We start from the raw sequence: 115343 nt of genomic DNA on the forward strand, positions 1-115343 counted from the left end.
CGCGGCGCGGCTGAGCGCGGCTGGGCGCGGCGCGGCGCGGGCTGCGCGAGGGGGCCGCGCACCCCGCTGAATTCTTTTCGACATCGGCTATTGACGTCGCCGTAACAGGTGGCCTAGCGTCCTGTCGAACCGCTTCGTCGAAACGCTTCGACGAAGTTCGGGAGCGGTCCCACCCCAGGCCGGAGGAGGTGCGCGGTGGCCACCATGCACGACGTCGCCCGCCTCGCGCAGGTCTCGGTCAGCACCGTCTCGTACGTGCTCACCGGCACCCGGCCGATCTCGCAGGCCACCCGTAACAAGGTGCTCGCCGCGATGGCACAGCTCGAGTACCAGCCCAACGCGATGGCACGCGGTCTGGCCAGTCGTCGCAGCCGGATCCTGGGCCTGCTGATGCCGATGGACGAACGCGGCCTCGGCGCCACAGAGACCGCCTTCGTCACCGGTGCCGCCGCCGCGGCCAGCGTCGCCGGCTACCACCTGGTGCTCTCGCCGGTGGGCGGGGGCGACCTCGACGACCTGCGTCGGCTGGCCAGTCAGCGGATGCTCGACGGGGTCGTGCTGATGGAGGTCCAGCTGGCCGACGAGAGGGTCACAGTGCTCCAGGAGGCGGGGGTGCCGCTGGTGCTGATCGGCCGCACCGGCGACACCAGCACGCTCTCCTACGTCGACATCGACTTCGACCAGACCGTCCGGGAGGCCGTCGCGCACCTGGTCGGCCTCGGGCACCGGCGGATCGTCTACGTCAACCACTCGGCTGCCACGCTGGCCAGCGGTTACGGGCCCGCGCTGCGTACCCGTGACGCCTTCACCGCCGCCATGACCGGGCACGGCCTGGAGCCGGTGATGATCGCGGCCGAGGACAGCGCCGCCGGCGGGCGGGCTGCCCTGGCCGCCGCGTTCGCACAGGCCCCGGAGCTGACCGCGGTGTTGGCCATGAACGAGACGGCGATCTTCGGCATCCTCGGCGAGTTGACCGGCCGCGGGTTGTCCGTTCCCGACGACGTCTCCGTCGTCTCGATGGTCACCTCGCCGCAGGTCGCCGAACTGGCCACCCCGGCGCTGACCGCGATGACGTCACCCGGTTCGGCGCTCGGCCGGATCGCGATCGAGGCGCTGACGCGCCACCTGGATGGCCCCGCTGACCTTCGTCACCAGCAACTGCTGCCGTGCACGTTGGAGATCCGGGGGTCGACCGCACAGCCCCGAAGCCGCCACCCACTGGGGGCCGATCAGTAAATGGCCCGCCGCCGCGCTGCAACGCGACGACGGGCCCCGTGAAGTACCGGCTAGATACTCAACGAGGAGGATGCTAATGCAGCGATTCCGCCGGCTCGTCGCCGCGATCGCCCTGGCGGCGACAGCGACGACCACCGTGGCCGCCTGCGGCGGTGGTGACAACGGGGACAGCAGCGACGCCAAGGTTCTCAAGCTCTGGCACTACGAGAGCGAGAACAGCGCCATGGGGGTCGGCTGGAACCGGGCGATCGAGCTCTTCAAGTCCGAGCACCCGGGTGTCGAGGTGCGCTTCGAGCGCAAGGCGTTCGAGCAGATTCAGCAGAACGCGGGCATGATCATCAACTCGTCCGAGGGCCCGGACATCATGGAGTACAACAAGGGCAACGCGACCGCCGGGTTGCTCTCCTCCCAGGGCCTGCTGGCCGACCTGAGCAGCGAGGCCGACAAGCGCGGCTGGGCCGGCAAGCTCAGCCCCAGCCTGCAGACCACTGCCCGGTACAGCGACAAGGGCGTGATGGGCTCCGGCAAGTGGTTCGGTGTGCCGAACTACGGCGAGTACGTGACGGTCTACTACAACAAGGACCTGTTCCAGAGCAACGGCGTCAAGGTTCCGACCACGATGGCCGAGATGACCGCCGCGATGGACACCTTCGTCGGCAAGGGCATCACCCCGCTGGGCATGGCCGGCGCTGAATACCCGGCCGGGCAGCTCTTCTACCAGCTCGCCCTCTCCAAGGGCGACCGGCAGTTCGTCGACAACTACCAGCTCTACAAGAACCCTGTCGACTTCAAGGCCGACCCGCTCAAGTACGGCGCGGACACCTTCGCCCAGTGGGTGCAGAAGGGCTACGTCGCGAAGAACTCGGCCAGCCTCAAGGCCGAGGACATGGGCACCGCCTTCATCGGCGGCAAGGTTCCGATGATCGTCTCGGGCAGCTGGTGGTACGGCCGGTTCAAGACCGAGATGAAGGCCAACTGGGACACCTTCCTCTTCCCCGGCAACACCCTGCAGGCCGGCTCGTCCGGCAACCTCTGGGTGGTCCCGGAGAACAGCAAGGCCAAGAGCCTGGCGTACGACTTCATCGACATCACCCTGCGTCCGGAGATCCAGGACCTGATCGGCAACAACGGTGGTGTTCCGGTCGCCGCTGACGCGTCGAAGATCAGCGACCCGAAGGACCGCAAGCTGATCGAGGACTTCAACACGGTCAGCAAGTCCGACGGGCTCGCCTTCTACCCGGACTGGCCGGTCCCCGGCTACTACGACGTGCTGGTCTCCGGCTTCCAGGGTCTGATCAACGGCTCGAAGTCGCCCGACCAGGTTCTCGACACGATCGCCAAGCCGTACGCCGATGGCGTCAAGGAGATCACCGGCAAGTGACACGGCGAGCGGCGGGCGCGACCGGCACGACCGGCGCGCCCGCCAGCCCCGCCGGGAAGGATCTTCCATGGCTGTCTCCGAGACGGTCGCCGCCACACCGCCGGCAGCGACCCCCACCCCGCCCGCGCCCAGCCGCCGACGCCGCGGCCGCAACGCGGCGTACTGGCTCTACCTGCTCCCCGGAGCGGTGCTCTTTCTCCTGGTCATCGGCGCACCGCTGGTCGGCACCCTCTACCTGTCGCTGACTAAGTGGTCCGGCATCGGCGACCCCCGGTGGGTCGGCCTGGACAACTACCAGCAGTTGCTGCAGGACGACGTGTTCTGGGCGTCGTTCCGCAACACCGTCTGGATGCTCGTCGCGATGGTGGTGGTGCCCACAGTGCTCGGGCTGCTGCTCGCCGCGGTGCTCTTCGACGTCATCGGCCGCCGGTTCAAGCCCCGCACGGCCGCCGCGCTGCGGGCCGCGTTCTACCTCCCGCAGGTGCTGCCCGTCGTGGTGGCCGGCATCGTCTGGGGTTGGATCCTGCGCCCCGACGGCGCGTTCAACAGCCTCCTCGACGCGGTCGGTCTCGGCGCGTTGCGCCACGACTGGCTCGGCGACCCGGGCACCGCCCTGCCGGCCGTGATGGCCGTGATGATCTGGGTGCAGATCGGCTACCCGGTGGTCGTCTTCATGGCGGCGTTGCAGCGGGTCGACCCCGAGCTGTACGAGGCGGCCGAGGTCGACGGCGCGAACTGGCTGCACCGGTTCCGCGCGATCACCCTTCCGCAGATCAGGCCGGAGACCTTCGTGGTGGCGCTGACCTGCACCATCGCCGCGTTGAAGGTGTTCGGGCCGATCTTCGCCCTGACCCGGGGCGGTCCGGACAACGCCACGAACGTGCCCTCGTACTTCGCCTACTACACGTTCTTCAAGAAGCTGCAGGTCGGCTACGGCTCCGCGATCTCCATGGTGCTGACACTGATCATCGTGGTGGTGGCCGGGATCTTCATCTGGATGCAGGCCCGCAGCGAGCGCCGGGACCGGGGGTTCTGAGATGGCCGTCACGCTCACACCGAGCACGGTGCCGGTGACGCCGGCCCGGCCCGTACGCGATCGACACCACCGCGGCGTCAGCCGCTGGGTGGTGCTCGCCCTGGTCACCCTCGGCGCGCTCGTCATGCTGGTGCCGTTCGCGTTCATGCTGCTCAACGCGTTCAAGTCGCCCGGCGACTATTCCTCGGGCGGCCCGCTGAGCTGGCCGACGGAGTTCTACACGAAGGGTCTGCGCACGTACTGGACCGAGGTGAACTTCCCGCTGAAGTTCTGGAACTCGGCGGTCATCGCCGGCTCGGTGGCCGTGCTCGGCGTCGCCGTGTCGCTGCTCAACGCGTACGCGCTGGGCATCGGTCGGGTCCGGGGCCGGCTGTGGATCGTCGGTCTCTTCCTGCTGGCCAACATGCTGCCGCAGGAGGCGCTGATCTACCCGCTGTACTACGTGGCGAAGCAGGTCGGCCTCTACAACACCCAGCTCTCGGTGATCATCATCTTCACCGTGATCCAGAGCGCGTTCGGCACGTACCTGCTCGCCTCCGTGATGGGCACGTTCCCGCGCTCGCTGCTGGAGGCCGCCGCGCTGGACGGCGCCGGCAAGTGGACGGTGCTGTGGCGGGTGGTCTTCCCCAACCTGCGGCCCACCCTCGCGGTGCTGCTCATCTTCTTCTTCATCTGGACGTGGAACGAGTTCCTCATCCCGCTGGTCATGCTGATCGACAACCAGACGCAGACCATTCCGGTCGCGCTCGCGTCGTTGCAGGGTGACCGGCTGATGGACGCTCCGACCACCAACGCCGGCGCGCTGATCAGCCTGGTGCCGGCCATCCTCTTCTTCCTCATCTTCCAGCGCACTCTGGCGCGCGGCATCACGGCAGGAGCCGAGAAGTGAAGTTCACCGACGGGTACTGGCAGCTGCGCCCCGGCGTCAGCGTCCTGCGGCCCGGCACCGTCGAGTCGGTCGAGCCGGACGAGCGCGGATTCACCGTCTTCGCACCAACCGGTCAGATCACCGGCCGCGGCGACACCCTCAACCGCCCCCTGGTCACCGTCCGGTTCTTCTCCCCCGCGCCCGGCGTCATCGGGGTGACCATCGCCCACCACACCGGAGGGCTGCCCCGCGAGCCGCACTTCGGGCTGAGCACCGACGAGACGCACCCGGTCACCGTCGACGTCACCGGGCTCAGCGCGACGCTGACCACCGGCGAGCTGACCGCGCGGGTAGCGCTCATCGACGGGTGGCGGGTCGACTTCCTGCACGGCGACCGGCTGGTCACGGCGTCCACCGCACGCAGCATCGGCGTCGTCACCGACGCCGAGGGCCGCCGGCACGTACACGAACGGCTCGCCCTCGGTGTCGGCGAGACGGTGTACGGGTTGGGCGAGCGCTTCGGCCCGTTCGTCAAGAACGGGCAGACCGTCGACATCTGGAACGCCGACGGGGGCACCGCCAGCGAGCAGGCGTACAAGAACGTGCCGTTCTACCTGAGCAGCGCCGGCTACGGGGTCTTCGTGGACCACCCGGAGCACGTGTCGTTCGAGGTCGGCTCCGAGGTCGTCACCCAGACCCAGTTCAGCGTCGAGGGCCAGTCGCTCACCTACTACGTCATCGACGGGCCCAACCCGAAGGACGTGCTGCGCCGGTACACCGCCCTCACCGGCCGTCCGGCCCGGATCCCCGCCTGGTCGTACGGCCTCTGGTTGTCCACCTCGTTCACCACCTCGTACGACGAGAAGACGGTGACCGAGTTCGTCGACGGGATGGCCGAGCGCGGGCTGCCGCTGTCGGTGTTCCACTTCGACTGCTTCTGGATGCGTCAGTTCCACTGGGTCGACTTCGTCTGGGACCCGGCGACCTTCCCCGACCCGGAGGGGATGCTGCGCCGGCTGCACGAGCGCGACCTGAAGGTGTGCGTCTGGATCAACCCGTACATCGCACAGCGCTCGTACCTGTTCGAGGAGGGCCGCGAGGCCGGTTACCTGGTGCGCAACCCGGACGGTTCGGTCTGGCAGTGGGACAAATGGCAGGCCGGCATGGCGCTTGTCGACTTCACCAACCCGGACGCGGTCCGCTGGTTCACGGGCAAGCTCAAGGCGCTGCTGGACATGGGCGTCGACTGCTTCAAGACCGATTTCGGCGAGCGCATCCCGACCGACGTGGTGTGGCACGACGGCTCGGACCCGCAGCGGATGCACAACTACTACTCGTACCTCTACAACAAGGCGGTCTTCGAGCTGCTGGAGACCGAGCGCGGCGAGGGCGAGGCGGTGGTGTTCGCCCGCTCGGCCACCACCGGCGGGCAGCAGTTCCCGGTGCACTGGGGCGGCGACTGCGAGTCGACGTTCGTCGCGATGGCCGAGTCGCTGCGCGGCGGGTTGTCCCTGGCGTCGTCCGGCTTCGGCTACTGGAGCCACGACATCGGCGGTTTCGAGGGCACCCCCGACCCGGCGGTGTTCAAGCGGTGGGTCGCCTTCGGGCTGCTCTCCTCGCACTCCCGGCTGCACGGGTCCGGCTCGTACCGGGTGCCGTGGGCGTACGACGAGGAGGCCGTGGACGTGCTGCGGCACTTCACCCACCTCAAGCTCAGCCTGATGCCGTACCTGGCGGCCGCCGCCCAGGAGGCGCACCGCGACGGGACGCCGGTGATGCGGCCGATGTTCCTGGAGTTCCCGGACGACCCGGCGACGGCGCACCTGGACCGGCAGTACATGCTCGGCCCGGACGTGCTGGTCGCCCCGGTGCTCAGCGCCGACGGCGACGTCACGTACTACGTACCCGCCGGCACCTGGACGCACCTGCTCACCGGCGCGCAGGTCACCGGCCCGGCCTGGCTGACCGAGAAGCACGACTTCGACAGCCTGCCGGTGCTGGCCCGACCGGGCGCTGTCATCCCGTTCGGCTCGCGGACCGACCGACCGGACTACGAGTGGGCCGACGATGTGCGACTGCGGGTGTACGCACCGACCGAGGGGCAGCGGACCCGGGTACGGGTACCGTCACCCGGCAACGGCCCGGGTGCCGAGTTCGACGTGCGCTACGAGGGTGGGACGGCCAGCGCCGAACTGGTCGCCGGCACCTCGACGGGCTACATCTGCGAGATCCAGGGGACGGAACGATGACGCAACACCACTTCCCGGAGAGCTTCGTCTGGGGCTCGGCTACCGCCGCGTACCAGATCGAGGGCGCGGCGACCGAGGACGGGCGCGGGCCATCCATCTGGGACACCTACAGCCACACACCGGGTCGGACCCTCAACGGTGACACCGGCGACGTGGCCGCCGACCACTACCACCGGTGGGCCGACGACCTCGGGCACATCGCCGACCTGGGGCTCGGCGCGTACCGGTTCTCCATCTCGTGGCCCCGGGTGCAGCCGGGCGGCTCGGGCCGGTTCAACCAGGCCGGCATCGACTTCTACTCGCGGCTGGTGGACGGGCTGTTGGAGCGGGGCGTCCGCCCGGTGGCCACCATGTACCACTGGGACCTGCCGCAGGAGTTGGAGGACGCCGGCGGGTGGGCGGCGCGGGAGACCGCGTTGCGCTTCCAGGAGTACGCGGCGGGCATCGTCGGTGCGCTGGGCGACCGGGTGCACACCTGGACGACGCTCAACGAGCCGTGGTGCTCCGCGTACCTGGGCTACGCCTCCGGGGTGCACGCGCCGGGTCGGACCGAGCCGGCGGCGGCGCTGGCCGCGGTGCACCACCTCAACCTCGCGCACGGCCTGGCCGGTCGGGTGGTCCGGGAGCTGGCCCCGTCCGCCGAGCTGTCGGTGACGCTGAACCTGCACGTCATCCGGGGCGCGTCCGACTCGCCCGCCGATCAGGACGCGGTCCGGCGGATCGACGCGCTGGCGAACCGGGCGTTCCTCGGCCCGATGCTGGACGGGGAGTACCCGGCCGACCTGCTGGCCGACACCGCCTCGGTCACCGACTGGTCGTTCGTCCGCGAGGGCGACGAGAAGCTGATCGCGGTGCCGCTGGACGTGCTCGGGGTCAACTACTACTCCAGCACCCTGGTCCGGGCGTGGGACGGGGTGTCGGCCCGATCCGACGCCGACGGGCACGGCGCCTCGACCTCGACGCCGTGGGTCGCCGCGGAGAACGTCGACTTCCTGCCGCAGCCCGGCCCGTACACGGCGATGGGTTGGAACATCGACCCGCCGGCGCTGACCGAGCTGCTGCTGCGCCTCCAGCGTGAATACCCCAGCCAGCCCATGATGATCACCGAGAACGGCGCGGCGTTCGACGATGTGGTGTCGGCCGACGGCCGGATCCACGACGAGCGGCGGATCGACTACCTGCGTCGGCACATCGGCGCGATGGCCGACGCCCGCGCGCAGGGAGCGGATGTGCGCGGCTACTTCGTCTGGTCGTTGCTGGACAACTTCGAGTGGGGCTACGGCTACGACCGTCGCTTCGGCATCATCCGGGTCGACTACGACACCCAGGTACGCACCTGGAAGGACAGCGCCCACTGGTACCAGCGCCTCGCCGCCACGGGTCAGTTGGACCAGGCACAGGACTGACACCGACCCACACGGCGTCGCCGTCACCCGCCCGTCGAGGGCTGGTGGCGGCGACGCCGTTTCGGCGCCCCGACCGCAACCTCGCCGCCCGGCCTGCCACCGGGATCGGGCTCCGGCTCAGGCGTTGGCGCCGCGGGCACGAAGCCCGCCCCACAGCATCAGAAAACAGACGCCGATCAGGACCGGCTCCAGGGCGAAGGCGGTGACCAGCCCGTACCGGTCCGCCAGGCTGCCGAGCAGGAACGGGGCGACGCCGGCGACCACGCCGAGGATCAGTTGCGAGCGGGCATTGGCCCGGTCCTCGTGCCCGCCGGCCGCGCCGAGGGTGAGCGCGAGCGAGAGCGGATAGAGGTTCGCGATGCCCACCCCGCACAGGAACAGCCCGAGGACGGCGAGAACCGGTTGGTCGGTCAGCCAGAACAGGACGAAACTGGGGCCGGTGACCGTCAATGAGGCGTACAGCAGCGCGACGCCGCGGCCGGGGCGGCGGGTGAGCCGCGCGCCGAGCAGCCGCCCGATCAGGATGCCGAGGTAATTGCTGCTCAGCGCGGTGCTGGCGGCGGCGGCGGACATGCCGGCGTGGATGAGCATCTGAGGGCCGAAGTACACCAGACAGAACTCGATCGCCGAACTGACAGCGGTCAGCACGGCGAACAGCCAGCAGGCCAGCGGTAAGCCCCCGGCTCCCGTTGCGGTGGCGGGCTGCGGCACCGCCGGTAGCGGTTGGCGGCGGTAGCGCAGGTACAGCACCAGGAGGACGGCGGCGGGCAACGCGAACGTGGCGCGCCAGCCCACCGCGCTGGCCGCCAGCACGCCGAGGATCAGCGGAGCGAACACCGCGGAGGCGCCAGCGCCGACGTTGGCCTCGGTCAACGCCCGGTCCCGCCGATCCCCGTGTCGGTCGGACAGAACCGCCTGAACCACTGTCAGCATCGTGGTCCCGGCCAGACCGAGCACCACGGCTCCGAGCAGGGTGGCCGGTACGCCATCGCCGAGGGTGAACAGACCCGCGCCGATGACAGTCGCGAGGGCCGAGCACCACAACAGCACACCCCTCGCCAGACGGCGAGCCGCCCACACGAACCCCACTGCGGCGAGGGCCGCGCCCGCCGCCAGGAACAGTTCATAGACGCCGAGCAGGGCGTAGGAGAATCCCCACTCTTCGCGCAGGAGGGTCAGCGCCGGCCCGAAGGCGTACAGCCAGAACGTCCAGCAGCCCAGGGCGGCGTACGAAAGCACTGTCGGCGAATCCCGTACGAACGTCTCGGTCTCGGTCTGCTGCCGCATTGTGTATCGATACACAGATAGAGTGTGTGCCATGAACCGTCCTGCGGACAACCCCAAGCGGCCGACGCTGCGGCAGGTGGCGAGCGCTGCCGGCGTCTCGCCGATGACGGTTTCCTACACCTACTCCCAGCCTGGAAGGGTTTCCGCCGAGGCCGCGGCGAAGGTGCGCGCGGCGGCGCAGAAGCTGGGCTACCCCGGGCCGCACCCGGGTGCCCGCGGGTTGCGCCGTGGGCGGGTCGGCACGCTCGGCGTCGTGCTCGGCGAGCGGTTGAGCTACGCCTTCGACGATCCGCAGGCGGCGCGCTTCCTCGCGGGGGTCTCCGACGTGTGCGCCGCCGAAGGCGTCGGACTCACCCTGGTCCCGATCACTGGCGCACCCACCGACGCCGAGCGCGTCGCGCAGGCAGCCGTGGACGGCTTCGTCGTCTGGACCACCAGCGACGATGATCCGGTCCTGGACGCCGTCGCCGACACCGGCCTGCCCGCGGTGGTGCACGCCGGCCCGCACGGGCGGGGAATGCCGGTGATCGGCATCGATGACCGAGCCGCCGCAGCCGCGATCGGCCAGACCGCGTTCGCCGAAGCCCGCCGCCCGCTCGTGCTCGGCTTCCCGCTGGACCGGAGGCGCTCCCGCCACCTACTCACCGGTGGCGACGTGATCGACATGAAGTACCCGGTCACCCGCCACCGATGGGAGGGCTTCCTCGACGCCTGGACGCAGGCCGGACACCTCGCCACGCAATTGAGGCTGGCCAGCTGCCCGGTCAACCACAGCACCGAAGGGGAAACCTTCGCTAGTGAGCTGCTACAGGGCGCCGAGCCACCGGACGCCATCGCCGCGATGAGTGACGAGCTGGCCCTCGGGGCCCTGCGCGCCGCCGCACGAGCCGGCCTGCACCTACCTGACGACCTGACCCTGACCGGCTGGGACGATTCGGACGCGGCTGCGGACGCCGGACTGACCACCCTGGCCCAGTCCCTGCGCGACCAGGGGGCCCACTGTGCACGCGTAGCGCTCGGGCACCCCACTGATGCTTCGCCGCAGCATCAGTGGCACATCGTCGCTCGCGCCACCACCCGCCGCTGACACCGGCAGCGCGCCTCCTGGAATCCGGTGGTGCCGGCTCTGGCCCGGCATGTCGATGTGCTGGTGAGCGGTATACCTCAGAGTCATATTCATACCTCTGAGGTATACCGCTCACTACCGCGTCCGCCCCGACGGAGGCGACCGACGGTCACCGCCGACCGCCGCGCTGCGCCCACAGCCCCAGCCAGGCCAGGACTTACTCGTCTAGACGCCGACGCGCTGCGGCGGGACCGTGAGCCCGTAGAGCTCCATCAGCTCCGGGGTGTCGATCCGGCTGCCGTCGGCCACCGAGTCGCAGGCTATGTCGACGATCTGGTCCTTGTGCGCCAACAGGTACGGCCGGGCGCCCACGTCGGCGCTGGCCAGCGTGGCGATGCCGGGCCAGTGCCGGCGGCCGAACAGCATCGGGTAGCCGCGCAACCCGTCGTAGGTGGCGCAGACCAGCACGTCCGGGTACGGCAGCGCGGTCACCCGGCTGACCGCCGTGGCGGTCAGGCCCGGCATGTCGACCGGGACCACCACCACCGCCTCGATCCCCTCGTCGTCCATGGCGGCCAGGCCGGCCCGGATGGACGAGCCGACTCCGGTGCCCCACGCCTTGTTGATCACAACGGTCGCCTTGCCCAGGTCGGCGGCTTCCTGGACCTGCTCGGCGGCAGCGCCCAGAACGACCACGATCTGCTCGCAGCCCGCCTCGGTCATCGTGTCGATCATCTGATTCACCAGGGGCTTGTCACCCTGGTGCAGCAGCGCCTCGGGACCACCGATCCGTCGTCCCCCGCCTGCGGCGATGATCATTCCTGCGATCCGGTTCAGCTGCGCCCCCTCCAGCACGGGACGGACCGTGACCGATCCGTCCCCTCCTACGGACACTGCAACGAGGACGGCCAGCCGGGGGTGGCGGGGCGAAAAGGAGAAATAGCACAACCGTTACACGACCGGCATCCGCCGGCACGAGCACCGGATGATCATCGAGAAGAGTCGGCGATCAACCCGTCTCCGCGGACAGCGCGACCGCGGTGCCGCCCCAACGCCGGGGCACCCATCGCGCCACCCAGCCCAGTCCCCGCGCGGTGAGCGCGTACAGGACCACCGGAGCAACGATCAGCAGCACGGCGATTCCCGCGACCAGAGGCACGTGGCCGGCGGACACCCCGCTGGCGATCGCTGCGGCCACCGCGTATCCGGCAGCCAGGACGACAGCGACGAGCACGGACAGCGCCACCACCCGGCCGGTCCCCCGATGCCGACCGACGGCCTCCCCGACCGCCACAGCCGGCAGGAAGAGCAGGGGAATCAGGACCACACCGAGCACCGCGGCGATCAAGACGAACATCGGCCCGGCCAGCGGACCACCCACCCCGGAGCCGGTGGCCACCGCGTACGCCAGCAGACCGAGGTAGCCCACGACCGCCTCGGCGACGAGGACCAGACAGGCGGCGACCATCCCCACCAGATGACGGACGACTCCGACGACCATGACGCACCCTCCCATTCCGACGGCGGCACGACCGGATGAGACTAACCGGGGCACCGCCCCGGGGTGCGCCCTGCCCGAGTAGGCCCGCAGGTCAGGCCGCGTCGGCGTAACAGTCGACGATGGACAGGTCCAGTGGGAACCGGACCGGCGTCGCACCGAAGAGCAGCGCGGACGCGCGCTCGCCGCAACGGTTGACAGCCTCGGCGACCGCCTCCGCCTGATCGGCCGGCGCGTGCACGACCACCTCGTCGTGCTGGAAGAAGACCAGCTCGGCGTCGGTGCCGGACAACTCCGTCCGCAGCGTGGCCAGCAAGGTGGAGGCCCACTCCGCCGCCGTGGCCTGGATGACGAAGTTGCGGGTGAAGCGCCCCCGGGACCGGGCGGCCCGCGCCCGCGGACTGTGCGGGTCACCCGCCCCCTCCGGATCGGAGGGCTCGTCGTCGAGATCACCGAACCCGGCCGAGCCGGGCGGACACGTCCGCCCCAGCCACGACCGCACCAGCCCACCAATCTCACCGGTACGCGCCGCCGCCTCGACGTACCCGAACGCCGTCGGGTAGCTGCGCTTCAGCACCGCCAACGCGGGCACCGCTGCCCCGCCGGTCTGCCCGTACATCGCGCCGAGCAGGGCCACCTTGGCCTTGGCCCGGTCACCGCCGAACGAGTCCCGGGCCAGGGCCGCGTAGAGGTCGCCGGCAGCCCCCGCCGTCGCCAACCGCGCGTCGCCGGAGACCGCGGCCAGCACCCGAGGCTCCAACTGGCCGGCGTCGGCGACCACCAACCGCCAGCCCGGATCGGCCACCACCGCCCGCCGGATCACCTTGGGGATCTGCAACGCGCCACCACCCCGGGTGGCCCACCGGCCGGAGACGACACCAGCCGGCACGTACTCCGGTTGGAACCGGCCGCCCCGCACCCACTGATCGAGCCAGGCCCAGCCGTGCGCCGTCCAGATCCGGTAGAGCTCCTTGTATTCCAGCACCAGCGGCACCGCCGGATGGTCCACCCCGCGCAGCACCCAGGCCCGGGTGTTGGGCAGCTCCACCCCGACCCGGGCGAACGCCTTCAGCAGCTCCGCCGGGGAATCGGTGTGCAGGCCGCGTACGCCGAGGGCGTCGGCGATCCGGGCGGCCAGCTCGGCGAGTCGGCGTGGCGGACCACCGACCGGGGACGCCTCGCCGAGCAGCTCGTGCAGGATCGCGTTGTGCACGTCGGCGCGCCAGGGCAGCCCGGCGGCGCCCATCTCCGCCGCGATCAGCGCGCCGGCCGACTCGGCGGCCACCAGCAACCGGAACCGACCGGGGTGCTCGGTCGCGGCGACACGGGTGAGCTGGTCGGCGTACACCTGGGTCAGTGCCTCGATGCCCGGGCCCGGCGGACCGGGCACTGTGTCGAAGAGCGCGCCCTGGCCGTGCCCGGGCGGTGCGGCGGCGCGCGGCGGCGGGTCGGGCGGGACCGCCGCGCCGGTCAGCCGGGCCCAGGCGGCGGCCAGCGAGCGGGGCTCGCCCCACCGGCCGGCGTGCCCGAGCAGCAACGCCTCGGTCAACTCCACGTCGTGACACCGATCGACCCGGACGCCGGCGCGCAGCAGCGGCGGGTAGACCGCCGTGGCGGTCGACCAGACCCAGCGCGGGTGCTCGGCTGCCTCGCGGGCGGCGACCGCAGCGACCAGATCGGTGACGACCTCGGGCGGGCCGGTCGGCCGGCCGGTGGCGTCCAGCGCGCACAGCACTCCCCCACCCCGCTCGTCGGACACCACCGCCACCAGCACGAACGTGATTCTGCCTCTCCCGTCCGACAGAAACGGAGGCGCACCTCACCATGATCGGGTCGGTGGGGTGTCGGGGCCGGTCGGTAGCGTGGCCGGGTGCCTCCGCAGATCCCGCATCCCGATCCTGGCACTCCCGACGCTCGCGGTCCGATGCGCTACCTGTGGTGGCTGGTCCGCTGCCAACCCTGGCGGGTGCTGCGCGGCAGCCTGATCGGCACGGCCTGGATGATCGGGCTCTCGGCCCGGCCCTACCTGATCGCCCGCGCCGTCGACGACGGGCTGCGCGAACGCGACACCCGGGCCCTGGCGCTCTGGGTCGCGGCGATCGTCGTCGCGGGCGTGGCCCTGTCCTACCTGGGCATCATGCGGCACCGCACGATGACCTTCATCCGGGAGGACGCCAAAGCCCGCTCGGCAGAGGTTCTGCTGCGCCACCTGTCCCGCATCGGCGCGGTGCTGCCCCGCCGGGTCGGGGCGGGCGAGGTGTCCACCATCGGCGGCTCCGACATCGACTGGACGGCGCAGGTGCTGACTCTGACCGGGCCGGGCGTCGGCGCGGTCGTCGCGTACGGGGTGATCGCCGTGGTGCTCTGGTCGATCTCCCCGATGCTCGCGCTCTGCGTGCTGGTCGGGGTGCCGGTCGTCGGCCTGATCGTGGGGCCGCTGCTGCGCCGCCTGGAGCAGGTCGAATCGGTCTACCGACGGCAACAGGGCGCGCTCACCGCCCGATCCGGTGACATCGTGGCCGGGCTGCGGGTGCTCGCCGGGGTGGGCGGCCGGGACCTGTTCGCCCGGCGGTACGCGGCCCGGTCCCAGGAGCTACGCGCCGAGGGCTACCGGGTCGGCGCGGTCAACAGTTGGATCGACGCGGCGACGGTCGCCATCCCCGGGTTGTTCCTGGCGGCGGTGGTGTGGCTGACCGCCCGGATGGCGGTGACCGGTGACGTCACGATCGGCGAGTTGGTCGCCGTCTACGGCTACGTGGCGACCCTGATCGTGCCCGTCTGGTTTCTGCTGGAGGGCAGTTACCAGCTCATCCGCGGTCGGGTCGCCGCCCGACGGATCGCCGACCTGCTCAACGTGACACCGGACGACGTCGGTGGCCCGGGCCGCCGGTGGCCGGGCGACGTGCCCGAGGCACGCCGGCCGGGCAACCTGACCGCGCCGGCCGGCCCGGCCGACCTGCACGACCCGGTGACCGGCCTGACCGTGCGCGCCGGCCAACTGACCGGGGTGGCGGCGGACGACCCGGCGGCGGCCGTGGCGTTGGCCGATCGGCTCGGCCGCTACATCGCGAGCGACGTCACCTGGGGCGGCGTGCCGCTGCGCGAGGTCGCCCTGGACGAGGTCCGCGCGCGGATCCTCGTCGCCGACCACGACTCGTACCTCTTCGCCGGCACGCTGCGCGACATCCTGCACGCCGGGGCCGACGACGATGACGAACGGATCGGGGCGGCCCTGCGGACCGCCTCGGCGCAAGACGTCGTCGACGCCCTGCCCGCCGGGCTGGACACCCCGATCGACGCCCGAGCCCGGACGCTCTCCGGCGGTCAACGCCAACGGCTCCGCCTGGCCCGGGCGCTGAGCAGCGAACCGGAGGTGCTGATCCTCGTCGACCCGACGTCGGCGGTGGACGCGCACACCGAGGCGCGGATCGCCGAGCGGCTGCGGGCCGCGCGGGCCGGGCGAACCACAGTGGTGATCGCCACGTCGCCGCTGCTGCTCGGCCGGGCCGACCTGGTCGCGCTTCTGAGCGCCGGCCGGATCACCGCCACCGGCAACCACGCCGACCTGCTCGACGACGACCCGGCCTACCGACACCTGGTGGCCCGCGGCAGCGAGGAGGCGTACCGGTGAGCCGGCTGCCGGTCGCCGACCGCCGCACCGTACGCCGGGCCCTGCGGGACATGATCAGCCGGCACCGGCGCGCCGTCGGGGTCGTGCTGGCGCTGCACAGCGCCGCCGCGGTCGTCGGGCTCGCCCCTCCGTGGCTGCTGGGCACCATCGTCGACCGGGTCACCGCGGGCGCGGGCGTGGCCACTGTGGACCGGTTGGCACTGGCCATCGCCGGCTGCGTCCTGGTCAGCGCCCTGCTCTCCCGCTACGCCCAGTACGCCGGCCACCGCTTCGGCGAACGGGCCGTCGCCGAGCTGCGCGAGGAGTTCGTCTCCCGGACCCTCGGGCTGCCCGTCTCGGTCGTCGAGCGTGCCGGCTCCGGGGACCTGGCCACCCGCAGCTCGGTCGACGTGTCGACGGTCGGCACCACCGTCCGGGACGTGGTGCCCACCATCGTCATCGCCACGGTGCAGTTGACGTTGCTGTTCGGGGCGGTCTTCCTGCTGCACCCGCTGCTCGGGTTGGCCGCGCTCGCCGGGCTCCCGTCGATCGTCGCGGTGACCCGCTGGTACCTGCGCCGGGCCAGCTCCGCGTACCTCACCGAGGGCGCGGCGGCGGCCGAGCTGACCGAGACGCTGACCACCACCGCCGAGGGCGCGCGCACTGTGGAGGCGCTGCGGCTGGCCGACGACCGGATCAAGCACGGCACCACCCGCATCACGATGGTGTGGCGGGCCCGTCGGGCGACCCTCGCACTGCGTACCGTGTTCTTCTCGGTCGTCGAGGCCAGCTACCCGCTGCCTGTCGCCATGGTCCTGCTCGTCGGGGGCTACCTGTTCTCCCGGGACATGGTGTCGCTCGGCGCGGTGGTCGCCGCCGCGCTCTACCTGCAACAGGCGATCGACCCGATGGACCGGCTGTTGCAGTGGACCGAGCAGGCGCAACGCGGCTTCGCGTCGTACGCGCGGCTGCTCGGCGTCGGCATGGTCCCGCCCGAACCAGCCGGCACGACCGCCTCGTCACGGGGCGAGCGACTCGTCGTCCGTGGCGCCCGTTTCTCCTACTCCGACGGGCCGGACGTGCTGCACGGCATCGACCTGGAGGTGCAGCCCGGTGAGCGGCTGGCCGTCGTCGGCCCGTCCGGCGCCGGCAAGTCCACCCTGGCCCGGCTGCTGGCCGGGATCGACGCGCCACGGCACGGCGTCGTCAGCATCGGCGGCTGCCCGGTCACCGACCTCGACCCGGCCGAGCGACGCCGCCGGATCGCCCTGGTCACCCAGGAGCACCACGTCTTCATCGGCTCGGTACGCGACAACCTCTCCTTCGCCGCGCCCGACGCCTCCGACGAACAGATGCGCGCCGCGCTGCTCACCGTGGGCGCCGAGTGGTTTGCCGAGCTGCCCGACGACCTGGACACCCAGCTCGGCGACGGGGCCCGTCAACTCGGTGCGGCCGAGGCCCAACAGCTCGCGCTTGCCCGGTTGGTGCTCGCCGACCCGCACACGCTGATCCTGGACGAGGCGACCGCCGCGCTCGACCCGTCCACCGCCCGCCGGACCGAACGCGCGCTGGCCGCCGTGCTGGTCGGGCGGACAGTCATCGCGATCGCGCACCGGCTCAACACCGCGCACGACGCCGACCGGGTCGCCGTGCTCGCCGACGGACGGATCACCGAGATCGGCAGCCACGACGAGCTGGTCGCGGCCGGCGGGGCGTACGCAGCCCTGTGGCACTCCTGGCACACCCGTGCCGACGAGCGGTGAGACGCCCTACTTCACCGCACCGGAGGTGAGGCCGGCCTGGATCTGACGCTGGAACACCGCGTACACGATGATCATCGGGAGGATGGCGATGGTCAGCGCGGCGAACAGCCCGGACCAGTCCGCCTCGTAGCCGGCGTTGACGGAGATGTCGGCGATGCCCTGGGTGAGCACCCATTTGTCCTTGGCGTTGGACAGCAGCACCAACGGGAGCTGGTACTGCGCCCACTGGCCGATGATGTTGAAGATCGTCACGCTGATCAGGCCCGGCTTCGCCATCGGCATCATGACCTGGAAGAACAGTCGAGTGTGCCCGCAGCCGTCGATCATCCCCGCCTCGGCCACCGACGACGGCAACGTCTTGAAGAACGCGGCCAGGAAGAACACCGTGAACGGCAAGGAGTACGCGCTGTAGACCAGCACCACGCCGGTGTGGGTGTCCAGCAGACCAAGGTTCTTCACCACGAAGAAGAGCGGCACCAGTGCCAGGAAGACCGGGAAGGCCAGCCCCGAGACGAAGAGGAAGTAGACAGCCCGGTTGCCCCAGAACTTGTAGCGGGCCAGCACGTACGCGGCCATCGAGCCGAGCAGCATGGTGAGGAACGTGCTGCACGACACCACGATCACGCTGTTGAGGAAGTACCGCCCGACGTGCGCCTTGGTCCAGGCCCGACCGAAGTTCTCCCAGCGCAGCTCGGCCGGCAGCGTCCACGGGCTGCTGAAGATCTCGCTGGTGTTCTTGAACGCGGCGAGGAAGGTCCAGAGGATCGGCACGATCACGATCACCGCCCACACGGCGAGCGCGACGTGCCCCAGGCCGGCGAAGAGCTTTACCTCCGAGCGGGGGCCCTTGTGCCCCGACCCGGCGGGGGCGGACGGGTCACCGCTCTTCGGCGGCAGCGCCGCCGGCGTCGGCGGCAGCGTCGACTGCGGATTCATCAGTACTCCACGCTTTCCCGCTTGGTGAGCCGCAGCGTCAGCGCCGCGAACGTGAGGGTGAGGAAGAACAGCGCCACGCCCATCGCCGAGGCGTAGCCGTACTTCGAGTAGACGAACGCGTTGCGGTAGATCTCCATGGCGAGCACCGTGGTGGCGCCGTCCGGGCCGCCACCGTCCACCGAGAGCACCGCCACGATGGCGAACGCGTCGAACGCCGCGATCCCGAGGTACACCCAGGCCACCTGGAGGGTGTCCCACAGCAGCGGCAGGGTGACCCGGAAGAACAGGGTCACCTTCGTCGCCCCGTCCATCTCGGCGGCCTCGTAGATCTCACCGGGGATGGAGGCCATCCCGGCCGAGAAGAGCACCACGTAGAAGCCGACCGCCTGCCAGACCAGCACCGCGATGATCGACCAGAGGGCCAGGTTCGGCTTGACGAGGAAGAGGATCGGCTCGATACCGAACTTCATCAACACGCCGTTGATCAGGCCGGACTCGTTCGGCCGGTACACCATCTGGAACAACACCGCGATGATGGCCACCGCCAGGACCTGGGGGAAGAAGAACACCACCCGGTAGAACTTCGCCCCCCAGACCCCCTGGCGTTGACCACCGCTGCTCTTGCCGCCCACGTTGAGCAGGAAGGCGAAGAACAGGGCGATGGCAATGGTGATCAGCGGCAGGGCAAGCAGCAGTACGCCGTGGTGCTGGACCGCCTTCCAGAAGGCCCCGTCGTCGAGCAACCTCCGGTAGTTGTCGAAGCCCACCCACTGCGGGGCCGACAGCCCCCGCCAGTTGGTCATCGAGATCTGGAACGCCTGCGCGTATGGCCAGATCACGAATGTCACGTACAGCGCGACCGGGGCGAACAGGAACCCGATCACGAATGGATACTTGCCGTGCCGCATGACCCTAGCTCCGATCGATCAGCGCTTGAACTTGGTGACGGAGCTGTCCTTCTTGATGGCGTCGGCGCGCTTCTGGATCCGCTCCACGAAGGCGTCCGCGTTGATCCGGCCGAACATCAGCTCGTTGGTGGCGGTACGCGCCTCCGTGTCGAGCTCCTTGTACCAACCGTCGAAGTACAGGTTGAACACGTCCTGACCGGCCGCCTTGAGCGCCGCCTGCGAGCTGGCCACACCGGGCGGGAAGGCGAAGCCCTCCGAACCGGCGGTGACCACGGTCGGGGCCTTGACCACCTCGGTGAAGCCCTTCGCGCCCGCCTTCGACAGCATCTGACGCATGTACTCCAGCCCGCCCTTGGGGTTCTTGCTCTTCGCCGAGACGAAGTAGCCCTCACCGGCGGTGGCGCGCAGCGCGGTGGCCGGCAGCTTGTCCGAGGCGGTCAGGCTCGGCACCGGCATGAGCTGGTAGTCGAAGCCGGCCGGGGTGTCCTTCTTCTGCTCGCCCTCCAGCCAGTCACCGCTGGGGTACAGGGCCACCTTGTACTGGTTCTGCCGCAGCTGCACGTCGGTGTGCTTGAGGCCCTCGAAGCTCTTGTCGCTGAACTTCGCCCCGACCTCGGCCCACGCGGCGGCCGCCTGCTTCACGGCGTCCTGCTTCCAGGCGCCGTCCTCCAGGTTGTCGATGTTCTTCAGTACGTCCGTGCCGCCGATCTTGGCGGCCTGGGTGAGGATCACGTTCCACTGGTAGTAGGCGGCGTTCGCACCGGCGTAGCCGTACGGGGTGATGCCCTTGGCCTTGATGTTCGTGAGCAGAGTGATGAACTCTTCCCAGGTCTTCGCCGGCGCCCAGCCGTTGTCCTTGAACAGCTTCGCGGAGTACCAGATACCGAAGACCGTCGAGACGTAGTACAGGACGTACGGCTTGCCGTTGAACGAACCCGCCTCGATGGTGCCGGGGACCACCGTGTCGCGGACCTTCTTGGCCGGGTCGTCGACCGATGGCGCGTCCCACAGCTCGGTGAGGTCCTGGAGCTGACCGTCCGCGACGAGCGCGCCGAAGTCCATCAGCTTCTCGCCCGAGTTGTTCACGAACTCCGGCGGGTTACCGGAGGCGAACCGCGGCTGGAGCACGGTGGAGACAGCCTGGGTGGCCTGGTGCTTGACCTCGGCCTTGGGGAACGCCGTCTTGTACAGCGGCTCGTGCACGTCGGTGGCGTACTTCTCGCCGTAGCCACCGTTGAAGATGACCACCTCGATCGCGGCGTCCTCCTTGACGCCCAGCGGGTTCTTCTCGCTCTTGGTGCCGCCGGCGACCTGCTCGTTGTCACCGTCGCTGCCGCTGGTGGCGCAGGCGCCGAGCAGGCCGATGGCCGGAGTGGCGAGCATGCCCACGGCGGCGGCGCGACGCAGCACCGTGCGACGGTCGAGTGCGGCCGGGTGTTCGGGGGTAATCGACATCGTCGTGTCTCCTTGTGGAATTCGGGTCATGCGGTACGCCGGAGACGTCCGGCGTACCGCGACTCGAGGGCGAGGTTGTGCTCGTCCCCGCCGGGGACGTTGGCGGAGAGGTAGATAGGGGGTACCTCCCCGGCCTGGTGGAACCGTCGTACGACCTCCGCGGTCAGCAACTGCGCCAGCAGCGCCGTGGTGACCGAGGAGACCGCACAGACCGCGCCGCCGCCCTCGAGCGGCAGCAGTGCATCGCCGTACGGCGCGCCATTGTCCAGCACGACGTCGGCGAGGTCGGCGAGCCGGTGCCCGGACGGGTGCCGTGGGGCGACCCGCGCGGTGTGCTCGACCGAGGTGACCGCGATCAACGGGTGACCGCGCTCGGTGACCAGCGCCGCCAGCTCGACCACCGAGCCGTTGATGCCGGATTGGGACGCCACCACGAACACGTCGCGCGGCTGGGGCGCCGCGAGCGCGTAGATCTGGTGGGCGATGGAGGGATCACGTTCCAGCTTGGGGTCGGCGAGCACGTCACGCGGGGCGTCACCGTGCATCACCAGGTCCCGTACCGAGAGCCGGTTGGTGGGGACCAACCCGCCGGCCCGGGCGACCAACTCGGCGGCGAACGCCTCCGAGTGCCCGGCGCCGAACGCCTGGAGCACGCCGCCGTCGCGCAGGCTGTCGGCGATCAGGTCGGCGGCCCGGGTGATCCCGTCGGCCTCCGAGTCGAGCAGCCGGTCGAGCACCGGGCGGACGGCGTCCGCGTACCCCTGGGCGCTGATCATGACGGGACCCCTTTCGCTGCCTTGTGCCCGTCGACGGCCTGCGCTGTCCGCCGGAAGGCCGCGTGCGCGCGGTCGTGCGTGCGTTGGGCGACGGCGATGTAGAGCAGATCGAGCACCACCAGTTGGGGGTGCCGGGCGGAGAGCGCGTCCGGCCGGAAGGTGGTGGCCTGGCTGGCCGTGAGCAGCACGATGTCAGCCAGCTCGGCCAACGGGGAGCGGGGGAAGCCGGTGAGCGCGAGCGTGGTGGCGCCCCGGCTGCCCGCCTCGGCGAGCATCTCGATCGTCTCCCGGGTCTGCCCGGTGTGCGAGATGCCGAGCGCCACGTCCCCCGATCGCAGCAACGCGGCGCTGGCCAGCCCCTCGTGCACGTCGTTCCACGCCCACGCCGCCACACCGATGCGGTGCAGGCTGAACTGCATCTCCTCACCGACCAGGGCGCTGCCGCTGGCACCGAAGATGTTCACCCTGCTGGCCCCGGCGATCGCCACCGCGGCCCGCTCCACCTCGGTGAGGTCGAGCAGGGTGGCGGTGTCGTGCATGGCCCGGGTGTCGGCGGCCATGATCTGGTCGAGCACCCGGCCGAGCGGGTCGCTCGGCTGGATCTCCCGTCCGATGTCGACGGTCCAACCGGCCGAGCGGGCCCGGCCGGTCTCGGAGGCGATGCCCAGTCGCAGGTCCGCGTACCCCTCGAAGCCCATCGCCCGGCAGAAGCGGGTGATGGTCGCCGGCGAGGTGCCACTGCGCTCGGCCAGCTCGACGATGGTCGAGCGGGCGGCGGCCTCCGGGTCGCTGAGCACGTGCTCGGCGACCCGACGCAGGGCGCCGGTCAACTCGCCGAGCCCGTTGCGAACCCGGGCCAACACCCCGTCGGAGGCCGAGCTCCGCCGGTCGATCACGTCGGCGTCGACCACCGCGGTCCCCGCGGCGGTGTCCACCTCGTGATCAACCATGAGACGCCTCAGCTTTCCGAAAAGACTGTTAACTGTTAGTGGTAAAAGTTCTTACTGAACGACCCTCTGTGTCAAGACTGTGGGCGAAGTTTTCAAACTGTTACCTGGCGCACAGCCCTCCACGCCCGCCGCAACTTGCCCCGCACGACCCCGCCGACCAGCATGAACAAGCCAGATCGCCGTTCCGCGCAAGGAGACTCGTGCCGATGTCCGACAGCGTCGTGGTGGGTCTCGATATCGGCGGTACGTCCACCCGGGCGACCGTCCTCACCCTCACCGGGCAACGCGTCGGCACCGGCCGCGCCGGCGGTGGCAACCCCACCAGTCACGGCGCCGAGCGCGCCGCCGCCGAACTGCTGACCGCGCTCCGCGAGGCGCTCGCCGACGTCGACCCGACGCGGGCGGCCGCCGGCACCATCGGGCTCGCCGGAGCCGGCCGGCTGCTCGCAGACCCGGCCGGGCGGGCAGCCTTCGACCAGGCCTGGCACGACGCCGGCCTGCGCTGCCCGTACGAGGTGCACGGCGACGCCCTGGTCGCGTACGCCTCCGGCACCGCCGCCCCGGACGGAACCATCCTCATCGCCGGCACCGGGGCGATCACCGCCCAGGTCCACGAGCTGCGGCTCGACCGGATCGCCGACGGCCACGGCTGGCTCCTCGGCGACGCCGGCTCGGGCTTCTGGCTCGGCCGGGAAGCCGTGCGCCGACTGCTCGCCGACCTCGACGCCGGCCGTGCGCTCGGCGCGCTGACCACGACCGTGCTCACCGAAATCCTGGGCAGCGCCGACATCGCCGCCCGCCCCCGGGACACCGTCGACGCCACCATCCAGACGGTGACCCGTCGACCCCCCATCGAACTGGCCCGGCTCGCGCCGCTGGTCGTCGACGCCGCCACCCACCGCGACCCGGTCGCCACCGCGCTGATCACCGAAGCCGCCGGGCACCTGACCGAGAGCGTGAGCCGCATCCGCCCCGCCTGGGCGGTGACACCGATCGTGCTCGGCGGCGGCCTGCTCACCGCGGACACCCCGCTCGCCGCCGCCGTCCGGGCCGAGATCACGCGACACTGGCCGGACGCGCCTCTGCGTACCGCCGGCGACGGTGCCGCCGCCGCAGCCTGGCTCGCCGCCCGTGGCCTACCCGAGGTGACCGACCCTGCGGACCTGCACGCCCGCCTCTTCCCCACCCCCTGAAGCCCTCGGCGCGGGGCACCACCCACCACGCGCGCCGCACCGCCGCGCCGCGCACCGCCGCGCGTGGTCGCACTCGATCCAGGATGTAATGCCCTCCGGCCGCGACGAGGGGACTCTTTCCAGGATTTAGCGCGATCACCGGTGCGCGGGCGCCCGAGACGAGCACGATCACGGTGGGCGGCGGCGTATCCGCACGGGCTGCCCCCGGCCCCGAGCAGTGACAGCACTGTCGAAGCCGTAGCCCCGGCCGGGACGGCCGTACAGGGAGATGCGGTCTCGGCACCCGCCCTCCAGTGGCGGCATTGCACCAAGCCGCTACCTGCCAGGGAATCACCGCGCATACTTGCTTGTTCAAGCAATAACCGACGGGTTCGACGAGAGGTTCAGCCGTTCCGCGTCATGACATCACCGTAGGAACCGGAGGCACTGACATGAATCGGCTCAAAGGGCGCGCTGCACTGGTCACAGGCTCGACGAGCGGCATTGGGCGCGGCGTGGCGGAGGCGATGGCCCGCGAGGGCGCCATCGTCGTCGTGACCGGACTTGGCGCGGAGCAGGGTGCTCAGGTCGTCGACGGAATCGTCGCGGAGGGCGGCATCGCCCACTTCGTCGAGTCGGACCTCTCTGCGGGCGGCTCCGAGATCCGCCGCCTTGCCCAGGAGGCGACGACCCTGGCGGGTCGGCCGATCGACATCCTGGTCAACAATGCGGCCTTTCTCGCGCCGCCTCACCCCATGACCGAGTCGACCGAGGAACAGGTCGACAAGGTGCTGGAGGTCAACATCAAGGCCCCGTACCTTCTGACGGCGGCCCTGGTGCCCGGCATGGTGGAGCATGGCGGCGGCTCAGTGATCAACATAGGCTCGATCGGCGGCGTGGACGGAATCAAGTTCACCTCGCTGTACGGCGCCAGCAAGGCAGGCCTGCACTCGCTGACCAGGTCGTGGGCCGCGGAGCTGGCCGCTGACGGTGTGCGGGTGAACACCGTCGCCCCAGGACCCACCATCACGCAGGGGAACGAAGACCTCCGCCCTCTCCTGGAGAAGCTCGCCGAGAGCAACCCGGACAGGCGTACGGGCACCGTGCAGGACACCGCCGCGGCAGTGATCTTCCTCGCCAGTGAGGAAGCGTCACACATCCACGGTGTACTCCTCCCCGTGGACGGCGGGGCCCTCGCGATCTGAGGACGGGCCGGCTCGGCGCGTCGACGCCGAGCCGGCCCACCGGCAATTGATCAGAATCGGTCAGACCTGGAGGACCATCGCGAGGAGACAGAGAAAGAACCCTACTTGAGCTGCCCCGCGGTGAGGCCCGACTGCACCTGGCGCTGGAAGGCCACATAGATGGCGAGCACCGGAAGCACCGCGATGCTCAGTCCAGCGAACAAGCGGGCGTAGTCGCCGGCATAGCCCTGGCTGACCGACAGCGCGAACAGCCCCTGCGCCAGCATCCACTTGGACTCGTCGCCCTGCAACAGCACCTGCGGCAACAGGAACTGGTTCCAGTGGCTGAGGAAGTTGAAGATCGCCACGCTGATCAGTCCCGGACGTGCCATGGGCAGCATCACCCGGAAGAAGAGCCGGAAGTGACCGCAGCCGTCGACCAGTGCGGCCTCCGCCACCGAGGTCGGCAGGGTCCGGAAGAACGCGGTCAGGAAGAACACGGTGAACGGCAGTGAGTAGGCCGCGTACACGAGGATCAGCCCGAGCCAGGTGTTGAAGAGGCCGGCGTTGCGGACCACGAAGAAGAGCGGCACCAGGGCGAGGAACACCGGGAACATCAGGCCGCCGACGAACAGGTAGTAGACGATCTGGCGGCCGCGGAACTCGTAGCGGGCGAAGACGTACGCGGCGGTGGCGCCCATCAGCATGGTGAGGCTGACCGAGCCGGTCACCACCACCAGGCTGTTGATGAAGTACCGGCCGATGTGCGCACCGGTCCAGGCCCGCGCCCAGTTGTCCCAGTGCAGCGCGCCGGGGAGCCCCCACGGGTCGGCGAGGATCTCACCGTTGGTCTTGAACGAGCTGATGAACATCCACAGCAGCGGCAGGACGGTGAGCAGGCCCCAGATCAGCAGGAAGCCGTGCGAGAGGGCGTTGGCCACGCCGAGTTCCCGGCGTACCGGGCGGTCTCCGCTGGTGACCGGGGCCGGGGCGGTCGCGGTGGGCTGATCCAGAGTGGTCACGAGTACTCGATCCGTTCGCGCCGGCCGACCCGCAGCGACAGCACCGCCACTGAGAGGGTCAGGAAGAACATCACCACGCCGATCGCCGAGGCGTAGCCGAACTTGGTCTCGCTGCCGAAGGCGGTGTCGTACATGCGTACGCCGATCACGTCGGTGGAGAAGTTCGGCCCGCCGTTGGTCATCAGCTGCACGAGGATGAACCCGTCCAGGGCGAAGATGGCCAGATAGACCCAGGCGACCTGGACCGTGTCCCAGAGCAGCGGCAGGGTGACCCGGCGCAGGGTGGTGAACCGGGACGCGCCGTCGAGCAGGACGGCCTCGTAGATCTCCTTCGGCACTGCCGACATCGCCGCGCCGAACAGCACCACGTAGAAGCCGACGTTGCTCCACACCATCACCGCGAGCACGCACCAGAAGGCGGTCGCCGGGTCGCCGAGCCAGGTCGGCGCGGGCAGGCCGAGGCCGTGCAGAGCGGTGGTGAGCAGCCCCTTGTTGGGGTGGTACACCTCCTTCCACAGCAACGCGATGATCACCACGGAGAGCACCTGCGGGAAGAAGTAGACAGTGCGGTAGAGCGCGCCACCGCGTACGCCGGTGACGCCGGCACTGCCCTTGCGCCCGCCCATGGCGAGCATGGTGGCGAAGAAGAGCCCGAGCACGATGGTGAGCACCGGCACCAGACCCAGCAGGATCGCGTTGTTCTTCAGCGCGTTCCACACGTAGTCGTCGTGCCAGAGGGTCTTGAAGTTGGCCAGGCCGACCGGGTTGGCGTCGGCGGAGTAGCCGAGCCAGTCGGTGGTGGAGATCTGGAACGCCTGGAGGTACGGCGAGACGACGAAGAACACGTACAGCAGTACCGGTGGCACCAGGAACGTGGCGATCAGCGGCCACTTGCCATGTTTCACGAGGGGGACCTCTCCGTTGGGGTACGGCCGGTGGGGGCGGACCTTCCCCCCACCGGCCGGGCGGTCAGGCCGCTCGCTTGTACTTCTTGATCGAGCTGTCCTGGGCGATCGAGTCGGCGCCCTTCTGGCACTGTTCGAGGAACTCGGCGGGGCCGATCCGGCCGCTGAAGAACTCGCCGCACGCGGCGTCGACGAGGTTGCGCTCCAACTTGCGGTAGAAGCTGTTGTAGACCCAGTTGAAGCCGTTGGCACCGGACGCGTCGAGGGCCTTGACCACGGTGCTCAGCCCGTACGGCAGTTCGACGCCCTCGGTGGCGCCGGCGACCACGGTGAGGCTGGCGACCTTCTTCGTGAAGTCCTGGGCGCCCTTCTTGGAGAGCATGGTCCGGAAGTACTCCAGGCCACCGGCGACGTTGCGGGCCTTGGCGGGCACCATGAACGGTTCCCCGGCGGTGCCCCGGATCGCCTCGAACGGCAGTTTGTCGCCGCTGCCCAGGCTCGGCGTCGGCGCGATGGTCATGTTGAACCCGGCCGGGGTGACGTCCTTCTGCTCGCTCTCCAGCCAGGAGCCGCAGGAGATGAAGGCGGCCTTGCCCTGACACCAGGCGGTCTGCGACTGCTTGTGGTCCAGGCCGGGCGAGCCCTCCAGGATGTACTTGTCCTTGACGATCTGGTGCCAGGCGTCGGCGGCGGCACGCATCGAGTCGGACTTCCAGGCGTTCGGCTCCAGGTTGTCGATGGCGGTCGCCACCGACGGACCGCCGAACTTGATGGCCGTGGAGATCAGCGGCCAGCTCATGTAGCGCGGGTGCAGGCCGGCGTACGTCCACGGGGCGATGCCGGCGGCCTTGATCTGCTTGCAGAGCGCGATGTGCTCGTCCCAGGTCTTCGCGTACGACCAGCCGCGGTCGGCGAAGAGCTTGGCGGAGTGCCAGATGCCGTAGGCGGTGTAGGTGTAGTTGAGCACCAGGAACTTGCCGTCGTAGGAGCCGACCTCGACCGCGCCGGGCAGCAGGGTGTCCTTGACCGTCTTGCCGGGAATGTCGAGGCTCGGGGCGGCCAGCAGTTCGTCGAGGCCGGCGAGGGCGTTCTGGCTGACCAGGCCGTTGAAGTCGATCTGGCTGGAGCCGGAGTTGTTGACCACGTCCGGCGGGGTGCCGTCGACGAAGCGCGGCTGGAGGGTCTTGCTGATCTCCTGGGTGGAGGAGTGCTTGATCTTCGCCTTCGGGTACTTCTCGGTGTACATGGCCTCGTGGGCCTTGGCGTACTCCTCACCGAACCCGCCGCCGAAGATCACCACCTCGAGTGGGGCGTCCTCCTTCACGCCGAGCGGGTTCTGGGCGCTCTTGGTGCCCTGGTAGGTCTCGGCATCGTTCTTGTCACCGCCACCGCTGGTGGCGCAGCCGGACAGCAGGCCGGCGGCGGGGGTGGCCAGGAGGCCGGCGGCGGCGCTGCGCCGCAGGATGTCACGCCTGTTCATGGGTTCTCCTCGGGTCGGGTCGGGCGGATCACCGGTCTGTGGGGGAAGGCGTCCACCGCGCGAGGGACGGTAGTTCTCTTCAGTTCATGCTCTGTTGCTGAAGAATTTCTACGACAGCCGGGCTCGGACTTCAAGTCCTGACTGTCGAACCGTTATCACCACCAGCCGTCGCCGGGTCGCCTAGCCTTGGGCGATGCGCCGTCTGCGCCAGCTGGCCGAGCGCACCCCGGCTGGGCGGGAACGGTACGTCGACCTGCTCCGCGCGCTCGCCATCACCATGGTCGTTCTCGGACACTGGAGCGTCACGGTGATCGGCCGCGACCCCGCCGGGCAGGCCACCGGGCACTCCGCGCTCGGCGACCTGCGCTGGGCGTACCCGCTGACCTGGCTGGCCCAGGTGATGCCGGTCTTCTTCCTGGTCGGGGGGTACGCCAACGCGGCCTCGCTGACCCGGCTGCGGGCCCGCGGCGGCGACGCCGCCGGCTGGCTGATCGACCGCAGTGCCCGCCTGGTCCGCCCCACCAGCACGCTGCTGCTGGTCCTCACCGCAGTCGCGGCGCTCGCCTGGCTGCGCAGCATCGACCCGGCCCAGATTCGCCAGGTGTTCTGGTTCGCCACCATTCCGCTCTGGTTCCTGGTCGCCTACCTGGCGGCGGTCGTGCTCACCCCACCGATGTACGCGCTGCACCGCCGCCTCGGCCTGGCCGTACCGCTGGTGCTCGTCGCCCTGGTCGGCCTCGGCGACCTCGGCCGGCTGAGCGGTCCGGAGGAAATGAGCTACGGCAACTACCTGTTCGGCTGGCTCGCCGTCCACCAGCTCGGCTTCGCCTGGCACGACGCCCGCGCCGCGCCGCCACCTGCCGGGACCGACGATGCCGGGCCGTCGACTCCCGACCGTCCGGGGGTACGCCGACGGCGGCTGCCCACCTCCCGCCGGGCCGGTCTGCTCTTCCTGGCGGGCGGGCTGGGCGCGGTGCTGCTGCTCACCGTGCTCGGCCCCTGGCCGGTGGCCATGCTCAAGGTGCCCGACGAGCGGCTCGACAACGCCGCGCCACCCAGCCTCGCGTTGCTGGCCGTCGCCGCCGGTCAGCTCGGTCTGATCCTGCTGCTGCGCGGCCCGGCCGAGCGACTGCTGCACCGCAGCGGGCCGTGGCAGCTGGTGATCGGCGTCAACCTGGTGGTGCTGACCGTCTTCCTCTGGCACCTGACCGCCGCGATCCTGCTGATCGGGTTGCTCGACGCGGTCGGGACGCTGCCCACCCCGGCGGTCGACACGGCCGCCTGGTGGGCCTGGCGGGTGCCCTGGTTGCTGCTGCTCAGCGCCGTACTGGCGGTATTGGTCGCCATCTTCGGGCCGGTGGAGGCGCGCAGCGGCCGGCACCGCACCGGGCGGCGGACCGCTCGGGGCACCCCGGCCCGGTCGGCGTTGGCGGTGGCCGGCTACGCCGCCGTGGTGGCCGCGCTGCTGGTCAACAGCACCGCACCGCAGCAGGCCCCGGAGCCGCTCGGCACGCCCGTCCCGGCGCTGGTGGCGTACCTGGCCGGGGCGGGCGTGCTGCGACTGCTCAGGTCTGGGTGGGGAACCCGAGATTGACCCCGCCGTGGCGCGGATCCAACCAGCGGCTGGTGACGACCTTGCCCCGGGTGAAGAAGCGCACCCCGTCCTCGCCGTGGGCGTGCAGGTCACCGAAGAGGGACGACTTCCAGCCACCGAACGAGTGGTACGCCATCGGCACCGGGATGGGCACGTTGATGCCGACCATGCCCACCTCCACCTCGTGCTGGTAGCGCCGGGCCGCCCCGCCGTCGTTGGTGAAGATCGCCGTTCCGTTGCCGTACGGGCTGGCGTTGACCAGGTCCACCGCCTCGTCGTACGAGCCGACCCGGACCACGCTCAGCACCGGCCCGAAGATCTCGTCGGTGTAGATCGACATGTCAGCAGTCACCCGGTCGAACAACGTCGGACCGAGCCAGAAACCGTCCGGGTCGCCGTCCGGCGTCACGTCCCGCCCGTCCACCACCGCCACCGCGCCAGAGTCCACACCAGCGTCCACGTAGGAGCGCACCTTCGCCGCGTGCGCGGCGGTGACCAACGGGCCCATGTCGCAGCCCCGCCGACCGTCGCCGGTGCGCAGACCGGTCACCCGCGCGGCGATCCGCTCGACCAGCGCGTCCGCCACCGGCTCCACCGCCACCACCACCGAGATGGCCATGCACCGCTCCCCCGCCGAGCCGAACCCGGCGTTGACCGCCGCGTCGGCGGCCAGGTCCAGATCGGCGTCCGGGAGCACCACCATGTGGTTCTTCGCCCCACCGAGCGCCTGTACCCGCTTCCCGGCGGCCGTTGCGCGCTGGTAGACGTACCGGGCGATCGGGGTGGAGCCGACGAACGACACCGCCCGCACCTCCGGGTGCTCCAGCAACGCGTCGACCGCCTCCTTGTCGCCGTTGACCACGTTGAGCACCCCGTCGGGCAGGCCCGCCTCGGCGAACCACTCGGCCAGCAGCAGTGCCGCACTCGGGTCCTTCTCGCTCGGCTTGAGCACCACCGCGTTACCGCAGGCCACCGCCACCGGCACGAACCACAGCGGCACCATCACCGGGAAGTTGAACGGGGAGATCACCGCGACCACCCCGAGCGGCTGCCGGATGGTGTACGAGTCGACCTCGGTGGACACGTTCTCGCTGAACGCGCCGCGCAGCGCCGACGGCAGGCCACACGCGTACTCGATGACCTCCAGGCCGCGCTGCACCTCGCCGGCGGCGTCGGCGAGCACCTTGCCGTGCTCGGCAGTGATCACCTCGGCGAGCCGGTCCCGCCGGGCGTGCACCAACTCCCGGAAGGCGAACAGCACAGCGGACCGCCGGGCCAGCGACGCGTCCCGCCAGGCCCGCGCCGCGCGGGCGGCGGCCTGCACCGCCACGTCGACGTCCGCTGTCGAGGCCAGCTCGACCTCGGCGGTACGCCGACCGGTAGCCGGGTCGAACACGTCACCGCGCCGCTCGGACGTGCCGCCCACCCGCTTGCCGTCGATGAAGTGACCGATGCTCATGCCGCCACCCCCGCCGCCGAACGGATCGCGTCGACGAGGATCGCCAGGCCCTCACGGGCCTCCTCCTCGGTCAGCGTCAACGGTGGACCCATCCGCAGCACGTTGCCGTGGAGGCCCCCCTTGCCGGTCAGCAGGCCACCGTCCCGGGCGGCCTCGAAGACCCGGTTGGTCAAGGCCGGATCCGGCTCACTGCCGCCCGGTCGGACGAACTCGACGCCGAGCATCAGCCCCTTTCCGCGTACCTCGGCGACGCAGTCGAGCCCGCCCACGGCGGACCGCAGGCCGTCGGCGAGGATCGCGCCGACGCGGGCCGCGTTCGCCTGGAGGTCGTGCGCGATCAGGTAGTCGAGCACCGCGTTGCCGGCCGCCGTGGAGATCGGGTTGCCGCCGAAGGTGGAGAAGCTGATGGCCGGCACCGACTCCAGCACCTCGGCCCGGCCGACCACCCCGGCCAGGGCGAACCCGTTGCCGATGCCCTTGGCGAAGGTGAGCAGGTCGGGGGTGACGCCGTGCGCCTGGTAACCCCAGAAGTGCTCCCCGGTGCGCCCCCAGCCGGTCTGCACCTCGTCGGCGATGAACAGGATGCCGTGCTCGTCGAGGACCTTCTTCCAGCCGGCGAAGAGCCCGTCCGGCGGGTGCACGAAACCGCCCACACCCTGGATCGGCTCGGCGATCAGCGCGGCCACGTCACCGGCGGTCTGGGTGGCCAACACCTCGCGCAGGTCCTCCACCGCCGCATCGACCTGCTCGTCGGCGCTGAGCCGGGCCAGCAGGCCACGCACCCGGTCACCGGAGTGCAGCCAGGCCACCTGGAGCGGGTTGAGGCCGCTGGCCGACCAGTTGCGGTTGCCGGTGACGCCCATCGCCGCGTACGACCGGCCGTGGTAACTGTTGCGCACGGCCAGGATCTGGTGCGAGCGGCGGTGGTTGGTGGCGACCAGCAACGCAGCCTCGTTCGCCTCGGTGCCGGAGTTGGTGAAGAACACCCGGGCGTCCGGGATGCCGGAGCGCTGGGCGATCTTCTCGGCCAGCTCCACCTGTTGACGGATCAGGTAGAGCGTCGAGGTGTGCACGATGCCGGTGGCGAGCTGCCGCTCGACGGCCTCCCGGATCTCCGGGATGTCGTACCCGATCATGTTGGTCAGCACGCCGCCGAAGAAGTCCAGGTAGCTGCGACCCTGCGCGTCGGTGACCCGGCGGCCCGAGCCGGAGACCAACTCGAGCGGCTCGGCGTAGTACAACGGCATCCAGGACGGGAGCACGGCCCGGTGCCGGGCCAGCAGGTCGTCGGTCATCGTGGCAACCCTTCAGCGGCGTTCGTGGATACCGCACGCTCCCACCGCCGGCCGATGCGAACAACTGTCAGCCTGTAGCGCAAGGACGTCCCGACCTGACAGCACGTCAACGGTTTCCACGGTCGCGATCGGCCTTGACCGCTGATTTCCGCAGCACAGCCGGGACATTCCTACTCGATCCGTAGTCTGGCCACCCCAGTGCCCTCGGCGGGCGGCTCGCCGCTCGCGCGTGCGCAACCTGGCGGGGGCGCAACGGCAGGTGCAGGGCGGCGGCGACCACCGCGAAGGCCCCCCAGCCGGCGCCCAGCGCCGCGGCCGACGAGACGTCCTGAAGGTAGTGGTACGCGGTGAGGAAACCGACCAGCGCGAGGCTGTTGCGGGCGAAGTGCCGACTGAACTCGGCCAACTGCCGGCGGGCCTCGACGGCGACCAGCACCCCCGAGTACGGGAACGTCACCACCATCCCGCGCAGCACCGCGCCGAGCAGTTGGGTGAGGACCGCTCCGACGAAGATCACCACCAGCTTGAGCAACGCCGGCAGCCCGTCCGGGCGGGTCTCCGCGACGGCGGCCGCCTCCTCGACGGAAGCCCCACGTTGGCGGGCGCGACGGCGCAGCCACAGGATGGCCGCCAGCCAGAGCACGAGCGTGCCGGCGAGGGCCACCTCGAACGGAATGTCGACGGCCAACAGACCGGCGCTCAGCGCCACGTAGACGGCGATCCCCGCGACGTCGGCGAGCAGGATCGGCCAACGCCACCGCTGGTGGGTGACCGCCACGGTGACGAAGAAGAGGTTGAGGCCCAGCACGCCGAGCACCTGCGCGCCGTCCACCCGGTACTCGGTGGTGACCAGGGCGAGCGTCATCGGCAGCGGCAGGCTGTAGACCAGCGCGCGGAGCCGGACGGAGCGGATCACGCTGACCGCCCAGACCACGGCCGTCACCAGCAGGACCGCGCTCCACGTCATGGCTCACCCGTTCCCGCCCCGGTGAGGGGCCGTCAGTCCTGGAAGGTCGCGGCGTTCGCGCAGAGGTCGAACACGCGGGTGAGCCGAGCGACGTCCGTCCGGTTGACCGAGAACTGATTCTCGCCGATCTCGCCGTGCGCGGTCATGTGGGCCTCCCAACAGCTCGACCCGTCCCAGAGTGTCAAATTCACGTGCAGGTGCGGACTCACCACCCCGAGAGGCAGCAGACCCACCCGCACCCCGGCCGCGCGCTGCTTCTCCACCAGGGCGGACAGATCGTCGGTCAGCTGGGCGTAGACGAAGACCCGGGTGATCTGGACACCCCGTTGCAGGGCCTCCACGTTGGCCTCCCAGTAGCGCCGGCCGATCTCACTGCGCCACCAGCTCAGCTCCCCGCTCACCCGGGGCATCACGTTGGTCAACCCGTCCAGCCGACGTACGCAGGCGCGGGTCGCGCCGACCAGATCCTCGTCCTCGTCGCCGCGCCGGATGATCCGACCGTCGGCGAGCTGCTCGGCCTCCAACCGGAACTGCTCGTAGCGCCGCTGCGCCTCCACCGCGACCCGGGTGCCCGCGTGCTGCTCGGCCGCCTCCCGGATGGCCCCGGCCAGCTCCGTGGTGGTGCGGACCAGCCAGGGCGGGCCGTCCAACAGGGTGCGCAGGTGGAAGCGGCGCTCCGCGCGGGCCAGTGAGTCGACCAACAGCGAGATGGTGATGCCCATCAGGCCGGCCAGCAGCGACTCCACCCCGGAGGCGGCGTTGCTGAGGTCGAGCACGATGCTGAGGGTGATCGACAGAGTGATCCCGACCAACGCCACCGGGTCGGTGTGCGCCACCAGCCGGACGAAGCCTGCGGTGGAGCCGCCACTCTGCCGTAACCGCTGACGGGCCACGTCACGGGTCATCGAGATCCCCCAATCCGCCGCTCCCGCCAGCGTAGACAGCAACCACAACCACCGGCCCCGCCGCAGCGGGCCGGTAGCATCCGGCTGTGCACAGAGCGGACGCGGCGCCGTCGACCGGAACGGACGACGAGCGGATCACGGCGGAGATCCGAACCTGGGTCTGCTCCACCCCGCTCCGCGGCCTCGTCGCCCACTTCGGCGGCACCTGGCCCGACGGTGACCTCACCGACGTGCTCCGCTTCCTCGACGACTTCTCCGCCCGCCACTGGGACTTCCGGGGCGGCCGGGAACGGCCCGACGCCCGGGAGCCCGACCTTGACCCGGCCACCGCGACACTGGTGCTCGACGCGGCTGCCGCGCTCGGGCTGATCCACGCGGTGCCGCCGGCCCGGTCGGCGTACGCCCACCTGGTGGTGCTCGGCGGCCTGGCACACGCCTGCGTACGACGCGTCGCCTACGCCGCGCACCTGCTCCGCGCCGGCCTACCGGTGAGCGGCGAGGTCGCCGTCCTGGGCAGCTTCCGGCCACTGTCGGACTGGGAACGCCGCACGCTCGCCGAGGCGGGCCTACCGGCCGACGAGACCGAGGTGGATGTGCTGGACACGGCCGTCCGCCGGGTGTTCGAGGTGGCCGCCCCGGCCGAGCAGGACGGCGTGGACGCCGGCCACCCGCACCACTCCTGGTCGTCGCGGACCTACCGACCGGATGGGCTGCCGCCGATCCGGGTACTGGCCGCGCCGTCCAGCGAACCCGACCAGCGGCGGGCCCACACCGCCGACACCCAGCGGTTCTGGGCCGCCCACGTCCGGCTCGCGCCGGGCGACAAGGTCCTGATGGTCACCGCGCCGATCTACGTGCCGTTCCAGCACTGCGATGCGCTGCGCACGCTGGCCGTGCCGTACGGGTGCGCCATCGACACGGTCGGGGTGGACCCGACGCTGACCGACCTGGCGGTGCTGCCCGAGCAGACGCTCACGCCGGGGCGCTACCTCCAGGAGATCCGCTCGGCGATCCGCTCGATGCGCGCCCTGCACGCCGGGCTTCACCCGCGCTGACGTGGGAGGCGCTGACGTGGGAGGCCTGGACCCGCCGCTGAGCCGGGCTCAGCTGGCGGTGTCGGCGACGGCCTGGGCGAAGACCTCGGAGCGGTGCTCGAAGTTGCGGAACCGGCCGTAGCTGGGCGCGGCCGGGGACAGCAGAACCACCCCGCCGGCCGGGGTCACCTCGCGGGACAGCCGGACCGCGTCCACCAGGTCGTCGACCAGTTCGGTACGCACCTTCGGCAGGCCGGCGAGCACCTCGACGATGCGGGTGCCGCTGTCCGGAATCCCGATCACGGTCAGTTCCCGCTCGGCCAGGTGCTCGGCCAACGGCGTGTAGTCCAGACCCCGGTCGTTGCCCCCGACGATCACCGTCAACGGCCGCCCGTCGTACGCGTCGATGGCGTGCATGGCCGCGTACGGGCTGGTGGCCAGGGTGTCGTCGACGAACGTCAGCCCGGACGGGTCGGTGATCTCGGTGAGCCGGTGGGCCAGCCCCTGGAACTCGGCGACCGCGACGGCGAGGTGGTCCTTACCGGCCACCACGTCCACGCCGAGCGCGTCGAGGACGGCGAGCGCGACACAGAGGTTGCCCTCGTTGTGGCGGCCGACCAGCGGCAGCACCGCACGCGGGAAGAGCGGCTGGTCACCGAAGTGGAACCACTGCGTGCCGTCGGCGCCGGTGGCGACGTGGGTGGTGTCGGGGCGACCGGCGCGGACCGCCGGCAGCTCACCCAGCTCCGCGGCGAGGCGCGGGTCGCCGCCGTTGACCACTATCGTCTGCGGGTCGTGGGCGAGCAGGTTGAGCTTGTCCCGGTAGTACTCCCGCTCCCCACCGTGCGCGTCCAGGTGCTCGGGGAAGAGCGAGGTGACCACCGCCACCCGGGGCGAGTCGGTGAGGTCGCTGCACTGGTAGCTGGACAACTCCAACACGTACAGCTCCGCCTCCGGCAGGTCCAGGGTCGGCACCCCGATGTTGCCGCCGAAGACGTTCGGCCGCCCCGTCGCGGTGAGCAGGTGACTGATCAGGCTGGAGGTGGTGCTCTTGCCCTTGCTGCCGGTGACCCCGACGGTGCGCGCGGCGTGGTCGGCCATCCACAACGCGGTGCCCTGGGTCACCAGGATCCCGCGGCGGCGCAGCTCGATCAGCCACGGGTGGGTCTGCGGCACGCCCGGGGAGCGGACCACCACGTCCGCGGCGGCCAGCCGTTCGAAGCCTGCCTCGCCGGTGACCAGCGGCGCCGCCTCGGCCAGGGGTCCGTCCCAGGGCAGCGACAAGAAGTTCGCGCTGTCGTCCACGGCGACCAGCTCGGCCGGGCCGTGCGCGGCGATGGCGGTCACAGCGGCCCGGCCCTCCCGACCGGTGCCCCAGACGGCGACGGTACGTCCGCGCAGGTCAGAAAGGCGCACGGGGCTCTCCTCGTGGGTCACGGCGGCGGCAGGGCGGGCCCGGTCCGGACACGGCCGGACGAACCAGGGCCTAGTATGGCGTGTGCCCAACGAGCAGCTCCGGCGGATGGACGCCTTCACCTTCCCGTCCTACTCGATCGACTTCGCCACCGGCGAGGTGTTGTTCGACTACGCTCTGACCGGCCCGGCCGGTGAGCAGCGGTTCACCGAGGTGATCACACTTCCGCTGCCGGCGGAGCCGCCGTCCGACGAGACGGTGGCGACCCTCAACCGGGTGCTGGAGGTGCTGCACCTCGTCGCCGGGGTCAGTTACTACAAGGCCGCCGCGCCGCCCCGACTCGTGCTGCCGGCACCGCTGGGCGCGGCCACCGTCGACTACGTCACGGCCGTCTACACCAGGGGCCTCGCGGAGTACGCGTACCGCAACCAACTGCCGCACGTGCTTGAGCTGCGCCCGGAGGTGCCGGCCGGCACGCCGGAGTCACCCCGGGTGTACGACGACTCGGACCGTCGCCCGCTCTCGGCGGTCGGCGGCGGTAAGGACTCGATTGTCAGCCTGGAGGCACTGCGCCGCGCCGAGCTGGACCCGGTGCCGTTCTCGGTCAACCCGAACCACGTGATCGTCGCCGTCAACGAGGCGTCCGGGCTGGTCCCGCTGGCCGCCCGGCGGCGCATCGACCCGGTGCTGTTCGACCTGAACGCGGCCGGCGCGCTGAACGGGCACATCCCGGTCACCGCCATCAACTCCCTGATCGCCGTGGCCACCGCCGTCCTGCACGGGCTGGGCCCGGTGGTGATGTCCAACGAGCGTTCGGCGTCCGACCCGAACCTGGTCTGGAACGGCCACGAAATCAACCACCAGTGGTCCAAGGGCGTCGAGGCGGAGGGGCTGCTGCGGGCGTCGCTGGCCGAGCACGCCGGCCTGACCGACCCGTACTTCTCCCTGCTGCGTTCGCTGTCCGAGCTGCACATCGCCCGGCTGTTCGCCGAGTTCACCCGGTACGACGACGTGGTTACCAGCTGCAACCAGGCGTTCAAGCTGCGCGACGCGAGTGAGCGCTGGTGCCGTGACTGCCCGAAGTGCCGCTTCGTCTTCCTGGCCATGGCGCCGTTCATGCCGCGGGAGCGGGTCACCCACATCTTCGGCGGCGACCTGCTGGCCGACGAGTCGCAGATCCCCGGCTACCGCGAGTTGCTGGGTGTGGACGGGCACAAGCCGTTCGAGTGCGTGGGCGAGGTCGAGGAGTCGGTGGTGGCCCTCGGCCTGCTCGCCGAGCAGGACCAGTGGCGCGACGCCCCGGTGATCCAGGCCCTGGTCGACGCCGTCCCGGAGACGGCCTGGTCCGCGGTGGCCAACTCGGACGTCTTCACCCCCGGCGGCCCCAACCACATCCCCCCCACCTACGCAAAAGCCCTAAACTCCCTCACCTAAACCCCACCCCACCCCACCCTCTCCCCCGGCGTCCCCACCGGCCTCTTGCCCCGGTGATCAAGAGGTTTGCGTCATCGCGCGCGAGATCCCTGACGCAAACCTCTTGATCACCGCGGGCGGGCGCGGGGTGGAGGGCGGGGTGGGGGCGGGGGCGGGACGGGGGGTTAGGGGGTGCGGACTGCTTCCAGGGCCAGTAGGGCTACGTGTAGGGAGAGGCTGGCCTCTACCGAATCCAGGTCCACGTCGAGGATGCGAGCGATCCGGGCCAGGCGTTCGTAGAAGGCCGGCCGGGACAGGTGGGCGGCGGCGGCACCGGCCGACTTGTTGCGCCCCTGCTCCAGGTAGGCGCGCAGGGTGTCGAGCAGCCGTTCCCGGGGGTGCCGGGCGTCGTACTCCAACAGCGCGCCGAGTTCACGCTCCACGAACGTCTGCAGGCGGGGCTCGTCGCGCAGCAGGTGCAGCAGCCCGGCCAGACCCACGTGCGGCAGCCGGAAGATCGGCAGGTCACGCCGGTCCCGCCGGGCCGCCTCGGCGATCTGCCGCGCCTCGACCAGCGACCGTCGGGCCTCCCGCAGGGTGCCCACCCCGGAGCCGGCGGCCACGATCACGCCACCCGGACCAGCACCCCGGAACGGGTCGACACCGACCCCCGACCGAGCGGCCTCGACACCGAACGCCGCGCGGGTCGGATCTACGCCGAAGCCAGTGCGGGCCGGATCGGCGCCGACCGCCGCACGGGAAGCGTCGGATGCGGGACGGGACACGTCGACGCCGGAGGCATTCCGCGCCGGTTCGACACCGGGTGCCGGTCGGCCGGTGCCGGCGTCGAGGCGTACCCGACGAAGGGCGCTGGCGAACGCGGACAGCGCGCGGTCCTCGGCTGCCGGGTCCGGCAGGGCCAGCAGCGCGCCCACCGAGTTGTCGTCGACGGCGCTGGTCAGCGCGGTCAGCTTCGCCTCCCGCAGGGCCTGGCCGACCGCCTCGGAGAGATCACGTAGCCGGGCCTGGCCGGCCTCGGGACCGACCTCCCCGGCGGGGTCGTCGGCGCGGTGCCGGACCATCACGCCGACCAGGTGCCGCCGGTCGAGCACCACGCCGAGCGCCTTGGCCCGCAGCCCCACCTCGTCCACCGGGCGGGAGTGGTCGAGCAGCGCGGTGAGCAGGGTGCGATGGATCTGTCGCTCCAAGCCCTCGGCGTCGCGGCGGATCAGCCGGCCCAGCGCGAGGGTGGACGCGGCCCGCTCGATCAGGATGGTGAGCCGGGTGGGCGAGCCGGCGTTCGATTCGACGGCCTGGGCGCTGGGCACGTCGCCGCTGGCCGGCCAGCGCAGCAGCAGCCGACCCCAGTCCTGCCCCCGGGCACCGACGGTGGTCACCAGCCAACCGCTGTCCGGGTCGTACGCGGTCCGCCCGGCCGGGCGGATCCGCCGGGAGTGCTGCTCCCAGCCGTCCAGCAGCAGCTCAGCGCTCTCGCCCGCCGGGTCGTACCCGAGCACCTGCCGGGACAGGTTCTCCAGCACCACGGGGCAACCGGACAGCTCGGCGGCCTGTCGGATCACCTCGGTGGCGTCGGCGCCCTCGACGGACAGGTCGTTGAACCGCTGGTGGATCTCCTCGGTGGCGCGCAGCTCGGTGAGCTGCGCGTCGACGATCAGCGCGTGCACCGCCTCGGTGATCCGGACGAACGGGGTGGCCCGGCGCAGCTCCACCAGGGGCAGCCCACGCCGCTCGGCGGCGGCGGCCATCACCCGCGGCACACCGCTGACGTACCGGCGGCCCAGCTCGACGACGAGTCCGGAGACTCCGACGTCGGCGAGATCACCGATGAACGCGCGCAACCCGGCGTCGTCCCCGGGCAGACCGATGCCGGTGGTGAGCACCAGTTCGCCACCGCCGAGCAGGGTGGCGATGTCCGGCACCTCGGCGACGTGCACCCACCGGACGGGTCGGTCCAGCCCCTCGTCGCCGGCGACCACGCGGGGCGCGCCGTGACGGACCGGGTCCAGGGCGAGGACCTCACGGACGGTAGGGAACACGGCCGACACGCTACCGTCCGTGACGCCGGAACTCGACTTGCCACCGGCGAGAGGGGTCAGTCGACGCCGAACTCCATCGCGGCGCGGTCGAGCGCCTCGTCCTCGGCCGAGGCGACGCCCCGGGAGGCGATGGCTTCCGCGCCGCCTTCGGGCATCGCGCCGATCAACCCGGTCGAGGCCGCCTGCTCGGCCCCGATCATCCGCTGCGGGTTCCCGCCACCGACCAGGCCGAGGGAGGCGTACTGCTCCAGCTTCGACCGCGAGTCGGCGATGTCCAGGTTGCGCATGGTGAGCTGGCCGATCCGGTCCGACGGGCCGAACGCCGAGTCCTCGGTACGCTCCATCGACAGCTTGTCCGGGTGGTAGCTGAACGACGGGCCGGTGGTGTCCAGGATCGAGTAGTCCTCGCCCCGACGCAGCCGCAACGTCACCTCGCCGGTGACCGCCGTGCCGACCCACCGCTGCAACGACTCGCGCAGCATCAGCGCCTGCGGGTCCAGCCAGCGGCCCTCGTACATCAGCCGACCGAGGCGGCGACCCTCGTTGTGGTAGTTCGCCAGGGTGTCCTCGTTGTGGATGGCGTTGACCAGCCGCTCGTACGCGTAGTGCAGCAGCGCCATCCCGGGCGCCTCGTAGATGCCCCGGCTCTTGGCCTCGATGATCCGGTTCTCGATCTGGTCCGACATGCCCAGGCCGTGCCGGCCGCCGATGGCGTTGGCCTCCAGCACCAGGTCGACGGCGCTGCCGAACTCCTTGCCGTTGATCGTGACCGGGCGGCCCTGGTCGAAACCGATGGTGACGTCCTCGGTCGGGATCTCCACCGACGGGTCCCAGAAGCGGACGCCCATGATCGGGTTGACCGTCTCGATGCCGGTGTCGAGGTGCTCCAGGGTCTTCGCCTCGTGCGTGGCACCCCAGATGTTGGCGTCGGTCGAGTACGCCTTCTCGGTGCTGTCCCGGTAGGGCAGGCCGCGTTCGAGCAGCCACTCGGACATCTCCTTACGCCCACCCAGCTCGGTGACGAAGGCGGTGTCGAGCCACGGCTTGTAGATGCGCAGCATCGGGTTGGCCAGCAGGCCGTACCGGTAGAACCGCTCGATGTCGTTGCCCTTGAAGGTCGAGCCGTCGCCCCAGATCTGGACGTCGTCGGCGACCATCGCGCGCACCAGCAGGGTGCCGGTCACGGCGCGGCCCAGCGGGGTGGTGTTGAAGTACGCCCGCCCGCCGGTGCGGATGTGGAAGGCGCCGCAGGTCAACGCGGCCAGGCCCTCCTCGACCAGGGCGGCGCGGCAGTCGACCAGGCGGGCGACCTCGGCGCCGTAGCTGAGCGCACGGCCGGGCACCGACGCGATGTCGGGCTCGTCGTACTGGCCGATGTCGGCGGTGTAGGCGCAGGGAATGGCGCCCTTGTCGCGCATCCACGCGACCGCGACCGAGGTGTCGAGGCCGCCGGAGAAGGCGATGCCGACACGTTCGCCGGTGGGCAGGGAGGTGAGAACCTTGGACACGGGGAAAATTATGCAATAGAACGCATGGCCATGCAAGCCGATGCGGTCTACTCGCCGCCGAACGGCGGATCCTCGCGGCCCAGCTCCCAGAACGCCACCGCCGCCGCAGCGGCCACGTTCAACGAATCCACGCCGCGGCGCATCGGAAGGACCACCCGCACGTCGCTGGCGGCCTGGGCCGCCGCGGTGAGGCCGGGCCCCTCGGCACCGAGCAGCAGCGCCGCCCGCTCGCGCTGCGCCGGGGTCAACCGCTGGATCGGTACGGCGTCCGGCGCGGGCGTCATGGCGAGCACTGTGAAGCCGGCCTCCCGTACCTGGTCCAGGCCCTCGGGCCAGCGGTCGAGCTTCGCGTACGGCATCGCGAAGACCTCACCCATGCTGACCCGCACACTGCGCCGGTACAGCGGGTCAGCGCAGGACGGCGACAGCAGCACCGCGTCGATGCCGAGCGCGGCGGCACCCCGGAAGACCGCACCGAGGTTGGTGTGGTTGTTCACGTCCTCCAGGAGCACGACCCGGCGCGCGGCGGCGAGCACCTCGGCCGCCGTCGGCAGCGGCCGGCGGTGGAACGACGCCAGCACCCCCCGGTGTACGTGGAAGCCGGTGGCCCGTTGCAGCACGTCCTGGGTCGCTGCGTAGACCGGCGCGTCGCCGGTGTCCAGGTCGGCGAGCTGGTCGACCCGCTTGGCGTCGACCAGGTACGACCGGGCCGGGTAGCCCGCGCGCAGCGCCCGGCGCAGCACCAGCTCCCCCTCGGCGATGAACAGGCCGTGCGGTGGTTCCCAGCGGGTGCGCAGCTCGACGTCGGTGAGCGCCCGGTAGTCGGCGATCCGGTCGTCGTCAGGGTCGGTGATCTCGTGGACGGGCACCCGACGATTCTGCCGGACGCGGAGCAGTGCGCCCCGACGCCCGTCCGACCGGGTGTTTTGTCCGAAGAAGAAGGGGAATGGCCGACGAACATCGGGACGCGACGGGAAGGACCAGCCAGGTGAGCGCAGACGACACCACGGCGGGCGAAGCGGGCGCCCTGCCCCGGCGTCCGACCGTCGCCGACCACATCGTGTCGCGACTGTTCAGCTGGGGCGTACACCGCTACTTCGGCTATCCCGGCGACGGCATCAACGGCCTCACCTCCGCGCTGCAACGCACCAACGGGCGGGCCCAGTTCGTCCAGGTCCGCCACGAGGAGACCGCTGGCTTCGCCGCCTCCGCGCACGTCAAGTACGGCGGTGGGCCGCTGGGCTGCGCGCTGGTCACCAGCGGGCCGGGCGCCATCCACCTGCTCAACGGCCTGTACGACGCGAAGCTCGACCACCAACCGGTGGTCGCCCTGGTCGGTCACACCGCGACCACCGCCGAGGGCGGCGGTTACTACCAGGAGGTCGACCTGCTCGCCCTCTACAAGGACGTGGCAGCGGCGTTCCTGGCCCAGCTCGATCACCCGGCGCAGGTACGCCACCTGGTCGACCGGGCGTGCCGGACGGCGCTGGCCCGGCGTACCGTCACGGCCCTGATCCTGCCGTTGGACCTGCAGGACGAGCCGGCCGTACCGAACCCGCCGCACGCCCACGGCTACTACCAGACCAGCAACGCGCCGAGCAGCACGCCGACGGTGCCGCCGGAGGCGGACGTGCGCCGGGCGGCCGAGGTGCTGCGCGGCGGGCAACGGGTTGCCATGCTGGTCGGTCAGGGCGCCCTCGGCGCGCGCGACGAGGTCCGCGAGATCGCCGACCGGCTCGGCGCCGGCGTGGCCACCGCACTGCTCGGCTTCACCGCCGTCGACCACCGCGAACCGTGGGTGACCGGCGCGATCGGGCTGCTCGGCACCCGACCGAGCTGGCAGCTGATGAGCGGCTGCGACCGGCTGCTGATCGTGGGCAGCAATATGCCGTACTCGGAGTTCTACCCGCAGCCCGGGCAGGCCCGCGCGGTGCAGATCGACCTGGACGGCACCCAGCTCGGGCTGCGGTACCCGACCGAGGTGAACCTGACCGGCGACGCCCGCCCCACGCTGCGGGCGTTGCTGAACGAACTGGGCCCCGGCCCCGGACCGACCGCCTGGCGGGCGGAGGTCACCGAGGCCACCTCGGCGTGGCGCCGGGTGCAGCACGACCTGGCCGAGCAGGCAGCCGACCCGGTCAACCCGCAGTTGCTCTTCCACACGCTGAACGAGCGGCTGCCCGACGACGTGCTGCTCGCTGTCGACTGCGGTACCACCACCGCCTGGTACGCCCGACACATCCAGGTACGCCCCAGCATGCTGGCCAGCCTCTCCGGCACGCTGCTGTCCATGGGTGGTGCCATGCCGTACGCGTTGAGCGCCAAGTTCGCCCACCCGGACCGGCCGCTGGTCGCCTTGATCGGCGACGGCGCCATGCAGATGAACGGCGTCAACGAGCTGATCACCGTGGCGAAGTACTGGCGCAGCTGGGCCGACCCGCGCTTCGTGGTGCTGGTGCTCAACAACCGGGATCTGGCGTTCGTCAGCTGGGAACAGCGCTCCACCGAGGGGACGCCGATGTTCCCGGACAGCCAGCAGTTGCCGGACATCGCCTACCACCAGTGGGCGGAGGTGCTCGGGCTGCACGGCGAGTTGATCGACTCACCGGACCAGGTGCGCGACGTCTGGGACCGCGCGCTCACCGCCGACCGGCCGGTGGTGATCAACGCCCTGGTCGACCCGGCGGAGCTGATGCTGCCACCGCACTTCACAGTCGAGCAGGCCCGCAAGACCGCCGCGGCGGTGCTACGCGGCGACACCGACTGGGCCGGAATCATCCGCCGCGGCCTCCCCGCCACCCTGGCCAGCTACCGCCCCCGCCGCCACGACCGTTGACCCGCCCCGCGGGCGGGTCAGGGCGAGAGGGCAGGTGGTCAGCCTCGGCGGTCCAGCCAGCGTTGGAGGGCCGAGCGGGGGTCGTCGGTGGTGGGGTCCTGCCGGCGTTCCGGGACCGTTGGGCGCTCCACCGGGCGGCGCGCGTCGCCGGCCAGCTCACGGCTCGGTGCGACGAAGGCCTTCTCCGGTTGGCCCTTCACGGCGGTGGCGATGACCCGGGCGACCGCGTCGATCACCTTGGTCTGCACCGCCGACCCCACCGAGTCGGCCGGGTCGTCCGGGTTGGCGGCGATACCGGCCACCGCGACCTGCGGGGTGAAGCCGACGAACGTCTCGGTGGAGTTCTGCTCCGAGCTACCCGTCTTACCAGCCACCGGTCGGCCGTCGAGGATGTCGTTCACACCGGTGGCGGTGCCACCGTTGCACTGCCCGAACGCCGACTGCTGACCCACCGGGCAGCGAGCCGCGTCGGTCGCGGCACGGGCGACGTCGGCGTCGAGCACCCGCTTGCAGGAGGGCTGCCCCACCGGCACCTTCGTGCCGTCCGCGCCGGTCACCGAGACCACCGGCACCGGTGTGCAGTAGGTGCCCTCGGCGGCCACCGTGGCGTACGCGTTGGCCAGGTCCAGCGGAGTGGTGGCCGCCACGCCGAGGGTGAACGAACCCCAGTTCGCGGCGTTGTTCTTGGCGAAGTTGGCGTCCGAGTCGGCACGGAACGTGATGCCGAGCCGCTGCGCCATCTGGACCACCTTGTCCTGGCCGACCTGCTCGGCCAGCCACACGAAGTAGGTGTTCACCGAGCGGCCGAAGCCGTCCCACATCATCCGGTACCCGTCCATCCAGTCCGGGTTGGCGTTCGCCGGGCACCAGTGGCCGTCACAGCTGCCCGGCCCCTCGGCCGCGTACCGGGTGGGCAGCTTGGCGGGTGCGTCGAAACCGGTGGAGAGGGTACGGCCCGACTCCAGCGCGGCGAGCATCGTGAACAGCTTGAACGTGGAACCCGCCTGGTACCCGTCGACACTGGCTCCGCCGGAGATCAGCGGGTTGACGGTGTTCGGGTGGTTCGCCTGCCCGCCCGGGTTGTCGGCGAGGCTGTAGTGCCGGTTGACCGCCATCGCCAGAACCCGCCCGGTGCCCGGCTGAACCGCCGCGATCGGCAGGGCGCGCTTGTTGTCGTACCCGTAGACCTTGGTGGCCTGCTGCTGCGCGGTGGCCTGGATCTTCGGGTCCAGCGAGGTGACCACTGTGTAGCCGCCCGAACGCAGTGCCTGCTCGCGCTCGGCGACGGTCGCCCCGAAGGCCGGCTGGGTCAGCCACCACTGGCGCAGGTAGTCGCAGAAGAATCCCCAGTCGTCGTGGCCCTGGGAGACGGCGGTGCAGCCGTTGGGCTGGGCGGTGGGGCGCAGCGCCAGCGGCTCCGCCTTGGCCTGGGCGGCCTGCGCGACGGTGATTGCGTTGGTGGCGACCATCGAGTCCAGCACGTACGACCGGCGCGCCAGCGCCTCGTCCTTGTCGCCACTGATCGGGCTGTACGCGTCCGGGGACTGCACCAGACCGGCCAGCAGGGCCGACTCGGCGAGGGTCAACTGCGCCGGAGGCTTGCCGAAGTACCGCTGGCTGGCCGCCGCGATCCCGTACGCGCCGGAGCCGAAGTAGGCGATGTTCAGGTACCGGTCGAGGATCTCGTCCTTGCCGAGGCTCTTGTCCAGCGCGCTCGCGTACCGGATCTCCTGGATCTTGCGGCCCACTGTGGGATCGGTGGCGGCGGCACGCTCCTCGGCGGTGCGGGTGGGGTCGGTCTTGAGTACGTTACGGACGTACTGCATGGTCAGCGTCGAGCCGCCCTGCTCGGTGCCGCCACCCTTGACGTTGGCCACCAGCGCCCGGGCCAGGCCGCGCAGGTCGGCGCCACCGTGGTCGTAGAAGCGCCGGTCCTCAGCCGCCACGATCGCCTGCCGCATGACCGGGGCGATCTCCGACAGGGGGACGTCGGTGCGGTTCACGTCGTAGAACGTGGTGATCAGCGTCTTGCCGTCGTTGGCGTAGAGGTACGAACGCTGCGGCGTGGCCGGGGTCTTCAGCGAGGCCGGCAACGCGGCGTACGACCCGAGCGCGGAGCGGGCGGTGAGCCCGAGCAGCAGGTTGCCCGGCAACGCGGCGACTGCCAGGACAAGCCCGGCCAACACGCCAGCGAGCAGCACGGTGAAGAGCCGCGACAGCGGCGAGCGGGGGGCGGCCATGCTCCCCAGGATTGCCATGAAAGCCGCCAACCGACCACCCCCACCGGCCAATTGTCAGCAACTTCACGCCCACAGCCCAGCCCCCAGCCCCGCGCCTCCCCCGCCCCCGCGCCTCCCCCGCCCCGCCCCGCCCCGCCCCGGTGATCATGGGGTTAGCGGGAGGTTTGATCACGGGATCGCCCGTCAACCTCATGATCACCGGAGCTGGGCGAGGGGCGGGCCCGAGGCCCGGGTGGATGGGTGGGTGGGGCCGGGTGGGTGGGGCCGGGTGGGTGGGTTAGGGGTTGGGGGTGCTCAGGCTGGCGGAGGCGGCGTCTCGTGCGGTTTCGCGGGGCATCAGGCGACCGGAGCGGTAGCCGATGCCGATGCCGGCGATCAGCACGAAGATCGCGCCGAAGGTCTGCAACGAGCCGATCAGGGCACCGCCGAGGCCGAGCAGCGGCGCGGCGATGATCAGCATGACGCCGTCGCCGAGGCTGAAGGTGCCCGAGCGGGCCACCGCCCAGCCGGTGAGGAACCAGCCCGCGCTGTAGAACGTCGCGCCGAGCAGGACCAGTGACCGCGCGGTGGCGCCGAAGACCGGCGTCTGCTCCTCGAACCCGGCGAACGGCAGCATCAGCACGGTGCCGGCGATGCTGACCAGCAGGCCGGCGGCGGCCACCCGGCGGCTGCGGGTCGCGGCCAGCAGCCCGGTGAGGGCCAGCAGCGCGAGCAGGCCGAGCCAGACCGCGGCCACCCAACCGATCAGGTACACCGCCCGGCCGTCGGCCGGATAGGGGTCGTTGCCCACCCCTCCGTCGCTGGCCATCGCCACCGCGCCGTACAGGATGGCGTACGCGGGCAGCAGCCAGACCGCCGCTCGCGCGAACCGACGTACCGAGAAGGCCCAACTGGCGTTCGTGGCAGGGGCGCCCGGGGTCGGCTCGCCGACGAAGGGCAGTACGCCGAACCCGCCACCGCTGCGCCGGGAGCCCAGCGGGGCGACCGGGTCGTGCGCGCCGGGCACCGGGGCCGAGGACCACATCCGATTCGCCGGATCCTTCATGCGTCACCTCGCTCGTCGTCGAGCGGTGCACCGACGCGCCGGGGCGCCCCGATTGCCTGGTCACCACCCGTCCTAGGACCGATCGTGGCAGGCGTCGGAGCGCCCCATGAGTCTTTCTCGTATTTAGCCGACCGGGTGGCCGGCGTACAGGATCAGCCGCGCTCGCGCTGGTCGGCCGGGTCCTCGACGAGGCTGGTCGGCGACACCGGCTCCGGCGCGGGCAGCCCCTTCGACCCCTTGCCGCCGGTGGCCTGCGCCTCGGCGACGCGTACCTCGTCGTGGATCTGCTGCGCGGCGTCCGCCGCGGCCTGCGCCGCCTCCGCAGCCTCGCGCTCGACCTGGCTCGCCTGGTCCGCAGCCTCCGGTGCGGGCAGATCCCCCACCATCTGGCTCAGCCCACCGAGCGCGCCACCCATCCCCTCCAGGGCCTTGGTCAGCTCGGCCGGGATGATCCAGACCTTGTTGGCGCTGCCCTGGGCGATCTGCGGCAGAGCCTGCAGGTACTGGTAGGCGAGCACCTTCTGGCTCGGGTTGGCCTGGTGGATCGCGTCGAAGACCGTCCGGATAGCCTTCGCCTGACCCTCGGCCTGCAGGATCCGGGCCTGCCGGTCACCGTCGGCCCGCAGCACCGCCGACTGCTTGTCACCCTCGGCGGTGAGGATCACCGACTGCTTGTGCCCCTCGGCGGTCAGGATCGCCGCACGACGGTCCCGCTCGGCGCGCATCTGCTTCTCCATGGAGTCGCGGATGCTGGCCGGCGGCTCGATCGCCTTGATCTCGACCCGGGTCACCTTGATGCCCCAGCGGCCGGTGGTCTCGTCCAGCACACCCGAGAGGTGCCGGTTGATCTCGTCCCGGCTGGTCAATGCCCGCTCCAGATCGAGCGAACCGATCACGTTACGCAACGTGGTGACGGTCAGCTGCTCGATGGCCTGGAGGAAGCTGGAGATCTCGTAGGTCGCCCGGACCGAGTCGACCACCTTGAAGTAGAGGACCGTGTCGATCGAGACCACCAGGTTGTCCGAGGTGATCACCGGCTGCGGCGGGAAGCTGACCACCTGCTCCCGCATGTCGACCTTGGTACGGACCGCGTCGATGAACGGCACCAGCAGGTTGAGGCCGGGGCTGAGGGTGCGCTTGTACTTGCCGAGCCGTTCCACCACGTCCTGACGTTGCTGCGGCACGATCCGCACAGCCTTGGCCAGCGTTATCACGGCGATCAACGCCACCGCGATCACCACCACCCCGATTAAGGTCATTCCGTTCACCCTCTCGATTCCGGCAGCTCGCCGGCGGAAGAAACATCGTCCTGCCACACCAGGGCGGTAGCGCCCCGGACCTTTATCACCCGAACCCGTTGACCGGGGTCGTAGACCTGTGTCGTGTCGTACGACCGGGCGCTCCACAACTCACCGTCGATCTTGACGAGACCCTGCTCGGCGTCCACCCGTTCCAGCACCAGCGCCGTGGAGCCCTCGATCGCCTCCACGCCGAACGGCTGCTCGCCACTCTCCAGCGCGGAGCGGCTGTGCCGCCGGATAACCGGTCGGACCACCACCAGGCTCAGCGCCGACACCACCGCGAAGACCAGCGCCTGCACGGCGACCGGCGCGCCCAGGGCGGCCGCACCGGCGGCGGCGAACGCACCGGCCCCGAACATGATCAGAAATAGCGTCGTCGTGAAAATCTCGGCGACGGCCAGCAGCACACCCAAAACGATCCACACCACGGCGTCCACCACCCAATCGTGACACGCAAATGCACGCGCGACCTTCCCGTGAAGATCAGTAGGCTCTGCGAGACCCTTTCCGGCCCGTCAGAAACACCACGATCGGCGGCCCGACCCGAGGAGATCCCGTTGACAGTGCTCCCCGAGACCGCCCGACAGATCGACACCCGGGTCGCCCAGGCACAGGCCGACGGTCACACCCCGTCGCTGGTGCTGGGCGTGGTCCGCGACGGCACGCTCGCGCATGTGGCCGTCGCCGGCGAACACCCCCGCCCGGATGTCGACCTGCAGTACCGGGTGGGCTCGATCAGCAAGACGATGACCGCCACCCTGATCATGCAGTTGCGCGACGCCGGCCGACTGGCCCTGGACGACCGGCTGGAGCAGCACCTGCCGGGCACCGGTGTGGGCGAGCTCACAGTGCGCCAACTGCTCGGCCACGCCAGCGGCATCCAACGCGAACCGGAGGGCGACTGGTGGGAGCGGGCGGCGGGGGTCGATCTCGCCACAGTGCTCGCCGAGGTCGACGCCGACAAGATCGCTTACCCGCCGCACCGCGCGTACCACTACTCCAACCTGGCGTACGGGCTGCTCGGCGGGTTGCTCGAACGGCTCACCGGGACACCCTGGGCCGACCTGCTCGACGAACGGATCCTCACCCCGCTGAGCCTGCGCCGCACCACCTACGCGGCCACCGAGCCGTACGCCCGCGGCTACGTCGTCCACCCCTGGCACGGCACGCTGCGCGAGGAACCCCGCACCGACACCGGCGCCATGGCCCCCGCCGGGCAGCTCTGGTCGACTATCGAGGACCTGGGCCGCTGGGCAGCGTTCCTGGCCGACCCCGACCCGGCGGTGCTGGCCGCCGAGACGCTGACCGAGATGTGTGCCCCCGTGGTGATCAGCGACCTGGACTCCTGGACCGGCGGGCACGGCCTGGGGCTGGAGCTCTACCGCGACGGCGAGCGCGTGTACGTCGGGCACGGCGGCTCGATGCCCGGGTACGTGGCCGCCCTCCTGGTGCACCGGCCAACCCGTACCGCAGTGGTCGGTTTCGCCAACTCGTACGGCTTCCCGATCACCGGGCTCGGCCGCGAACTGCTGACCACCGTGCTGGACGCCGAGCCGGCGTTCCCGCAGCCGTGGCGGCCGGCCACCGCCGCGCCGGATGCCGAGTTGGCCGAGCTGACCGGCCGCTGGTGGTGGATGGGCACTTCGCTGGACCTGAGCTGGGACGCGGGTGACCTGGTGGCCCACGTACGCGGTGAGCGGGTGAGCCGGTTCACCGCCGAGGGGACGGACCGCTGGCGGGGACGTTCCGGCCCGGAGAACGGCGAGATCCTGTCGGTGCTGCGCGACGACAACGGACGGGCGGCGGCGATCGACATCGCCACGTTCGTCTTCACGCGCAGCCCCGACGAGGTTCCCTGACCGCCGGAAGGACCGGTCGGGTCAGGGGGCTTCGGTGACGAAGTCGATGAGGCGTTCCACGGCGTTGATCAGAGGGGTCTCCACGTCGGCGAAGCTGTTCACCCGGGACAGGATGTGCCGCCACATGTCGGCCGGCTCGGCCACCCCGAGGGCCGCGCAGACCCCCTCCTTCCACGGCCGCCCCGGCGGCACCACCGGCCAGGCCGCGATGCCCAACGCGGCCGGCTTCACCGCCTGCCACACGTCCACGTAGGGGTGCCCGGTAACCAGCACGTGCGGCGAGTTCACCCGGGCGACGATCCGGCTCTCCTTGCTGCCCGGCACCAGGTGGTCGACGAGCACGCCGAGTCGTCGGGTCGGGCCGGGGCCGAAGTTGCGCACCTCGGCGTCGAGGGCGTCGATGCCGTCCAACGGCTCGACCACCACACCCTCGATCCGTAGGTCGTCGCCCCAGATCCGCTCGACCAGCGCGGCGTCGTGGATGCCTTCCACCCAGATTCGGCTGGCCTTCGCCACCTGGGCCCGGACGTTGTCCACGGCGACCGAGCCGGACGCGGTCCGCCGACGGGCCGTCGGCACCGCCGCGCGGGTCGGGCGGCGCAGCGTCACCGGACGGCCGTCGAGCAGGAACGCCGCCGGCAGCAGCGGGAAGTTGCGCCGTTTACCGTGCCGGTCCTCCAACACCACCGCGCCGGCCTCGAAGCCCACCACCGCTCCGCAGAACCCGGAGTCGGCATCCTCGACCACGAGATCCGGTTCGGCGTCCACCTCGGGGGTGACCTTGCGCCGTCGCCAGTCGCCCGCCAACACGTCCTCGCCGTATCGCCCCGCCATGTCGATCACGCTAACTCCCCCACCATCACCCCGCCCCCCGACACACCGCCCCACCCACACCCCACCACTGTCTCGATCATGGGGTGGTTTCGAGTCGGCCCAGGGCGCTCTCGCCGCCCGGGCTCAGGTGGTACGCGTCGGTGAACCAGTCCGGCCCACGTGGGCTCTGGCAGTCCGTACATGGCCGTTCCTCCGTGACTTGGTGTTGCCTTGCCGTTCTGGCATGCTGCATATGCGGAACTTGGTTCCGCTATAGCGGACACGCGGAACATGGTTCCGTTTTCCAAGGGGTGTGACGGAGGCAACGGTGACCGGCACGGAGTCGGGCGTCCCGCGGAAGCAGCGGGCTGATTCGCGGCGCAACGAGACGGCGCTACTGGAGGCGGCCGCCGCGGCATTCGTCGTCTCCGGAGTCAACGCGCCGGTACGCGACATCGCCGCCAGGGCGGGCGTCGGCGTCGGGACGATCTACCGCCACTTCCCGACGCGGGCCGATCTGATCGTCGCGGTGTACCGACACCAGGTCGAGGCATGCGCCGAGGCGGGCCCGGTGCTGTTGACGGAGAGCGCCACACCGCACGCCGCCCTGGCGAGCTGGATCCACCTCTTCGTCGACTTCCTGGTCACCAAGCACGGCCTCGCCGAGGCGATGCGGTCCGACGACGCCGCCTTCCAGACGCTGCACGCCTACTTCCTCGACCGGCTCGTCCCCGTCTGCGCCGAACTGCTCGACGCCGCCAGCACAGCGGGCGAGATCATTCCTGGCATAGACGCCCTCGTCCTGATGCACGGCATCGGCAATCTCTGCATCGGCGCCGACAGCCCTGACTACGACGCGCGCCTCATGGTCGGACTCGTCATCGCGGGCTTGCGGGTGCGTTAGCGCACGGGGAGGTACGCGGGACACGGTCACGGGGCTGCCGGCCCGGGCGGACGAGTTGACCGTGCCCGCGGCCGAGGATCGGGCGAAGGGGGCAGTTGGGGGCAGGCCGGGCGACCGGAGCGGCAGCCGAGACAGGGCCGGTCGTGACCACGTACCCTTTCGGCATGTCCACCCCCGCAACGGGCGCGGCCACACTCGCGCCGCGCCGGTCCAGCCGGTTCGTTGCCTGGGTGCGCGCGTGGCGCGCCGGGTTGGTGCCCTACGACGAGGTCGCCGACGCCATCGCCGGCGACGAGGAACACCTCGTTGCGGACGCCCCGGGCACCTGGACCGACGTCCCGCTGGGCGCCGCGCTGCCCACCCTGGCCAAGCTCTCCCCGGACGAGATCCGCCTGGTGCTGCCCGCGCCGGGCGACCCGAGGGGTCTGCCCGGCCCCGGCGACTTCGCCGGTGCGGCGCTGGTCACGGGCGAGGCGGTGGTCGCCGGCGGGCTCGGGTTGATTCCCCAGGTGCGGCTGCACACCTCCGGCTCCGGAGACTGTTTCGAGACGGTGCTGTGGCGGGTCTACCCGCTGCCGGCCAACGCCGCCGCCGCGTCACTGTCGTTGCCTGGCGCGGCCGAGGCGGAGGCCGAGTTGGCCGCCGCGCTGGCCGAGACGACCGCCGCCCTGACCCGACTCGACGTGGCCCAGTGGCGGCCCGAGTTGGCCGGTGCGCTGGCCGCGCTCCGCCGTCCGGACGGCGCCACCGACCTGCCACCGGGCTTCGACCCGCGGGCCCGTCGGCTCTTCGCCCGGGCCGCGGTGCTCGACCGCGTGCTCGCGCTGGCCGGGCACTCCGCCCCGGGCGGGGCGATCAACAACTACGAGGCGCAGCAACGGGACGCGGCACTTCGCCCCCTGACCGCTGCCTGCCGGCAGGCGCTGGTGGCCGCCTGCAACGCTCCCCTGCGCCCCTGATCGGACCACCGCACGCAGCACCGCCGGCACGGAGCCGACCGGGGCAGTTCAGACCTCGTCGAGCAGGTCCGCTACCGAGTTGACGATCCGGGACGGGCGGTACGGGTAACGCTCCGCCTCGGTGCGGGTGCTGATCCCGGTGAGCACCAGGATGGTCTCCAGCCCAGCCTCCAGGCCACACAGGATGTCGGTGTCCATCCGGTCACCGATCATCGCGGTGCTCTCCGAGTGCGCGTTGATGGTGTTGAGCGCCGAGCGCATCATCATCGGGTTGGGCTTGCCCACGAAGTACGGCTCGACCCCGGTCGCCTTGGAGATCATGGCGGCGACCGAGCCGGCGGCGGGTAGCGCGCCCTCCACGGACGGGCCGGTCACGTCGGGGTTGGTGCAGATGAACCGGGCACCGTCGTTGATCAGGCGGACGGCCTTGGTGATCGCCTCGAAGCTGTAGGTGCGGGTCTCGCCGAGCACCACGTAGTCGGGGGCGAAGTCGGTCAGCACGTAGCCGACGGCGTGCAGCGCCGTGGTCAACCCGGCCTCACCGATGACGTACGCGGTGCCACCCGGCCGCTGGTCGGCGAGGAACTGGCCGGTGGCCAGCGCGGACGACCAGATCGACTCCTCCGGCACGTCCAGCCCCATCCGGCTGAGCCGGGCCGTCAGGTCCCGCGGGGTGTAGATCGAGTTGTTGGTCAGCACCAGGAACGGCTTGCCGGAGGCGCGCATCCGGTTGATGAACTCCGGCGCGCCGGGCACCGGCTGGCCCTCGTGCACCAGCACGCCGTCCATGTCGGTCAGCCAACTCTGCACGGGCTTACGGTCATGCATGATGATCCTCAGAGGTCAGGGGCGACGGGTCGGCACGCAACAGACGGTGGGGCAGGTGTCCCACATGGGCAGCTCGCCCAGGCGGCGGCGCAGCTGCGCGCCGTCCGGGTCGGTCCGCTCGGTGACCAGCTCACGCACCATGGTCACGAAGCGCGGGTCGGTGCCCGGCGTGCCGGCCCGGACGAAGTCCAGGCCGAGCTGCTTCGCCGTCTCCAGCGCTTCGGTGTCCAGGTCCCACACGACCTCCAGGTGATCGGAGACGAACCCGATCGGGCTGACCACCACACCGGTGGTGCCGCCCTGCGCGAGGGCGGCCAGGTGGTCGTTGATGTCTGGCTCCAGCCACGGCACCTGCGGCGGGCCGGAGCGGCTCTGCCAGACCAGGTCGTACGCCAGGTCGGGTGCGGCGGCCGCGGCGACGAGCCGGGCGGTCTCGTGCAGCTGCGCCTCGTACCGGCCGCCGTGCGGGCCGGCGTTCGCCGCCATCGAGTTGGGGATGGAGTGGGCGGTGAAGACCAGCCGGGTGGTGTCCCGCTTCGCCGGGTCGAGCTGACCCAGCGCCGCCCGGACCGCGTCGACGTGCGGCTCGACGAAGCCGGGGTGGTCCCAGAACTGACGCAGCTTCTCGATCACCGGGGCGTCCGGGCCGACGGCGGCACGGGCGGCGGCGATGTCCTCCTGGTACTGCCGGCAGGACGAGTAGCCGCCGTACGCGCTGGTGACGAAGGCCAGCGCCCGGGTGATCCCGTCGTCGCGCATCTGGGTCACGGTGTCGGCGAGCATCGGGTCCCAGTTGCGGTTGCCCCAGTAGATGGGCAGGTCGACACCGTGCGCGGCGAAGTCGGCGCGGACGGCGGCGAGCAGGTCCCGGCACTGCTGGTTGATCGGGGACACCCCGCCGAAGTGCTGGTAGTGCTCGGCGACCTCGACCAGTCGTTCGGGAGGCACACCCCGGCCCCGGGTCACGTTCTGCAGAAACGGCATCACGTCCTCGGGCCGTTCGGGCCCGCCGAAAGACACCAGCACCACCGCGTCGTACGACATGGGGTCATTCTTGCCCCTCGACCGGGACGTCCCGGCGACGCCCCCTGGTCCGGACGCGTAGATCACGCGGACGGTGACCAGGGAGCGTCAAGGTGCAGCGTCAGGAGCCGATGGCGTGGTAGCCGCCGTCGACGTGGACGATCTCGCCGGTGGTGGCCGGGAACCAGTCGGAGAGCAGCGCAAGGCAGGCCCGCGCGGCGGGCTCCTGGTCGGTGAGGCTCCAACCCAGCGGGGCACGCTCGGCCCAGGCGTCCTCGAACTGGTCGAAGCCGGGGATCGACTTCGCGGCGATGGTGCGCAGCGGCCCGGCGGCGACCAGGTTGCTGCGGATGCCCTGCTTGCCCAGGTGCAGCGCCAGGTAGCGGGACGCGGACTCCAGGCCGGCCTTGGCCACGCCCATCCAGTCGTAGACCGGCCACGCCTTCGTCGCGTCGAAGGTCAGGCCGACCACCGCGCCGCCGGGCGACATCAGCGGCAGCGCCGCCATGGCCAGCGACTTGTACGAGAAGGTGGAGACGTGCAGCGCGGTCGCCACGTCCTCCCAGGGCGCGTCGAGGAAGCCGCCGCCCAGGCAGCTCTGCGGGGCGAAGCCGATCGAGTGCACGACACCGTCGAGGCCGTCGACGTGCTCGCGTACCCGGTCGGCGAGGCCGGCCAGGTGCTCGGTGTTGGTGACGTCCACCTCGATGACCGGCGCCGGCTCGGGCAGCCGCTTGGCGATCCGCTCGACCAGGGAGAGCCGGCCGTAGCCGGTGAGCACGACCTGCGCGCCATTTTCCTGAGCGAGCTTCGCCACCGAGAAGGCGATCGAGGCGTCGGTGATGACACCGGTGACGAGCAGTCGCTTACCGGCGAGCAGTCCGGACATCGCTGATTTCCTCCGTAATCAAAAGGGTTAGTGGCCCATGCCGAGGCCGCCGTCGACCGGGATGACGGCGCCGGAGACGTACCCGGCGCTGTCCGAGGCCAGCCAGGTGACCACGGCGGCGACCTCGTCCGGGCTGGCCATCCGGCCGGCCGGGATGGACTTGAGGATCTCCGCCTTGCGGTCGCCGGAGAGGCCGGCGGTCATGTCGGTGTCGATGAAGCCGGGCGCCACCACGTTCGCGGTGATGTTGCGGCTGCCCAGCTCCCGGGTGATCGAGCGAGCGACGCCGACGAGGCCGGCCTTGCTGGCGGCGTAGTTGACCTGCCCGGCGCCGCCGGCGAGGCCGACCACCGAGGAGATGAAGATCATGCGACCCCACTTGGCGCGGAGCATCTTGCCGGAGGCCCGCTTCGCGACCCGGAACGCGCCGGTGAGGTTGGTGTCCACCACGTCGGTGAACTGCTCCTCGGACATCCGCAGCAGCAGCGTGTCGGCGGTCATGCCGGCGTTGGCCACCAGCACCTCGACCGGACCCAGCTCGGCCTCGACGGCGGCGAACGCAGCGTCGATCGAGGCGGCGTCGGTGACGTCGGCGCGTACGCCGAACAGCCCGTCGGGTGCCTCGCCGCTGCGGTGGGTGACCGCCACCCGGTCGCCCTGCTTGGCGAAGGCCTGCGCGATGGCCAGGCCGATCCCCCGGTTGCCCCCGGTCACCAGCACGGTACGGGCCACTGTTCCCCCTTGCGAATGGTCAGCACGGACGCGTCGGAGCCTAGGCGTTACCGGCAGGTAAGCGCTAACGGGAGTCGCGTCACACTGGGGTACGACACCGGGATCAACCCCTGGTGGCACGCCTCGTGGCGGGGTCGGCCCGTAGCCTCCGGGTGGTGAACCGGCATCCGATCGCGGTGGCCCTGCGGGCCCTACGGCAGACACTGCTCGGCCCGGACGCCCGGCCCGAACGGCCGCTGCTGGCCCGCTGGCCCGGCCCGGCCCGCTACGCCGCGCCGGTCGGCCTGCTCGCCGCGCTCGGCCTCTTCCTGATCACGTTGACCGTGGAGAGCGACTGGGGCCTGCCGCCGCCGATCGCGCTCCTGTTCGCGGCGATGACCGTGGCGCCGCTGCTGGCGCTGCCCCGGCGTCCGCTGCTGGCCTGGCGGCTGACGGTGCTGGCCCTGCTGATCTGCACGTTCAACGCGCCGGCCGACCAGGCGTGGCCGTGGACCCCGCCGCTGGCACTCGGGTCGATCGCGGTGCTGGCGGTGGTCGTCGCACGGGTCGACCGGCCGGTGCTGGTCTGGGTGGTGACGATCAGCACGGTGCCGGTGCTCACCCTGGTCCATCCCGACAACCGGGTCCCCGTCCTGCTGCTGCTCGGCGCGCTGGCGATCGTCGGCGACCTGATCCGCCGCAACCGGCTGTCCCGGCACGCGCTGGCGGCGCAGGCCGAGCTGAGCGAACGGGAGCAGGAGCGCCGCGCGGTGCTGGAGGAACGCACCCGCATCGCCCGGGAACTGCACGACGTGGTGGCCCACCACATGTCGCTGATCGCGGTGCAGGCGGAGACCGCCCCGTACCGGCTGACGGACGTGCCGGCCCCGGCAGCCGCGGAGTTCGTCGCCATCGCCGCGTCGGCCCGCGACGCGCTCACCGACATGCGGCGGCTCCTGGGGGTGCTGCGCAGCGAGACGAGCGGGCCGCAGACCGCGCCGCAGCCGGACCTCACCGACCTGGGCGCGATGGTGGACGCGGCACGCCGGGCCGGGCTGCCGGTCACTCTGGACGCCGAGCCGGTGGACGACGACCGGGTGCCCGCGCCGGTCGGGCTGGCCGCGTACCGCATCGTCCAGGAGGGCCTGGCCAACGCGGCCCGCCACGCTGCCGGCGCCGCGGTGCGGGTCACCGTCCGCGTCGGCCGGTCCGGTCTGGGAGTACGCGTCGAGAACTCCCCCGCCGACGTCCGACCGACCGCCGACGGCGGCTCCGGGCACGGGCTGACCGGCATGCGGGAACGGGCCACCTCGCTGGGCGGTACGTTCACCGCCGGGCCGCTGCCCGACGGGGGTTACGCGGTGGCGGCCGAGTTGCCGTACGACGCGGAGGGCGGGGACCGATGATCCGGGTGCTGATCGCCGACGACCAGGCGATGGTCCGGCAGGGTTTCGGCGCGCTGCTCGCCGCCCAACCGGATCTGCTGGTGGTCGGGGACGCCGCCGACGGCGCGCAGGCGGTGGCCGCCGCCCGCCACCTCGACCCGGACGTGGTGCTGATGGACGTGCGGATGCCGGTCATGGACGGGCTGGAGGCCACCCGCAAGTTGCTCGGTGACCGGTCGACGCAGCGACCCCGGGTGCTCATCCTCACCACCTTCGACCTGGACGACTACGTGTACGAGGCGCTGCGCGCCGGGGCCAGCGGGTTCCTGCTCAAGGACGCCCCGGCGGCCGATCTGGTGCAGGCGGTGCGGGTGGTGGCGGCCGGGGACGCGCTGCTCGCCCCGGGGGTCACCCGTCGGCTGATCGCCGAGTTCGCGGCCCGTCCGGACCGTCGCCGCCCACGCCCCACCGACCTGGCCGGGCTCACCCCACGCGAGACCGAGGTGCTGCGGTTGATCGCGCGGGGCCGCAACAACGCGGAGATCGCGGGTGACCTGGTGGTGGCCGAGCAGACAGTGAAGACGCACGTCGGGCGGATCCTGGCCAAGCTGGGTCTGCGCGACCGGGCCCAGGCCGTGGTGCTGGCGTACGAGACGGGTCTGGTGGCCGCCGGCGAGTAGCCCTGTGGAGCCAGCCCGGGAACGGCTCTGCGGGACGACGACCCGGCCCCGCCCCTGGGCGCAATCTCCCTCCGAACGACATTCCGGAGGGAGAACGTGATGCGACGACGAGGTGCCAGCCGGGTCGCGATGGCCGCGCTGCTCGGCGTGAACCTGGTTCTGCCGACCCGACCCGAGCCGGCCACTGCGGCGGGGTTCGTCGAGGCGTACCCAGTGATGGCGGCGGCGATGCGCGCGGCCGGCCCCCCGTACGCGGACTGGGCGGCCGACGGACGCCGGTTCCTGCTGTTCGACGAACGCGGTGACGGCCGCGCGGTCGAGGTGTTCGGCGACCTCGCCGACGCGGACCGGATCGCGGTGCTGGTGCCGGGGGTCGGCAGCACCCTCGCCGACTTCGACAGGGGGTTGGGCGGTGTGGCCCGGCGGGCGCCGGCGGTGCAGGCCGGGCAGCTCTACCGGGAGCTGCGGGCGACCGACCCGGCGGCGCGGGTCGCGGTGCTGGCCTGGCTCGGCTACGACCCGCCCGACGGGGCGTTGACCGCCGCCGGTGGCGTCAGCGCGCGGCGCGGCGCGGCCGGCCTGGCCACGCTGCTGAGGGAGCTGGCCGGGCGGCGTCCGGCGGCGACGATCACGCTGGTCGGGCACAGCTACGGGTCGCTGGTGGTGTCGCTGGCGGCGACGGAGGCCCCTACCCAGGTCACCGACGTGGTCAGCCTCGGCGGCGTCGGCGCCGGGGTGCAGCGCGCCGACGACCTGCCCGGCGGGCGGCGGTTCTGGGCGGCCGAGGCGCCGACCGACTGGATCCGCCGGGTACCGCCGGTGCGCCTGCCCGGCCTGGGTTTCGGCCGACGACCCGGTGATCCGGCGTTCGGTGCCCGACCCCTGCCGGTGGGTGGGGTGGCGGGGCACGACGGCTACCTCGCGCCGGGCAGCGCCGCGCTGGTCGCGGTGGCGGCGGTCGTGTTGGGCGGCGTCGACGCCGACCGGATCGGGGACGCCCGGTGAGCCGGGACCGTGCCGTCGACGCGCTGCGGGCGTACGCCATCGGCGGGGTGGTGCTGGGGCACTGGCTGGTCACCGGGTTGGTGTTGACCGGCGACGGCGGGCTGCACCAGGCCAGTCCGCTGACCGCCCTGCCCGACCTGGCCCCGACGACCTGGGTGTTGCAGACGCTCGGGTTGTTCTTCTTCACCGCCGGGTTCGGCTCGACCCGCTCGCTGGCCCGCTGTCCGGGCGGCGCGGGCGGCTGGCTGGCCGGTCGGTTGCGCCGGCTGCTGCTGCCCACCGTGGCGCTGCTCGGTGTGGGGGCCGCCGTGCTGCTCGCCGCCACCGTCCTCGGCACCTCGGACGACACGCTCGCCGTCGCGCTGCGGCTGGCGGTCAGCCCGCTGTGGTTCCTGCTACCGCTGGTGATCCTGGTCGCGGTGACCGGCCCGCTGCGCGTCGCCGTACGCCGGTGGGGGGTGGCGCGGTGCGGGGCACCGGCGGTGGCCGTGGTGGCCGCTGTCGACCTGGCCGTCCGGCTGCTGCCGTCCGGCACCGACCTGCCCCCGGTCACCGTGCTGACGGCCTGGTCGGTGCCGTACCTGCTGGGTGTGGCGCACGCCGACGGGCGACTGGACGGCCGGCGGGCGGGCGGCACGTTGGCGGCCGGTGGGGCGGTCGCGCTGGCGGCGCTGCTGGCGCTGGGCTACCCGGTGAGCGCAGTCGGCGTGCCCGGGGCCGGGGTGTCCAACCTGAACCCGCCGTCACTGCTGGTCGTGGCGCTGGCGGTGACCCAGGTCGGGCTGGGGCTGCTCGCCCGGCCGGCACTGCACCGGCTGCTGACCCGGCCGCTGCCGGGCGCAGCGGTGACCGCTGTGAACCGGTCCGCCGTCCGGATCTACCTGTGGCACCAGCCGGTACTGGTGGCGGTGACAGCGCTCACCGCCCGCGGCGGGCTGGCCCTGCCCGGTCTGCACACCGCCCCGGACGGCCCGCTGTGGGTGCTAGCGCGCTGCTGCTGGCTGCCGTTGCTCGCCATGGTGCTGGTCACTGTGGTGCGGGTCGGGCAGCCGAGGTCGTTTCGGCGAGGCGTACGCGCTGGTGGCGAGCGGCGTCGCCAACCGGGCGGTGGAGGGGTCGCCGGCCGGTCGGCCGAGTGCGTTCCGCCGGCACCGCAGGTGTACGATCATCGACGTTCCGGCCCGCCCGACTTGCAGGAGGTGATCGCTGTGCGAGATAGCGATCCTCCCAGTCGTGGCCGGGCCGATGGTCAGTCCCGCTGAGCCACGACTCAGTCTGGTGAGCTGACCCCGCTCCGCTCCCCACCACGTCGGCACCTGCCGAGGTGAGTGTGCCGCGCCGCCCGATCCCGGGCGGTCGCCGGGAGCCGCCCGGTCACGACTTCGTGTGCGCGTCCCCACCCCCTGCGGTCCGCCCCCGCACGCGGACCGTCCAGCCGCCACCCGGAGCCGTCCATGAGCCGCTACGTCGCCCCGCTGGGCTTCACCCTCGCCGCCGTCTGGGTGGCCATCGTCTTCGTGCTCGCCGGTGGCGGTCACTGACCGCTCCGAATCGGCGGCGGCTGGCGCTGCCCCGTGCTGGTGCCGGCGGCGGTCCCTGACCGCCGCCGGCGCACCGGCTACAGCATCCGGGACGACCAGAGCAGACTGAACGCGCCAGCACAGAGCGCCAGCAGCAACGCCACCCCGGCGTACCACTGGGTCACCTCACGCGGCTCGGTGCGGAACCCGATCGAGCTGCCCATGTCCTGATAGACCTGCTTCAGCTCGCTCACCGAGGCCGCCTCGTAGAAGTAACCCTCGGTGGTCTCGGCCAGCTCGGCGAGGGCCAACCGGTCCACCGGCACCCGCTGCAACTGCCCGCCGATGTCGACCTGCCCGGTGTCGGTGCCGAAGGCGATGGTGGAGACCGGAACGTTGGCGGCCTGCGCGGCCGCCGCCGCCTCCTCCACCGCCCGACCGGAAGTCCGGAAGCCGTCGGAGAGCAGCACGATCCGGGCCGGCGGAATGCCCGCCGCGCCATCGGTAGGCACCGACCGGATCGCCTCCAGGCAGGTGAACACCGCCTCGCCGGTCGCTGTCGCCTCGGCCAGCACCAGCCCGTCGATGGCGCTGGTCACCGCGTCCCGGTCCTTGCCCGGCGGCACCAGCACGTTGGCCGCCTTGGCGAACGACACGAGGCCCAGGTTGTAGCTCTCCGGCAGCTCACTGACGAACTGCTTGGCCGCCTCCTGGGCCGCCTCCAGCCGGTTCGGCGCCACGTCGTCGGCCTGCATCGACAACGACACGTCGATGGCGAGCATCACTGTGGCCCGCTCCAGCGGCTCCTTGGTGTCCACAGCGGGACGGGCCAGCGCGGTGGCCAGCACCAGCAGGCAGAGCAGGAACGCGGTCGCGGGGACGTGCCGACGCCAGCCCAGGCCCTTCGGCGCGACCGTACGCAGCAGGTCCACATTGGTGAACCGCATCGCGTACGCCCGGCGGTGCAGCTGCCGCCAGACGTAGAACGCGGCGAGGGCGAAGACCGGCAGCACAGCCAGCAGCCACCACGGTTGCAGAAAACGGATCATCGTGTCGTCCCCCGGGTGCGGGCGTGCCGCTGCGCGGCAACGAATCGCACCATGTCCAGCAGCCAGTCTCGGTCGGTACGCAGACGCAGGTGGGCCGCGCCGGCGCCGCGTAGGGCGGCGGCGATCGTGGCCCGTTGGGCGGTGGCGGCCTCGGCGTAGCGCTGCCGCAGCCGTGGGTCGGCGGTCTGCACCTCGTGCAGCTCGCCGCTCTCCGGGTCGACCACCGGCAACACGCCCACGTCGGGTAGCTCCAGCTCACGCGGGTCGACCACCTCGATCGCCAGCACGTCGTGGCGGACGCGCAGCTTGCGCATCGGCCGCGCCCACTGCTCGGCCGGCGCGAGGAAGTCCGAGACCACCACTGCCACCCCGCGACGGCGGGGCGGACGGTTGAGCATCTCGATCAGGGCGCCCAGATCACCACGGCCGGGCTGGATGGCGGTGCCGGCGACCGTACGCAACAGGCCCTGCGCCTCCTTGCGACCGGAACGGGCCGGCAGGCGGGTGAGCACCCCGGGCCCGGCCGGTGGCGGCGTGCCCCGCCAGCGTCGGGCCGGGGCGGACGCGCCGCCGCCGGTGCCGATGACAGCGCCGATCCGGTTGCCGCCGCGCACCGTCAGGTGGGTGATGGCGGCCGCGGCGGCGACCACCACCTCGCGCTTGAGCCACTGCCCGGTGCCGAAGTCCAGGCTGGCGGACAGGTCGAGGGCCAGCCAGGTCTCCAGCTCCCGGTCGGCGACCGTACGCCGCACGTGCGGTGTGGTGGTCCGGGCCGTGACCGGCCAGTCCATCCGGCGCACGTCGTCACCGGGGCGGTACTCCCGGGACTCACCCGCCTCACTGCCCGGTCCGGGCAACAGGCCGGCGTAGTCGCCCTGGAGCAGGCCGTCGAGCTTGCGGGTGACGAGCAGCTGAAGCCGGGACAGCACGGCCTCGCTGCGGTCGGCGAGGGGTGCCGGACGAGGGGTGGGTGAGGTCACGGGCGCTGCCCGGGCCAGCCAGCGCCCGGCGGCGGCGCGATCGACTGCGGGGTGGCCTGCTGCCGGGGAGCGACCGCCGGGAGCGGGATCGTCGACATCACCCGCTGCACGATGTGGTCGGCGGGCACGTCGTCGGCGAGCGCGTCGTAGCTGAGCACCAACCGGTGCCGCAGGATGTCCGGCGCGATGTCCTGCACGTCCTGCGGCAGCGCGTAGTCACGCCCGCGCAGCAGCGCCAGGGCGCGGGTGGCCCGGACCAGACCCAGCGAGGCGCGCGGGCTGGCTCCGTACTGGATCAGTTGCGCGACGTCGGGCATCCCGTGCTCGGCCGGGGCCCGGGTGGCCAGCACCAACCGGACCGCGTAGTCGACGAGGGCGTTGTGGACGAAGACCTGGTCCGCCTTGCGTTGCAGGGCGATCAGCTCCGGGGTGTCGAACACCGCGGTCGGCTCGGGCGCGGCCACGCCCATCCGATAGACGATCTCCCGTTCCTCCGCGTCGGTCGGGTAGCCCACCACGATCTTCATGAGGAACCGGTCCCGCTGCGCCTCCGGCAGCGGGTAGACGCCCTCCTGCTCGATCGGGTTCTGGGTGGCCATCACCAGGAACGGGTCCGGCACCCGGTGGCTCTCCCCACCGATGGACACCTGCCGCTCGCTCATGACCTCCAGCAGCGCGGACTGCACCTTCGCCGGCGCCCGGTTGATCTCGTCGGCGAGCAGGAAGTTGACGAAGACCGGGCCCAACTCGACGTCGAACTTCTCGCTCGACTGCCGGTAGATCCGGGTGCCCATGATGTCGGCGGGCACCAGATCCGGGGTGAACTGGACCCGGGCGAAGGACCCACCGACGACCTTGGCGAGGGTCTCCACCGCGAGGGTCTTGGCCACCCCGGGCACGCCTTCGAGCAGGCAGTGACCGCGAGCGAGCAGCGCGACGAACATCCGCTCCACCATCCGGTCCTGCCCGACGATCACGCGTTTGATCTCGAACAGGCCCTTCTCCAGCAGGCTGGCGTCCTGCGCGGGTGTGGTCACCGGGGCAGGTGCCGCTCCGTTCGGCGTCGGGGCGTCGGGCATGGTCGGCTGGGCCACCGGTCCTCCACAGCGTTTGTCGGTCGTCGCGGCTCGTGCGGTATCAAGACTCGCACGCCTTGCTGAGTGTCGAGGTGGGGAGAAGCCGATTTTGACCGCGCCGTCCCCAGCGGCCGAATCGTGCATCGCGGGTATGCGCGCACCGGCTCGCCGCGTGTACGATTCACCCCGTCGCCGGGCGACTCCCCCCGTGGTCGCCCGGCGCTCAACTTCTCCGTCCCGCCGCCCTAGACTGGCCGGGATGAGCATCCCCTCCCCCGCCGACGAAGCCCTGGTCTGTTCGGCCCGGGGCTGCCGGTCCGCCGCCATCTGGGCGCTGGAGTGGAACAATCCCCGTCTGCACGACGCCGATCGGCGCAAGACCTGGTTGGCCTGCACCCAGCACCGGGGCAGCCTCGGTGACTTCCTCGACGCCCGAGGCTTCCTGCGTGCCGTCACTCCGGTGCCCGGATCGCCTACGCTCGACCTGTGAGCGGCGACCCTCCGGCTTCCCCCGGCACCACCTCCCCGTCCTGGCCGCCCACCCCGGCCACCGCACCACCCGGCGTCGATCCGCCGCCCGGCGCGTTCCCGGCACCCGGCACGCTCGGCCCGGAGCCCACCGCGCCGGATGTCTCGACGCCCGCCCCGCTGCCACCGGGCGCGCTGCCGCCCGGTCACCGGCCGGCATCCGCCGCCGACCAGCGGGCGCCCGACCTGCCACCCCCGGGCCTCCTGCCGCCCGAGCCCGGCGCGCTGCTGACGGCTGCGCCGGGTGGCCGGGGTCCGCTGGAGCCCTGGCCGGACACGGTCCACTGGCAGCCGATCTCCACCGATCTGATCTGGGTGGAGCTGATCCGGCTGGCGATCGTGGTCGCCATCGGGCTGGCGGTGACAGGGGTCGGCTGGGCGTTCAGCGGTCACTGGTTGTTCGGGCTCGCCGTGGCCGTCGTGCTGGTGCTCGGCGCGTGGCGGGCCGTCGCAATCGTCCGCGCGGTCCGGGCCTGGGGGTACGCCGAGCGGGAGAACGACCTGCTGGTCCGGCACGGGCTGCTGGTCCGCCGGCTCTCCATCGTGCCGTACTCGCGGATGCAGTTCGTCGACGTGAGCGCCGGGCCGTTGGAGCGCGCCTTCGACCTGGCCACCGTGCAGTTGCACACCGCGGCGGCAGCGAGCGACGCCCGGGTGCCCGGGCTGCGTCCGGCGGAGGCGTCCCGGCTGCGCGATCGACTCACCGCGCTCGGCGAGGACCGGGCGGAGGGGCTGTGAGCACCCGCGCGGGCAGCCGCCGACCGCGCCGAGGGCCGCTCCGATGAGCGACAGGCCCGCCGAGCCGAGCACCGTGCCACCCACCGGCCCGACGCCACCGGGGCCGGTGCTGCCCGCTGGCTCGGCACCTGCTGGCGCGGCACCGCCTGGGCCGGTGCCGACTGGCGCGGCACCCGATGGGCCGGCGCCGCCCGGGACGCCCGCGCCGTGGCCGGCACCACCGGGCGGCGGCGAGGGCGAACCCCGGCAGCGACTGCACCCACTCAGCCCGGTGCTGCACGGCGCCAAGTCCCTGGTCGTGGTGATCGCCGGGTTGTCCTGGTCGACGCTGTCCCGGGTGGGCTTCGGCTGGTTCGCCGCCATGGTGGCGGTGCTGGCGCTCGGCGCGACAGTGCTGTCGGTGATCAGCTGGTACAACACCGGCTACCACGTCGTCGGCCGGGAACTACGGGTGTACGAGGGGCTGCTCTGGCGGCGTACCCGGGCCATCCCGTTGGAACGGTTGCAGGCCGTGGAGGTGGTCCGGCCGCTGCTCGCCCAGCTCACCGGCCTGGCCGAGCTGCGTCTGGAAGTGGTCGGCGGGGGCAAGACCGAGGCGCCACTGGCGTACCTCGGGGTGGCCGACGCGGCAGTGCTGCGCGAGCGTCTGCTGGCGCTGGCCGGGCGGGTGGCGCAGCAGCCCGCGCCCGGCGACGCGGCGGCCCCGGTGGCCCCGGGTGCGACGGCGCCACCGGCGGTCGTGCCGGGCCGGCCACTGCATGCGGTACGTAACCAGAGCCTGCTGATCAGCCAACTGCTCACCCCGCAGGCGTTCCTGCTCCCGTTCGGTGTGGCCTTCGTCGTGGTGCAGTTCCTCACCGCCGGTTCGTGGTCGTTCGTCGCGGTGGCGAGCACCCTGACCGCGATGGCGGGTGTACTGCTGCAACCGATCCGCCGGGTCCTCGACGACTGGAACTTCCGGCTGGCCCGCGACGGCGGCACGCTGCGGGTGCACAACGGCCTGCTGGAGACGCGGGCGCAGACCGTGCCGCTGGAGCGGGTGCAGACCGTGCGGGCCACCTGGCCGCTGCTGTGGCGGATGAAGGGCTGGCTGCGCCTGCGGCTGGAGGTGGCCGGCTACTCCGTCACGGAGGCCGACGACCGCAACCGGCCCGACCGGCTGCTGCCGGTCGGCGACCTGCCGACGGCGACGATGATCGTCGCCGAGGTGCTTCCCGGGGTACGCCTCGACGCGCTCACGCTGAGCCCGCCGCCGCGCCGGACCCGTTGGCTGCACCCGCTGGGCCGTGCCGCGTTCGGCGCGGGGCTGTTCGAGCGGGTCTTCGCCACCCGGTCCGGGCGGCTCACCCGGCAGTTGGTGATCGTGCCGTACGCCCGGATCCAGAGCGTGCGAGTGGTCCAGGGGCCCATCCAGCGCCGTCTCGGGTTGGCCACCGTCCACGCGGACACCGCGGGCGGCTCCGGCGCCACCGCCCAGGACCGCGACCTGGCAGAGGCCTGGGCCCTGGCAGCCGACCTGACCACGAGAGCCCACCAGGCCCGCACCCAACCCTGACCCGCCACGGTCGACGTCATTGCTATATATATCGGAGTGCGATATATATAGCCCATGGACATCAGTGAGCAGACGTTCCTGATCCTCTCCGCCCTCGCCGACCAACCCCGCCACGGCTACGCGGTGGTGACAGAGGTCGACGAGATGACCGACGGCAGGATCCGGTTACGCGCCGGCACGCTCTACGGGGCCCTCGACCGCCTCGTCACCCAGGGGCTCATCGCCCCCGACCACGACGAGGTGGAGAAGGGCCGGCTGCGCCGTTTCTACAAACTGACCGACGCAGGGGCAGACGCCATCCGCGCCGAGAGCCAGCGGATGGCCACCGCGGTCCGGCTCGCCGAGGAGCGCCTCAACAAGCGTGCCGCCCGCAACGCCCCGCGCCTTGGGACCATCGGATGAGCCCGGACATCAGCCCCCTGGAACGACGATATCGGCGACTGCTGCGCCTGCTGCCGGCCACGCACCGCACCACCCGCGGTGAGGAACTGCTCGGGCTGCTGCTCGACCTCGACGACGGCCGCCGGCGCCCCAGCCGACACGAGACACTGCACATCATCGCCCTGGCGATCCGGCTGCGACTCACCACGCCCGTCACCACCACGGCCCTGACCACCGGGCTCACCGCCCTGCTCGTCGCCGCCGGCACCCAGCCCGCAGGTCACACCCTGGATTTGTTCACCGGTGCCGTCCTCGCCACCGACATGTCGGCCGTCATCGCCGGCTGGCCGCAGCTTGTCGCTCTCGGTCTGCTGCCCCTCGCACCGCTGATCGCCTGGCTGTGCGGCGCGACCCGGACCGCCCTCACCCTGCAGGCGATATTCCTGACGGCCACCGTAGGTTGGCTCGTCATCGACGTGGTCAGCGGCGCCGGCCTGGGAATCAACCCCGGCCAGCAACTCGTGGCGTCCGCCGCCCCACCGGCCCTGACCCTCGTCCTGCTCGCGATCGCCGCCCGCGAGCGGTGGGCCGTGCCCCGGCCGCGCCTGTTCTGGTGGGCCCTCGTCCCGCTCGGGATCCTCGCCTGGAAGGGCACCGGAGAGTGGGGGCGCCACGGCGTCTACGTTCCCGACGCCGTGCCGACCGTCATCGGGATCCTCACCGCCGCCGCCGTCGCTGTCGGAGCCGCCTTCGCAGTCCGCCGCCACCGGCCCGCCGTCATCATCGGTGTCGGACTCACCGGCTTCATCGCCGGATGGCTCGTCCCCGACCCGCTGCTCTCCAACACGGCGATGCGGCACTTCGACGGTCAGCCGCTGCCGCTGGCGATCCTCATCACGGTGATCGCCGCCACCATGGCCGGCATCAATCGCCTCACCCGTCGCCTCAGGCCCGAGGTGCGGTCGCTACCACCCGACGAACCCGTGCTGCGCTGAACACCAACTCCGGGGGCGCGGTGGGAGTTAGCGGTCGGCGGGGATCGCGGGGTGGGTGGTGGTGTCCGGTTCCCGTGGTGTGGAGGGCTCGGGCTCGCCGGGCCGGGGGTCGGCGGGGGTCGGCGGGACTTCCTTGGCCAGTTCCGACTTGGCGCTCGGGTGGCGGGCCCGCCAGGCCGCCCAGCCGCGCTCCGCCAGACCGACCACCAGGAACGTCAGCCCCACGTAGGCCCAGCCGACCAGCACGTCGATCACGTAGTGCTCACCCGAGTAGACCAGGGTGAAGGTCATCGCCAGCGGGTACGCGAGCAGCAGCGGCCACCAGCGACGACGGGTCGCGGTCAGGAAGAACAGCACCACGAACAACGCCCACGCGGTGTGCAGCGACGGCATCGCGGCGACCGGGTTGGAGGCGATCTGACCGGCGTTGAGGACGTTGCCGGCACCGTGCATGCCGAACGCCTTCCAACCCCGGGTCGAGATCCGGGCGACCTCGGTGAGCAGGCCGTTCTGCGCCGCCCACCAGGGCGGGGCGGCCGGGTAGATGAAGTAGGTGACCAGGCCGGCCGCGCAGAGGAAACCCCAGCGCCGCATGTACGCGGCCCAGCGGTGCCGGTCACGCAGCCAGAGCACCGCGGCGGCGGTCAGCGCCACCACGAAGTGGGAGAAGTACACCCAGCTCGCGGCGACATCCCACCAGTGCACCTGCGGGTGGTAGAGGTGCTGCTGCAACCAGACGGTGGGCACCTCGCCGCCGGTGGCCCAGCCGAACATGAACCGGTCGGCGACGATCAGCTCCATCGCGTGCGGCGTGGCCCCGTTGTCGGCGAACCCGCGCGAGAGGTTGTAGATCACGAACAGCAGCACCACCGGCACCCAGTCCCGGGCGAAGCGCAGGTGGCTGCGCCACGGCCGCTCGCTGTTCCAGGCGATGGTCGCCAGCCAGATCCAGACGAAGGCGTACGCCGGGTCGGTGGGCAGCCCGATGGCCAGCCACGCGGCGACGAAGGCGACCGCCCAGACGGTCATGGCGACGACGCGCCGACGACCCCCGTCCGGGGACGCGGGCGGGTCGGTCCGGGCGGGGGGCTGGGGGTCAGTCACGACGGCCATCGGGGTCAAGGTTAACGACGGGTGCGGCATAGACCGACGGGGACCACCCGGTGGCCGTCGTGGGTGGCCCCGCCCGGATCGTCGGGCGCGTGCTCGACGCGTCCGGCGAGCACCTAGGCTGACGACCATGCAGGAGCAGCCCGAGCCGGCCTTCGCGCCGGGTCTGACCGCCCAGGTCGAGTTGACCGTCACCGACGCGGACACCGCCCAGGCGGTCGGTTCCGGGGACGTACCGGTGCTCGGCACTCCCCGGGTGCTGGCGCTGGCCGAGGCGGCCACCGTCGCGGCGACGGCGACCGGGATGCCGCCCGGTTCGACGACAGTGGGCACCCGGGTCGAGTTGGAGCACCTGGCGCCGACAGTGGTCGGCCGGACGGTCCGCGCGCAGGCGCTGCTGACGACCGTCGACGGTCGCCGGCTGTCGTTCGAGGTCACTGTCAGCGACGGCGACCAGACGGTGGCCCGGGGCCGGGTGGACCGGATCCTGGTCGACCGGGCGCGCTTCGTCGAACGCGCCGGGCGGGCGTCGTGAACGCCGGTTTCGTCGAGGTCGCCGACCGGGTGCACGTGCTGGCCGAACCGCTGCTGCGGGTCAACGTCACACTGGTCGTCGGCGACGACGAGGCGCTACTGGTGGACACGCTCTCCTCGGCCGCCCAGGCCACCGAGCTGGCCGCGGCCGTCCGGGCGGTCACCGACCGTCCGTTGACGCTGGTGAACACCCACCACCACTACGACCACTGCTTCGGCAACGCCGTCCTGGCCGGCGACCCACCCCGCCCGGTGTACGCGCACGAACTGGCCGCCACCGCCCTCCGCGAGGAGCCGGAGCGGCTGCGCCGGGAGGCGTACGAGGAGTTGCGCACGGAGCACCCGGCGCTCGCCGCCGAGCTGGCCGACACCCCGCTGCTCGCCCCCACGCACACAGTGCACGTCGAGACGGTCCTCGACCTGGGCGGTCGACGGGTGCTGTTGCGCCACCCCGGGCGGGGGCACACCGAGGCCGACCTGGTGGTGCACGTGCCGGACGCCGACGTGTTGGTGACCGGGGACCTGGTGGAGCAGAGCGGTCCGCCCGCCTTCGAGGACTCGTACCCGTTGCAGTGGCCGGACGCGGTCGCGGATCTGCTGCGACTGACCACCGCGCGCACCGTGGTGATTCCGGGCCACGGCGACCCGGTGGACGTCGACTTCGTCCGGGCCCAGCACGCGGAGCTGGCGAAGCTGGCCTGGTTGATCCGGGCCGCGCACACCGGCAGCGCCCCGCCGGAGCGGGTGGCCGCCGAGGCCCCCTTCGGGGCCCGCCCGGCCCTGGTCGCCGCTCACCGCGGCTACCTGGAACTGACCGGCACGGCCTGACCCACCCGGCGCAGCTACACCTGGGTACGCCGCCACTGCTGGTGGGTGCCGGTGCCACACGTCCACTGGGCCAGGCGGGCACCGTCGGTGGTGGCGGCGTTGAGCACCTCCAGGCACTTGCCGCTGTGCCGGGCGACGAGCTGCACGTACCCCGAGCCGAGATCCTGGACGCGCCACTGCTGGTTGGTGCCGCCGTTGCAGCTCCACTGGATCACGCGGACCCCGTCGGCTGTGGCGCTCGCACCGCCGTTGACGTCCAGGCACTTGCCGCTGTGCACGCTGACCACCGTCTGGTAACCGCCACCCGCGTCCTGGAAGCGCCACCGCTGGTTGGGCTGACCGTTCGCGGCCCACTGCACCATCTCGGCGCCGTCGGTGGTCGCGTTGTTGTAGACGTCCAGCAGCTTGCCACTGTGTCGCGCGGTGAGGGTGTACGCGGTCGGCACCGGCACTGTGGTGTCCGGAGTCAGCCGGTACAGCCCGGCTCCGTGGGCCGGGAGCGACCGGGTGAGGGTGCCGGTCACCGTGCCGAGGGCCGCGCCGGACCACAGGTCGGTCACGGCGGCCGACCCGATGCCGAGGTCGGCGAGGTTCACCGACACCTGCGCCGCGCTGCCGTCCCTGTTGAACAGGGCGACGTACCGATCGTTGCTGCCCGGCACGTCGGCGATCCACGCCTGCCGGCTGCCGCCGTAGAGCTGACGGTTGTTGGCGCTGTTCTGGTTGACCCCGATGACCGCAGCGTTGGTCATCAACGCCAGCTCCGCGGCGCGGTTCTCGACCAGGTTGCCGCCCCACATCAGTGGCGCCCGGTTGATCGCCCAGAGTGACATCAGGGTGCGCTGCTCGTCGGGGGTCAGGTTGGAGTATCGCGGCGAGCCGACCGGCCCGTACCTGGAGAGCCGACCGATCGGAATCATGTCGGCGTCGGGCCAGGCGCCGGTGGTGCGGTACGGGGTCCAGTTGCGCAGTTGGTCGAAGAGCGCGTCCACGGACGACCAGTTGTCCCAGAGATCGTTGACGATCCGCCACATGTGGGCGTTGGCCTGGACGTGCGCGCCGTTGGCCACCGAGGTCGGGCCGGGTGACAGGCTGAGCACCATCGGGCGGCCGCTGCGCTGGATGGCCAGTCGGTATCCCTCGACCTCCGACTGTCGGTACGTCGGGGCGGCGATGTCGTCCACCTTCACGTAGTCGACTCCCCAGGACGCCAGCAGCTGGAACATCGAGTCCAGGTAGGTCTGCGCGCAGGGGTTGGCCATGTTCAGGCCCCACATCAGGTTGAGCCAGGCCGCGGTGGTGGTGCTGTTGATCTGGTTGGCGCGGCAGGTGGTGCCGAGGATCGGGACGTTGTCGGCGACCGCCTGGCGGGGAATGCCGCGCATCAGGTGGACGCCGAACTTCAGGCCCTTCGCGTGGACGTAGTCGGCGAGCGGCTTGAACCCGTTCTCGCCGGCGGCGGAGGGGAAGCGGGTGGTGTCCGGCAGCAGCCGTCCGTTGGCGTCCATCCGGAGCCGGGGTTGCAGGTTCGCGTCCTGGTTGGGGCTGTTGTTGTGCCGACCGGGGTAGTACCAGGCCCAGTCGATCACCACGTACTCCCAGCCGAACTGCCGCAGGTTGGTGCCCATGTAGTCGGCGTTGGCCCGGACGTCGGCCTCGGTGACGCTCCAGTTGAACGAGTCGTAGCTGTTCCACCCCATCGGCGGGGTGTCGGCCACCCCGTTGTCCCACGCGGCCGCCCGCTCCGGCGGGTCGGCGACGACCATCCCGGCAGCCACGAGCAGCATGACCAGCAGGGCCGCGACGCGGCGGAACGCCAGAGGTACCAGAACCACCCGCATCAGAGCCTCCCCGACGACGCGCACGCTTCCATCGTGTGTCGTCGATGTTAACGCTCACAAAGTCGGAGGTCAACCCGCGCTCCCCCGCCCCACTCCTGCCGCGATCTTGCACTTTCCGCGGCGTCGAATAAGAGCAAAACGGACCAACCGTCGGCGCGGGGGTGTGGGGTGGGGTGGGGCGGGGGCGCGGGGGGTTAGGTGTTGAAGCGGTTCTGTACGGCGGTGCGGGTGGGCATGGCGGTGGCGCCGCCCGGGGATTCGCAGACCAGGCCGGCAACCCGCAGCGCGAAGGCGACCCGATCGGCCCAGCCCGACGGGCCCTCCGGCTCACCGTCGACGAGCAGGTCGGCGATCAGCGCGGCCATCACGGAGTCACCAGCGCCGGTGGCGTCGATCGCGTTGACCTTGGGGGCCGGCACCCGGACCGGGTCAGCCTCGGCGGCAGCCAGCACCGCACCGGCCGCGCCGAGCGTCACCACCACGGTGGCCGCCCCCAACTCACGCAGGTACGCCGCCACCCCCTCGACCGGCTCACCGGGATAGAGCAGCACCGCGTCGGCGGCGCTCAGCTTGACCAGGTGCGCGCCGGCGGCGAACTCGGCCACCACCTCGCGCAGCCCTTCCAGCGCGGCCGGCCCGTCCAGCAGCCGGGGACGCACGTTCGGGTCGAAGACCCGCAGGCCGGGGACGAGCGACCAGGCCCGGCGGGCGGCGGCGAGCGGGGCGGGTTGCAGCAGCACTATCGAGCCGCAGTAGAGCACGTCGGCGCCCTCCAGCAGCGCCAGGTCCAGATCATCGGGGCCGAGCAGTGCGTAGGAGGCCGGCTCGCCGTAGAAACGGAAGTCCGGCTCCGGCCCGGCGTACGTGACCACCGCGAGTGTGGTCGGCGCTGGCACGGTGATCGCACCGGCCACCCCGACGTCGGCAGCGGTGAGGAAGGCGCGGATCCGGCCGCCCAGCGCGTCGTCACCGAGCGAGCCGACGAACTGTGCCGCACCGCCGAGTCGGGCCACCCCGACGGCGACGTTCAGTGGCCCGCCGCCGATGGCCTGCCGATAGACCCGTTCCCCGTCGCGCTCGCTGTCGAGCAGGTCGACGAGCGCTTCACCGAGCACCACCGCGTATCCCATGCCGATCCTCTCGTCGTCGCCACCGGCCGCCGATCGCCGAGCCGATCTCCGTGGCACCAGGCTGGCACAGCGCACGGCCCGATGGGCGCGGAAGGCCACGCACCGACGTGCGCGCTACCCCGGCTGGTGGATCGGCCCGTCGAGTACCGCGAGCGGGCGACCGGTGCCGCCCCACCGGGCCGCGACGATCTGCGCGGCCACACTCACGGCGGTCTCCTCCGGGGTACGACCACCGAGGTCCAACCCGATCGGGGAGGCGAGCCGGGCGAGCTGCGCCGGACTGAGCCCCGCCTCGCTCAGCAGCTTGTGACGCTCGTCGTGGGTGCGTCGTGAGCCCATCGCGCCGACGTACGACAGCGGGTGGCGCAGCGCCAGCTCCAGCAACGGCACGTCGAACCTGGGGTCGTGGGTGAGCACGCACAGCACCGTCCGCTCGTCGAGCCGATCGGCCGCCAACTCGGTACGCAGGTAGCGGTGCGGCCACTGCACCACCACCTCGTCCGCCTCGGGAAAGCGCCGCGCGGTGGCGAAGACCGGCCGGGCGTCGCAGACAGTGACCCGGTAGCCGAGGAACGCGCCGATCCGGGCCACCGCGGCGGCGAAGTCGATCGCCCCGAAGACGATCATCCGGGGCGGGGTGGCGTACGCGGTCACGAAGAGGCTGATGCCGCCGCCTCGGCGCTGCCCGTGGTACCCGTACCGGAGCATTCCGCTGCGTCCGGCGGCGAGCAGCCCGAGGGCGTCGGCGCTGGCGGCGTCGTCGAGCCGGTCGTCGCCGAGCGAGCCGACGGACCGCTGGCCGGTCAGCACCAGCCGCCGGCCGAGCCGCCGGGCCGGGTCGGTCGGTGCGGCGCCCGGAGAACTGCCGGCATCGGCGGGTGGATCGTCGGTGGCGTCGGCGGCCACGCAGGTGACGATCGCCGCCGGGTGGCCGCTGCGGCGGGCGGCGGCGACCGCGTCCAGCGCCGGCAGGGCTCTCGTGTCGACGCGCTCCACGAACACGTCGAGGATGCCGCCGCAGGTCAGGCCCACGGCGTACGCGTCGTCGTCGCTGATCCCGTAGCGGCACAGCTCGGGTTGGCCGGTGTCGAGCACACGGCGGGCCCGTTCGTAGAGATCCGCCTCGACGCAGCCGCCGGAGACGCTGCCGATGACCGTGCCGTCGGTCGTGACCACCATGGCGGTACCGGGTGGCTGCGGGGCGGAGTGCCAGGTGGCCACCACGGTGGCCAGCGCGATCGGCTCGCCGTCGCGGCACCGGCGGTGCACCTCGTCGAACACGTCCGGCACCGGCTGCCGCCTCTCCGTTCCCGCTCCCCGTACGCAGGATATGGCGTCCAGCCGCGGCCGGCGGGTCTTCTCATGCATCGAGGAAGACCTATTGCGCTCGGCCCTGCGGCGTGGTGGGATGACGCGTACCGGGCGGTGCGAGGGCTGCGGCACCGCCGGTTGCCGGGTTGGTTAGACGCGAGGGCACCGGTCCAGGACAGGACCGTCGACGGCGCACGTCCACTGGCTGTTTTCCGCCGGGGCACGTCGCCGTGATCGTCGACCGCTCACGACAGCGGGGCGATCACGCCACATCCCACCCGATTGCGGCGGGGCGGCTCAGGCAGCGCCCCTCGCGAGTCAGGAGAACCCGTGAACCGTTCCCGTACGGCCGCCTTGCTCACCGCGGCCATGACCCTCGCGCTGGGCGCTGTCGCCCTGGCGTCCAATCCTCAGCCGGCCGCCGCGCACGGCGCGGCGATGACGCCGGGCAGCCGCACCTACCTGTGCTGGCAGGACGGCCGCAGCCAGACCGGTGAGATCAGGCCGAACAACCCCGCGTGCTCTGCCGCCGTGGCGCAGAGCGGGGCGAACTCGCTGTACAACTGGTTCAGCGTGCTGCGCTCCGACGCTGGCGGCCGGACCACCGGCTTCATCCCGGACGGGCAACTGTGCAGCGGCGGCGCAACCGGTTTCCGCGGCTACGACCTGCCCCGCACCGACTGGCCGCTGACCCACCTGACCGCCGGGGCGCGGTTGGACTTCAAGTACAGCAACTGGGCGCACCACCCGGGCACGTTCTACTTCTACGTGACGAAGAACAGCTGGAGCCCGACCCGGGCCCTGGCCTGGAGTGACCTGGAGGAGCCGTTCCTCACGGTGACCAACCCGCCGCAGCGCGGCTCGGTCGGCAGCAACGACGGGCACTACTACTTCAGCGGCAACCTGCCGTCGGGCAAGAGTGGCCGGCACATCATCTACTCCCGCTGGGTCCGCTCGGACTCGCAGGAGAACTTCTTCGGCTGCTCCGACGTGACCTTCGACGGCGGCAACGGCCAGGTCACCGGCGTGGGTCCGGGTGGCACGCCGACCGACCCGCCGCCCACAACCCCGCCGCCCACCGACCCGCCGCCCACCACCCCGCCGCCCACCACCCCGCCGCCGTCCGGCGGTGACTGCATGGCCACCTACAAGGTGTCCAGCACCTGGCAGGGCGGCTTCCAGGGCGAGGTCACGATCATGAACCACGGCAGTACGCCGTTCGCCGGTTGGACCGCGAGCTGGACCTGGCCCAACGGGCAGGCGATCAGTCAGATCTGGGGTGCCACCCAGACATCGTCCGGCTCGACGGTGACGGCGACAAACGTCGCCTACAACGGCACCGTCGCACCGGAAGGCACCACAACGTTCGGCTTCCTGGCCAGCTCCACAGGAACCAACGGACTCCCCACAGTCACCTGCGCCCGCCGCTAACCACCACCACCACCACCCTGAAATGATCAAGAGGTTTGCGTCACCGGAACCGCTCCGGATGACGCAAACCTCTTGATCAACAGGGTGGGGCAGGGGTCAGCGGACCATGGAGCCGACGACCGGCTTCGTGAGCAGGGCGGACTGGTTGCGCTGGATGCCCGGGTCGAGGGTCTTGGCCACGAAGATCGCGTGCCAGATGCAGAAGATCAGCACCGTCCACACCTTGCGGGAGTGGTCGGCCTCCTCCCGCTTGTGCTCGTCGAGCAGCCGCAGCGCGTACGACAGGTCGAGCAGGTCACCCGCACCCGAGGTGCTGAGCACGTGCCGGGCCCACTCGTACATCTCGCCACGCAGCCACACCCGGGTGGGGGTCGGGAAGCCCAGCTTCTTGCGGTTGACGATGGCCGGCGGCACGACACCCTGCAACGCCTGACGCATCGCGTACTTCGTGGCGTCGGAGCGCGGCGGCAGCTTCAGGTCGACCGGGATCTTCGCCGCGACGTCGAAGACCTCCCGGTCGAGGAACGGCACCCGCACCTCCAGCGAGTGCGACATCGAGATCCGGTCGGCCTTGACCAGGATGTCGCCGCGCAGCCAGGTGTAGAGGTCGACGTACTGCATCTTGGTGACGTCGTCGAGCTCGGTGCACTCGGCGTAGATCGGGGCGGTGACGTCCGTGTAGCGCACCGAGGGGTCGTAGCGGCGCATCAGGTGCTGCTTCTCCTCCTCGGTGAACATCCGGGCGTTGCCGTAGTAACGCTCCTCGATCGGGGTGGTGCCGCGCTCCAGGAAGCTCTTGCCCTTGACCCCCTGCGGGATCGCTTTGGAAACCGCGCGCAGCCCCTTCTGCACGCCGCCGGGCAGACCGTTGACGGTGCCCAGCGACAGCGGCTCCCGGTAGATCGTGTAACCGCCGAAGAACTCGTCCGCGCCCTCACCGGAGAGCACCACGGTGACGTGCTCGGCGGCCTTCTTCGCCACGAAGTAGAGCGGCACCAGCGCCGGGTCGGCCACCGGGTCGTCCAGGTGCCAGACGATCTTCGGTAGCGCGTCGATCATGTCCTGCGGACCGATCTTGGTGGGGATCGTGGTGACGTCCAGGTGCCGGGCCGAATCCTGGGCGACGTCGATCTCCGAGTAACCCGGCACGTCGTAGCCGACGGTGAAGGTGAGGATGTTCGGGTTGAACTCCCGCGCCAGCGCCACCACAGCTGTGGAGTCGATGCCACTGGACAGGAACGAGCCGACCGGCACGTCGGAGCGCATGTGCATGCGCACGCTCTCCCGCAGCGTCTCGCGGATCTCGTGGTAGAGCTTCTGCTCGTCGTCGACCGGCGCCGGCCGGAACACCGGCCGGTACCACCGGCGTACGTCGATCCGGCCGCCCGGGGTCCAGTTCAGGTACTCCCCCGAGCCGATCCGGCTGATGCCCTTGTGCAGGGTGCCGGGCTCGGGGACGTACTGCAGGGTCAGGTAGTGGCTCAGGTTGGCCGTGTCGACGCCCGCGTCGCCCTGGTAGTTGCTGTGCGCGAACGGCAGCAGCGCCTTCTTCTCCGAGGCCAGGTAGAGGCCGTCGGCGGTCTCCAGGTAGTGCATCGGCTTGATGCCGAAATAGTCACGGGCACCGAACGCCCGGCGCTCCTGCCGGTCCCAGATGACGAAGGCGAACATGCCCCGCAGCCGGGTGAGCACCTGCTCACCCCAGAAGTGGTAGCCCGCGACGATCACCTCGCCGTCACCGGCGGTGGCGAACTGGGCACCGAAGTTTCTGATCAACTCCTCGCGCAGCTCGATGTAGTTGTAGATCTCGCCGTTGAAGGTCAGCAGGTAACGGCCGTTCGCGTAGGGCAGTGGCTCGTGGCTCGACGCGACGTCGATGATGGCCAGCCGCTTGTGGGCGAACACGCCGTCCGCGTACCGGCCGGAGGCGTCGCCGACCACCTCGACCCCTGTCTCATCGGGGCCGCGGTGGTGCAGGCATTCCAACGCTCCGGCGATGTGGTCGCGATGCGCGGCGGCGTTGCCGTTCGCGCTGAAGAAGGCCAGAAGTCCGCACATGGTGGCCATCTTTCCACGCGCGCTGTCGGCCCTTGCAGCCGTCCGTCGATCCACCCGACTCCCAGGGGCGTTACCGGCAACCGGACGCGCGGTACCGTCGGGACCAGCAACGAAGCGGAGGGAGCGGCGCAATGACCGAGGGACAGACCGACGGTACGCCGACGGACGGTACGGAATCGCACGATCCGGACTTCCCGGAGGCGTTCCTGTCCTTCATGCGGCAGGGCTGGAGCGACACCGCGCTCCCCGTGACGCCCCGCCCGGAGACGCCCAACTACGCCAAGCGGCGGGCCGCCCTCTCGGCGGCCTTCCCCGGCGAGACGCTGGTGATCCCCACCGGCACCGAGAAGGTCCGGGCCAACGACACCGACTACCCGTTCCGGCCGGGCAGCGACTTCGCCTACCTGACCGGCGACCACGACGCCGACAGCGTGCTGGTGCTGCGCCCGAACGGCTCGGGGCACGACGCGATGCTGTACATGCGGCCCCGGTCCTCCCGGGAGACCGACGAGTTCTTCCGCAGCCGCAACGGCGAGCTGTGGGTGGGCCGGCGGCACACCCTCGGCGAGAAGTCGACCGAGCTGGGCCTGCCGACCGCCGACCTGACCGGTCTGGAGGCGACGCTCGCCGACCTGGCTCCGGGGCGTACCCGGGTGTTGCGCGGTTTCGACGCCCAGGTGGACGCGGCCGTCCGCCCCTACGACGGGCCCCGCGCCGAGGGCCAGCCGGCCCGGGACCGTGAGCTGGCCATCGCCATCTCGGAGATGAAGCTGGTCAAGGACGAGTGGGAGATCGGCCAACTCCAGGACGCGATCGACGCCACCGTACGCGGCTTCGAGGACGTCGCCCGGATCCTGCCGGCCGACCGGGCGGTCTCCGAGCGGCTGCTGGAGGGCGTCTTCGCGCTGCGGGCCCGCCACGACGGCAACGACGTCGGGTACGGCTCGATCGTCGGTGCCGGCGAGCACGCCACGATCCTGCACTGGGTGCACAACCACGGCGCCACCCGACCGGGTGACCTGCTGCTGATGGACATGGGTGTCGAGGGCCCCAACCTCTACACCGCCGACGTCACCCGGGTCCTGCCGGTGAGCGGCCGGTTCACCGCGCTACAGCGCCAGGTCTACGACATCGTGTACGCCTCGCAGCAGGCCGGCATCGAGGCCATCCGCCCCGGGGTGAAGTTCAAGGACGTCCACCTGACCTGCATGCGGGTGCTCGCCGAGGGCCTGTCCGAGCTGGGTCTGCTGCCGGTGAGCGTGGACGAGGCGATGGACGAGAAGTCGACCGTCTACCGACGGTGGACGCTGCACGGCTTCGGCCACATGCTCGGCATCGACGTGCACGACTGCTCCAACGCCCGTAAGGAGACCTACCGCGACGGCGCGCTGGGTGAGGGCTACGTGCTCACCGTCGAGCCCGGTCTGTACTTCCAGCCGGAGGACGAACTGGTCCCCGCCGAGCTGCGCGGTATGGGCATTCGGATCGAGGACGACGTGCTGGTCACCGCGACCGGCGCGGTCAACCTGTCGGCCGGGCTGCCCCGCACCTCCGACGAGGTGGAGACCTGGCTGGCCGAGCAGCGCGAAGCCGGCCCCCGCCTGCCCAGCTGAGCCGGCTGTCTGCCGGGGTTGGCGAATCAAGCCCCGCCCCTGGCCCGCCTGGCCCTTCTTGAGGGCTGGCGGGCCAGGGGTTCGCTGCGTGATCCACTCGACTTCCTTGCAGTCGCGCTGTCCCGGCCGCTCGGATACCGCGTTTTCAAGAAAACCGAGTGGTTCACCCACCACGGACCGACCCCACCACGGACCGACCTCGCCGCACCTTGACCTCGCCGCAACGTTGAAGCGTCCGGCCCAGCCCTAGTCGACCCACGCCCGACCGCGCTTTCCGCCTGACCCAACGCCTCCGGCCCGCGCCCCGCCCGTCCCGGCCGCCGTCTGGCCCGGCCCAGGCCCGCAGCAGCCGCCTGCCCGTCAGTGGCAGCTGGCAACCAGGTGCCCGGCCACGCCCCGCCCGTCCCAGCCGCCGTCTGGCCCGCAGCAGCCCGCCCGACCCTCACTGAGGGCTGGCAACCAGGTGCCCCGGACGTGATCCACTCGGCCAGCGACATTCGGTGTTCGTGCTGCTTGGGACCCTTTCCACCGGCCGGGACCGGTTGGCCGCCCTCACCTGACCTGAGCCAAATGCGTGGTTATCTCAGATAAGTCCGCATCGCGAAGATGGTTCTCATACGGTGAGGATCAGAGGCTACAACCCATTTGTAGCTGGTCGTGGCGCCTCGGGCGGTGCGATCCCGTCTGGTAGCAGGAAAGGGCGGAAGGCTCTGATGTCCAACGACGTAACGAGTACCGACGGCGGGGCCTCGACGGCTCCGCCAACACGGCGAAGGCGGGCGCTCTGGGTCGCCGGCGTGGCCGGGCTGACCGGCGTGGTCGGCCTCGCGGCCCTCGGCGGCGTCGCCGCTCGGAACGACAAGCCAAAGTCCGACCAGGTGTCCGACGCGCAGCCGTCGACCAACCGGCAGACCGTCAGCGACGACGGCGGCGCGGACAAGGGCGGCGCCAAGGACGACGGCGGTCAGGACGACGAGTGGAGCGGCGACGACTGGAGCGGCTTCGACGACCGGTCCGGCGAGGATGGCAAGGACCGGAAGGACGGCAAGGACGGCAAGGACGGCAAGGACGGCAAGCACGACGAGAAGGACCGCACCAAGCAGGTCCCGTGCGACTCCGACAAGCTGATCCAGGCGATCACGTTCGCCAACAACGAGGACGGCGGCGTGCTGGAGCTGGCCAGGGGCTGCACCTACACCCTGACTCGCAACCAGGACGGCAACGGCCTCCCGGTGATCACTGAGCACATCACCCTCAAGGGTGAGCACACCACCATCGGTCGCGAGGCCACGGCCGACTACTTCCGCATCCTCAACGTCGGCGCTGGCGGGCACCTCACTCTCAAGGGCCTGAGCATCAGGGGTGGCCAGACCCTTCAGTCCCCGATAACCGCCGACCCGGCGACGGTCTGGGCGCCGTACTCGGTCCAGGTCCGCTCGACCGTGGCCGCGCCACCGGCCGCAGCGGCGCCCGCCGCGAAGCCGGCGACCGCGACGGCGGCCGGCGCCAAGCCAGCGGCAGCGACGGCGGCAGCAACCGCCGCCAAACCGGCCACGAAGGCCACCGCCAAGGCCGCGCCCGCCAAGGCCTCCGCCAAGCAGGCCGCGAAAGCAGCGCCAGCCAAGCCCGCGGCGACAGCAACAAAGGCCGCCACGGCCAAGCCGGTGGCCGCGGCGGCGAAGCCGGTGGGTGCCGGTACGGCGGTGGTGCCGCTGGTCGAGCAGCCTGGGTTCACCGACGGCGCCGGGGTGCTGGTGCAGCCCGGTGGTCGCGCGGAGATCCTGGACAGCGAGTTGCTCTACAACCAGTCCGGCGGCAACGGCGGCGGGTTGGCCAACTTCGGCAGCACCAGGCTCAGCAAGACGACTGTTGCGCACAACACCGCCTTCTTCTTCGGCGGCGGCATCTTCAACGCCGGCCTACTCCAGGTCGACGAGTCGAAGATCAAGGACAACACCGGCATCATCGGCGGCGGCGGCATCTCCAACGGCGCGGCGCGGATCTTCACCGAGGAGGTCGACGGCGGCTCGGTCTGGGTCCACAAGAGCGAGGTCACCGACAACGAGACGCTCGGCTTCGGCGGCGGTGTCCTGGATGTCGAGGGCACCACGACGTTGCACCAGACGACGGTCAGTGACAACACCGCGGTGCTCGACGGTGGTGGCGTCGCGGTGGCCGACAGCCAGCTCACCCTCAAGGACGCCACGGTGGTCAAGAACAGCGCCGCTCGCTCGGGTGGCGGCCTGGCCGTGACCAACGACAGCGTTGCGACGATCGAGAACAGCAGGATCAACGACAACACTGCGGGCTTCTCCGGCGCGGGCCTCTTCAACGAGGAGAGCGTCACCACGCTGCGCGACAGCGAGGTGTCGGGCAACCGGGCCGTCGGTCCGTTCGGCCGCGGCGGCGGCATCCTCAACACCGAGGGCGGCGAGGTCACGCTCCACCGGACGAAGGTGGCGCACAACTTCTCCACCCTTGAGCCGGGGGGCATCTTCAACAGCATCGGCGGCACCGTGACGCTGGACGACGAGTCCGCCGTCACTGCCAACCGCCCGACCAACTGCTTCAACGTTTTGGACTGCTTCGCCTGATCGGGTGGGGCCGAACCACATAGAGGGCGCGCCCCTTCGAGCCGTGACCGGCTCGGAGGGGCGTACCCATTTGGGCAGGTCAGGCGCGTGCAGGCCGGCTTGGGCGGCGGTGTGTCGGTCCGGGCCCCGCTGGGGGCAACATGAACCGAATGTGGGCTTCTCTCGGATAAGCCCGCGAGGCGAGGAACCTTCTCATACGGTGGTTTTGGGAGCTACAACCGATTTGTAGCAGGGGACGCCCGTCTGACGGCGGCGACCCTGTCTGGTACGAGGAGAGGGCAGAGAGCTCCGATGTCCAACTACCTAACGAACAACGAAGCCTCCGGGCGGGCGACGGCCAAGAGCCGCCGCAAGCTCTGGCTCGCCAGTGGCGTGGCCGGTTTGACGGGCGTGATCAGTCTCGCGGCGGTTGGCGTCGCGGGCAGCGCCGGAGCGGTCGGCTTGAACTGGAACACCGCGCAGGTCAGCAAGGACGGCGACCAGCGGGGTGACGAGGCGCGCGACTGGGACAAGGACGAGGACCGGAACAAGGACCGGGACAAGGACAAGGACAAGGACAAGGACCGGGACAAGGACCACGAGCGCGGGAAGGAGGTGCCCTGCGACACCGACAAGCTGATTCAGGCGATCGTGTTCGCCAACAACAGGCACGGCGGTGTGCTGGAGCTGGCCAAGGGCTGCACCTACAACCTGTCCCGCAACGACTACGAGGGCAACGGCCTGCCGGTGATCACCGAGCGGATCACGCTCAAGGGCGAGCACACCACGATCTCTCGGGAAGCCACAGCGGACTACTTCCGCATCCTCAACGTCGGCGCCGGTGGTCACCTCACGATCAAGGGCCTGACCATCAAGGGTGGCCAGACCCTGGAGCTGTACAACAGCGTCGAGCCGGCGGCCGTCTGGGCGTCGTACTCGGACTCCGAGGCGATCGCGGCGCAGGTGAAGGCGGGCGTCCCGCTGAACCAGGCGCTCACCGCCCGTCAGGCCAACCCGAAGGCCGGCCTGACGGCGACGCCGAAGGTGACGCCCAAGGCCGCGCCGACCGCGAAGGCGGGTGTCGTCACGCCGCTCGTGGAGTACCCGGACGCCACCGACGGCGCCGGCATCCTGGTGCAGCCGGGTGGCACCGCCGAGATCCTGGAGTCCGAGGTCGTCCTGAACCAGTCGGGCGGCAACGGTGGTGGTGTGGCCAACTTCGGCACCACGAAGATCTGGCACAGCACCGTCACCCGTAACACCGCCTTCTTCTTCGGTGGCGGTGTGTTCAACGCCGGCCTGCTCAAGGTCGAGGAGTCGAAGATCAAGGACAACACCGCCATCATCGGTGGTGGCGGTATCTCCAACGGCGCTGCGCGGATCTTCGCCGACGACGTCGACGGCGGTACTGTCGAGCTCAAGAAGGCCGAGATCACCGACAACGAGACGTTCGGCTTCGGCGGTGGCTACCTCGACATCGAGGGCAACACCACGGCGTACGAGACCAAGTTCGTCTCGAACACCGCGGTTCTCGCCGGTGGCGGTCTCGCTGCCGCGGACAGCCAGCTCAACCTGCACAACGCAACGGTCGAGAGGAACAGCACCGCCGGTGTCGGTGGCGGTGTGGCCATCGCCTTCGACAGCGCGGTCACGTTCGAGAAGAGCAGCATCAAGGACAACACCGCCGGCTTCTTCGGCGGCGGGCTCTTCAACGTCCTCAGCGTCACCACGCTGCGCGACAGCGAGGTCGTCGGCAACCGGGCCATCGGCCCGATCGGGGTCGGCGGCGGCATCTTCAACATCTTCGGCGAGGTCAACCTGTCGAAGACGAAGGTCGCCCACAACTTCTCCACCTTCGAGCCGGGCGGTGTCTTCAGCTTCTTCGGAGACGTGAACGTGGACGACAAGTCCGCCATCACCGCGAACCGTCCGACCAACTGCCTGGCCATCCCGGGCGGCACGATCGACAACTGCTTCGCCTGATCGCTCACCCTCGGGTGACGACGGCATAGCGCCAGCACAACGGACCGGCCCCCTTCCGCGAGACGCGGAAGGGGGCCGGTTCACGTCACTTCTGGACGAAGACCGCCACGCTGCGCGCCGGTACGGTGAACGTGCCGGCCGCCCGGTCGAACGATGCGGTACGCAGCACCGGGTCGACCGAGTCGACAAGCACCGGGTGCAGTGCCACGTCCGCTCCGCGCAGTTCGGTCACCGTCTGGTTGGCCGCCGACGGGGTGCTGTTCAAGACGACGGTCAGCGACTTCCACGGCCCGCCCAGCCCACTGGCGTCGAGGGTCATGGTCAGCACCCCCGGTGTCTCCTGCGCGCCGGACAGCGGGAACGCCACCCGCCGCTGCACCTGCTCGGCGGTGGCCAGCCCGAACACCGGCGACGACGCCCGGATGCGCAGCAACTCGGCGTACCGGGCGTCGGTCGTGTTGATCGCCGCGCAGTCCGGCACCAGCGCCGGGTCGGCCAGCAGCGGCTTCGCGTACGACCACTTGTCCTCGTTGTCGGGCGCGGGCGGCAGACCGGCACCGAACCCGTTGCCCCGTGCACAGTCCCAGCGGATCTGGTTGAACCAGTCACCGGAGTTGTACGAGTTGCGGTCCAACGACTTCGACCGCAGCCGTTCGGTGCCGGCGGTGACGAACCCGGTGCCCTGTCCCAGCACCACAGTGCCCAGCGCCAGCACCTGCATCCGGGAGCGGTCCGCCGCCGTGGTGGCCTGCGGCAGTTTGTACGCCAACGCGTCGTACAGGATCTCGTTGTCGTGCGCGTCGGCGTAGGTGACGGCCTCCCCCGGTGCGGCGGTGTAGCCGGCCGGGGAGCCGTTGTAGTCCACCTGATCCCCGGTGACCTCACGCCCGGCGGTGTCGGTGAACCGGTAGCCGCGCAGGTTGCCGGTGAGCCCCACCTTGATCAGGTCGTGGGCGTGCAGCAGCCGGGCCTTCTGCTCGGCCGGTGAGCCGTTGACCGCGTCGCCGTTCGGGTCGGTGTAGAGCCCGGAGGCGAAACCCTGCACCCTCGGGTTCTCGTCGAACGGTCCGCCGCCGCGCACCGCATCGCGCAGCCGGTCGTTGAAGGTGCCGATGCCGGTGCCGGCCATGTTGGCCTGGGTGGCCTGGACGAAACGGGCGTCGTTGGCGACCTCGCCGAAGTTCCAGCCCTCGCCGTAGAGCATGATCGCCTTGCCGTCCACGCCGTCGCGGGCGACGGTGAGCCGGTCCAGGGCCGCCCGGACGGCCAGGATGTTCGCCTTCGGGTGGTGACCCATCAGGTCGAAGCGGAAGCCGTCCACCTTGTACTGTCGGGCCCAGGTGACCAGCGAGTCGACCACCAGCTTGCCCATCATGGCGTGCTCGGGAGCGGTGTTGGCGCAGCAGGTGGAGTTGGCCACCGTGCCGTCCTCCAGCAGCCGGTGGTAGTAGCCGGGCACGATCTGGTCGAGCACCGACTTCGCGTCGGTGCCGGCCGCGGACGTGTGGTTGTAGACCACGTCCATGACCACGCGCAGCCCGGCGTCGTTCACCCCGGCGACCATCCGCCGGAACTCGGTGGTCCGCGCCGCGCCGACCGGGTCGACGGCGTAACCGCCCTCGGGCACTGTGTAGTGCAGCGGGTCGTACCCCCAGTTGTAGCCGTCGGTTTCGGCGACCGCCGCCACGCACTTCTGCTGCTCGGCCGAGTCCGGCGGCAGCGCTGCCAGGTCGCAGGCCGGCTTGCGCTGGTCGGCCCGCTTCTCCGGGATCGTCGCGAAGTCGAACGCCGGTAGCAGGTGCAGGTGGGTGACCCCGGCGTCGCCGAGCGCCCGCAGGTGGGTCATGCCGGCGGTTCCCGGGTCGGTGAACGCGAGGAAGGTCCCCCGCCGCTCGGCCGGCACTGTGTCGTCGGCGATGGAGAAGTCCCGCACGGACAGCTCGGTGATCTGCGCCTTCGCGGCCGGCACCGGTGCCGGTTTGCGCAGCGTGCGCCAGCCGGTCGGGGCCAGCGCCCTGTCGTTCAGGTCGACGAGCTGGCTGTGCGTGGAGTCCGCGGCGAGGGCCACCGAGTACGGGTCGGTCACCGACGCGGTGACCATCCGCTGTGCCGCCGGCTGCCACGCCCGCACCTCGTAGCGGTAGAACTTGCCGGTCCAGCCGTGGTCGCCGCGCACCGACCAGACGCCGGTGCGGTCGTCGCGGCGCATCGGCACCGTCTTCGGCGCGGCGGTGGGCGAGTCGAACAGGTGCAGTCGCACGCTGTGGGCGGTCGGCGCCCACAGCGCGAGGTTCGGCGTCCGGCCGACGAAGGTGGGCCCGAGGGTGGCGTCGGCCGCCCGGGAGTACACGTCGTCGAGCACGCCGGGGATCTGCACGCCGGTCGCGGCGAGCAGCGCGCCCTCGGCGTCGCGCTCGGTGACCAGCAACTGCCCCCGCAGCGCCGCCGGGACCTTGGCCAGGTCCGCCCGGTCCAGGGCGAAGCTACGGTACGACCACAGGTGCGGGAACGTGTCGCGTTGGGCCTCGGTGAGCCCGTTGCGCTGCGCCCGCAGCGGCAACGTGGTGTACGTGCCGGTCAGCTCGCCGTCGACCACGCTGACCCCGCCGGTGGGCGCGGTGACCAGCGCGTACGTCTTGCCGTCGGTCGGCGGGGTCTGCCACGCCACCGTGGACCTGTCGATCCAGTGCGCCTTCTGCTTGTTGATGTCGGTGTCTCCGCTGGCCGTGGTGGCCGTCGACGGCAGCAGGCGGCCCGGCGTGGCGGCGAGCAACCACACCTCCCGGCCGGCGCTGGCGAAGTCGAGCCGCTGGTCGTCGGGCAGGTCCTTGGTGTCGCCCTGGTGGATGATGTAGTTCAGGCCGGTGGCACCGGCCGCCAGCGGCACCCGGAACACCGCCCCGAACGCGTCGACGGAGGTCGGCCGCAGCGGGGCGGACCACTCGGTCGGGTTGGCCGCGCCGTCCCACAGGTGCAGGCCCCAGCCGTCGTAGTTGCCGTCGGCCCGCCGATAGTGGAGCACGGCGGTGCCCTCCTCGACCGGCGGGTCCGGTTCACCGGCGGCCGCCTGCCGGCTCGGGTAGATTGCCGGGTCGCCCTGCTTGAGCCAGATCTCGCCGGTCTGGGTGACGTCGATGCTGCGGTCCTGGGCGACGTCCTTCGTACCAGCCTTGTCGACAACCAGGAAGTTCATTGACGTCGCGCCCGGCTTGAGTTTCACCCAGGCGAACCGGCCGTAGGAGTCCTCCCCGGCGAACGGCTGCCCCTTCGGCCACTCGGTGACGTACGCCGGGTCGATGTCTCCCCAGGCGTACAGCCCCCAGTCGTCGTACCCCCCGGCGGGACGCTGGTAGTGCACCACCGCCCACTCCCGGGAGCTGCCCTGCACCGGGGTCCCCACCACGGCGGTGGACCGGGCGGTGGCGGTACGGCCACGGCCGTCGCGGACCACCGCCTTGTACTCGACAGGGGTGCCGCCGGCCAGGCCGGTCAGGTCGTGCTGCACCGTGTACGGGGCGTGGTCGGCGCTGCCCAGCAGCGTCCACCGGCCGCCGGCCACCCGGGCCGCGACGGTGACGGTGGCCAGCGGATCGCCGGTCACCCGGGCGGTGACCGCCGCCCGGGTGGCGACCGACGCGTCCGGAGCCGGGCTGGTGATGGTGATGGTCGGCTTGTCGGCCGCGGGCGCGATGGGGCTGCCGGCCCGGTACACCGCCGCCGACAGCGGCGGCACGGTGAGGGTCAGTTCCCCGTCACCGCTGGCGTGTTCGTCGCCCGAGCCGCCGTAGATGCCGGTGAAGGTGGCGCCGGCCGACCAGGTGTCCACCGTGACAGTCTGCGGGCTGTCGGCGTTGTTCACGGCCACCACGTACTCGGTACGGTCGGCCGGGGCGATCCGGGAGGCGGCGAAGACGCCGGGCCCGTCGGCCGCGTACCGGGTGACCTGCACACCGTCGCGCAACGCCGGGTGGGCCTGGCGCAGCCGGCCAAGGTCGGCGATGGTCCGGTACAACGGGTGGGCTGTGTCGAACTGGTCGCTGGCGTGCGTGCGGTCGGTGCCGAGCAGGTCGTCGTCGAGGTAGTCGGGAACCTTCGACGCGAACATGTCCTGGCGGGCGTCCTTGTCGCCGCCCGGGCCGGTGAAGCCCTGCTCGTCGCCGGAGTAGACCACCGGCTGGCCACGGGTCAGGAACATCAACTGGTGCGCGAGCTGGTCACGACGCAGGTGGCTGGCCGGGTCGCTGCCACCACCGGCGATGAACGATCCGATCCGGCCCATGTCGTGGTTGCCGAGGAACGTGGTCAACCGGCCGGCGTCGGTGTCCCGGGCCGCGTAGAGGTCGTCGCGGGCGTACACGTCGGCGAGCGCCTTCGCGGAGCCGGCGCCGGCGGTGAAGCCCCGCGCGGCCTCCTGGAAGGCGAAGTCGAGGGTGGCCGGCAGGCCACCCTGGCGGACGTAGCTGGAGCTGATCTCCGGGTCGGCGCTGTACACCTCGCCGAACATGAAGAAGTCCTTCTTGCCGGCCTTCTCGGCGGCCCGCTCGATGCCCTGGCTGAACTGCGGCCAGAAGTCCATGTTGACGTGCTTCACGGTGTCCAGTCGGAAGCCGTCGACGCCGGTCGCGCCGATCCAGTCCCCGTACGCCTTGGTCAGACCCCGGACCACCTCGGGGCGTTCGGTCCACAGGTCGTCGAGGCCGAAGAAGTCGCCGTACTCGCTGTTCTCGCCGGCGAAGGTGGAGTCACCCCGGTTGTGGTACATGGTGGCGTCGTTCAGCCAGGCGGGGACCTTGACGCTCGCGTCCTTCGGCTCGTCGAACGTCGGCGTGTACGGGAAGGACTCCTTGTCGACTGGCGGGAACGCCCGGGAGCCGTCGGCGTAGTTGCGGTCCTCGAACGCCCGGCCCTGCGCGTCGGTGTACGGCGAGGTCGCCTTGTCCACGTACGCGTACTTGTCCTCGGCGTACTTGATCACGTCGGCGGTGTGGTTGACGATCACGTCAAGGTAGATCTTGAGGCCGCGCTGGTGAGCGAGCTTGACCAGCCGCTTCATCTCGTCCATGGTGCCGAAGTGCGGGTCCACCTGGGTGAAGTCGGTGATCCAGTAACCGTGGTAGCCGGCCGAGATGTCGTTGCCGGCACCCTGCACCGGCCGGTTCTTGAAGATCGGGGCAAGCCAGATGGCGGTGGTGCCCATCCCCTGGATGTAGTCCAACTTGTCGATGACGCCCTTGAGGTCGCCGCCGTGGTAGAAGCCCTTGTCGGTCGGGTCGAGGCCGGTCCGCAGCCGGTCGCCGGTGAGGCCGCCGCGGTCGTTGCGGGGGTCTCCGTTGGCGAACCGGTCTGGCAGGACGAAGTAGAACTGCTCGGCTCGGGCGGAGTTGCCGCCGGCCTTCAGCAGCGCCTCGGCGGTGGGTTCGTCACGCCACTGGGTCGCGCCGCCGATCGCGAGTGCGGCGCCGTCGGACGGCCGGGGGGCCGCGGCGGCGGGGTGCACGGCGACCGGAGCGCCGACGAGCGTGACGGTGAGCAGGGAGGCAAGGGCCAGCAGGGCAGTGCGCGGTATCGGCGGGGGTTTCATCGACGCCTTCCTCTGGTCGCTGATTGGCCGCACGCTAACCCTTGCCGAAACATTCTGCAATACCTTGCAAACATGGTCGCAACAAAGCAGCATCCTTGCGGAAGTGCCGCTCAGAGCCCGTCGCAGCGAACCCCGTCCACAGTGCACTCCCTCGGCGTGCTGGACGCCCGCTCCATGTGGAAGCGCAACGACACCGAACCGCCGGGCGACACCTCGACCCCGCTGACGTACGTGAAGCCGTCATCTGACTGGCGGACCGTCCCCTGCGGGACGCCCTCCACCCAGGCGGTCACCAGCCGTCCACCGGAGAACTCCAACCGCACCGTCCAACCGCGGCTCCGGGCGGACGTGTTGACCATCGCCACCTCGCCGATGAAACCCCCGTCGAAGCTCTGCACCACCCGGTACCGCCCGGTCATCGCCGGCTGTACCGGCGCGGCCCGGCTCGGCGACCGCGTCGCCGTCGGCTTCCCGATCGGACCGACCGTCGGGTCAGCCGATGGTGAACCGGACCCGGCGGCGCTCGGCGGCAGCCCGCTCGCACGGCCGGATATCCCCGGCAGCACCGGCGCCGGAGACGGCACCGAGGTGGGCACGCTCGGCGCCACCACCGCGGACGGCACCGGCAGCGCCGGCGGTTGCGCGCCGTCCGGCGCGGGGCTACGTCCCCGGTACGCGCCCAGGGCCACGATGAGCAGGACCACCATCACGACGACACCGGCGCCGACCACGATCCAGGGCGACGTGGCGATCGCCACCGGACCGTGTGGCGGGCGCGGAACACGGCGCATGCCGGACATGTACCTCCTTCAGCGGACCGTCCGCGCAGCGTAGCGATCGGCGGCCCGGCCCGGAAAGCCTTGGCGGTGCAGCGGTGCAGCGGTGCAGCGGTGCGCCGGCGCGGCGGTCTTGCGGTGCGGCGTCTTGCGGTGCGACGGTCTTGCGATGCAGCGCTGGCTCAGCCGATCCGGCAGTCGACCTCGTTGATCGTGCACTTGACCGGTCGCTGCGCCGAGTCACCCCAGCCGACGCGCAGCCGCAGCGTCCGAGAGTCACCCGCATTCAGCGAACTGGTCCCGCGCAACACGAACTCCCCGTGCCCACGCCCTCGCACCGAGACGCCCGAGTCCTCACTCACCCGCAGAGTCCAGGTGTCGTCGTCGAACACCAACTCCACCTGCCAGTCCACCGACCGACTCGACTCGTTGGCGATCGCGAGCACCGCCGCGTCCCCGTCCCAGCCGTTCGTACCGACCTCGTACCGGGCGCTGACCGTGTCGTCCGCCGACGGGGCCATCAGGACGCTCGTCCGCCCCGGAGTCGGCGAGCCGGTGACGGTGGCCCGCGGTGACGGCGTACGACTACTGCGTGACGGTCGCGGCGACACCGAGCGCCGCTCCACAGCGGCCGGAGTCGGCCCGCCGGTGGCCGACGCGGCGGCCGGCACTGTCGGCAGGAACGTCGGAGGCGCGGCCTGCGGCGGCGCGTCCCGCTCCCTGGTCCGGAACGACAACAGCGCGATCACCAGGAGCACCACCAGCGCGCACACACCGAGCAGCACCACGATCCATGGCACCGACGCCAATACCCGCGCCGCCCGCGAATCTGCCGCACCGTCCGGCCGCACTGCCATCAGGTCTCCCCTCGTCCCCACCGACGCGACAGCGTAGCCACCGCCGCACGGACCGGAAACCGGCCGGGTACGGATCGGGCCGACCGGCCCCCGTCGGTCAGCCCGTCCGGACGACAGTGCAGATCAGTGGTCCGTCATCCGACATACGCAGCAGGTACCGGTACCGCTCCCCCGGCACCGCCTGCCCCCGACTGTCCAGGAACTCCCACTCCACCGCCACCATCGTCAACAGCGCGGACACCGGCTGCACGTCCTCGATCCGGGCGTGGGCCGCGACCAACTCCCGGTCCTGGTAGTCGGGTGCGGCGCCCACGAAGGACAGCGCCACCGCCGCAGCGGACGTGAACGAGAAGCTGTAGGTGTCGGCCACCACCAGCCCCGGCAGGGCGTAACAGCCGGCGATGGCCGGCAGGTCGCCGGAGGTCAACGCCACGCCGTACCGGTCGAAGAAGTCGGCCAACGTGTCAAGATCCGTGGAGGCGTTCACGGTCACAGCAATTGCCGGTCGCCGCCCAGGTCAAACCTCAGCGCGGCGGTACCTGAACCTCGATCTCGGAACCCAACCGGGCGTCAGCGGCCAGACCCAGGTCGTCCCCACTCCAGAACCGCCCCGGGTCATACCAGTTCGGACGCCGGCCCGCCGGCAGCAACCCCATTGCCTCATAGGTCACCGCCACCACCTCGGCGCAGTACGCCGTCTCCAGCGCCCGGTCCCGCTCCCCCGCCGACCGGGCCGGACTGGAGGGGTTGGCGCGGTCGGCCGGGTTGGGGCGGTCGGTCGAGGTTGGTCGAGGTGCCGGCTGGCCGAGGCGTGACAGCGCCGACAGCCGACCGAGGTGCGGCAGCGCGGGAAGCCGGCCGGGGCTCGGCAGCGCCGGCACCCGACCCCGCACCCAGCGCCACGCCAACTGGGCGGTTGACGGGAACGGCGTGCCGTCCAACCGCGCGATGGTCCGCAGCACCGCCCGCTCCATCTCCGCGTCGGCCGGCGGGTCGAGCTGCCGCAGCCAGGCCCGTTGGCCGTACCGGTTGGCCCAGACGCAGACTGCGTCCCGCAGGTCGTGCAGCTGGACGCCGCGTTGGTGGCTGCCCGACCACAGGTCCGGCAATGACCTGCCCAACTCCGCGTGCCACATCAGCGGCGGCATGTCGTCCAGCACCACCGCCATCCCGACGTGGTTCACCGGGCTGTTGGTGGTGAACTGGATCGCCCGGTCCGGCACGCTGCGACCCCGGAACACCCACACGTCACCGGTGCGGGTCAACTCGACGGCCTCATCCAGGCTGATGCTCATGAGGGTCTAGCCTAGGCCGATGCGGCAACGAATGCGGTGGTGGAAGGTTCTCGGGCTGGCCGGGCTCGCCGGCGTCGCGGCCTCCGGTGTGGTCATCGCGCGGGCCGAACGGCGTCGGCGCGCGTACACCCCCGAGGAGATCCGGCAGCGGCTGCTGGAACGGCACGCCCAGGCCGGCGACGCCGCGAAACCCGGCGACCCGGCCTGACCCACCGTCCTCTGTAGATCATTGTTGGGGCAGCCAGGCCGGTTGATGATCGATACGATGCGGCCATGACGACGCCCGTCGCACAGCGGCCCTTCGTCCTGTCCATTCCGACCGCGCCGGTCGAACGACACGGCAACGTCGACCTGCACCTGCCCACCGACGCCGGCCGCGCGCCCGCCGTCGTGGTGGTGCACGGCGCTCCGCTGCCACCCGACGCGCCCGACCCCCGCGACTGGTTGCTCTACCGCGGCTACGGAGCGCTGCTCGCCGCGAGCGGCGTGGTCACCGCGCTGGTCAGCTACCAGGTGTCCGACCTGTCGGCGCTGCCCGCCGCCGCCGACGACATCGCCGCCATGGTTGAGCAGGTCCGCGCCGATCCGCGGGTCGACCCCGAGCGGGTGGTGCTGTGGTTCTTCTCCGGTGGCGGCCTCTTCGCGGCCGACTGGCTGCGCGTCCCGCCGCCATGGCTACGCGGGATCGCACTGACGTACCCGCTGCTCATCCCGTTCCCCGGCTGGGAGGTCGACGCCCGGTTCCTGCCGGTCGAGGCACTCAGCTCCGGCACCGGCGTGCCACTGGTGCTGACCCGCGCCGGCCGGGACATCCCGCCGGTCCTGGCCGGCATCGACGCGTTCCTCCCCGCAGCGACCGCCCAGGGCTGGCCGATGCAGGTGATCGAGGTGCCGGACGGCCAGCACTCCTTCGAAATCCTCAACCACGGCCCGCAATCCGAGGCAGCCGTCCTGGCCGCCCGCGACGCCGTCCTGGAACTACTCGACGCCGGCTGACCCACCCCTCGGGCCGAATACCCCTCGTGTGCGGATGCGGAGGCTTCCGTCGCTGCTGCATCAGATTGGGGATCTCTCGCACCCGACGTTCGCCGCCGTACGACGATCGTGGGAGAGCCGATCGGTGGTGGGGGTGAGAGGTGCGCGGCAGACGTCGGGGTGCCCGACCGGCGGAGAGTGCGCTGCGCGAAGGCCGGGAAGCCTATGAACGGCTTCGCACCTACCTCATCCTCGCGGTGCAGGCGGGGCTGGCCGCCGGCTTGGCCTGGTTTGTTGCCAGCGACGTGCTGCACAATCCGCAGCCGCTGTTCGCACCCGCCGCCGCGGTCGGCACCATCGCGGCGGCCGTCGGCAATCGGGCTCGTCGCACTCTGGAACTTCTCGCCGGGGTGTTCCTGGGGGTGCTGGTCGGAAACGGGATCGTACGGTTCATCGGGGCGGGACCAATACAGACCGGTGTGGTCGTGGCACTGGCCATTTCGGCGGCAGCCGTCTTTCGCGGCAACGGCGCCGTCATGGTGCAGGCGGGAAGCACCGCGGTCCTGCTCGGCACAGTGTCTCCGGACCGGCCGGACCTGGCCGTGCCCCGGACGGCGAATGCGCTGGTCGGTGTGGTGGTGGCCATCGTGGTGGCCTTGCTGATCCTGCCGCTCAATCCGGTGCGGATCGTGCACCGCGCCGCTGGCCCGACAGTCGATGCCATCGCCCGGGAGATGACAGCCATCGCCAACGCTCTGGCTCAGCGCGACGCGCGGCAGGCCGAGGATGCATTACAGCGACTGCGTGCGGCAGAGGCGCAACGACGGAACACCGGCGATGTGGTCGCCGCAGCATGCGAAGTCGCGATTCTCTCACCGTGGCGGAGGAGACGGCTGGGCATCCTGCGTCGGTACGCGCGGGCGGCCGAACACCTGGAACTCGCCTACACCAGCAGCCGCGAGATGGTGCAGTGGGCGGTGTCGGCACTACACGCCCGGGAGACGCTGCCGGCCGGTCTCTCCACGGCGATCGAGCACTTCGGCCAGGCGTTCAGGCTTCTGCATCGTGACTTCCTGGCCGGACGAGAGCCGGACCGCGCGCGGGAGCGAGCGCTTCAGGTGATCAGTGACATCGACGAGGCGTGTGCCGAGGGTGTCGGGTCCTCCGGGGCTGTCGTCGTCGCGCAACTGCGGGTTGTCGTCAGTCAACTGCTCCAGATCTCCGGGCTCCCCCAGACGGAGGCGAATCAGCAGGCCGGTTTGAATGCCGACGTGTGAGCGTTCAGGGCAGCGGGCCGTCGGTCTCCGCCGTCAGGCTGAGCCGATCCCGGATCAGCGCGAGCACGGTGTCGGTGGTCCGGTCGAGGTGGCTGCGCCCGTCGGGTAGGCGAGCCTCCGGGGCGATGTAGCTGCGGGGACCAATGTGCGTGGCGGGGTCGAGCCGATGCACGGTGATCTTGCCTTCGCGGTCGGCCCGGTTCCATCCGCTCCAGCGGAACAGCCGCCACCGCTGCGGAAAGATCCAGGTGCCGACTCGCTCGATCCAGTCGCCGGCGCTGGTCAGCCGGTAGAGGTGCTGGGCGTGGGTGATGTCGTTGGCACCGTTGTGGAACCCACCGAGAGTGATCAGCCAGAGCGGAGTGCGTAATTGGGACCACAGTTCGTTCACCGCGCCGCTGGCGACCTGGGCGCCACCGCTGTAGCTGAGCAAAACCACGGGTATGCCGCTGTCCGGCTGGTAACCGGCGACCTGGAGCTCGGTGGCGATCTGTGCACCGACGGCACGGTTGTACAGGGGGCGGTAGCGGCGGTCGGCGGCGACGAAGATCTGCATCACGTTGTGCAGGAACAGCAGCAGCCCGATGTGGCGGCGCACCCAGGTCCAGACCGGCCGGTCGGCGAGCGGCACGGCCAGCGGGGAGTAGGGCTGCACCTGGCCCAGCACCCTGAGCTCCGGCGCGCGGTTGATCAGGCTCTTGACCAGTCGGCCACCATCGCGGGTGTCGTGGAAACGGCGTTTCCCGATGCCGTCCAGATAGACCAGGTAGGCATCCGGAGGGCGGTCCGGATCGGCCCCGCGGGCGTAGGACATGCCCTCGGGGCGGGCGATGGTGGGTGTGCGCCATCCTGCGGCGTAGACCAGCACCTCGTAGCGGGCGAGCAGGGCCTCGGCGATCAGCACCAGTCCCAGCCCGCCGAGCAGCAGCAGGAGCGCCAGTCCGATCACGCGACAGGCTCCGGTGCTCGTCTGGTGTTGAGCTTCACGACGAGGCGGCGAACGGCCTCGACGGAGACGCCGAGCCCGATTCCCGCGATCGTTACGCAGCCGGCGGCCTCCCACCAGCCAACCCCGGCCACCGTGGCGAGTGCACCGGCGAGGCCGGCCCCCACCCCGACCATGAGCAACAGGTGCAGCAGTGGCCCGAGAAGCGGGAACGCGAGGACGCCGGCAAGCACCAGCGGCGCAGCCAGGCCGGGTGTCCAGACCAGCGCGGCCTCGTCGGACGCCGAGGTCGGCAGCACCAGACCGGTAACGGCCCACGCGGACAGCGGCCAGAGCGCGAACACCGCGCCGTCGACGATCGCGCCCGCCAGCAACAGGCTGACCACCCGCACGTGCGACACGCCGGACAGGCGTGCCACCACCGGCAGGAGACGCCCGGCGGCCTCGGACAGCCCGGCGACCAGCAGCAGGATGGCGACGACGGGAGACATCGGTCAGCCCTGTGGTGGCAGATCGACGGCACCCGGCCGAGTGACCGAGCCGGTCTGCTGCACGAAGTGCTCGAGTACGTCGGCGGCACGCACGTAGCCGCCCGCCTGACGCTGGGCGGCCTGCAGGGTGCTCGCGGCGGCGCGGAATCGAGGCTCGTCGAGCAGGCGCTGAGCGAGGGCCCGCACGACCTCCACCGTGACGTCCTCGGTACGGATCGACAGGCCGGCGTCGAGCTCGACGATGCGGGAAGCCACCAGCAGTTGGTCGGCGCCCTGCGGGACCACCAGCATCGGGGTGCCGGCGTACAGGGCTTCGTTGACGCTGTTCACCCCGCCGTGGGTGATGAACAGCGCCGCGCGGGCCAGCACCTCCAGCTGCGGTACGGAACGGTAGGCGAGCACGTTGTCCGGTAACGGGCCAAGCGCGGCGGGATCGGTGTGTCCGGTGGACATGATCACGGTGCCACCCAGCGGGGCGAGCGCATCGGCGAAGGTGCGTAGCAGCTGCGGGGCGTCGAACACCGTGCCCATCGAGGCGTACACCACCGGGTCCCGCAGTCGATCGGCCGGGAACGACGAGTCTGCGGGGCGGGCACCGATGCTGGGCCCGACGAACTGGTAGGACTGGTCGAAACTGTCCGCCTCGGGGTGGAACGCCCGTGAGGTGTAGACCAGGTTGAGCGGCTGACGGATGTTGGCCAGGTCGATCAGGGGCAGCCGGCGGGTGTCGTACCGGCGGCGCAGCTCCCAGCGGGACCTCAGATAGCCCACGGTCGGACGGGGAAGGGCCGCCGCGGCGCCGAGCAACTCCCAGGAGCCGCGGGTCGGGCTGGGCACGTGCCGGTTGAAGGCGAACGTGGTGAACGACGATGCCGGCGGCACGCCGAGTTCGCGGGCGGCCACCGGCCCCCACGGGCAGAGGGAGTCGTGCACGATCAGATCGGGTCGGGTGCCCCGCAGATCGGTGAGGACGGCGGGCAGCACGCGCACGGCGGTACGCGCAAGCTGCTCCATCACCGTGAGGGGCGTCGGCGGGCCGGAGAGCGGTAGGTCGTCCCCGGGGTAGAGGAACACCCCTGCCCCGGTGGCCGCGATCTGCTCGGCGTAGGCCGGCGTCGTGTGGTAGGTGACGGAGTGACCACGACGAACAAGCTCGGCCACGACGGGCAGTGTCGGGTTGATGTGCCCGTGCATGGCGATGTTCAGGAATGCCACTGCGCTCATCGGCCGACCCCGGGCGGGGAAGGAGCCAGAGCCCGGCACATTGCAGCGTCCATGATCCACCCTTCTCGGTCAGAGCCTAGATGTTGCCTGGTGGCAGCGCGCCGCAGACCAGGTACTCGATTCATAAGCGACGGTTCACGTCGTTTCGGTGCCTGGTCAGCCTTGGCATGCCGTTAGCGTTGAATGTCCGGCCAGTCGGACCGGCCGCCTTCGCCCAGCGGAGTAGTGGGCGGCGGTGAGGGCGAGGTGGACCGCATCAGTCGGGCTGGACGTACCGAAGTGATCCACTCGGCTTTCATGATGTCGGGGCATCCCCAGCGCTGGGACACCGCGACTTTCAGGAACCCGAGTGGATCACGCCGTCGTGACCTCCGTGTCGGGTTCGCCGGGCCGGCAAGGTGGGTGATTTGCCGGGTTTGGTGTTGAGTGTCGGGTGGTCGGGGCCACCCCGGCGGCGGAATCGGCGGCCGGGCCGGGTCGTTATACCTGGCAGACCACCGCAACAGTCCGGGTCATGGTGCGCCGGCCCCCGCCGGGAACACCCGCCAGGCCTGCACGGTTACACCCCCCGAACGGCCGAGCACCACAACGGCTGACCCCCGCAGGTAGGCGGAATGACCGGCCACCGCGAACGGTTACACCCTGTCCCGACGCCGACCCCCTCGTTGCGGGTCACCGGGCAGAACTCCCTCGAACTTCCCCCGCACGCACTGATCCCCCTGTTGAAGTGCCGTGCGGGCACCCCCGACGCCAGAGGAGCACGCCATCATGCGTACCGATCTGATCCGTAAGACCGCCCTGACCGCCGCCGGCCTCGCCTTCACCGGCGGCGCCATCGCCGGCCCCGTCACCACCGCCTTCGCCGCACCCACCACCAGCAAGCCCACCACCCAGACCCAGACCGACCGCAAGGGCCACAGCGAGCGGGAACTGGGCGTGCGCTACGAAGCCCAGCCGAACTTCTACTACTGCGGGCCCGCCGCCACCCGTAACGCCCTGTCCGTGCAGGGCAAGAACATCAACGTCGATGACATGGCCAAGGAAATGGGCACCACCGAGGCCGGCACCAACTCCATCAACGACATCACCCCCGTGCTGAACAAGGAAACCGGCAAGAACGACGCCTACCGGTCCGTGGAAATCAGCACCCCCGACGCCGACACCAAGCAGACCGACACCCTGCGCGCCGACATCGTCCGCACCGTCGACGACGGCCGGGCCGTGGTCGCCAACATCGCCGGCACCAGCACCGACACCGACGGCAACACCCACTCCTACGAGGGCGGGCACTACATCAGCGTCGTCGGCTACCACGACAACGGCAACACCGTCACCATCGCCGACTCCGCCGACCCCAACCAGGCCGCCTACCAGATCAGCGTCGAGCACCTCGCCGACTGGATCGCCACCCGCGGCTACGCCACCAGCTGACCCACAAACCACCAGCACAGACTGAAGGGCCGGACCCCCACCAGGGTCCGGCCCTTCGGCATGCCTAGGTCAGTGCTCGCCCGCGCGGGTCGGCTCAACGTCGGGGGCCACCACAGCCGCCTGACCACGGGAGGCCGCCGCAACAGAGTGGCCGCCCGAAGCCGCCCCGACAGACTGACCGCCGGAAGGCACCTCGGCCGCCTCCATGTCGGCAGCGCCGTCGGCCGAAGCGACGCGGTGCGCGCGGCGGCGCAGCCACCAGGTGCTGCCGAGCCCGGCGAGCACCGCGAGGACCAACCCGGCCCAGGAGATGTCCTTCAGCCAGTGTTCGGCCGCCCGGCCAACGGAGTAGAGCAGGTACGTCGTGCCGAAGGCCCAGACCAACCCGCCGGCCGCGTTCGCCACCAGGAAGCGGCGGTACGGCACGTGCAGCGCCCCGGCGAGCGGCCCGGCCAGGATCCGCAGCAGTGCCACGAACCGACCGAAGAAGACGGCCCAGACGCCGTGCCGCGCGAAGCTCTGTTCGGCACGGGCGAGCTGCGCCGGGCCCAGGTGCTTGGGGAAGCGTCTGCCCAGCCGGGCGAGCAGCGGACGACCGCCGCGTCGGCCGACGGCGTACCCGACGGAGTCGCCGACGATGGCGCCGAACGCCGCCGCGCTGGCCACCCATTCCGGCTCCACCACTCCGGTGGCGGCGAGCAGGGCGGAGCTGACCAGGACGATCTCGCCGGGCAGCGGAACACCCATGCTCTCCACGCCGATCACTCCGGCGACGAGCAGGTAGACCACGCCCGGAGGCAGCGCCGAGAGCCAGTGCTGAACGTCGATCACTCGGCACCCCTTCCGAATCGGCCCCGACCCTACCCCGCCGAGCCGACGGGGCGGCGCGGTCGTGGGTCACCCAACCCGTGACGCCAGGTTGCGCAGATAGCAAGACGGACGTACGGTTTTGTTGGAAGCGGAATCGGGCGGTAAGTGTCACCTAACCTCGGCGGCACCCCGGCCGGTGCGACAGACTGCTCAGGACTACTCACGGTCGCTGGTGTGAAGGAGTACGACGTGGCGAGCCTCGACACCTTCGGTGCGAAGACCCAGCTACGCGTCGGAGACGCGAGCTACGAGATTTTCAAGATCGACAAGGTGGACGGCCACGCGCGGTTGCCGTACAGCCTGAAGATCCTGCTGGAGAACCTGCTGCGGACCGAGGACGGCGCGAACATCACCGCCGACCACATCCGCCAGCTCGGCGGGTGGGACTCCACCGCCGCCCCGAGCGTGGAGATCCAGTTCACCCCGGCGCGGGTCCTGATGCAGGACTTCACCGGCGTGCCCTGCGTGGTCGACCTGGCCACCATGCGCGAGGCCGTACGTGACCTGGGCGGCGACGCCAGCAAGGTCAACCCCCTCGCCCCGGCCGAGCTGGTCATCGACCACTCGGTCATCGCCGACCTGTTCGGCCGCGAGGACGCGTTCGCCCGCAACGTCGAGCTGGAGTACGAGCGCAACAAGGAGCGCTACCAGTTCCTGCGCTGGGGTCAGACCGCGTTCAACGAGTTCAAGGTAGTCCCGCCGGGCACCGGCATCGTGCACCAGGTCAACATCGAGTACCTGGCCCGCACCATCATGGAGCGGGGCGGTCAGGCGTACCCGGACACGGTGGTCGGCACCGACTCGCACACCACGATGGTCAACGGCCTGGGCGTGCTGGGCTGGGGCGTCGGCGGCATCGAGGCCGAGGCCGCGATGCTCGGCCAGCCGGTCAGCATGCTGATCCCCCGGGTGGTGGGCTTCAAGCTCTCCGGTGAGATGCCGGCCGGCACCACCGCCACCGACCTGGTGCTGACCATCACCGAGATGCTGCGCAAGCACGGTGTGGTCGGCAAGTTCGTCGAGTTCTACGGTCCCGGCGTGGGCGCCGTGCCGCTGGCCAACCGGGCCACCATCGGCAACATGTCCCCGGAGTACGGCTCCACCGTGGCGATCTTCCCGATCGACGCGGAGACGATCCGCTACCTGGAGCTGACCGGCCGCGACGCGGCGCAGGTCGCGCTTGTCGAGGCGTACGCCAAGGAGCAGGGCCTCTGGCACGACCCGGACGCCGAGCCGGACTACTCCGAGCGCCTGGAGCTGGACCTCGGCTCCATCGAGCCGTCGCTCGCCGGCCCGAAGCGCCCGCAGGACCGGGTGCCGCTGGGTGCCGCGAAGACGCTGTTCCGCTCCGCGTTGACCGACTACGTGGCCGACGACTCCGTCGGTGAGCGCGACCTCAAGCCGGGTGTCCCCCGCGAGGAATTGCCGCGTGGCGCCAACGGCCCGGCCGACGAGGCCAGCGCCGAGTCCTTCCCGGCCAGCGACCCGCCGGCCAACGAGTTCAGCGACCCGGCCGACGAGCCGCGTGACCTGGAGACCGCCGCGGTCGGCGCGGGTGGCCGGGCCAGCAACCCGGTCCGGGTCACCGGCGCGGACGGCGTCGAGTACGAGCTGGACCACGGTGCCGTGGTGATCGCCGCGATCACCTCCTGCACCAACACGTCCAACCCGCAGGTGATGATCGGTGCCGCGCTGCTGGCCCGTAACGCGGTGGAGAAGGGCCTGACCCGCAAGCCGTGGGTGAAGACCACCCTGGCGCCCGGGTCGAAGGTCGTCATGGACTACTACGAGCGTGCCGGCCTCACGCCGTACCTGGACAAGCTCGGCTTCAACCTGGTCGGCTACGGCTGCACCACCTGCATCGGCAACTCGGGCCCGCTGCCCGAGGAGGTGTCGGCCGCGGTCAACGAGCACGACCTGTCGGTGGTCTCGGTGCTCTCGGGCAACCGGAACTTCGAGGGCCGGATCAACCCGGACGTCAAGATGAACTACCTGGCGTCGCCGCCGCTGGTGGTCGCCTACGCCCTGGCCGGCACGATGGACATCGACCTGGCCAACGAGCCGATCGGTGAGGACTCCGAGGGCAACCCGGTCTACCTGCGCGAGATCTGGCCGAACAGCGCCGAGATCCAGGACGTCATCGCCCAGGCGATCGGCGCCACCGGTTTCAGCGCCGCGTACGCCGATGTCTTCGCCGGCGACGAGCGGTGGCAGTCGCTGCCGACCCCGACCGGCGACACCTTCGCCTGGGAGAGCGACTCCACCTACGTGCGCAAGCCCCCGTACTTCGAGGGCATGCAGCAGGAGCCGAGCCCGGTCGTCGACATCTCCGCGGCCCGGGTGCTGGCCAAGCTGGGTGACTCGGTGACCACCGACCACATCTCGCCGGCTGGCGCGATCAAGGCGGACTCGCCGGCCGGCTCGTACCTGGCCGAGCACGGCGTGCCGCGCCACGAGTTCAACTCGTACGGTTCCCGCCGGGGTAACCACGAGGTGATGATCCGGGGCACCTTCGCCAACATCCGGCTGCGCAACCAGCTGGTGCCGGGGGTGGAGGGCGGCTTCACCGTCAACCACCTCACCGGCGAGCAGACCTCGATCTACGACGCCTCGGTGGCCTACCAGGAGGCCGGCATCCCGCTGGTCGTGCTGGCCGGCAAGGAGTACGGCTCGGGCTCGTCGCGGGACTGGGCGGCCAAGGGCACGATGCTGCTGGGCGTCCGGGCGGTCATCGCCGAGTCGTACGAGCGGATCCACCGCTCCAACCTGATCGGCATGGGCGTGCTGCCGTTGCAGTTCCCGGTGGATGTCACCGCCGAGTCGCTCGGCCTGACCGGCACCGAGACGTTCACCATCACCGGGGTGACCGCCCTGAACGACGGTGAGACCCCGCGCACCGTGCTGGTCAGCACCGACACCGGCGTCGAGTTCGATGCCGTGGTGCGGATCGACACCCCCGGTGAGGCGGACTACTACCGGCACGGCGGCATCCTGCAGTACGTGCTGCGCCGCATGATCGCAAACTGATCGCGTAGGGCTGGTCGAAGGCCGCTCCCGCTTCGGCGGGGGCGGCCTTCGCCGTTCATGCCGGGGAAGGCTTGCGGTCAGAGCGCCCGGAGTGGGTGAACGGTCGGTCAGCGCAGCCGCAGCGCGACCGCGCGGGCCTCCTCGTCGGTGAGCGGCAGAAACCAGAGGAAACGGCGGACGATGGCGACCGGGTCGGGTCCGCCGGGCTGGCCGCGCAGGTCGCGGATCGCCCGGCGGGTGATCCGGGAGAACTCGGGGATCAGGGTCGCGCGACGGGCCGCGTCCGTCGGGGTCGCTCGCAGCGCCGGGCAGGGCCAGTCTCTACCGCAGGCGTCGCACGTCCACAGCGGGCCGTCGGCGGTGTGCGCGACCGGCGGGCCGCACCGGGACCGCCAGCGTGATTTGGGCACGTCGTTCCCCGCGCGACCGGGACCTCGGTACGGCGGGTGCCGTGGCCCGGTCGGGCCGGCGACGTTCCCACGGGGCGAGGCCGGTTGGCCCGGTCGATTGCCCGGCCGATGTGGGCGGTTGCAGGACCTGTCGTCGGGCATCCGGTGCTCCCTCTTCGATGCTGTCTACACAGCACCCTGCCGAGGGTTGCCAAGCGATCACACCGCGTAGGAGTATTTCCTTCCGACGTCTGGAACGTTCTGGAGGGTCTGGAGATGAATCGAGCCGTACAGGCGGCGATGGCCGAGAGGGGCCACACGGCGGACAGTCTCGCTGCTCAGATTGGTGTCGATCCGAAGACGGCCGCCAAGTGGGCGAGCACGGGACGAATTCCGCAGACGCGTCATCGCGCGCGGGTCGCCGAGCTGCTCGGCCGGAACGTCGACGAGCTGTGGCCGGACGCGCTGAAGCGCCGGACGCCGGCCTGGTTTCGGCCCTGGGCCGAGATCGAGCGCGAGGCACTGTCGCTGCGGTCGTTTCAGCTCGCGTGGATACCGGGCCTCTTACAGACCAAGGCGTATGCGCTGGCGACACTGGTCGGCGAGGCGCTGACACCGGCCGAGGCCGACGACCTCGCCGAGGCGCGGCTGAGCCGGCAGGCCATCCTGCGCCGGGAACGCCCACCGCTGCTCGTCGCGGTCCTCGACGAGGGAATCCTGCGGCGCACCCTCGACGGCGACCGGGCCATGATGCGGGAGCAGTGCGAGCGGCTGGCCGAGCAGGCCACGCTGCCGAACGTGTCGCTGTTCGTCGTGCCCGCCGACGTCGGCATGTATCCGGGCCTCGGTGGGCCGTTCACAGTGGCCGAGATGCCGGACGGGGCGCGGGTCGCGCACGTCGACAGCCAGGCCCAAGCACAGCTCATCGACAAGGTTGCCGACGTTGCTACGCTCGACCGACGGTGGGAACGCATTCGCGACGGCGCCCTGTCGCGTGCGCAGTCCCTCAATCTGATCAGGGAAGCGGCGGCATCATGGACCTGACCGGCGCTCGGTGGCGCAAGAGCAGCAAGAGCGGCAACAACGGCGGCGACTGCGTCGAGGTGGCCGACAACCTCGCGGGCGTCATCGGCGTACGTGACTCGAAGGACCCGGCCGGTCCGGCGCTCGCCTTCGACCCGGCGGCCTGGGCCCGGTTCCTGGTGTTGGCCAAGCGCGGCTGACCCCCCACTGCCCTACCGGGCGAGTTCGTCGGCCCGGTCGAGCAGCGCACGGCGCTCGGCGGTTGAGCCCACCGCTGCCGCCGCCTCCCGGAACAGCCCTGCCGCACGTGGCCGGTCGCCCTGTCGCGCCACCAGATCGGCCTGCACCGCCACGGCGAGCGGATAGCCGTCCAGCCCACCCCCGGCGCGCGCCGCGTCGAGCAGCACCAACCCGGCGGCCGGCCCGTACGCGTACCCGTGCGCGACCGCACGGTTGAGCGCGATCACCGGTGAGGGGCGGAGGTCGGCGAGCGCGTCGTAGGCCCGCGCGATCGTCGGCCAGTCGGTCTCGTCGGCCGAGGCGGCGGTGGCGTGGCAGGCGGCGATCCGGGCCTGCCACGCGTACGGCCCGTCGTGGCGTACCCGATCGATAGCGACCAGGCCCTCGGCGATGGCGGCGCGGTCCCACCGGTCGCGGTCCTGCCGCTCCAGTGTGAGCAGGTTGCCGGCGGCGTCGCGGCGGGCGTCCCGACGGGAGTGTTGGAACAGGCACAGCGCCAGCAGCGCGGCGACCTCGGACTGGTCGGGCATCAGCCGGTCGAGCAGCCGGGCCAGCCGGACCGCCTCGTCGGCGAAGGCCGGCTCGCCGTCGGCGACGTAGCCCCGGGTGAACAGCAGGTACAGCACGGCGAGGACGCCGGGCAGCCGCTCGGTCAGCGCCGGCCCGCTCGGCACCCGGTACGGGATGCCCGCCTGGGCGATGCGGGTGCGCGCCCGGGTCAACCGGCGGGTCATCGTCGACTCGCTGACCAGCAGCAGGCGCGCGATGTCAGCGGTCGGCACGCCGCAGACCGTTCGCAGCGTCAACGCCACCCGGGCCTCGATCGCGAGCGCCGGATGGCAGCAGGTGAAGATGAGACGCAGCCGGTCGTCCACCACGTCCTGCCCCACCTCGGGCTCGGGCTGCGCCTCGTCTGGCGTGAGCAACGCCAGGTCGTGCAGCTTTCGCCGCTCCACCGTGGCCCGGCGCAGCACGTCGATCGCCCGGTTGCGCGCCACCGTCATGAGCCAGCCACCCGGGTTGGCCGGCACACCGTCGGTGGGCCAACGCTCCAGCGCGACGGTCAACGACTCCTGGGCGCAGTCCTCGGCCAACGCCCAGTCCCCGGTCACCCGGATCAGGGTCGCGACGATCCGGGGGTACGCCTCGACGCTGGCGGCCGCGGCGGCCTCCGCCGCCGCCGCGCCGGACGGTGCCGGGGTGCGCACCGGCCGGCGCGGCGACGTGGACAACCTCGTCAGTCGGACAGGTCCGCGAACGGACGCAGTTCCAGTCGCCCGTTGCGGGCCATCGGGTGGGTGCGGGCCACCTCGATCGCCTCGTCCAGGTCGGCGCAGTCGAGCAGGTCGAAGCCCACGATCACCTCGGCGGTCTCCGCGAACGGCCCCTCGGAGACGAGCAGCTCACCGTCGCGAACACGGACGGTGGTGGCCGCGCTGGGCGACGCGAACACGTTGCCGGTCAGGCGGCGGCCACGGGAGTCGTTCTCCGCCACCCACTTCTCGATGTCGGGCAGCTCGGTGGGGTCGGTGTCCGGCTGGGTGTCGCTGCAAACGAACATCATGTACTTCATCTGGTCGCTCCCTGGTTTCTCGGGGTGTCGCCAGCATGACGATCGGCCGGCGGCGTTCCGGACACCCTCCCCCGAAAAACTTCTGTCAGTCTCCGCTGGCGGCGCGGCGACGGGCCTCGCGGGTCTTCATGGCGTGCTCCATCAGCGTGACGAGCACCTCCTTGCTGGACTCACGCTGCCGGGCGTCGCAGAGCAGCACCGGCACACCCGGGTCCAGGTTCAGTGCGGCCTGCACCTCGTCGAGCCGGTACTTCCGGGCGTCCTGGAAGCAGTTCACCGCCACCACGAAGGGCGTGCCCCGACCCTCGAAGTAGTCGATCGAGGGAAAGCAGTCGGCGAGCCGGCGGGTGTCGGCCAGCACCACCGCGCCGATCGCCCCCAACGCCAACTCGTCCCAGACGAACCAGAACCGGTCCTGCCCCGGCGTGCCGAACAGGTACAGCACCAGGTCGTCGCTGATGGTGATCCGGCCGAAGTCCATGGCCACGGTGGTGGTGGTCTTGCCCTCCACCCCGGACAGGTCGTCGATGCCGACCCCCGTCTCCGTCAGCACCTCCTCGGTGCGCAACGGCCGGGTTTCGCTGACCGCGCCAACCATTGTCGTCTTGCCCACGCCGAAGCCGCCCGCGACCAGGATCTTGATCGCGGTGGGCAGTGGCGTCGCTCCCGCCGGCCGGTCAGAGTGCCCGTAGTCCATTGATTACCGCCTCGAAGATGCTGTTGTCGGGAAGACCGGCCGTGGTCTGCGGCTCGCGGACCTGCACCAGGCTGCGGGCCGCCAGATCACCGAGGAGCACCCGGATGGTGCCCACCGGCAGGTCGAGATGGGCGGCGATCTCGGCGACGGACTGTATGCGTTGGCACAGCCCGACGATCGCCAAATGCTCAGGACCGAGACCGACCTCGGGCGTGACCTCGGCTCGGGTCGCCGTGACCAGGGAGATCAGGTCGAATGTGCCGGTGACCGGGCGGGCCCGACCACGCGTCACCGCGTACGGACGCACCACCGGACCCGCGTGGTCATCCACCCACTGATGGTCTGCGGACTCCCCCTGGACCGTCATCGCCGCTACCTCTCGCCGACCTGCTGATCAGTGCCGCGCGACGGCGATGCGACGTACTTGCCGACGCGGGTGACCAGCATCGCCATCTCGTAGGCGATCAGGCCGACGTCGGCGTCCTCGCTGGCCAGTACCGCCAGGCAGGCGTTGCGGCCGGCCGCGGTGACGAACAGGAACGACGACTGCATCTCGATGATGGTCTGCTGTACCTGCCCACCACCGAAACGCTTGCCGGCGCCTCGGGCGAGGCTCTGGATGCCGGCCGCCATCGCTGCGAGGTGCTCGCCGTCGTCCCGGCTCAACCCCTGGGAGGAGGCCATCAAGAGGCCGTCGGTGGAGAGCGCGACCGCGTGTTCGGCCTGCTTCACCCGGCCCACCAGGTCATCCAGCAACCACGTCAGGTCGGCGCTCGAAGCCGTCTTCTGGGTCACTTCGTCGTCCTCTTCTCGCCCGGCTGTGCGCCGTTGTTCGTCTGGGGCTCGACCGTCACACCGCGCGGAAACCCGCGTCGTCGGTGCTCGGTCAGGTCGCTTGTGGATCCTCGTCGGTCGGCTCGGACGGCGTCGCCGCCGGGGCGCCGGAGGCACCGCCGAGCAGCCGAGCCGCGTCGGTCCGCCCACGCCGGGTGCCGGTCTGGTAGGAGCTCATCATCCGGCGAACCTGCTCCGGTGGGCGCACCACATCCTCGTCGTCGGTTTCGGACACCGCTGGGTCGTCTCGCAACTCGGGAACGATGTTCGCCTGTCGGACCCGGACGGGCAGGCCGGAGTCGGTCCGCTCCGCCTCGGCGCGGGCGGGCACCGGGCCACCGTCGCCGGCCGGCTCTCCGTCGGGGGTCTCCGGGCGGGTGCGGTCGACGGCGGGCAGGCCGGTGGGCACGGTCGGGGCTTCCAGGGCTGGCTGGGCCGGGCCGCGCCGGGCGCGGGTGGGCAGGTCGGGGGTGCCGGTTGCCGGGGTGGTCCGCTGTCGGGTGGGGAGAACGGTGTCCGCCTCGGCCTCCTCGTCCGTCGTCGGCGCGGTGGTGTCGGCCGGCATCGGCACCGCCGAGGTCACCGCTTTCTCCGGCGCGGTGGTCGTCGGCGCGGCGAGCGCGACCGGTGCGAGGGACGCCGGACGGCCGCTGTCAGTGGCGGGCGCCGACGGCATCGGGATGGCCGAGCCGGTCCGGAACGACCCGGAGTCCTCCGGGGAGACGTCGGCCTCGGTGACCAGCTCCAGCGGGATCAGCACGACAGCTGTGGTGCCGCCGTACGCGGACTCCTTGAGCCGTACCCGCACGCCGTGGCGTTCGGTCAGCCGGCTCACCACGTAGAGCCCGAGGCGGGCGGCGTTGGCGAGGTTCAGCTCGGACTGGTCGACGATCCGGTGGTTCGCCGCGGCCAGATCCTCCTCGCTCATGCCGAGGCCCCGGTCCTCGATCTCGATGGCGAACCCGTTGGAGACCAGCTGGCCGCGGACCTCCACGGTCGTGTGTGGCGGGGAGAACGACAGGCCGTTCTCGATCAGCTCCGCGAGCAGGTGGATGACGTCGCCGACCGCGCGGCCGGCGAGCGAGACCGGCCCGAGCGGCAGCACGTTGACCCGGGTGTAGTCCTCCACCTCGGCCACGGCGCCGCGCACCACGTCGACCATCGGGACGTTGCGCCGCCAGGCCCGACCGGGGGTGGAGCCGGAGAGCACGATCAGGTTTTCCGCGTTGCGCCGCATCCGGGTGGCCAGGTGGTCGACCCGGAACAGGTCCTCCAACTCCTCCGCGTCGTGTTCGCGGCGTTCCATCGCGTCGAGCAGGGTGAGCTGGCGGTGGACGAGCGCCTGCGTACGTCGGGCCAGGCTCAGGAAGACCTCGCGGACGTTGCGACGCAGGTCGGCCTGCTCGACGGCGGTGCGCAACGCGGTCTCCTGGACCGCGTTGAACGCCTTACCGACCTGGCCGATCTCGTCGGTACCGAACTCCAGCGGGGGCGCCTCGGTGGCCACGTCGACCTCCTCGCCTCGGCCGAGTCGCTCGACCACGCGGGGCAGCCGCTCGTCGGCGAGCTGCCAGGCGGCCTCCCGCAGCCGGTCCAGCTGGCGCAGCAGGTTCCGGGCCGTGGTGATGGAGACGACGACCGAGGCGATGACGGCGAGCAGGCCCAGACCGGTGGCGAGCACCAGTCGGACGACGACCATCACGGCCACGCCGGTGGCCCGGTCCACGATGCCCTCGCCGCCAGCGGTGACGACGCCGTTCACCTCGGCCAGCACCGGCTCGACAGTGCCCCGCCACTGCTCGGCGCCGACCGGCAGCTGGGTCGACGGCCGGCCCTCGCGGATGATGCTGTCCTGCACGGCGCGCAGTCGGGTGAACGCCTCGCCCTCGACGAGCTGCTGGTAACGGCGCTGGTCGGCGTCGGCGAGCCGTACCCGGGTCTCCTCACCGAGGAACCGCTCCGAGCCGACCAGCGCGACGTAGCGGGCGTACTCGGGGCCGCTCATCCGACCGTTGCCGAAGAGGCCGCTGAGCAGCGCGTCCTCCTGGGAGACCAGCTCCTTCATCCGGTTGAGCTGGATCAGGGCCGCCGCCTCGCCGGCGATCTGCTTGTCGTCCAGGCTGCCCGTCACGTCGTAGATCTGGAAGATCGACTCGATCGCGCCGGTGTACGCCTCAGCGGCGGCGATCCGGTCGATCTTGCGGTCCAGCACCTCCGCGCGGGTCTGCTCCAACGCGTTGACCTGGGCGATCGTCATACCGAGCTGGGTGTCCAGTGCGGAACTGCCGGCGATGTCGACCTGCCAGTTGCGCACCGAGGCGGCGAAGTCGGCGGCCAGCTCGGCGGTCTTGCGCTGCTCAGCCTCGAGCGCTGTCCGCTGCGCGGTCTCGGGGTTGCTCAGGTACGCCTGGGTCAACCGCCGCTCCACCTGGAGCTCCTGCAACAGCGGCTCGCTCGGTGTGTAGACCTTGCTGTTGAGCAACTGGACACCGAGCAGGTTGAAGCCGTCGCGCAGGGTCACCCACGCCGCGAACATCCAGAGCGCGACCAGGGAGAGCAGCAGGGCGACAACCTTGGTGCGGATACTCGTACCGCGAGAACGCATTGAACCGTCCCAGGCCGGGCGTTGACTCAGCTCATCAACGAATGATCAGAGGGGGCGACGTCCCACCGCAGCGGGGCATCCGGGGCTGAGGCTCTGCGTACGCTAGCAGTGTCCACACAACCCCTCAAGTTGCTGTTTTTGTTGACCGGTAACCGCAATCCACCACCGATCGGTCCACGCCGAAGGTACGGATGCCGGCCAACCGGCAGGCGGCGAGCACAGTGGCGCGAACGATGACGGTCGGACAGTACAGCTCCTTGCCATACCACAGTGGAGGGTGCTCCCGGCCGGCGGATTCGTGCAGGTAGGCGTGCCCACGAGCCACCGCGTCGTCGACCCGTGGCACTGTCGTCGGCACCGCCAGCAGCACCTGGAGGGCGTACGCGGTCTCCTCGGCGGTGCCGTCCCACCGCCCCCACGAACCGTCAGCGCGTTGGCTGTTCAGCACCCAGCCGGCCGCCCGATCCACCGCCTCGGCGGCGGCCGCACCCCGCCCGAACTCGGCCAGCGCCAGCACACAGCAGGCGGTGGCGTAGTACGGCGAGGCGTGCCACCGGTCCTGCCAGGGGCCGTCGGCGAGCTGGTGTGCCGGCAGCACGGCACTGAGCCGCTCAACCGTCCGGTGGTACCGGGCGTCCGCGCCGGGGTGTGCGGCCACGTGCTGGCCGAACGCGTCCAGCACGTGCGCGTTGGTGGTGACCGAGAAGCCGTCCTCGCTCTCCGGCCAGGTGCAGAACCCCTCCGCCGTCTCGTACGCCCACAGGCTCGCCGGGTCCGCCGGGCGGCCAAAGCGGGCCAGCGCGTCCAGCGTGACCGAGGTGGTGTCCGCGTCGGTCGGCAGTCCTTCGCCGGTGGCGATGCCCTCGGCGCCGGTGGCGGCGGCCAGGGTACGCAGCACTGTCGCCGGCGGATTGACAGCGACACCGGCGCGGCGCAGCCCGCTGAGCACCCAGGCCCGCTCGAACACGGTGATCGGGGTCGGGCAGGGCACCGGCCCGTCAGCCTCGCGGATCAACTCCCGCAGGAAGGCGTGCGCGGCGGGGCCGGCGGCCGGGCCAGCCGCGGTCAGCCAGGCGGCGGTCGCTGCGGGTGACGCGCCGACGGCGGTCAGGGTCGGTCCGGCGTCGGCCGGTGTCGCGTCCAGCACCTCGTAGAAGTGAGCCAGCTTCGTCGGCAGCGCCGCCCCGGCGGCCACCGCGGCGCGGACCGCGCGCAGCCGGTCGGACCCGAGCCCCGCGGGCAGCGCCAGCGGCGGACGGGGCAGCCGCTCGGCGGTCGCCCGGTCCAGCCCCGTCAACCGGCCGTTGATCGACTCGACAAGCGCGGGGACGATGAGGTCCAGCGCCGGAGTGTCCGGCAACGCCCGCGCGTGGATGGGGAGCAGCCGGCCGGTGAGCGCGTCCAGTCCGCGCGCCACCGGGGCGAGTAGATCCGCACCGGCCCATCCGCCGTCGGCCAGCGCCGCGAGCAGAGCATCGGTGGCGCTGAGCGTGGGCACCAGGGCGTACCCCTCGGGTGGGCCCCACGCGCCGTCCGGGCGCTGCTCGCGCAGCAGGAAACCGATCCGCTGGTGGTGTCCCGGCAGCCAGGCCGCACCGGCGACGAGCCGGCCGCTCTCGTACACCGAGGGGGCGACCTGCCCCCACGGCCGCAGCGCCAGGCCGGCGATCAGCTCGCGGGCGGCGTCGGCGACCGGGTCGGCGGCGGTCCCCGCGTCGGCGAACACCCGGGTGGCACCGTCACTCATCGCGTGCCCCCCAGAAGTCCGACAGTTGGTAGAAGCCGCCGGTGAAGGAGATCTGCCGGCCGAGGTAGTCCGCCTGGCGGGGGCACCGCTCGGCGAGGGCGGCCAGGTCCCCCCGGGACCGCGCGGTCAGCTCGGCCAGCCGGTCGTGCACCTGCGCCGGGTCGTCGACCAGCAGCAGGGCGTTCAGGTCACCCCACTCGGCGTCCCGGCCCTGGGTGGCCAGGTCGTTGACCAACCGCAGTACGCGCTGCACGCCACGACCGGCGTCCAGCAGGTCGGTCAGCTGGGCGAGGGTCTTCTCGTCGCCCGTGGCGATCCAGTGGGTGACGTTGACGAAGGAGCAGGCGAGGTTGTCGGCGTTGTCCAGGTAGCGGTCCAGGTCCGGCAGGCGCCGCCCGGTGGTCGGGTCGGTCGGCAGGTGCTTCCAGTCCCACTCCCGCGCCACTGCCGCGAGCATCCGGGCCAGCTCGTCACGCCAGATCGGCCGTAGCCGGGCGAACGCCGGGACGGTGGTCAGCTCGTCGCGCAGGTCGGCCAGCAGCCGGGCCAGGTGACGCCCCGGTGGTGGCGCGGCGCCGTCGGCCACCGCGAGGCAGTCGGTCACCATCTCCCGCACGTCGTCGACGGATCGCGCGAGGTAGTCGACCTGCCAGTCGGCGGCGAAGACCCACAGCAGGGTACGGGTGGTGATCCGCAGCTCCGCGGCGGTGTGCCACGGCGCGGTGAAGGCGATGGCGGTGGCCACCGAGCTGAGCAGCGCCGCGTCGAACGGCGCGGCGTCGAACAGCTCCGGGTGAGCGGCGGTGACGTTCTGGAGGTCGCGTACGCCCCGGACGGCGAGTGCGCACACCCGTCCCTGCTCGGCGACCGCGTCCTGACCGGCCCGCGCCGGTCGCGGGGTCTCCGTCACGATGCGACCGGGCGCTCGACCGGGGTGAGGATGACCTCGGCCCGCTGCTTCGGTTGCAGCGAGGCGCCCATCCGAGGGGTGAGGTCGACCGGTTCGCGTAGCCGGAAGCGGTAGCGGCTCAGCACGGTGCTGACGATGAGCTGGGCCTCCAGCAGGAACAGGTACTGCCCGAGGCACTGGTGCGGGCCCCCGCCGAACGGGAAGTAGGAGTAGCGGTAGCGCCGCCGGGGCAACTCCGGCGCGAACCGCTCCGGGTCGAAGAGCGCCGGGTCGGTCCAGAACGTCGACATCCGCTGGGTGACGTACGGGCTGACCAGCACGGTGCCACCGGCCTTGATCCGCACCCCGCCCAGCACGTCGTCGCCGACCGCGGTGCGCGGGATCATCCAGCCGGCCGGGTAGAGCCGCAGCATCTCGTCGAGCACCATCCGGCCGTAGCGCAGCTGGGGCAGGTGTTCGCGGCCGACCCGTTCGGCGCCGACCACCTGCTCGATCTCGTCGGTCATCCGCTCGGCCACGTCGGGCCGGGACGCCAGCACCGGCCAGAGCCAGGAGAGCAGGGCGATGGTGGTCTCGGTGGCGGTGGAGAACATCGCGACCACGTCGCCGCGGATCGCGTACTCGTCTGGTTCGCTGCCGTCGGCGCGCGGCCGGCAGAGCGTGGAGATGATGTCGTCGCCGTCGGTGGGATGGGCCCGGGCCTCCCGGATGATCGGCAGCACCACCTCGTCGATGGTGCGCACCGCTTCGCGGAAGCGCCGGTCGCCGGGCATCGGCACCGCGTACGGCACGGCGGGCATCAGCAGTCGGGGAAGCATCGCGGTGGTGACGGTGTCCAGCGCGGCGCTGATCCGCAGGGCGTCGGGGACCGAGATCCGATCGGCGAAGAGCACCCGCATGGTGGTGCGCAGGACGATCCGGGTCAGCTCGGCGCCGCCGTCGATCGGGCGCCCGGCGAGGGCCGGTTCGACCCACTCGTCGACCGCCTCGTTGATCGCCTCGGCCATCTTGTCGACGAGCGTCTCGGCC

At 71.3% G+C, this 115343-nt stretch carries 96 protein-coding genes (1 of these 96 running past the window's edge); 40 read left to right on the top strand and 56 right to left on the bottom strand.

The window, feature by feature from the left end:
* Positions 1-204 precede the first annotated feature (204 nt).
* From MED15_RS20115 to MED15_RS20140, 6 genes are all read left to right on the top strand, one after another.
* A complete protein-coding gene (locus tag MED15_RS20115) occupies positions 205-1236 on the top strand; it encodes a LacI family DNA-binding transcriptional regulator (protein ID WP_244220523.1) in 1032 nt (343 codons plus the stop codon).
* Positions 1237-1312: 76 nt separating this feature from the next.
* Entirely contained in the window at positions 1313-2617 is a 1305-nt protein-coding gene (locus MED15_RS20120; protein WP_112583001.1) for an ABC transporter substrate-binding protein, read from the top strand.
* 67 nt (positions 2618-2684) lie between these two features.
* A complete protein-coding gene (locus tag MED15_RS20125) occupies positions 2685-3653 on the top strand; it encodes a carbohydrate ABC transporter permease (RefSeq protein ID WP_112583000.1) in 969 nt (322 codons plus the stop codon).
* A gap of 1 nt (position 3654) precedes the next feature.
* Positions 3655-4542 (top strand): carbohydrate ABC transporter permease, encoded by an 888-nt coding sequence (locus MED15_RS20130; RefSeq protein WP_112603369.1) that lies wholly within the window; start codon positions 3655-3657, stop codon positions 4540-4542.
* The gene (gene yicI / locus MED15_RS20135; RefSeq protein WP_112603371.1) at positions 4539-6770 is read left to right on the top strand and encodes an alpha-xylosidase; all 2232 of its coding nucleotides are present in this window, start codon (positions 4539-4541) and stop codon (positions 6768-6770) included. Before MED15_RS20130 ends, yicI begins: the two co-directional genes overlap by 4 nt.
* Positions 6767-8176 (top strand): GH1 family beta-glucosidase, encoded by a 1410-nt coding sequence (locus MED15_RS20140; RefSeq protein ID WP_112603373.1) that lies wholly within the window; start codon positions 6767-6769, stop codon positions 8174-8176. The genes yicI and MED15_RS20140 overlap by 4 nt, the downstream gene beginning before the upstream one ends.
* A 117-nt stretch (positions 8177-8293) precedes the next feature.
* Here MED15_RS20140 and MED15_RS20145 read toward each other — a convergent pair whose 3' ends face one another.
* The gene (locus MED15_RS20145; RefSeq protein ID WP_167457694.1) at positions 8294-9463 is read right to left on the bottom strand and encodes an MFS transporter; all 1170 of its coding nucleotides are present in this window, start codon (positions 9461-9463) and stop codon (positions 8294-8296) included.
* Between the two features lie 31 nt (positions 9464-9494).
* Here MED15_RS20145 and MED15_RS20150 point away from each other — a divergent pair, with 31 nt between their 5' ends.
* Positions 9495-10550 (top strand): LacI family DNA-binding transcriptional regulator, encoded by a 1056-nt coding sequence (locus MED15_RS20150; protein ID WP_112736635.1) that lies wholly within the window; start codon positions 9495-9497, stop codon positions 10548-10550.
* A 204-nt stretch (positions 10551-10754) separates the two neighbouring features.
* Here the strand turns inward: MED15_RS20150 and MED15_RS20155 are convergent, their stop codons facing one another.
* From MED15_RS20155 to MED15_RS20165, 3 genes are all read right to left on the bottom strand, one after another.
* Positions 10755-11348, bottom strand: a complete 594-nt coding sequence (locus MED15_RS20155) for a nucleotidyltransferase family protein (protein WP_112583306.1) — start codon at positions 11346-11348, stop codon at positions 10755-10757.
* A 190-nt stretch (positions 11349-11538) separates the two neighbouring features.
* Positions 11539-12030 (bottom strand): hypothetical protein, encoded by a 492-nt coding sequence (locus tag MED15_RS20160; protein ID WP_112736637.1) that lies wholly within the window; start codon positions 12028-12030, stop codon positions 11539-11541.
* Between the two features lie 91 nt (positions 12031-12121).
* Positions 12122-13801, bottom strand: coding sequence for a bifunctional 3'-5' exonuclease/DNA polymerase (locus tag MED15_RS20165; RefSeq protein WP_425271084.1), 1680 nt, complete (start codon positions 13799-13801; stop codon positions 12122-12124).
* A 150-nt stretch (positions 13802-13951) separates the two neighbouring features.
* Between MED15_RS20165 and MED15_RS20170 the strand changes: the two genes are divergently transcribed.
* Positions 13952-15658: an ABC transporter ATP-binding protein gene (locus MED15_RS20170; protein WP_244220524.1), complete on the top strand. Its 1707-nt coding sequence runs from the start codon at positions 13952-13954 to the stop codon at positions 15656-15658.
* Between the two features lie 50 nt (positions 15659-15708).
* Positions 15709-17400, top strand: a complete 1692-nt coding sequence (locus MED15_RS20175) for an ABC transporter ATP-binding protein (RefSeq protein WP_244220525.1) — start codon at positions 15709-15711, stop codon at positions 17398-17400.
* Between the two features lie 6 nt (positions 17401-17406).
* Here the strand turns inward: MED15_RS20175 and MED15_RS20180 are convergent, their stop codons facing one another.
* The 5 genes from MED15_RS20180 to MED15_RS20200 are packed head-to-tail and all read right to left on the bottom strand — an operon-like array spanning position 17407 to position 22425.
* A complete protein-coding gene (locus tag MED15_RS20180; RefSeq protein ID WP_112582990.1) occupies positions 17407-18336 on the bottom strand; it encodes a carbohydrate ABC transporter permease in 930 nt (309 codons plus the stop codon).
* Positions 18336-19244, bottom strand: a complete 909-nt coding sequence (locus MED15_RS20185; RefSeq protein ID WP_091403976.1) for a carbohydrate ABC transporter permease — start codon at positions 19242-19244, stop codon at positions 18336-18338. Before MED15_RS20185 ends, MED15_RS20180 begins: the two co-directional genes overlap by 1 nt.
* A gap of 18 nt (positions 19245-19262) precedes the next feature.
* Positions 19263-20699: an N-acetylglucosamine/diacetylchitobiose ABC transporter substrate-binding protein gene (ngcE, locus tag MED15_RS20190; RefSeq protein WP_112736643.1), complete on the bottom strand. Its 1437-nt coding sequence runs from the start codon at positions 20697-20699 to the stop codon at positions 19263-19265.
* A 26-nt stretch (positions 20700-20725) separates the two neighbouring features.
* Positions 20726-21475, bottom strand: coding sequence for a sugar isomerase domain-containing protein (locus MED15_RS20195; RefSeq protein ID WP_091403970.1), 750 nt, complete (start codon positions 21473-21475; stop codon positions 20726-20728).
* Positions 21472-22425, bottom strand: a complete 954-nt coding sequence (locus MED15_RS20200; RefSeq protein WP_112603387.1) for a MurR/RpiR family transcriptional regulator — start codon at positions 22423-22425, stop codon at positions 21472-21474. Before MED15_RS20200 ends, MED15_RS20195 begins: the two co-directional genes overlap by 4 nt.
* 206 nt (positions 22426-22631) lie before the next feature.
* Here MED15_RS20200 and MED15_RS20205 point away from each other — a divergent pair, with 206 nt between their 5' ends.
* Both MED15_RS20205 and MED15_RS20210 read left to right on the top strand, forming a co-directional pair.
* Positions 22632-23618 (top strand): N-acetylglucosamine kinase, encoded by a 987-nt coding sequence (locus MED15_RS20205; protein WP_112736645.1) that lies wholly within the window; start codon positions 22632-22634, stop codon positions 23616-23618.
* Between the two features lie 431 nt (positions 23619-24049).
* Positions 24050-24802 carry an SDR family NAD(P)-dependent oxidoreductase gene (locus MED15_RS20210; RefSeq protein WP_112736647.1) on the top strand — a complete coding sequence of 251 codons (753 nt, stop codon included), beginning with the start codon at positions 24050-24052 and terminating at the stop codon, positions 24800-24802.
* A gap of 101 nt (positions 24803-24903) precedes the next feature.
* On the opposite strand, the gene MED15_RS20215 is transcribed toward MED15_RS20210, so the two are convergent.
* From MED15_RS20215 to ngcE (MED15_RS20225), 3 genes are all read right to left on the bottom strand, one after another.
* Positions 24904-25803: a carbohydrate ABC transporter permease gene (locus MED15_RS20215; protein WP_112736649.1), complete on the bottom strand. Its 900-nt coding sequence runs from the start codon at positions 25801-25803 to the stop codon at positions 24904-24906.
* The gene (locus MED15_RS20220) at positions 25800-26708 is read right to left on the bottom strand and encodes a carbohydrate ABC transporter permease (protein WP_112736651.1); all 909 of its coding nucleotides are present in this window, start codon (positions 26706-26708) and stop codon (positions 25800-25802) included. The genes MED15_RS20215 and MED15_RS20220 overlap by 4 nt, the downstream gene beginning before the upstream one ends.
* Positions 26709-26772: 64 nt before the next feature.
* A complete protein-coding gene (gene ngcE / locus MED15_RS20225; protein WP_112582985.1) occupies positions 26773-28188 on the bottom strand; it encodes an N-acetylglucosamine/diacetylchitobiose ABC transporter substrate-binding protein in 1416 nt (471 codons plus the stop codon).
* Positions 28189-28381: 193 nt separating this feature from the next.
* On the opposite strand from ngcE (MED15_RS20225), the gene MED15_RS20230 reads away from it, so the two are divergent.
* Positions 28382-29782, top strand: coding sequence for an acyltransferase family protein (locus MED15_RS20230; protein ID WP_112736653.1), 1401 nt, complete (start codon positions 28382-28384; stop codon positions 29780-29782).
* Here MED15_RS20230 and MED15_RS20235 read toward each other — a convergent pair.
* From MED15_RS20235 to MED15_RS20250, 4 genes are all read right to left on the bottom strand, one after another.
* Positions 29754-31241 (bottom strand): CoA-acylating methylmalonate-semialdehyde dehydrogenase, encoded by a 1488-nt coding sequence (locus tag MED15_RS20235; RefSeq protein WP_112582983.1) that lies wholly within the window; start codon positions 31239-31241, stop codon positions 29754-29756. The two genes, MED15_RS20230 and MED15_RS20235, sit on opposite strands and share 29 nt — an antisense overlap.
* Positions 31238-32536: an aspartate aminotransferase family protein gene (locus MED15_RS20240; protein ID WP_112603399.1), complete on the bottom strand. Its 1299-nt coding sequence runs from the start codon at positions 32534-32536 to the stop codon at positions 31238-31240. The genes MED15_RS20235 and MED15_RS20240 overlap by 4 nt, the downstream gene beginning before the upstream one ends.
* Before the next feature lie 106 nt (positions 32537-32642).
* On the bottom strand, positions 32643-33503 hold the full coding sequence (locus MED15_RS20245) for a hypothetical protein (protein ID WP_112736655.1): 861 nt from the start codon (positions 33501-33503) through the stop codon (positions 32643-32645).
* A 32-nt stretch (positions 33504-33535) separates the two neighbouring features.
* Positions 33536-34408 carry a hypothetical protein gene (locus tag MED15_RS20250; protein ID WP_112603403.1) on the bottom strand — a complete coding sequence of 291 codons (873 nt, stop codon included), beginning with the start codon at positions 34406-34408 and terminating at the stop codon, positions 33536-33538.
* Between the two features lie 86 nt (positions 34409-34494).
* On the opposite strand from MED15_RS20250, the gene MED15_RS20255 reads away from it, so the two are divergent.
* Entirely contained in the window at positions 34495-35463 is a 969-nt protein-coding gene (locus MED15_RS20255) for a hypothetical protein (RefSeq protein ID WP_112736657.1), read from the top strand.
* Between the two features lie 48 nt (positions 35464-35511).
* Here MED15_RS20255 and murD read toward each other — a convergent pair whose 3' ends face one another.
* Positions 35512-36858, bottom strand: a complete 1347-nt coding sequence (murD, locus tag MED15_RS20260; protein ID WP_112736659.1) for a UDP-N-acetylmuramoyl-L-alanine--D-glutamate ligase — start codon at positions 36856-36858, stop codon at positions 35512-35514.
* Positions 36859-36940: 82 nt separating this feature from the next.
* Here murD and MED15_RS20265 point away from each other — a divergent pair, with 82 nt between their 5' ends.
* Positions 36941-38290 carry a MurL-like N-terminal domain-containing gene (locus tag MED15_RS20265; protein WP_091403911.1) on the top strand — a complete coding sequence of 450 codons (1350 nt, stop codon included), beginning with the start codon at positions 36941-36943 and terminating at the stop codon, positions 38288-38290.
* A 164-nt stretch (positions 38291-38454) separates the two neighbouring features.
* Here the strand turns inward: MED15_RS20265 and MED15_RS20270 are convergent, their stop codons facing one another.
* Genes MED15_RS20270 through MED15_RS20280 form a run of 3 tightly spaced genes read right to left on the bottom strand, consistent with a single transcriptional unit; the run spans position 38455 to position 42730 of the window.
* Positions 38455-40326, bottom strand: a complete 1872-nt coding sequence (locus tag MED15_RS20270; protein ID WP_167457695.1) for a PucR family transcriptional regulator ligand-binding domain-containing protein — start codon at positions 40324-40326, stop codon at positions 38455-38457.
* A gap of 56 nt (positions 40327-40382) precedes the next feature.
* Positions 40383-41834, bottom strand: a complete 1452-nt coding sequence (gene argG / locus MED15_RS20275; protein ID WP_112582975.1) for an argininosuccinate synthase — start codon at positions 41832-41834, stop codon at positions 40383-40385.
* Between the two features lie 47 nt (positions 41835-41881).
* The gene (locus MED15_RS20280; protein ID WP_225855454.1) at positions 41882-42730 is read right to left on the bottom strand and encodes a TrmH family RNA methyltransferase; all 849 of its coding nucleotides are present in this window, start codon (positions 42728-42730) and stop codon (positions 41882-41884) included.
* Between the two features lie 92 nt (positions 42731-42822).
* Between MED15_RS20280 and MED15_RS20285 the strand changes: the two genes are divergently transcribed.
* Positions 42823-44670, top strand: a complete 1848-nt coding sequence (locus MED15_RS20285) for a thiamine pyrophosphate-requiring protein (RefSeq protein WP_112582973.1) — start codon at positions 42823-42825, stop codon at positions 44668-44670.
* 38 nt (positions 44671-44708) lie between these two features.
* Here MED15_RS20285 and MED15_RS20290 read toward each other — a convergent pair whose 3' ends face one another.
* The 4 genes from MED15_RS20290 to MED15_RS20305 form a co-directional block, all read right to left on the bottom strand.
* Positions 44709-46910, bottom strand: a complete 2202-nt coding sequence (locus MED15_RS20290) for a transglycosylase domain-containing protein (protein ID WP_244220518.1) — start codon at positions 46908-46910, stop codon at positions 44709-44711.
* A 277-nt stretch (positions 46911-47187) separates the two neighbouring features.
* Positions 47188-47955 carry a hypothetical protein gene (locus MED15_RS20295; protein WP_112582971.1) on the bottom strand — a complete coding sequence of 256 codons (768 nt, stop codon included), beginning with the start codon at positions 47953-47955 and terminating at the stop codon, positions 47188-47190.
* Positions 47956-48107: 152 nt separating this feature from the next.
* Complete coding sequence (locus MED15_RS20300) at positions 48108-49214, bottom strand: SPFH domain-containing protein (RefSeq protein WP_112603416.1); 1107 nt, start codon at positions 49212-49214, stop codon at positions 48108-48110.
* 5 nt (positions 49215-49219) lie between these two features.
* Positions 49220-49693, bottom strand: coding sequence for an NfeD family protein (locus MED15_RS20305; RefSeq protein ID WP_091403880.1), 474 nt, complete (start codon positions 49691-49693; stop codon positions 49220-49222).
* Positions 49694-49813: 120 nt separating this feature from the next.
* On the opposite strand from MED15_RS20305, the gene MED15_RS20310 reads away from it, so the two are divergent.
* Positions 49814-51115 carry a serine hydrolase domain-containing protein gene (locus tag MED15_RS20310; protein ID WP_112603418.1) on the top strand — a complete coding sequence of 434 codons (1302 nt, stop codon included), beginning with the start codon at positions 49814-49816 and terminating at the stop codon, positions 51113-51115.
* A gap of 21 nt (positions 51116-51136) precedes the next feature.
* Here the strand turns inward: MED15_RS20310 and MED15_RS20315 are convergent, their stop codons facing one another.
* A complete protein-coding gene (locus tag MED15_RS20315) occupies positions 51137-51949 on the bottom strand; it encodes a DUF3097 domain-containing protein (protein WP_112583304.1) in 813 nt (270 codons plus the stop codon).
* A gap of 307 nt (positions 51950-52256) precedes the next feature.
* On the opposite strand from MED15_RS20315, the gene MED15_RS20320 reads away from it, so the two are divergent.
* Both MED15_RS20320 and MED15_RS20325 read left to right on the top strand, forming a co-directional pair.
* Complete coding sequence (locus tag MED15_RS20320; protein ID WP_112603444.1) at positions 52257-52832, top strand: TetR/AcrR family transcriptional regulator; 576 nt, start codon at positions 52257-52259, stop codon at positions 52830-52832.
* Between the two features lie 164 nt (positions 52833-52996).
* Positions 52997-53791, top strand: a complete 795-nt coding sequence (locus MED15_RS20325; protein ID WP_112582968.1) for a hypothetical protein — start codon at positions 52997-52999, stop codon at positions 53789-53791.
* Between the two features lie 48 nt (positions 53792-53839).
* Here the strand turns inward: MED15_RS20325 and MED15_RS20330 are convergent, their stop codons facing one another.
* The 4 genes from MED15_RS20330 to fabG all read right to left on the bottom strand — a co-directional run bounded on the left by MED15_RS20330 (position 53840) and on the right by fabG (position 57263).
* Positions 53840-54619 carry an HAD-IIA family hydrolase gene (locus MED15_RS20330; RefSeq protein WP_112582967.1) on the bottom strand — a complete coding sequence of 260 codons (780 nt, stop codon included), beginning with the start codon at positions 54617-54619 and terminating at the stop codon, positions 53840-53842.
* Between the two features lie 15 nt (positions 54620-54634).
* Positions 54635-55663, bottom strand: a complete 1029-nt coding sequence (locus tag MED15_RS20335; protein WP_112582966.1) for a ferrochelatase — start codon at positions 55661-55663, stop codon at positions 54635-54637.
* Between the two features lie 100 nt (positions 55664-55763).
* Entirely contained in the window at positions 55764-56531 is a 768-nt protein-coding gene (fabI, locus tag MED15_RS20340) for an enoyl-ACP reductase FabI (RefSeq protein WP_091403861.1), read from the bottom strand.
* Between the two features lie 27 nt (positions 56532-56558).
* Entirely contained in the window at positions 56559-57263 is a 705-nt protein-coding gene (fabG, locus tag MED15_RS20345) for a 3-oxoacyl-ACP reductase FabG (RefSeq protein WP_091403857.1), read from the bottom strand.
* A 155-nt stretch (positions 57264-57418) separates the two neighbouring features.
* Between fabG and MED15_RS20350 the strand changes: the two genes are divergently transcribed.
* From MED15_RS20350 to MED15_RS20365, 4 genes are all read left to right on the top strand, one after another.
* Positions 57419-58648 (top strand): sensor histidine kinase, encoded by a 1230-nt coding sequence (locus tag MED15_RS20350; RefSeq protein WP_146766735.1) that lies wholly within the window; start codon positions 57419-57421, stop codon positions 58646-58648.
* Positions 58645-59307 carry a response regulator gene (locus MED15_RS20355; RefSeq protein ID WP_091403852.1) on the top strand — a complete coding sequence of 221 codons (663 nt, stop codon included), beginning with the start codon at positions 58645-58647 and terminating at the stop codon, positions 59305-59307. Before MED15_RS20350 ends, MED15_RS20355 begins: the two co-directional genes overlap by 4 nt.
* Positions 59308-59406: 99 nt before the next feature.
* Positions 59407-60312 carry an alpha/beta hydrolase gene (locus tag MED15_RS20360; protein WP_112736665.1) on the top strand — a complete coding sequence of 302 codons (906 nt, stop codon included), beginning with the start codon at positions 59407-59409 and terminating at the stop codon, positions 60310-60312.
* Positions 60309-61574 carry an acyltransferase family protein gene (locus MED15_RS20365; RefSeq protein ID WP_112736667.1) on the top strand — a complete coding sequence of 422 codons (1266 nt, stop codon included), beginning with the start codon at positions 60309-60311 and terminating at the stop codon, positions 61572-61574. The genes MED15_RS20360 and MED15_RS20365 overlap by 4 nt, the downstream gene beginning before the upstream one ends.
* A gap of 356 nt (positions 61575-61930) precedes the next feature.
* On the opposite strand, the gene MED15_RS20375 is transcribed toward MED15_RS20365, so the two are convergent.
* From MED15_RS20375 to MED15_RS20385, 3 genes are read right to left on the bottom strand one after another with little or no spacing between them, the layout of a single operon-like run.
* Positions 61931-62881 (bottom strand): VWA domain-containing protein, encoded by a 951-nt coding sequence (locus MED15_RS20375; RefSeq protein ID WP_091403838.1) that lies wholly within the window; start codon positions 62879-62881, stop codon positions 61931-61933.
* Positions 62878-63879, bottom strand: a complete 1002-nt coding sequence (locus MED15_RS20380) for a DUF58 domain-containing protein (RefSeq protein WP_112725148.1) — start codon at positions 63877-63879, stop codon at positions 62878-62880. The genes MED15_RS20375 and MED15_RS20380 overlap by 4 nt, the downstream gene beginning before the upstream one ends.
* Complete coding sequence (locus MED15_RS20385; RefSeq protein WP_112582960.1) at positions 63858-64955, bottom strand: AAA family ATPase; 1098 nt, start codon at positions 64953-64955, stop codon at positions 63858-63860. Before MED15_RS20385 ends, MED15_RS20380 begins: the two co-directional genes overlap by 22 nt.
* Positions 64956-65196: 241 nt before the next feature.
* On the opposite strand from MED15_RS20385, the gene MED15_RS20390 reads away from it, so the two are divergent.
* From MED15_RS20390 to MED15_RS20410, 5 genes are all read left to right on the top strand, one after another.
* The gene (locus MED15_RS20390; protein ID WP_112699656.1) at positions 65197-65427 is read left to right on the top strand and encodes a hypothetical protein; all 231 of its coding nucleotides are present in this window, start codon (positions 65197-65199) and stop codon (positions 65425-65427) included.
* A gap of 242 nt (positions 65428-65669) precedes the next feature.
* Positions 65670-66203 carry a PH domain-containing protein gene (locus tag MED15_RS20395; protein ID WP_181541668.1) on the top strand — a complete coding sequence of 178 codons (534 nt, stop codon included), beginning with the start codon at positions 65670-65672 and terminating at the stop codon, positions 66201-66203.
* A 43-nt stretch (positions 66204-66246) separates the two neighbouring features.
* Positions 66247-67758: a PH domain-containing protein gene (locus tag MED15_RS20400; RefSeq protein ID WP_112736669.1), complete on the top strand. Its 1512-nt coding sequence runs from the start codon at positions 66247-66249 to the stop codon at positions 67756-67758.
* A 54-nt stretch (positions 67759-67812) separates the two neighbouring features.
* Complete coding sequence (locus tag MED15_RS20405; protein ID WP_112582958.1) at positions 67813-68160, top strand: PadR family transcriptional regulator; 348 nt, start codon at positions 67813-67815, stop codon at positions 68158-68160.
* Positions 68157-69134 carry a hypothetical protein gene (locus MED15_RS20410; protein ID WP_112699654.1) on the top strand — a complete coding sequence of 326 codons (978 nt, stop codon included), beginning with the start codon at positions 68157-68159 and terminating at the stop codon, positions 69132-69134. The genes MED15_RS20405 and MED15_RS20410 overlap by 4 nt, the downstream gene beginning before the upstream one ends.
* Before the next feature lie 27 nt (positions 69135-69161).
* Here MED15_RS20410 and MED15_RS20415 read toward each other — a convergent pair whose 3' ends face one another.
* Positions 69162-70247 (bottom strand): phosphatase PAP2 family protein, encoded by a 1086-nt coding sequence (locus MED15_RS20415; protein ID WP_244220519.1) that lies wholly within the window; start codon positions 70245-70247, stop codon positions 69162-69164.
* A gap of 127 nt (positions 70248-70374) precedes the next feature.
* On the opposite strand from MED15_RS20415, the gene MED15_RS20420 reads away from it, so the two are divergent.
* Both MED15_RS20420 and MED15_RS20425 read left to right on the top strand, forming a co-directional pair.
* Complete coding sequence (locus MED15_RS20420; RefSeq protein ID WP_112699652.1) at positions 70375-70779, top strand: thioesterase family protein; 405 nt, start codon at positions 70375-70377, stop codon at positions 70777-70779.
* Positions 70776-71606: an MBL fold metallo-hydrolase gene (locus MED15_RS20425; RefSeq protein WP_112736671.1), complete on the top strand. Its 831-nt coding sequence runs from the start codon at positions 70776-70778 to the stop codon at positions 71604-71606. The genes MED15_RS20420 and MED15_RS20425 overlap by 4 nt, the downstream gene beginning before the upstream one ends.
* 14 nt (positions 71607-71620) lie before the next feature.
* Here the strand turns inward: MED15_RS20425 and MED15_RS20430 are convergent, their stop codons facing one another.
* From MED15_RS20430 to MED15_RS20440, 3 genes are all read right to left on the bottom strand, one after another.
* On the bottom strand, positions 71621-73447 hold the full coding sequence (locus MED15_RS20430) for an alpha-galactosidase (RefSeq protein ID WP_146766736.1): 1827 nt from the start codon (positions 73445-73447) through the stop codon (positions 71621-71623).
* Between the two features lie 194 nt (positions 73448-73641).
* On the bottom strand, positions 73642-74577 hold the full coding sequence (locus tag MED15_RS20435; protein ID WP_112733645.1) for a PfkB family carbohydrate kinase: 936 nt from the start codon (positions 74575-74577) through the stop codon (positions 73642-73644).
* A 114-nt stretch (positions 74578-74691) separates the two neighbouring features.
* Positions 74692-75867: an XdhC family protein gene (locus MED15_RS20440; RefSeq protein ID WP_112733647.1), complete on the bottom strand. Its 1176-nt coding sequence runs from the start codon at positions 75865-75867 to the stop codon at positions 74692-74694.
* A 390-nt stretch (positions 75868-76257) separates the two neighbouring features.
* Here MED15_RS20440 and MED15_RS20445 point away from each other — a divergent pair, with 390 nt between their 5' ends.
* On the top strand, positions 76258-77319 hold the full coding sequence (locus MED15_RS20445; protein WP_112583301.1) for a lytic polysaccharide monooxygenase: 1062 nt from the start codon (positions 76258-76260) through the stop codon (positions 77317-77319).
* 96 nt (positions 77320-77415) lie between these two features.
* Here MED15_RS20445 and asnB read toward each other — a convergent pair whose 3' ends face one another.
* A complete protein-coding gene (gene asnB / locus MED15_RS20450; protein ID WP_091405235.1) occupies positions 77416-79377 on the bottom strand; it encodes an asparagine synthase (glutamine-hydrolyzing) in 1962 nt (653 codons plus the stop codon).
* A 131-nt stretch (positions 79378-79508) separates the two neighbouring features.
* Between asnB and MED15_RS20455 the strand changes: the two genes are divergently transcribed.
* From MED15_RS20455 to MED15_RS20465, 3 genes are all read left to right on the top strand, one after another.
* Positions 79509-80990: an aminopeptidase P family protein gene (locus MED15_RS20455; RefSeq protein WP_112736675.1), complete on the top strand. Its 1482-nt coding sequence runs from the start codon at positions 79509-79511 to the stop codon at positions 80988-80990.
* 713 nt (positions 80991-81703) lie between these two features.
* Positions 81704-83584, top strand: coding sequence for a right-handed parallel beta-helix repeat-containing protein (locus tag MED15_RS20460; RefSeq protein WP_112736677.1), 1881 nt, complete (start codon positions 81704-81706; stop codon positions 83582-83584).
* A gap of 291 nt (positions 83585-83875) precedes the next feature.
* Complete coding sequence (locus MED15_RS20465; protein WP_167457696.1) at positions 83876-85546, top strand: hypothetical protein; 1671 nt, start codon at positions 83876-83878, stop codon at positions 85544-85546.
* A gap of 85 nt (positions 85547-85631) precedes the next feature.
* On the opposite strand, the gene pulA is transcribed toward MED15_RS20465, so the two are convergent.
* From pulA to MED15_RS20490, 5 genes are all read right to left on the bottom strand, one after another.
* Positions 85632-91127 (bottom strand): pullulanase-type alpha-1,6-glucosidase, encoded by a 5496-nt coding sequence (gene pulA / locus MED15_RS20470; RefSeq protein ID WP_112736681.1) that lies wholly within the window; start codon positions 91125-91127, stop codon positions 85632-85634.
* A gap of 110 nt (positions 91128-91237) precedes the next feature.
* Positions 91238-91918 carry a cellulose binding domain-containing protein gene (locus MED15_RS20475; protein ID WP_112725171.1) on the bottom strand — a complete coding sequence of 227 codons (681 nt, stop codon included), beginning with the start codon at positions 91916-91918 and terminating at the stop codon, positions 91238-91240.
* 167 nt (positions 91919-92085) lie between these two features.
* Positions 92086-92760, bottom strand: coding sequence for a hypothetical protein (locus MED15_RS20480; RefSeq protein WP_146766737.1), 675 nt, complete (start codon positions 92758-92760; stop codon positions 92086-92088).
* Positions 92761-92857: 97 nt separating this feature from the next.
* The gene (locus MED15_RS20485) at positions 92858-93247 is read right to left on the bottom strand and encodes a hypothetical protein (RefSeq protein WP_112583299.1); all 390 of its coding nucleotides are present in this window, start codon (positions 93245-93247) and stop codon (positions 92858-92860) included.
* Positions 93248-93284: 37 nt separating this feature from the next.
* Positions 93285-94055, bottom strand: coding sequence for a hypothetical protein (locus MED15_RS20490; RefSeq protein WP_112582945.1), 771 nt, complete (start codon positions 94053-94055; stop codon positions 93285-93287).
* Between the two features lie 19 nt (positions 94056-94074).
* Between MED15_RS20490 and MED15_RS20495 the strand changes: the two genes are divergently transcribed.
* The 3 genes from MED15_RS20495 to MED15_RS20505 all read left to right on the top strand — a co-directional run bounded on the left by MED15_RS20495 (position 94075) and on the right by MED15_RS20505 (position 96307).
* Positions 94075-94263, top strand: coding sequence for a hypothetical protein (locus MED15_RS20495; RefSeq protein WP_112582944.1), 189 nt, complete (start codon positions 94075-94077; stop codon positions 94261-94263).
* Positions 94264-94328: 65 nt separating this feature from the next.
* Positions 94329-95051 (top strand): alpha/beta hydrolase, encoded by a 723-nt coding sequence (locus MED15_RS20500; RefSeq protein WP_112736685.1) that lies wholly within the window; start codon positions 94329-94331, stop codon positions 95049-95051.
* A 236-nt stretch (positions 95052-95287) separates the two neighbouring features.
* Complete coding sequence (locus MED15_RS20505; RefSeq protein ID WP_244220520.1) at positions 95288-96307, top strand: FUSC family protein; 1020 nt, start codon at positions 95288-95290, stop codon at positions 96305-96307.
* Between the two features lie 4 nt (positions 96308-96311).
* Here the strand turns inward: MED15_RS20505 and MED15_RS20510 are convergent, their stop codons facing one another.
* The 3 genes from MED15_RS20510 to MED15_RS20520 are packed head-to-tail and all read right to left on the bottom strand — an operon-like array spanning position 96312 to position 98968.
* A complete protein-coding gene (locus MED15_RS20510) occupies positions 96312-97256 on the bottom strand; it encodes a hypothetical protein (RefSeq protein WP_112582941.1) in 945 nt (314 codons plus the stop codon).
* Positions 97253-97744: a hypothetical protein gene (locus MED15_RS20515; protein ID WP_112582940.1), complete on the bottom strand. Its 492-nt coding sequence runs from the start codon at positions 97742-97744 to the stop codon at positions 97253-97255. The genes MED15_RS20510 and MED15_RS20515 overlap by 4 nt, the downstream gene beginning before the upstream one ends.
* A gap of 3 nt (positions 97745-97747) precedes the next feature.
* The gene (locus tag MED15_RS20520; protein ID WP_112736687.1) at positions 97748-98968 is read right to left on the bottom strand and encodes a macrolide family glycosyltransferase; all 1221 of its coding nucleotides are present in this window, start codon (positions 98966-98968) and stop codon (positions 97748-97750) included.
* 768 nt (positions 98969-99736) lie between these two features.
* Between MED15_RS20520 and MED15_RS20525 the strand changes: the two genes are divergently transcribed.
* The gene (locus MED15_RS20525; RefSeq protein WP_112601131.1) at positions 99737-100399 is read left to right on the top strand and encodes a C39 family peptidase; all 663 of its coding nucleotides are present in this window, start codon (positions 99737-99739) and stop codon (positions 100397-100399) included.
* Between the two features lie 69 nt (positions 100400-100468).
* Here the strand turns inward: MED15_RS20525 and MED15_RS20530 are convergent, their stop codons facing one another.
* Complete coding sequence (locus MED15_RS20530) at positions 100469-101230, bottom strand: DedA family protein (protein WP_244220521.1); 762 nt, start codon at positions 101228-101230, stop codon at positions 100469-100471.
* Positions 101231-101443: 213 nt separating this feature from the next.
* On the opposite strand from MED15_RS20530, the gene MED15_RS20535 reads away from it, so the two are divergent.
* Entirely contained in the window at positions 101444-104296 is a 2853-nt protein-coding gene (locus tag MED15_RS20535; protein WP_112700350.1) for an aconitate hydratase, read from the top strand.
* A 107-nt stretch (positions 104297-104403) separates the two neighbouring features.
* Here MED15_RS20535 and MED15_RS20540 read toward each other — a convergent pair whose 3' ends face one another.
* On the bottom strand, positions 104404-104706 hold the full coding sequence (locus tag MED15_RS20540; protein WP_112736689.1) for a hypothetical protein: 303 nt from the start codon (positions 104704-104706) through the stop codon (positions 104404-104406).
* A gap of 255 nt (positions 104707-104961) precedes the next feature.
* Here MED15_RS20540 and MED15_RS20545 point away from each other — a divergent pair, with 255 nt between their 5' ends.
* Both MED15_RS20545 and MED15_RS20550 read left to right on the top strand, forming a co-directional pair.
* Positions 104962-105729, top strand: coding sequence for a DUF5753 domain-containing protein (locus MED15_RS20545; RefSeq protein ID WP_112736691.1), 768 nt, complete (start codon positions 104962-104964; stop codon positions 105727-105729).
* Positions 105720-105908: a DUF397 domain-containing protein gene (locus MED15_RS20550; protein ID WP_091403772.1), complete on the top strand. Its 189-nt coding sequence runs from the start codon at positions 105720-105722 to the stop codon at positions 105906-105908. Before MED15_RS20545 ends, MED15_RS20550 begins: the two co-directional genes overlap by 10 nt.
* Positions 105909-105920: 12 nt before the next feature.
* On the opposite strand, the gene MED15_RS20555 is transcribed toward MED15_RS20550, so the two are convergent.
* The 9 genes from MED15_RS20555 to MED15_RS20595 form a co-directional block, all read right to left on the bottom strand.
* On the bottom strand, positions 105921-107180 hold the full coding sequence (locus tag MED15_RS20555) for an RNA polymerase sigma factor (protein ID WP_279636251.1): 1260 nt from the start codon (positions 107178-107180) through the stop codon (positions 105921-105923).
* Between the two features lie 5 nt (positions 107181-107185).
* On the bottom strand, positions 107186-107521 hold the full coding sequence (locus MED15_RS20560) for a YciI family protein (protein WP_091403763.1): 336 nt from the start codon (positions 107519-107521) through the stop codon (positions 107186-107188).
* 85 nt (positions 107522-107606) lie between these two features.
* Entirely contained in the window at positions 107607-108218 is a 612-nt protein-coding gene (locus MED15_RS20565) for a GTP-binding protein (RefSeq protein WP_112588672.1), read from the bottom strand.
* Positions 108199-108585, bottom strand: coding sequence for a DUF742 domain-containing protein (locus MED15_RS20570; protein ID WP_030337267.1), 387 nt, complete (start codon positions 108583-108585; stop codon positions 108199-108201). The genes MED15_RS20565 and MED15_RS20570 overlap by 20 nt, the downstream gene beginning before the upstream one ends.
* Positions 108586-108590: 5 nt before the next feature.
* Positions 108591-109013, bottom strand: coding sequence for a roadblock/LC7 domain-containing protein (locus tag MED15_RS20575; protein WP_091403761.1), 423 nt, complete (start codon positions 109011-109013; stop codon positions 108591-108593).
* Positions 109014-109104: 91 nt separating this feature from the next.
* A complete protein-coding gene (locus MED15_RS20580; protein WP_112732372.1) occupies positions 109105-111657 on the bottom strand; it encodes a sensor histidine kinase in 2553 nt (850 codons plus the stop codon).
* Between the two features lie 124 nt (positions 111658-111781).
* Positions 111782-113404, bottom strand: coding sequence for a prenyltransferase/squalene oxidase repeat-containing protein (locus tag MED15_RS20585; protein WP_112588668.1), 1623 nt, complete (start codon positions 113402-113404; stop codon positions 111782-111784).
* Positions 113397-114314, bottom strand: a complete 918-nt coding sequence (locus MED15_RS20590; protein ID WP_091403752.1) for a terpene synthase family protein — start codon at positions 114312-114314, stop codon at positions 113397-113399. Before MED15_RS20590 ends, MED15_RS20585 begins: the two co-directional genes overlap by 8 nt.
* Positions 114311-115343, bottom strand: the 3' portion of a protein-coding gene (locus MED15_RS20595; protein ID WP_181518515.1) for a cytochrome P450. 305 nt of this gene lie beyond the right edge of the window; only the last 1033 of its 1338 coding nucleotides appear in the window; the start codon falls outside the window, past its right edge; the stop codon is at positions 114311-114313. The genes MED15_RS20590 and MED15_RS20595 overlap by 4 nt, the downstream gene beginning before the upstream one ends.

Origin of the sequence: Micromonospora noduli, assembly GCF_003264475.1 — a bacterium.
Lineage (GTDB): Bacteria > Actinomycetota > Actinomycetes > Mycobacteriales > Micromonosporaceae > Micromonospora > Micromonospora noduli.

Bases quoted from the DNA above. Each gene is read 5' to 3' on its own strand.
- MED15_RS20185 (WP_091403976.1), bottom strand. From the start codon at position 19,244: ATGCGGCACGGCAAGTATCCATTCGTGATCGGGTTCCTGTTCGCCCCG.
- MED15_RS20565 (WP_112588672.1), bottom strand. From the start codon at position 108,218: ATGGACTACGGGCACTCTGACCGGCCGGCGGGAGCGACGCCACTGCCC.
- MED15_RS20545 (WP_112736691.1), top strand. From the start codon at position 104,962: ATGAATCGAGCCGTACAGGCGGCGATGGCCGAGAGGGGCCACACGGCG.
- MED15_RS20120 (WP_112583001.1), top strand. From the start codon at position 1,313: ATGCAGCGATTCCGCCGGCTCGTCGCCGCGATCGCCCTGGCGGCGACA.
- MED15_RS20145 (WP_167457694.1), bottom strand. From the start codon at position 9,463: ATGCGGCAGCAGACCGAGACCGAGACGTTCGTACGGGATTCGCCGACA.
- MED15_RS20445 (WP_112583301.1), top strand. From the start codon at position 76,258: ATGACCCTCGCGCTGGGCGCTGTCGCCCTGGCGTCCAATCCTCAGCCG.
- MED15_RS20205 (WP_112736645.1), top strand. From the start codon at position 22,632: ATGTCCGACAGCGTCGTGGTGGGTCTCGATATCGGCGGTACGTCCACC.
- MED15_RS20560 (WP_091403763.1), bottom strand. From the start codon at position 107,521: ATGAAGTACATGATGTTCGTTTGCAGCGACACCCAGCCGGACACCGAC.
- MED15_RS20460 (WP_112736677.1), top strand. From the start codon at position 81,704: ATGTCCAACGACGTAACGAGTACCGACGGCGGGGCCTCGACGGCTCCG.
- MED15_RS20290 (WP_244220518.1), bottom strand. From the start codon at position 46,910: ATGGCCGCCCCCCGCTCGCCGCTGTCGCGGCTCTTCACCGTGCTGCTC.
- MED15_RS20430 (WP_146766736.1), bottom strand. From the start codon at position 73,447: ATGCGGGTGGTTCTGGTACCTCTGGCGTTCCGCCGCGTCGCGGCCCTG.
- MED15_RS20295 (WP_112582971.1), bottom strand. From the start codon at position 47,955: ATGAAGGATCCGGCGAATCGGATGTGGTCCTCGGCCCCGGTGCCCGGC.
- MED15_RS20160 (WP_112736637.1), bottom strand. From the start codon at position 12,030: ATGGTCGTCGGAGTCGTCCGTCATCTGGTGGGGATGGTCGCCGCCTGT.
- fabI (WP_091403861.1), bottom strand. From the start codon at position 56,531: ATGTCCGGACTGCTCGCCGGTAAGCGACTGCTCGTCACCGGTGTCATC.
- MED15_RS20325 (WP_112582968.1), top strand. From the start codon at position 52,997: ATGTCCACCCCCGCAACGGGCGCGGCCACACTCGCGCCGCGCCGGTCC.
- MED15_RS20250 (WP_112603403.1), bottom strand. From the start codon at position 34,408: ATGACCCGTGACGTGGCCCGTCAGCGGTTACGGCAGAGTGGCGGCTCC.
- MED15_RS20180 (WP_112582990.1), bottom strand. From the start codon at position 18,336: ATGAATCCGCAGTCGACGCTGCCGCCGACGCCGGCGGCGCTGCCGCCG.
- asnB (WP_091405235.1), bottom strand. From the start codon at position 79,377: ATGTGCGGACTTCTGGCCTTCTTCAGCGCGAACGGCAACGCCGCCGCG.
- MED15_RS20455 (WP_112736675.1), top strand. From the start codon at position 79,509: ATGACCGAGGGACAGACCGACGGTACGCCGACGGACGGTACGGAATCG.
- MED15_RS20315 (WP_112583304.1), bottom strand. From the start codon at position 51,949: ATGGCGGGGCGATACGGCGAGGACGTGTTGGCGGGCGACTGGCGACGG.
- MED15_RS20375 (WP_091403838.1), bottom strand. From the start codon at position 62,881: ATGATCCGTTTTCTGCAACCGTGGTGGCTGCTGGCTGTGCTGCCGGTC.
- MED15_RS20130 (WP_112603369.1), top strand. From the start codon at position 3,655: ATGGCCGTCACGCTCACACCGAGCACGGTGCCGGTGACGCCGGCCCGG.
- MED15_RS20245 (WP_112736655.1), bottom strand. From the start codon at position 33,503: ATGACGTGGAGCGCGGTCCTGCTGGTGACGGCCGTGGTCTGGGCGGTC.
- MED15_RS20580 (WP_112732372.1), bottom strand. From the start codon at position 111,657: ATGCGTTCTCGCGGTACGAGTATCCGCACCAAGGTTGTCGCCCTGCTG.
- MED15_RS20170 (WP_244220524.1), top strand. From the start codon at position 13,952: ATGCGCTACCTGTGGTGGCTGGTCCGCTGCCAACCCTGGCGGGTGCTG.
- MED15_RS20420 (WP_112699652.1), top strand. From the start codon at position 70,375: ATGCAGGAGCAGCCCGAGCCGGCCTTCGCGCCGGGTCTGACCGCCCAG.
- MED15_RS20155 (WP_112583306.1), bottom strand. From the start codon at position 11,348: ATGATCATCGCCGCAGGCGGGGGACGACGGATCGGTGGTCCCGAGGCG.
- MED15_RS20495 (WP_112582944.1), top strand. From the start codon at position 94,075: ATGCGGCAACGAATGCGGTGGTGGAAGGTTCTCGGGCTGGCCGGGCTC.
- MED15_RS20150 (WP_112736635.1), top strand. From the start codon at position 9,495: ATGAACCGTCCTGCGGACAACCCCAAGCGGCCGACGCTGCGGCAGGTG.
- MED15_RS20585 (WP_112588668.1), bottom strand. From the start codon at position 113,404: ATGAGTGACGGTGCCACCCGGGTGTTCGCCGACGCGGGGACCGCCGCC.
- MED15_RS20490 (WP_112582945.1), bottom strand. From the start codon at position 94,055: ATGAGCATCAGCCTGGATGAGGCCGTCGAGTTGACCCGCACCGGTGAC.
- MED15_RS20390 (WP_112699656.1), top strand. From the start codon at position 65,197: ATGAGCATCCCCTCCCCCGCCGACGAAGCCCTGGTCTGTTCGGCCCGG.
- MED15_RS20500 (WP_112736685.1), top strand. From the start codon at position 94,329: ATGACGACGCCCGTCGCACAGCGGCCCTTCGTCCTGTCCATTCCGACC.
- MED15_RS20175 (WP_244220525.1), top strand. From the start codon at position 15,709: ATGATCAGCCGGCACCGGCGCGCCGTCGGGGTCGTGCTGGCGCTGCAC.
- MED15_RS20525 (WP_112601131.1), top strand. From the start codon at position 99,737: ATGCGTACCGATCTGATCCGTAAGACCGCCCTGACCGCCGCCGGCCTC.
- MED15_RS20570 (WP_030337267.1), bottom strand. From the start codon at position 108,585: ATGACGGTCCAGGGGGAGTCCGCAGACCATCAGTGGGTGGATGACCAC.
- MED15_RS20335 (WP_112582966.1), bottom strand. From the start codon at position 55,663: ATGTCGTACGACGCGGTGGTGCTGGTGTCTTTCGGCGGGCCCGAACGG.
- MED15_RS20230 (WP_112736653.1), top strand. From the start codon at position 28,382: ATGCGCCGTCTGCGCCAGCTGGCCGAGCGCACCCCGGCTGGGCGGGAA.
- MED15_RS20520 (WP_112736687.1), bottom strand. From the start codon at position 98,968: ATGAGCGCAGTGGCATTCCTGAACATCGCCATGCACGGGCACATCAAC.
- pulA (WP_112736681.1), bottom strand. From the start codon at position 91,127: ATGAAACCCCCGCCGATACCGCGCACTGCCCTGCTGGCCCTTGCCTCC.
- MED15_RS20195 (WP_091403970.1), bottom strand. From the start codon at position 21,475: ATGATCAGCGCCCAGGGGTACGCGGACGCCGTCCGCCCGGTGCTCGAC.
- MED15_RS20330 (WP_112582967.1), bottom strand. From the start codon at position 54,619: ATGCATGACCGTAAGCCCGTGCAGAGTTGGCTGACCGACATGGACGGC.
- MED15_RS20115 (WP_244220523.1), top strand. From the start codon at position 205: ATGCACGACGTCGCCCGCCTCGCGCAGGTCTCGGTCAGCACCGTCTCG.
- ngcE (WP_112736643.1), bottom strand. From the start codon at position 20,699: ATGTCGATTACCCCCGAACACCCGGCCGCACTCGACCGTCGCACGGTG.
- MED15_RS20360 (WP_112736665.1), top strand. From the start codon at position 59,407: ATGCGACGACGAGGTGCCAGCCGGGTCGCGATGGCCGCGCTGCTCGGC.
- MED15_RS20355 (WP_091403852.1), top strand. From the start codon at position 58,645: ATGATCCGGGTGCTGATCGCCGACGACCAGGCGATGGTCCGGCAGGGT.
- MED15_RS20140 (WP_112603373.1), top strand. From the start codon at position 6,767: ATGACGCAACACCACTTCCCGGAGAGCTTCGTCTGGGGCTCGGCTACC.
- MED15_RS20475 (WP_112725171.1), bottom strand. From the start codon at position 91,918: ATGCGCCGTGTTCCGCGCCCGCCACACGGTCCGGTGGCGATCGCCACG.
- MED15_RS20435 (WP_112733645.1), bottom strand. From the start codon at position 74,577: ATGGGATACGCGGTGGTGCTCGGTGAAGCGCTCGTCGACCTGCTCGAC.
- MED15_RS20410 (WP_112699654.1), top strand. From the start codon at position 68,157: ATGAGCCCGGACATCAGCCCCCTGGAACGACGATATCGGCGACTGCTG.
- MED15_RS20235 (WP_112582983.1), bottom strand. From the start codon at position 31,241: ATGAGCATCGGTCACTTCATCGACGGCAAGCGGGTGGGCGGCACGTCC.
- ngcE (WP_112582985.1), bottom strand. From the start codon at position 28,188: ATGAACAGGCGTGACATCCTGCGGCGCAGCGCCGCCGCCGGCCTCCTG.
- MED15_RS20415 (WP_244220519.1), bottom strand. From the start codon at position 70,247: ATGGCCGTCGTGACTGACCCCCAGCCCCCCGCCCGGACCGACCCGCCC.
- MED15_RS20550 (WP_091403772.1), top strand. From the start codon at position 105,720: ATGGACCTGACCGGCGCTCGGTGGCGCAAGAGCAGCAAGAGCGGCAAC.
- MED15_RS20515 (WP_112582940.1), bottom strand. From the start codon at position 97,744: ATGTCTCCCGTCGTCGCCATCCTGCTGCTGGTCGCCGGGCTGTCCGAG.
- MED15_RS20480 (WP_146766737.1), bottom strand. From the start codon at position 92,760: ATGGCAGTGCGGCCGGACGGTGCGGCAGATTCGCGGGCGGCGCGGGTA.
- MED15_RS20210 (WP_112736647.1), top strand. From the start codon at position 24,050: ATGAATCGGCTCAAAGGGCGCGCTGCACTGGTCACAGGCTCGACGAGC.
- MED15_RS20300 (WP_112603416.1), bottom strand. From the start codon at position 49,214: ATGACCTTAATCGGGGTGGTGGTGATCGCGGTGGCGTTGATCGCCGTG.
- MED15_RS20240 (WP_112603399.1), bottom strand. From the start codon at position 32,536: ATGACCGACGACCTGCTGGCCCGGCACCGGGCCGTGCTCCCGTCCTGG.
- MED15_RS20465 (WP_167457696.1), top strand. From the start codon at position 83,876: ATGTCCAACTACCTAACGAACAACGAAGCCTCCGGGCGGGCGACGGCC.
- MED15_RS20125 (WP_112583000.1), top strand. From the start codon at position 2,685: ATGGCTGTCTCCGAGACGGTCGCCGCCACACCGCCGGCAGCGACCCCC.
- MED15_RS20405 (WP_112582958.1), top strand. From the start codon at position 67,813: ATGGACATCAGTGAGCAGACGTTCCTGATCCTCTCCGCCCTCGCCGAC.
- MED15_RS20400 (WP_112736669.1), top strand. From the start codon at position 66,247: ATGAGCGACAGGCCCGCCGAGCCGAGCACCGTGCCACCCACCGGCCCG.
- MED15_RS20200 (WP_112603387.1), bottom strand. From the start codon at position 22,425: ATGGTTGATCACGAGGTGGACACCGCCGCGGGGACCGCGGTGGTCGAC.